The following is a 111,921-nucleotide window of genomic DNA, read 5'->3' as shown; positions in this document are numbered from 1 at the left end:
CGAGGGGTTTCTTTCAGGCCGTTGCCGGTAGAGTTGCTTTCAACCCGTCAGCTGTTCCGAGACATCCCACAATCGCCGCCAGGTAGTCTGGTCGAGGGCATGAGGGGCGATCTTTGCGCGCACCGGTGGCCCTTTGAGCTCGTAGAAGCCGCTTGGGCCATACATGGCACCGCCTTCTGCCGTTGGTGAGGTTGCGGCGAAGAGCGTCGGCAGCGCTCCGGCCTCGGCCGATTGTGAGGAAAACGGCTCCACCCATTTCATGGTGCGTTCGAACAGGCTTGCTCTGTCGCGGCCCATGCGAGGTCCAGTGGTTTGCAGGCCGGTAACGGCGTAGCCGGGATGAGCGGCAATGCTCTTGAGCGCCCAGCCTTCGGCGCGCGCGACGCGATCGAGTTCGAGGCTGAACAGCAGCGTCGCCAGCTTCGATTGGCAATAGGCCGCCCACGGCCGATAGCGCCGGCGCCACTGCAGATCGTCGAAATGGATCTGGCCGCTTCGATGCGCCAGGCTGCTCACGGTGACGACGCGCGGGTTTGCGGCGGCGGAGACTTTCGGCAGTAGCCGCATCGTCCAGGCGAAATGGCCGATATAATTGGCGCCCATCTGCATCTCGAAGCCATCTTCGGTTTCATGCCGGTCGGGAATGGCCATGATGCCGGCATTGTTGATAAGCAGATCGATATGCGGCACGGCGGCGGCGATGCGGTCGGCCGTACGTGCGACGGAATCGAGACTCGAAAGATCGAGCGCTTCGAACGTCACGTCCGCATCGGCTGTTGCCGCGCGGATCTTCGCCAGCGCCTCGTTGGCCCTGGCCCCATTGCGAGAGGCGATGATCACCTTTGCGCCGGCCGCCGCCAGAGCCTTCGCCGCCTCGTAGCCGATGCCGCTGTTGGCGCCGGTGATGACCGCGATGCGACCCGTCTGCGGCGGAATGTCTTTCACTGTCCAGTCTGGCATTGCGGAACTCCTGTGAAGGGATTTTGGCATTGCCCATTGTATCTGGTAATTTCTGCATTAAATGCAAGTTTGCAATAAATGAAAATATGTGAGCGCGAAATATGTAATAATGCTTGCTTAGCAATGATTTTCGACGGCCTAATGGCGGAGCATGCCTTTGAATTGCCACGCTGTTCGGACGTCATCACACTCTATGGCCGAAGATTGGATTCGCGGAATGACAACCAAGACCTCATGCTCTGATTTCGTGCAGTTCTTTCGCTCCTGGGTGAGCGATCCCATGCGGGTTGCGGCGGTTGCGCCGTCGGGTGAGCGGCTGGCGAGGCTGATGACGCAGGAGATCGAACCTTTCGATGGCCCGATCCTCGAACTTGGCCCGGGCACGGGCGTATTCACACGCGCATTGCTCGCGCGCGGCATCCCCGAACACGCGTTGACGCTCGTCGAATTCGGCGAGGAGTTTGCCGCTCGTTTGCGCGGGCGTTTCCCTGAGGCGCGAGTGGTCCATATGGATGCGGCGCAGCTTGGCCGGTGCGGCCTTTTCGCTGACGCGCCTTTCGGTGCTGTTGTCAGCGGCCTGCCGCTGCTGTCCATGCCGCCCTCCAAAGTGGCGGCCATCGTCGGCGGTGCTTTCGAAACGATGAAGCCGGGAGCCGCCTTCTATCAGTTCACCTATGGTCCGCGTTGTCCGGTGCAGAAGCCGATCCTTGCGGATCTCGGGCTGCAGGCAAAGCGCATCGGCGGTACGGTGCGCAACATTCCGCCCGCCGGCGTCTACAGGATATCGCGGCAAAATCCTCTGGAACTCTCGATCCCCGGCTCCAAATATCGTAGCACCGGGGAGAATGCCGGAATCAGCGCTTAAGCGCCTGGAGCCGGCGAGGCCGATTTTGGGGCGGCCTTGAGCGAATGGCTGGCAGGGGTAGCGGATGGCGAAGAAGCCGGATGTCGATAGCGCGGTAAGAGAAGGCCGGCGCGAGCGCAAGCGTCGTCAAACTCGCGAACGGATCGAAGCCGCCGCTTTGAAGCTTTTTCTCGAGCGCGGATTTGACGCCACCACCATCGAAGACATCACGGAAGCCGCCGACGTCTCCAAGCGCAGCTTCTTCGACTACTTCCCCAGCAAGGAGGATGTGGTCACTGCCTGGCAGGACGGCTTTGCCCGGGAATTGATCGGCGCTATCGCGGCACAGCCCGAGGCTGCCTCGGTGGTCGAAGTGATCGAGGCGGCCGTCAATTCTGCCCTCCGCACTGCCATGGCCGATCCGCAAAGCCTCGCGCTGGCTGCCTTGATCCGCACTACGCCGGCGCTTAGCGCCCGCGACCAGCTGAAATATGCCAAGCTGGCAAGGAAGCTTGCAGATGCGCTTCATGCCCGCAGCCATGGCAGCAATGCGGCGCATCTTCGTCTGGATTTGCTTGCGGCAGCGGTGGTGACGATGCTGCGCATCGGCGGGGAGCGCTGGGCGCAGTCCCGGCAGGACATTTCGTTGGAAGAGTTCGCTCGCGACTTGTTCGATGAGCTTTGGGCGGCACTTGCCGATCTTGGTGAAGAAGTACGACAGCGCCCGTGACCGCACCCGGTTAAACGGACGAAAGCCGGGCTGATCGATAGCGGCGCATTTAGCGGGGTGCATTGCATATATCGCGATGCAGTCCCATTTACTGGTGGGTCGCGACCGCATCTCTCCCTCGCGGAACCCTCGATTTGCCAGACAAATCTCGGCTCCTCCCCGGATGCCGGAAATGCCAGATAGATTTCAAACCATCAAAAGGGACTATAACCATGTCAGAATTCGACGCAGCCAAGTCCGGTCAGTTCAAGATCGGTGGTGATCTTCCCGTCCATCGTCTCGGTTTCGGTGCCATGCGCATCACCGGCTCGGGCATCTGGGGTGAGCCCGAAGACCACGACGAGGCAGTCCGGACGCTGAAGCGCCTGCCGGAACTCGGCATCAATTTCATCGATACGGCCGATTCCTATGGCCCGGATGTTTCCGAGCGCCTGATCAAGGAAGCGCTTCATCCCTATGGCCATGGTCTCGTCATCGCGACCAAGGGCGGGCTCACCCGCACCGGGCCGAATGTCTGGGTGCCCCTGGGTCGCCCCGAATATCTGATCCAGCAGGCGCACAAGAGCCTGCGCAATCTCGGCGTCGACCGCATCGATCTCTGGCAGCTGCATCGCATCGACACCAAAGTGCCGGCGGCGGAGCAGTTCGATGCCGTGAAGTCGCTGTTGAACGACGGGATCATCCGTCATGCGGGCTTGAGCGAAGTCTCCGTGGCCGACATCGAGGCAGCATCGAAGCATTTCAAGGTGGCAACGGTACAGAACCGCTACAATCTGGTCGATCGCACCAGCGAGGACGTGCTCGACTATTGCGAAAAGCACGGCATCGGCTTCATCCCCTGGTTCCCGCTCGCCGCCGGCGATCTCGCCAAGGAAGGCTCGCTGCTCGATACCATCGCGAAGAAGCACAATGCCGCTCCGAGCCAGATCGCGCTCGCCTGGGTACTGAAGCGCAGCCCCGTCATGTTGCCGATCCCCGGAACCGGCAAGGTCAAGCACCTCGAGGAAAACACGAGCGCTGTGAACATCGTCCTTTCCGACGAGGAATTCGCGGCGCTGGACGCCGAAGGCAAGAAGGCTTTCAAGGCCGCCTGAGTCGAAGGTCGCTCGGCCGATGCGAGATTGCTCACCGACCGGTGGCCGGTGAGCGGCGCTTCCAATGCAAAAATGAGGATCACAATCATGTGAATCTCGGGTTTCGTGCAAATAACGACTGCAAAATAGGCGCTAAAATCCCGAAAATGCCGGCGCTATGCGATATTTTCGGCATTCATGAAGAAAGCAATGCATTCGGCGCATTGCTGCATTGCGAAAGCCGGTCTGTTCATGCCGGCGCTCGCGTTATATCTAATCCCTCGAAGGCAGCGCACCTCCTCCTCCCAGCGCTCCTTCAATGATTGGCAACACTCCTCCTCCCAGTTGCCAATCCGGATCAAGAGCCCGATGCATCCTCCTCCCGCATCGGGCTCTTTTTTTATCTCGACATCGTCAGTGGTTTGCCAGGCCTGCGGAGGCGTTGCGCCTTTGCAATGCCGTCGCGAATTAGCATCGCATCATGTGGTCGGGAACGGCGGGAGTCGCTTGCGCCGCAGGCATCCATGCGTAGAGTGGCGCGACGTTATGGCGGTAAGGAAGGGTTGCATGATGCAGCGCATGGCAAGTTCGGGCCGATGGGGAAAGCTGTCTTTCCGAACTGTCGCAGTGGCCGTGACATTGTTGCTGGCGGCCTGTGGCCGTCCGGTGGGGGTCATGCAGCCGGTTGCCGACAATGTGCCTGGTACATCCAAGGTCGATCTCCTCGTCGCCACAACGCGCCTGCCGGACAAGGACCCGGCGATCCTGTTTTCTGGCGAGCGTGGTCCGGGGCTGAAGATCGATGCAGTCAGCGTCTCCATCCCGCCGGAAGCCAATCGCAAGGTCGGTCAGGTGCAGTGGCCGAGCCGCTTGCCCGGCAATCCGCTGAAGAATTTCGTCACCACCAGCGTCAAGCCGCTCGCAACTGAAGCAGATGGGCGTGCCTGGTTGCATGCTGAACTGCCGAAGGACAAGCGGGTGCTGATCTTCGTCCATGGCTTCAACAACCGCTATGAAGACGCTGTCTATCGCTTTGCGCAGATCGTTCACGATTCGCACGCCGACGTCGCGCCGATCGTCTTCACCTGGCCGTCGCGGGCGAGCATCTTCGACTACGCCTATGACAAGGAGAGCACGAACTATTCGCGTGATTCTCTTGAGGAATTGTTGCGCCGGGTCGCCGCCGATCCTGCCGTTGGCGATATCACCGTCATGGCGCATTCGATGGGAAGCTGGCTTGCCGTCGAATCGCTCAGGCAGATGGCGATCCGTAATGGTCGCGTCGCGCCGAAGATCAACAACGTCATCCTGGCCTCGCCCGATCTCGACGTCGACGTGTTCGGGCGGCAGTTCGCTGCTCTCGGCAAGGACAAGCCGCATTTCACCCTGTTCGTCTCACGCGACGACCGGGCGCTTTCCCTGTCCCGGCGCATTTCCGGCAATATCGACCGCCTCGGCCAGATCGACCCTGCCGCCGAGCCCTATCGCAGCGAGCTCGAAAAGCAGGGCATTACCGTGCTCGATCTCACCAAGCTCAAGACTGGCGATGGCCTCAATCACGGCAAGTTCGCCGAAAGCCCGGAAGTGGTGAAGCTCATCGGCGCTCGGCTCATCGCCGGGCAGACGATCACCGATTCCGATGTGGGCATCGGCGACGCCGTCGGTGCTGTCGCCATGGGTGCTGCACAGACGGTCGGAAGCGTCGCGGGTGCTGCTGTCAGCGCTCCGATTGCGATCTTCGATCCCCGTACCCGCCAGAATTACGGCGAGCAATGGCGTCGTGTCGGCGCTTCCGCCAACAATACCGTCGGTTCGCTCGGCGATAGCGTCGAGGCGACGGCAACAATGTCGGCGACGCCTTAGGGCAATGATCCGTTCATGAACTGATCCGAGATGGTGGCCTTTACCGCTGCCGTAAAAGACCATAGCCACCTCACGCAATCTGATATATCAGAGAAGTGCGCCGATTGACGCGTGGCATATTTGCGAATGGCTTCGGACATGGCCGGCGACAGCCCGGCTGGTCGCCAGTATGATGATTGGCATCAACCGGCGCTCGACCGAACGCCGCTCGGATCAACCGCTAGCAGGAGGAAACCATGTCCGATACCGAAAAGCCCGTTGCACTGATTACCGGCGGTGGCCGCGGCATGGGTGAAGCGATCGCCCGCGAACTCGCCGCCAACGGCTATCGGCTGGCGCTGATGTCGCCGTCGGAAAGCTGCGAAACGCTGGCGGCTGAACTCGGCGGCGTCGCCTCCCGCGGCGTGGCCGAAAAGGCCGAGGACATCCAGGCGATCTTCGATCTGACCATGAAGAGCTATGGCCGCATCGATGCCGTGGTCAATCACACCGGCCATCCGCCAAAGGGCGATCTGCTCGATATCACCGACGAAAACTGGACGCTCGGTTCCGACATGATGATCCTGTCGCTGGTGCGCATGGCGCGGCTGGTGACGCCGGTCATGCTGAAGCAGGGCAAGGGCGCTTTCGTCAACATCACCACCTTCGCCGCTTATGAGCCGTCGCTGGTCTTCCCGGTTTCCTGCACCTATCGCGCCGCCGCCGGCGCCTTCACCAAGCTCTATTCCGATCGCTATGCGGCCGATAATATCCGCATGAACTGCATCCTGCCCGGCTATATCGATAGCCTAAACCACAAGCCGGAAACCGCCGACAAGGTGCCGATGAAGCGCATCGGCCTGATGAGCGAAATCGCCAAGACGGCGGCCTTCCTGCTGTCGGATGGCGCCGGCTACATTACCGGCCAGAATATCCGCGTCGACGGCGGCATCACGCGACACGTCTGATTGGAGTAGATGAGATGAGATGGAAGCGCACGATCCAGCTGCTGGACGTTCACTGCGAAGGGGAAATCGGTAAGGTTGCCATCGGCGGCGTGCCGAAGATCCCCGGCAACAGCATTGCCGAGCAGCTGCATTGGTTGAACACCGATCCGAAGGGGCAGGAGCTGCGCCGCTTCCTCGTGCTGGAACCGCGCGGTGCGCCGATCGGCTCCGTCAATCTTCTGTTGCCGGCGAAGCATTCCGACGCCGATGCTGGCTTCATCATCCTGCAGCCGGACCAGGCGCATGCAAGCTCGGGCTCGAACTCCATTTGCGTGACGACGGCGCTGCTCGAATCCGGCATCGTCGAGATGAAGGAGCCGGAAACGGTCGTCACGCTCGATACGGCGGCGGGCCTCGTCCGCGCCACGGCGACCTGCCGCGACGGCCGCTGCGAGAAGGTGCGGCTGACCATGGTGCCATCCTTCGTCCATGAACTCGACGTCGGTCTCGATACGCAGCAATGGGGCAGGATCAAGCTCGATCTCTGCTATGGCGGCATCTTCTATGCGCTCGTCGATGTCGGCCAGATCGGACTGAACATTGAAAAGTCCAATGCGGCCGCCCTCGTTCAGGCCGGCATGGTCATCAAGGATGCGATCAACCGGGCGATGACCGTGGTTCACCCGGAAATCCCGGCGATCTCGGGCGTCGCCTACGTGATGTTCCGCGATATCGACGCCGATGGCGCCATCCGCACCTGCACGACCATGTGGCCCGGCCGGGCCGACCGCTCACCCTGCGGCACCGGTAATTCCGCCAATCTGGCGACGCTGCATGCCCGCGGCAAGGCCAAGGTCGGCGATGTCTTCAAATCCCGTTCGATCATCGGCTCGGAGTTCGAGGTTGGCCTGCAGGCGGAAACGGAAGTTGCCGGCAAGCCCGCCATCATTCCGACGATCACCGGCCGTGGCTTCACCTTCGGCCTCAGCCAGGTGGCGCTCGACCCCTTCGACCCGATGGCGGCAGGCTTCGCCATGACGGATGTCTGGGGTCCCTCGGCGGGGGATATTTGAGATTAGGCAATCGGCTCCTGTCGCATGGAGAGTTCTGCCCTCACCCTAACCCTCTACCCGCACGCGGGGAGAGGGGACTTCCCCTCAGTTCCGTCCAAGCAGTCAGCTTGAAGGAAGGCTATGGTCGCGTCTATCCCCTTCTCCCGCGAGCGGGGAGAAGGTGGCCGCCCTTCGACAAGCTCAGGAGGCCGGATGAGGGGCTTTTCCGCCTCTCGCTATCGTCCGGGATAAATCACACCCTTGCGCAAGATGATATTCCCATAGAGCCGCGGCTCCCCGGTCTGTATCAGCGCATGCGCCTGCTTCACCCGCTCATAAAACTCCGCCGGCAGCAGCGGCACGACCCGAATGTCGGGCACATGCCGGGCGCAGCACTCGATCATCTCCGCATGAACGGGGTGGATGGCATCGCGGTCTTGCCGGACGGTTGCCCGGAAAATCGCTTGCGGCACGAAATCGTCGATCGGCAGCACGCTGAGCACCGCGTCGAGCACGCGGATGACGCCATGGCCGTCGAGGCGGATGAGGCGGCGGGCGTGTTCGAGGCCGGGATAGTTGCCGTCGACAAGGGCGATCTCATCGCCATGGCCCATGGCGCGCAAGGTCGCCAGCAAGTCCGGGCTCAATAGCGGGTCAATGCCCTTCAGCATGCTCTATCTCCTTGAAGAGGACGTTCTGGTCGACGAGATAGCGCGCGAAGATCGGCAGGCTGGCGCCGCCGATGGCACGGGCCTGCGGCCCCACGGCGCCCTCGATGATTTCGGGCATGACGACGCCCTGGAGATCCAGTTCAGCGGCGGCCCTCATCGTCGCGCGCACCACGCGCTCCCGCACCCAGTTGGGGAAGCCGCCATCGATCACGGCAGCGCTGAAGTCGAGAACGGAAGCGGCCGCGACGATGGCCTGCGCCAGCGCCTTGGCTGTGTCCTGAATCCAGATCTCAAGCGGTTCGCCGAAATCGATCCAATTGTCAGCCGAATACCAGAGGGGGCGCGGGTCGAAGCCGTGATCCCGCAGCAGATTTTCGAGCACGAAGATCGAGGCGATCTCCAGAAGCTGGCGGTTCTCGCCGTTGCGGCCGCGCACGGGCAGGGGGCCGAGCGCACCGGCGGTCCCGGTCCGGCCGACAAAGACGGACGAATTCAGGACGATGCCGCCGCCGATGAAGGAGCCGATGAAGAAATAGACGAAATCCGGATAATGCGGCCCGACGCCGAAGACCAGTTCCGCGCCGCAGGCGCTGGTGGCGTCGTTCTGCATGAAGACGGGGTAGGCGACGCGCGAGGCGATTTCAGCTCGCAGGTCGAACCCGCGCCAGACATCCATGGCTCCTTGCGGCGCGCCCACCTGCTCGGCCCAGTTCCAGAGCTCGAACGGCGCGGCAACGCCCATTCCGGCGATCTTGCGGCGCTGCTCCTCGCTGAGCCGCCCCTCCAGTTCCTTGATGCCCGAGGTGACGAAGGCGATGATTTCCTGCGGCAGCGGGTAGGGGTAGATCTGATGCAGTTGCATCCTGATGCCGCCGACGAAATCCATCAGCACCAGATCGGCGCTTCGCCGGCCGATCTTGACGCCGAAGGAGAGCACGGCATCCGGATTGAGCCGCATGGGAATGGAGGGCTGGCCGACGCGTCCGCGCACCGGCGCGTTGCGCGATAGCAGCCCGTCCTTTTCCAGCTCTCGCATGATGACGGACACGGTCTGCGCCGAAAGGCCGCTTCGCCTTGCGATATCGGCCTTCGAGAGTGCTCCGTGACGACGTACGAGCGACAGCACGAGCCGTTCGTTGTGGGCGCGGACGCCGAGCTGGTTCGCACCCCCGCTGGGGTCGAGAATCGCCGGTGTTGTGGGTGTGTCCTCAGGATCGTGTACGAGAGACATGGGCCTGCTCCTTCCATCATGGCCATGCCCTATTTTTTTCCAGAATGCCACATCGAATTAATAATTCAATCGGATTTATTTATTGACAGCCGGAAATCTTTAAGCTCAGATATGGGCGTAGAGGATGCGGATATGGCCTTGGAGGAGGTCCGTTGGAAATAATCCGACAGGCATGGCGCATCTTCAAGCCGGGTTCGGGCCCGGGGGACTGCCGGGAAGTCCGGCTTTTTAAACATCGGGAGGATTGAATGAAGAAATCTGTTATTTCCGCAGCAGTCGCCGCTCTGGCGCTCGGCGTTGCCTTTGCAGCGCCTGCGAAGGCCGCCGGCGTCTCCGCCTGCCTCATCACCAAGACCGATACCAACCCCTTCTTCGTCAAGATGAAGGAAGGCGCGACCGCTAAGGCCAAGGAACTCGGCGTGACGCTGAAGTCCTATGCCGGCAAGATCGACGGTGACAGCGAGAGCCAGGTCGCCGCCATCGAGAGCTGCATCGCCGATGGCGCCAAGGGCATCCTGATCGCTGCTTCCGACACCAAGGGCATCGTTCCCTCGGTCAAGAAGGCACGCGATGCCGGCCTGCTTGTTATCGCGCTCGACACGCCGCTGGAGCCGGCCGATTCCGCCGACGCCACCTTCGCCACCGACAATCTGCTCGCCGGCAAGCTTGTCGGCCAGTGGGCCAAGGAAACCATGGGCGACAAGGTCAAGGACGCCAAGGTCGGCTTCCTCGATCTGACGCCGTCGCAGCCCTCCGTCGACGTCCTGCGCGACCAGGGCTTCATGATCGGCTTCGGCATCGATCCGAAGGACCCGAACAAGATCGGCGACGAAACCGATCCGCGCATCGTCGGCCATGACGTCACCAACGGCAATGAAGAAGGCGGCCGCAAGGCCATGGAAAACCTTCTCCAGAAGGATTCCGGCATCAACGTCATCCACACGATCAACGAACCGGCCGCAACCGGCGCCTATCAAGCTCTGAAGGCCGTCGGCCTCGAAAAGCAGGTTCTGATCGTGTCCATCGACGGCGGTTGCCCCGGCGTCAAGTCGGTCAAGGATGGCACGATCGGCGCCACAGCACAGCAGTATCCGCTGATGATGGCGTCCCTCGGCGTCGAGGCGATCAAGAAGTTCGCCGATACCGGTGAAAAGCCGAAGCCGACCGAAGGCAAGTCCTTCTTCGATACCGGCGTTTCCCTGGTGACGGACAAGCCGGTTCCCGGCCTGAAGTCCATCGACACCAAGGAAGGCCTCGCAAAGTGCTGGGGCTAAGCCCCTCACGGATGTGATATGATCCCTTCGGGAGCCGCGCCATGCATCTGCGGGCGCGGCTCCTCTTAAAGGGAACAGGCAATCGCAATAGTCATGTCGGTCGGGTTACATCCTGGCTGGCTCCAACAGCCGGCGGTTTCCGCGCGTCCGGCGCGGTGGCGGAGGAACAAAATGTCCGGAGCACAGGAATTCGAACGTGTCCTCGACGGTAGCGACAAGAACGTCGCTTCGTTCGAGCGCAACGATGTCTCTCTTTTGAAGCGCGTGCAGCATTTTCTGCACTCGACGCCAGCGGCGGTGCCGCTGATCGTCCTGGTGTTGGCGATCGTGATCTTCGGCATCGCGATCGGTGGAAAATTCTTTTCCGCCTACACGCTGACGCTGATCCTGCAGCAGATCGCCATCGTCGGCATTCTTGGCGCGGCCCAGACGCTGGTCATTCTGACCGCCGGCATCGATCTCTCCATCGGCGTCATCATGGTCATTTCTTCGGTCGTCATGGGCAATGTCGCGGTTACATACGGCCTGCCGACGCCGATCGCCATTGTGGCCGGCATGATCGTCGGCGGCCTCTGCGGCCTGCTGAACGGCTTTCTTGTCGCCAATATGAAGCTGCCGCCGTTCATCGTGACGCTTGGCACCTGGAACATCGTCATGGCGACGAATTTCATCTATTCCGCCAATGAGACCATCCGCGACACCGATGTCGATGAACAGGCACCATTGCTGCATCTCTTCGCTGCCAGCTTCCGTGTCGGTGGTGCGGTGCTCACCCTCGGCGTGATTGCCATGGTGCTGCTGGTGGTCGGTCTCTGGTACGTCCTCAATCACACCGCCTGGGGCAGGCATGTCTATGCCGTCGGCGATGATCCCGAGGCGGCGAAATTGGCCGGTATCCAGACCAAGAAGGTACTGCTGGCCGTCTACGGTGTTTCGGGGTTGATCGCCGCGCTGGCCGCCTGGGTTTCCATCGGCCGCAACGGTTCGGTCTCGCCATCTTCCGCCGTGACCGATTTCAATCTTCAGGCAATCACTGCAACCGTGATCGGCGGCATCTCGCTCTTCGGCGGCCGCGGCTCGATCCTCGGCACGCTGTTCGGCGCCATGATCGTCGGCGTCGTCTCCATGGGTCTCAACATGCTCGGAGCCGACCCGCAATGGAAGGTGCTTCTGACCGGCGTTCTCATCATCGGCGCCGTCGCGATCGATCAATGGATCAGAAAGGTATCGGCATGACCACGACCGTCGAACCAATCCTCACCGCTCGCGGTCTCGTCAAGCGCTATGGCCGCGTGACCGCGCTCGACAATGCCGATTTCGACCTCTATCCCGGCGAGATCCTCGCCGTGATCGGCGACAACGGCGCCGGCAAGTCCTCGCTGATCAAGGCGATTTCCGGCGCGGTCATTCCCGACGAAGGCGAGATCAAGCTCGATGGCAAGACCGTCCAGTTCCGTTCGCCGATGGAGGCGCGCGAAGCCGGCATCGAGACCGTCTATCAGAATCTGGCACTCTCGCCGGCGCTGTCGATTGCCGACAACATGTTCCTCGGCCGCGAGGTGCGCAAACCCGGCATTTTAGGCTCGGTTTTCCGCATGCTCGACCGGCCTGCCATGGAAAAGCGCGCCCGCGACAAGCTCACAGAACTCGGCCTGATGACGATCCAGAACATCAATCAGGCCGTGGAAACGCTCTCCGGGGGCCAGCGCCAGGGTGTCGCCGTGGCACGCGCCGCCGCCTTCGGCTCCAAGGTCGTCATCATGGACGAGCCGACGGCTGCGCTTGGTGTCAAGGAAAGCCGCAAGGTTCTCGAACTCATCCTCGATGTGCGCGCGCGCGGCTTGCCGATCGTCCTGATCTCGCACAATATGCCGCATGTCTTCGAGGTGGCGGATCGCATCCATATCCATCGCCTCGGACGACGCCTGACCGTCATCAATCCCAAGGATTATTCCATGTCCGATGCCGTCGCCTTCATGACCGGTGCAAAGGCCCCGCCGGTGGAGAATGTTGCCGCATGAGTGTCTCTCTTGAAGATGTGGCCGGCGAGATCATTGCGCGCGCCGGCAACGTAAGACGTTTCCTCGTCGCGATTGCCGGCCCTCCCGGCGCCGGCAAATCGACACTGGCCGACAATGTCGCCAAGGCGTTGAAGGCGAGGGGTGAAAGCGCCGAAGTTCTGCCCATGGACGGCTTCCACATGGACAATGCCGTCCTGATCGAGAAGGGGCTTCTGAAACGGAAGGGCGTGCCTGAAAGCTTCGACGTGCGCGCCTTCCTCGATATCGTCAAGGCCGTGCGCGCCGCCGATCAGGAAGTGCTGGTGCCGGTGTTCGATCGTTCGCGCGAGCTTGCCATCGCCTCGGCCCGCGTCGTGTCGGCCGATCACCGCTTCATCGTCGTCGAGGGCAACTATCTCCTCTTTAGTCAGGGCAAATGGGCGGAACTGGAAGGCCTGTTCGACTACTCGATCATGCTTGCGCCGCCCATGGAAGTGCTCGAGGAGCGGCTATGGGCGCGCTGGAGAGGCTATAAGCTGGATGAGGATGCCGCTCACGCCAAGGTCTATGGCAACGATCTGCCGAATGGCCGGCTGATTCTCGAGAACCGCCGCGCCGCCGATGTCACCATCGATATCGTGCAGGACTGAACTTCCGATCATTTAACTGCCGTCGCGGATTGTTTTGCGATGGCGGTTGGTGCTATCGAAGCGCGATATCAAAATGCACGATGCCGAAGAGCCCGAATGGGCTTTCGCGCAAGATCGCGCTCGCACTTCCAAAGGTCGCGCCATGCAAAAGCTCACCATCCGCCGCCCCGACGACTGGCACCTGCATCTGCGTGACGGAGCGATGCTCGAAGGCGTGATCGGCGATACGTCCAGGCACTTTGCCCGCGCCATCATCATGCCCAATCTCGTACCGCCCGTTGTGACGACAGCGGATGCTACGGCCTATCGCGAGCGTATCATGAAGGCGCTGCCAGCGGGCGATCGCTTCCAGCCGTTGATGACGCTTTATCTCACCGAGCACACCAGCCCCGACGATGTCGAAGAGGGCCAGAAGAGCGGCCTCGTCACCGCCCTCAAGCTTTATCCGGCCGGTGCGACCACGAATTCCCACGGCGGCGTGCGCGATATGAACAAGGCGATGCCCGTGCTGGAGCGCATGGCGAAGATCGGTCTGCCGCTCTGCGTTCATGGCGAGGTAACGACGCCCGACGTGGATATTTTCGATCGCGAGGCCGTCTTCATCGAAACCGTGCTCGATCCGTTGCGTCAACGCCTGCCGGAACTCAAGGTCACGATGGAGCATGTGACCACGTCCGACGGCGTGAACTACATCAAGTCGGCAAAGGCAAACCTCGCCGGTTCGATCACGACGCATCACCTCATCATCAACCGCAATGCCATTCTCGTCGGCGGCATCCGCCCGCATTATTACTGCCTGCCGGTCGCCAAGCGCGAGAGCCATCGCCTGGCGTTGCGCGCGGCGGCAACGAGCGGTGACAGCAGGTTCTTCCTCGGCACGGACTCGGCTCCGCATGTCGATCCGCTGAAGGAATGCGCCTGCGGCTGCGCCGGCATCTATACGTCGATCAACACCATGAGCTGCCTTGCGCACGTCTTCGAGCAGGACGGCGCGCTTGACAGGCTTGAGGCCTTCGCCTCGCTGAATGGGCCGGCTTGGTACGGACTGCCGGTCAATGAGGATAGCATTACCCTCGTGCGCCGGCCTGAAGCCGTGATCTTCCCGGCCAAGATCGAAACCGGAGCCGGTCCCGTCACCGTCTTCGACCCGATGTTCCCGTTGCATTGGGATGTCGAGTCTTAATTTAAGTCAATTATATATAAGTAAAAACAAATATAAAAGTCGTCTTGCAGCACTCCATCGGTGGTTGCCGCAAATTGGAACGTATATTTTGTTGAAATACATTTTCTTTATTATTTGCCGTAACTAATTTGATACCCCTAGAGCCTAGCGTGTCGGCAATCCCCTGCGGTAGAAATCAAACCGTTGAAAGAGCATGATGCTGGTCGATTACAACTCGCTTCTTCTCGCCCTCGGCGTTTCCGCGTCCTGCCTTGCGGTTACCCTGGTCGGAAGCTGGTTCTCCCGTCGGCCGGATACTTTTCTCCTGACATGCTCTGCCGGTCTCATACCTCTCGTTTGCGGCATCTTCATCTATGGCGCCTATGTCGACCATCCCAGGCCGATCTTTGCCATTCTGACTTTCCTTCTGTTTTTCCTTGGCTTCACGACGATCTGGGTGGCGGGCTATCAGTTCCGCACGCGCCGTTTTTCCAAAATCCGCTTCGTCCTTGGCTGCGTGACGGGCATCGCCGCATCCGTCGGGCCGATGCTTGCCGGTTATGACGGGCTGGCCTTCATTGGCGACAACCTCGTCATCTGCGTGCTGCTGCTGCTGACGGCACGCGAATATTGGCTCAGCCGGCACGAGGCACCCACGCCGCTTTACGGCATTACAGCACTCTACACTCTGACGGCTATTTCCTTCGCGCTTTGCGCGGGCGTGCTGATTGCCGATGGCAAGCTGGTGCTCGGACATGCGCCGGACAATTGGGCGGAGGATGTGAGCATCGCCATCTGCATTGCCGGAATGACCGGGATCGGGGCGCTATCGCTTGCACTGCATCAATGGCGGCAGGCCGCGCTGCACCGCCAGGAGGCGATCACCGATCTCCTGACCGGGCTGCTCAATCGCCGCGCGCTGTTTGATCTCTACGGCCATCGCTCCTTCGGCCCGTCGATGGCCGTCATCATCTTCGACATCGATCGCTTCAAGACGATCAACGATCAGCATGGCCATGCCGCCGGCGATCTCGTGCTGAAGCTTTTCGGCCAGGAGCTTTCCTTCGGACTGCGCTCTTCCGACACCGTGGCTCGCCTCGGTGGCGAAGAATTTGCGCTCGTTCTCGACAATACGCTGCCCGGCCGTGCGGAGCAGGTGGCCGAGCGGGTGCGCGATGCCTTTGCCGCAAGGGTAATCAGCGTCGAAGACAAATCTTTTGCCTGTACCGTCAGCGCAGGCGTCGCGACCGGCACAGCCGAAGGGCTGGGCTTTGACGACGTGCTGCGCGCCGCCGACAAGGCGCTCTACGAGGCGAAGCGAAACGGCCGCAACCGTGTCGAGGTCGCGGCCTATCTGCGGGCGGTCTAATCCGCAATTGAGCGCGGGCGCCCCGCCATCGTCCCAATGCCGTTAGAACAGGGCTTTCACGAAAGCGCAGGCGGCGAGCAGCGAGGCAACGGTGCGCACATGGTTCCACCATGTCCAATCGACGAGATAGGTCGACCATAGCTGCGCCGATTCTGCGGAATGGCCGTCAACCTTGTCGAGCGCGTCGTTCAAGGGCACATTGAACACCATCGTCGAAAGCAGACTGGCAACGATATAGAACGCCGCGCCCGCCAGCATCATCATGCTGGTGCCGCCACGCCAGTAAAGGATCGCCATCACGGCGATGAAGATCGAGAGCGCCGCCGTCAGCAGGAACAGTACGATGAAGGGCGAACGCACGATCGTCGTGTTGATCGATTGCATCGCTGTAATCCCCTGATCGACGGGGAGGCGGGCGAAGGCCTGCATGATGAAGGTCGAGAAGGCGAAATAGACGCCGGCGAGAAGGCTGCTGCTGATTGCGGCGATGATCAGAGCGATATTCGTGATCGGAAAGGTCATGGCTGGACACTCCAGATGCCGGTTGCGGCGGTTTGTCGGGCATAATCGGAAAAGTCTTTGGCTTGCCTGCCGAGGATCTGGCGGACGCCATCCATGACGGGCGAATTGCGGCCGTCGAGAACCTGCGTGAAAAGCTCATGCAGGAGATCGGTCGCCTCGCGCGGCAAACCGTAGGCGGTCATCTCGGCGATGAAGGCATCGACCGGAACCGTCTCGTAGTCGATGGTCCTGTTGGAAGCCGTCGCGATTTCGGAAACTGCTTGGCGAAAGGTCAGGGCGCGTGGCCCCGTCAGTTCGTAGGTTCTGTTGCGGTGACGCGGATCGATGAGGCACGCGACAGCCGCGTCGGCAATGTCCTCGGCATCGACGAAAGGTTCCGGCACATTGCCGGCCGGCAACGCCAGCTTCCCTTGCAGAATTCCGTCCATGAAGGCCCCCTCGCTGAAATTCTGGTTGAACCAACTAGCGTGAAGCACGGTATAGTCGATGTCGGCGGCCTTAAGCCCTTCCTCGCTGCGGACCGCTCCATCTTCTCCGCGTCCGGAGAGCAGGACGATATGTCCCACACCGACTTCAGCGGCCGTCTTGGCAAGCACGCCGATGGCCTCGGCCGCCCAGTCGACCGAGAGGTCGGGCTGAAAGGTGACATAGGCGGCGGAAGCGCCTTCCAGCGCCTGACGCCAGGTGTTGCGGTCCTGCCAGTCGAAGCGGGGCGTCGTCGAGCGGGAGGCTGCGCGAACCGTGAGGCCACGCGCCTTAAGTCGCTCGGCGACCCGGCCGCCGGTTTTCCCTAGTCCACCGATGATGGCAATTGTCGATATCTGCATTTCAAACTCCTCCAGCGGAAAATGTGATAAACTCTCTCATTTGCGAAATGTGATAAACTCTCTTATATTGCGTGTCAACAGTCACAGGTAGGGAACGACATGACGCAGGAACCGATCGCGAGACGCAGGCGCAGCAAGGACGAGGCGGGCACGCCGCGCCGTATACCGAGCCAGCAACGCGGCCGTGAGCGCGTAGATCTGATCCTTTCGGTGGCATCCGATCTGATCGCCAAGAACGGCAGCGATGCGCTGCGCATGGGGGAGATCGTTGAAAAGGCTGGCGTTTCCTTCGGGTCGCTCTACCAATATTTCCCGGACAAGACGGCGATCATCCGCGTGCTGGCCGAGCGCTTCAACGAGCAGGGACGGCAATGCGTCGAGGATGAGCTGATGGCGATCCAAAGTCGCGACCAGCTCCAGTCAGCCCTTGGCCGGATCGTCGATGGCTACTATGCGATGTTTCTGGGGGAGCCCGTCATGCGCGACATCTGGCACGCCACCCATGCCGACAAGCTGCTGCAGCAGGTCGATGCCGAGGATATGGAGTGGCACTCGCAGGCCTTTCTCACCGTTCTCGAACGTCTCTGGCCGGAGCGCGATCATTCCGAACTCGCAAGAACAGCGCGATTGACCATGCAGTTGGTCGCCGCAGCCGTTCGCTATGCGATTTCCATCGAGCGGGAGGAGGGCGACAAGGTGATCGCGCTGTTCAAGACCATGCTCCCTGCCGATCTCGGGCTTGCCCAGTAGCTCGCTCGGAGCCGCCTTTGCCCGCGGCAGCCGCGGCGATGCCTGCAAAACCTTTCATACGTCTGGAAACTCGGGCCGCTTGCTGCTATTGCCGCTGGAATATTAGCGCTGCGAAGGAGGCCCCTTATGACCCAGATGATATTCACCGATCGCGCCGTCATGGCTGAGCTGATGGCCAGGATGCTTTGGGAGATCAAGGCGGTCCACTTCAATGCCGACAAGCCCTACAAGTTCGCGTCCGGCATGGCGAGCCCGGTCTATATCGACTGCCGCAAGCTGATTTCCTATCCGCGCATCCGCTCAACGATCATGGATTTTGCCGCAAGCCTCATCGTCCGCAATGTCGGCTTTGAGCAGTTCGACTGCGTTGCCGGCGGCGAGACGGCAGGCATTCCCTTTGCCGCCTTCCTGGCCGAGCGCTTGAACCTGCCGATGATCTACGTCCGCAAGCAGCCTAAGGGTCATGGCCGCAACGCGCAGATCGAAGGCGACATGAAGGACGGCGCCCGCGTGCTCGTCATCGAGGACCTGACGACGGCCGGCGGCAGCATGTTCACCTTCATCGACGCGATCCGCGCGGCCGGCGGCATCGTCGATCATGGCATGGCACTGTTCTACTACGGCATCTTCCCCGAGGCGGTCGAACGCTTTGCCAACCGGAAGGTCAACCTGCAATACATCACGACCTGGCGCGAAGTGCTTGCCGTCGCCAAGGAGCAGAAGCTGTTCGACGACAAGACGCTCGAGGAAGTTGAAGCCTTTCTCAACGCGCCGCTCGCCTGGTCCGGCTGGAACGGCGGCATTTCGGAGCTGCCCACAAACTGATGCTTTGCTTTTGCACTGAATCTATCTAATCGATTTATGTAACTGGACACGACAGACGCGCTCTTTGGGAGGCCGGAATGATATTGTGCTGTGGCGAAGCTTTGATCGACATGCTGCCGCGGGATACGACGCTGGGCGAAAAGGGCTTTGCCCCCTACGCTGGCGGCGCGATCTTCAATACCGCGATAGCGCTGGGGCGCCTCGGCATTCCCACCGGCTTCTTCACCGGCATCGCCGACGACATGATGGGCGAGATTCTGCGCGACACGCTCTCGGCCTCCAAGGTCGATTTCAGCTATTGCGCCATCACGCCGCGCCCGAGCACGATCGCCTTCGTCAAGCTTGTCAACGGCCAGGCGACCTATGCCTTCTATGACGAAGGCACGGCCGGCCGCATGATTACCGAGGCCGATCTTCCGACGCTCGGCGATGATTGCGAGGCGCTCCATTTCGGCGCGATCAGCCTGATCCCCGATCCGTGCGGCGCGACCTATGAAGCGCTGATGAAGCGCGAACACCAGAGCCGCGTCATCTCCCTCGACCCGAACATCCGCCCGGGCTTCATCAAGGACAAAACAGCCCATATGGGCCGCATCGGTCGGATGGCGGCCATGTCCGACATTCTCAAATTCTCCGACGAGGATCTGGAATGGTTTGGTCTGTCAGGAAATCATGACGAGCTCGCCACCCATTGGCTGGGGCAGGGCGCAAAGCTCGTCGTTATCACCAAGGGTGCTGAAGGCGCGACAGGCTACACCAAGTCGCTGAAGGTCTCTGTGCCGAGCGAGCGCGTCACCGTGGTCGATACCGTCGGCGCTGGCGACACTTTCGATGCCGGCATTCTGGCGTCGTTGAAGATGAACAACCTTTTGACCAAGGCGCAGGTGGCTTCGCTGAATGAAAAGGCGCTGCAGGATGCGCTCGCGCTGGGCGCCAAGGCTGCTGCCGTCACCGTCTCCCGCGCTGGCGCCAACCCGCCCTGGGCGCATGAGATCGGGCTGTAATTTAACCCTCCCCTTGAGGGGGAGGGTCGGCACGCAGTGCCGGGGTGGGGTGATCCTCTAGCCGCTCTCGCACGGAGAGCCCGTCACCCCCACCCGCCGCCTTGCGGCGACCTCCCCCTCAAGGGGGAGGTGCAGAAGCATGTTACTTCGCGCGGCTTGCCAGAGCAGCCACCAGCCCCTGCGTCGAGGAATCGTGGCCGGCGGCGCTTTCCTTGCCTTCGATGACCGGAAGCAGGCCCGTTGCCAGTTCCTTGCCGAGCTCGACGCCCCACTGGTCGAAGGAGTTGATGCGGAAGAGCACGCCTTCGACGAAGACGCGGTGTTCGTAAAGAGCGATCAGGCGGCCGAGTGCGAACGGCGTCAGCTTGTCATAGACGAAGGTGATCGACGGACGGTTGCCGGTGAAGACGCGGTGCGGCGCGATGAAATCGGCCTTCTTGTCGTCCATGCCCTTGGAGGTGAGCTGTGCCTTGGCTTCCTCGAAGGTGCGGCCCTTCATCAGCGCTTCCGACTGTGCCAGGCAATTGGCCATCAACAGGTCGTGCTGATGGCGCAGGTTCGGTTCGAAGCCGTTGGCGGCGATCATGAACTCGGCCGGGATGATGCTCGTGCCCTGGTGGATGAGCTGGTAGAACGCGTGCTGGCCGTTGGTGCCAGGCTCGCCCCAGACGACCGGGCCGGAATTGCCTTCGACCGGCGTACCGTCGATGGTGACGCCCTTGCCGTTCGATTCCATGTCGAGCTGCTGCAGGTAGGCCGGGAAGCGCGACAGGCGCTGGTCGTAAGGCAGGATCGCCCGCGTCGGGTAGCCGAGCACGTTGCGATGATAAAAGCCGATGAGGCCAAGCAGCATCGGCAGGTTTTCCCTGAAGGGCGCCTGACGGAAATGGTTGTCCATCGCATGCGCGCCGTCGAGGAACTTACCGAAGTTTTCCGGTCCGATCGCGATCATCAGCGGCAGGCCGATCGCCGACCAGATCGAGTAGCGGCCGCCGACCCAATCCCAGAAGCCGAAGACGCGCTCGCTGTCGATGCCGAAGGCGGCGACCTTGTCGAGCGCCGTCGAAACGGCGGCAAAATGATGCTGAACGGCAGCTTCGCCAAGCGCATCGGCAATGAACTTGCGCGCCGTCTGGGCGTTGGTCATCGTCTCGATCGTCGTGAAGGTCTTGGAAGCGACGATGAAGAGCGTCGTTTCCGGCTTAACGAGCTTCAGGATGTCGGCGATATGGGCGCCGTCGATGTTGGAGATGAAATGCGAGCGCGGACCGTCATGGAAGGGTGCCAGCGCCAGCGTCGCCATGACCGGGCCGAGATCTGAGCCGCCGATGCCGATGTTGATGACGTCGGTAATCGCCTTGCCCGTCGCGCCCTTCAGCGCGCCCGAACGGATGCCGTCGGCGAACTTGCCCATGGCGGCGAGCACGGCGTTGACGTCAGGCATGACATCCTTGCCGTCGACGAGCACCGGCTTGTTGGAGCGGTTGCGCAGCGCGGTGTGCAGAACGGCGCGGTTTTCGGTGAAGTTGATGGCGACGCCCGAGAACATTTCCTCGCGCTTGGCGGCGACGCCGCCCTCGGCTGCGAGCTTTTCGAGAAGGGCGAGAATGTCGTCGTTGACAGCCGTCTTGGAGTAATCCATCAGCAGGTCGTCGAACGAGGTGCTGAAGCGGGAAAAGCGGTTGGGATCGGCGGCGAAGGCGGCGCGAATATCGGTGGCCTTCGTTGCAGATGCAGTGCTCTTCAGTTGATCGACGAGGGCGTTCATGGAGGACTCCTTGCGGTTCGCGCCGCTTGCCGTCCGAAGAGGGCAAGGCACTCTGAGTTGGTCGCGGAAACTATTCCCTATGTAGGGCGTAAATCAAGTTCACGTATCGTCCAAAAAGAAAAAAGGCCGCTCGCCGACTAAGGAGAGCAGCCTCTTGAATGACACGGAATTATGTCAGCCGCGCAACTCCTTGCGCAGGATCTTGCCGACATTCGATTTCGGCAGTTCCGTGCGGAATTCGATGAAACGCGGGCGCTTGTAGTTGGTCAGATTCGCGGCGCAATGGGCCTTGACGTCGGCCTCGGTCAGAGCCGGGTCCTTCTTGACGATGAAGAGCTTCACCGCCTCGCCGGAATGCGGGTCGGGCACGCCGATCGCTGCTGCTTCCAGAACGCCGGGATGCATGACTGCGACTTCCTCGATCTCGTTGGGATAGACGTTGAAGCCCGAGACCAGGATCATGTCCTTCTTGCGGTCGACGATTTTGGTATAGCCGCGCTCGTCCATGAAGCCCATGTCGCCGCTACGGAAGAAACCATCCGGCGTCATGACGCGCGCGGTTTCGGCCGGCTGCTTCCAGTAGCCGGCCATGACCTGCGGCCCGCGGATGCAGATCTCGCCGACTTCGCCGAGCGGCAGCGAATTGCCGTTCTCGTCGCGAATGTCGAAATCAGTGCCCGTGATCGGCAGGCCGATCGTGCCGGAGAATTCCGAACTGTCGAAGCGGTTGGCGCTTGCGACCGGTGACGTCTCGGAAAGGCCGTAACCTTCGGTGATCCAGGCCCCCGTCATCTTCTGCCAGCGTTCGGCGACCGGCCGCTGCACCGCCATGCCGCCGGCAAGCGTTGCCGTGTTGGAAAGATCGAGCTTGGTGAATTCGGGATTGTTCATCAGCGCGTTGAACAGGGTGTTCAGGCCAGGGAACATGTCGAACTTGTACTTGCCCAGCTCCTTGATGAAGGCCGGTATGTCGCGCGGGTTGGCGATCAGCACGTTATGGCCGCCGAGAGACATGCCCATCAGCGAATTCACCGTCAGCGCGAAGATGTGATAGAGCGGCAGTGCGCAGACGAAGGTCAGCTGCTCCGGACGCGGCTTGTTGATATAGGCGGATTGCAGCCAGAGCAGCAGTTGCAGTTGATTGGCGAGCAGGTTGGCGTGGGTGAGGATCGCGCCCTTGGCAACGCCGGTCGTGCCGCCGGTATATTGCAGGAAGGCGATGTCGCTGCCGGTCAGTTCCGAAAGCTTCAACGGCAGGCGCGCGCCTTCGGCGATCACGCTCTTGAAGCTGCGATGACCGGGGATGGACCAGGCCGGCACGAGTTTCTTCACCTTGCGGACGATGAGATTGACGATGTGGCCCTTGAGGCCGAGCATGTCGCCGAGCGCTGTCACGACAACATGGCGCACATCTGTATGGGCCAGAACCTGCTCCACCGTATGGGCGAAGTTTTCAAGAACGAAGATCGCCTTGGCGCCGCAGTCGCGCAGCTGGTGCTCCAGTTCGCGTGGCGTATAGAGCGGGTTGACGTTGACGACGACGAGGCCGGCGCGCAGGATGCCGTAAACCGCGATCGGGTTCTGCAGCACGTTCGGCATCATCACGGCAACGCGATCGCCTTTCTGAAGTCCAAGGCTCTGCAGCCAGGCGGCGATCTTGCGCGTCTGCATGTCGAGATCGCGATAGGTGATGGATTTGCCCATGCTGGTGAAGGCGGGTCTGTCGGCATAGCGCGCGCAGCTCTCTTCCAGCAACTCGGCGAGCGATGCGTGCTCCAGCGGCGGCAGTTCCGCCGGTACGATATCCGGATAAGAGGCGAGCCAAATCTTCTTGACCTGCGGTCTATCCGAAGGAGCGGAGACTGAATTCATGCGCACTTCCTCCTCTACGCATCATCACCACGCCCCGCCGTCACATGCGGCGGCTATGCAGAGTGTCATTGGACGATCAAAAAGTCTCCCGCTTTTCACATCGCCGCACTTATTGCTCTCAACTAAATCATCGGAGCGAGAAAGAAGCTACAATAACCTTGACGTAAACGTCAATAATCGTCGTACGCTCACGTTTTTTTACAATCTTGAAAAAAGTACTGGAACTTTTATGACAACGGAGCGTTAATAGCGCCATGGGCCTAAACCCATCGGAGCATCGTGCTGCCCCAAAGAGCAGATCGGACGCTCCATAGTTTATGTGACGCGTATCCAAAAGGAGGTGCGCATATGCATAAAGAGAGTGCCGATATTTCGAGCCGTGACCTTTACATCAAGGACATGTCGATGCTGGTTGCCTGCGACCGTGTCGAAGGGTCCAGGGTGTTCGGTTCGGACGGTAAGCAGATTGGTCATATCGAGCGGCTGATGCTTGAAAAAAGCGATGGACGCATCGCTTTCGTCATTCTGAGCTTCGGCGGCTTTTTCGGCATCGGGCAGGATCACTACCGGCTGCCATGGGAAAAGCTGCGCTACGATGCTCGCATCGCCGGCTATCGCGTCAGCATGACCAAGAACGACATTGAAAAAGCGCGTCGCTTCGCCAGCAAGGACGACCACGACCACAAGGACCATGGCCACAGAAGCCATGATTATTTTGGCGTGCCCCCTTATTGGATGTGAGCGCGCTGACGGAACCGCTGCGGTAAGCCCCGCCGGTGCGGGGCTGTGCCTTGTTCGGTTCTATTGAAACCGACCATGTCTTTGCACGATCTCGATCTTGTAGCCATCGGGGTCGGTGACGAAGAAGAGCAGCGCAAAAAGCTTCCCATCGCGATTGAGCTCCACGATCTTGCCGGGGTTGAGCCCCAGTTCGCTCATGCGCGCATGTTCGTCCCTCAGTTCGGTAACCGAGACCGCAAGGTGGCCATAGGCCTCGCCTTGGGCATAAGGCTCGATGCGCCCCTGATTGACGGTCAATTCCAGTTCGAATCCCGTCTCGGCATTGCTGAGATAGATCAGCGTGAAGGTCTCGAAGACGATGCGGTCGGCAATCTTCAGCCCGAAAGCCTTGTCGTAGAAGTCGATCGAGCGCGCTTCGTCGAGCACGCGGATCATCGAATGAATCATCTTGGCCATCGGCGTCTCCCTTGATTGTCCGGGCATGTCATTGCAGCCAATGCCACCGGCAAGCGGCGAAGGCAAGTATGCGGAAATTTGCCCTATCCCGAGACGAGCGCAGATCCGGGGTTCCAGGATTGCGGCTGCTCTGCTTAACTCCCTGGCGCTCAGGCACGTGTCTCAAGGGGGAAGCCATGTACTACGCCATTCTGGCCTATCATGAAGAAGATATCGTCGAATCCTGGAGCGAGGAGGAGGATGCCGCGCTCATGACGGACCTTCTGGAGATCAATGACCGCATGGTCGCGCAGAAATCGCTGGGGCCGGCCGCACGTCTCGGATCGACCCAGGACGCCGTTACCTTGCGGGGGAAGGGTGCCGGACTGGTCGTCGATGGCCCGTTTGCCGAAACGAAGGAACAATTGCTGGGCTTCTACGTCGTCGATTTTCCGACGATCGAGGAAGCGGTCGAGGCCGCGCGCGAATTGCGCCGTGCAAATCCGACCGCCGTCTACGAAATCAGGCCGATCTCGCTCTACATACCCGGCGCATCCCTGCCATCAGGCGAAGGCAATTGACGGGAGACGGTAACGGCCTTCGATCTCAATGGGGCTGGAGCCCGATCTTGTTCGTGACCGACCGCTCGATCATCTCCATGCCGTCATAGATCAGCACTGCCATCAGGCCGACGATGAGGCCGCCCTGCAGGATGAAGGCCGTGTTGTCGTTGATGAGCCCGGCGATGATGACTTCGCCCAACCCCTTGGCGGCAACGGTGGAGCCGATCGTTGCGGTGCCGATATTGATGACGGTCGCGATTTTCAGTCCTTCGATGATGAGCGGCAGGGCAAGCGGCAGTTCGACGCGGAAGAGGCGCTGCCAGCCGTTCATGCCCATGCCGTCGGCGGCATCGAGGACGGAGGCCGGCACCTGCTGCAACCCGGCGACCGTGTTTTCGAAGATCGGCAGCAGCGCATAGAGGAAAAGCGCGATGAATGTCGGCACCGCGCCGAAGCCGGTGGTGGAAATGGCAAGTGCCAGCACGGCAACCGGCGGAAAGGTCTGGCCGGCATTGGCGATGGCGCGCGACAGCGGCAGGAAATCCGCGCCGATCGGCCGCGTGACGAAGATGCCGCCGAGAACGGCGAGGATACCGCTTGCGGCAATCGAAACGAGAATCAGCTCGAGATGGCTGAGCGCCAGGCTCGGCAGGCTGTTCTGCGTATAGATCGGCGACGCCCCGAATTTGGTCAGCGGCGCCAGAACCGGCGTCAGCCATTCCGGGCGGAACAGCATGACGAGCAGCAGCGCCAGCGCCAGGATGCGGAAGAGATTGGCGGCGATAAGTCTCATGCCTTGCGGCCCAGCTCGATCAGGTGCCTGATCGAAATCGATCCGACGGGCATCTTGCGTTCGTCCTCGACCGTCGCCTCATCCGCACCCTGCCAGATCAATTCGGCCAAGGCATCGCGCAGATTGAGGGTCTGCGGCAGGCTGTAGCCGAGGCCGGGCCGTGGCGGCTGCATGCTTTCCTTCAGCGGCAGCAGCGACATCAGCTTCAAGGCGCGGTCAGACGTGCCGGTCAGCTGCTGGACGAAGGGATCGGCCGGTTCCGTCAGGATCTTCTCGGGCTCGGAGCATTGCAGCAGCTTGCCGCCGCTCATCACGGCGATCTTGTCGCCGAGATGAAAGGCTTCGTCCATGTCGTGGGTGACGAGGATGACAGTGGTGCCGAACTGCTTCTGGATGGCGAGCAGATCGTCCTGCGCCTTGCCGCGGATGACCGGATCGAGCGCGCCGAAGGGCTCGTCCATCAAAAGCAGTTCCGGTTCGGCGGCTAGCGCACGCGCCACGCCGACACGCTGCTGCTGGCCGCCGGAAAGCTGGCTCGGATATTTGGCCGCGAATGTGCCGGGGTCGAGACGGAAGAGGTTAAGCAGTTCTTCGACGCGGTTGTCGATGCGAGCTTTCTCCCAGCCGAGCAGCTCGGGCACTGTCGCGATGTTCTGCGCGACAGTGCGGTGCGGAAACAGCCCGTGCCCCTGGATCGCATAGCCGATGCGGCGGCGAAGCTCCGTCGCCGGTACTTTCATGACGTTTTCGCCGCCGACGGAGATATGTCCCTCGGTGATCGGCACCAGCCGGTTGATCATTCGCATCAGCGTCGACTTGCCGGAGCCGGAGGTGCCGACGATGACGGTGATCGTGCCTTTCTCCATGCTCATGCTGACATCATCAACGACAGTTGCGCTGCCATAGCGCTTGGTGACGCCCTTGAGCTCGATCATGTTGGTCATGCGCGTTGTCCCCGGATGCTGTCGATGACCGCATCGAGGATGACGGCCGATGAGAAAGCGAGAAAGACCGTCGGCACGGCGCCGAGCAGCACGAGGTCGTTGGCCGTCTGGCCAATGCCCTGGAAGATGAAGAGGCCGAAGCCGCCGCCGCCGATCAGCGCCGCCACGGTGACGAGTCCGATCGCCTGCACCAGCACGATGCGGATGCCGGTGAGAATGACGGGAAAGGCCAGCGGCAGGTCGATGCCGGTCAGGATCTGCCGGCGCGTCAGTCCCATGCCGGCGGCGGAATCGCGCACGGAGGGGTCGACGCCGGCAAGGCCGACGACGGTGTTGGCGACGATCGGCAGCAGCGAATAGATGACGAGCGCCACTAGCGCCGGGGCCGCACCGATACCCTTGATGCCGATTGCGGCGGCGAAGGGCACGTTGGCGGCGATATAGCCGAGCGGCAGCATGAGGATGCCGAACAGCGCCAGGCTTGGAATGGTCTGCACCAGGCTCAGAGCCCGCAGCACGATGGCGCGGATGCGCGGCTGCCAGTAGCAGAAGATGCCGAGCGGCAGCGCCAGGACGATGGCGATCGCGACGGAGCCGAGGGAGAGGAATACATGACCCAGCGCCTCGTGCCAGAACTTGTCGGCATTGTTGGCATATTCCTTCATGATCGAGAGATTGTCGAGCAGGTCGGAGCGCAACACGACCGCGAGCAGGGCGGCATAGACCGCCAGCGCCGCGACCCGCAGCCAGGGCGTCAGCCGCAGCTTGACCAGCGCGTCCGAAATCATCAGTCCGATGACGGCGAGCAGCACCCAGAAGCAGCCGCCGGGCGTAATGCGCGCGACCGTACTGCCCGTCGGCGTCGCGGCAGTCGAAACTAGCCCGAGCGTGACGATGAGCATCGCGATCGCCAGTGTCGCGATCCCGAGACGGATGACCTGGTTGTGCAGGAAAAGGACGGCTAGTCCCGCCGCGGCCAGAAGAACGACCAGGCATATTGCGGACGGCTGCGTAAGGAGCTGGGTCAGCAGCTGCGGCTTGCCGGCGGCGATGCGGTTCGCCTTGACGATGATGAACGGCATCCAGGCTGTGGCCAGCGCGCCGCCTGCCACCAACACCACTCCGAGACGGTCCACTCTGCGGACCGCTAGCGCATCTTCCATCAGGCAAGCTCCGTCAGCGCATGAGCCCAAAATTCAAGGCAGGTTCGGACAAGATCATGCCCAATCGAAACTCCCGCGGCCTCACTCTATCAAAATGAAGCCGCGAGAGCAGTGTGATAGCCTTACTTCAGGAAACCATTGTCCTTGAGGTAGGATTCGGCAACGGCCTTAGCTGGCTCACCATCGACCTGGATGCGGCCGTTCAGCTTGCGCAATACGTCAGCGGTCAGGCCCTTGAAGACCGGAGCGAGAATTTCTTCGATCTTTGGATTGGCCTTCAGCACGTCCTCGCGGATGATCGGCGTCGGCGCATAGACCGGCTGCACGCTCTTGTCGTCGTCAAGAACGGTCAGTTCGGCGGCTTCGATGGCGCCGTCGGTGCCGTAGACCATCGCCGTGTTGACGCCGTTGGTCTGGTCGGCAGCAGCCTTGATCGTCGCTGCGGTATCGCCGCCCGAAAGCACGACCTCCTGATCAGGCTTCAGCTTGAAGCTGTAAGTGGTCTCGAAGGCTGGCAATGCCGCCGGGGAGTTGACGAACTCGGAGGAGGCCGCGATCTTGACCGAGCCGCCGCCGGCAACCCACTTGCCGAAATCGGACATGGTCTTCAGCTTGGCCGGCCCGGCAACATCGTTGCGCACGCCGATCGCCCAGGTGTTGTTGGCCGGCGAAGGTGTCAGCCAGACGATCTTGTTGGCGTCGTAATCCAGCTTCTTGGCGAGATCATAGCCCTGCTGCAGGTTCTTCCAGGCCGCGTCGTCTGCCTTGTTGAAGAAAAAGCCGGCATTGCCGGTATATTCGGCATAGATGTCGATTTCGCCTGATGTGATCGCCTTGCGAACAACAGGCGTCGTGCCGAGCGCGATGCGATCCTGCGTCTTGATCCCGTTGGCGTTGAGCGCGGCGAGGATGATGTTGCCGAGCAACGTGCCTTCGGTGTCGATCTTGGAGGAGACGACGACGTCGGCGGCGCTGGCGCCACTGGCGAGGAAGGCCGTCAGAGTGGCGGCAAGTGCAAGCTTCTTGAGCATGATGTTTCCCTTTGTACCCCGTTAAACCTTTGTTCTACTTGCCCGTGCCGCCTCGCAAGGCGCAATCCGGACATGCAGGCTTCGAGCGAGCCGACGGCTCGCAAACGAATTCATGGCTGCTTCGGGCACGCAGCGCTCATCGTGGAAAAATCGATGCGCTTCGGATTCCCGTAGCAGTCGCGCGATTATGACGAGCGTACTCGACATTCGCGCGAAATTGGATTTCTTTTTTCGGGGGCAAGTGCGTTTGTTTTTGTTCCCCTTACCCGTTTGGCGATGTTCCGATCTCATTTTTGCGGCTGGATCAGTTAAACGCCGGGGAAACGATAGCCGTCGCCCTTCAGCTTAGGGATATCTTTTTTCGAGAACACATCATATCGTCGGGATATCGTTGATATTGTTATGCTCAAGCCTGCGCGTGCGCTGCGGATGAGGGGTGGGATTTGTATCTCGGCGCATTGTTCATAGCCGATATGGTGTTTTCCGTCGGTTCGGTCCGCGAAACGGCGCGGCGGCTGTGTTTTTCTGCCTCGACCGTCTCCGGCGCGCTGCGTCGCCTCGAAACGGAGCTGGCGCTGAAACTTGTCGAGCGTGCATCCGGCGAACTGGCGACCCTTTTGGCGAGTTCGAAAGTACAGAAGGGATTGCAGCCCATTCTCGCCGGCATGCGCCAGCTTTCAGCTCTGATGAAGGAGCCGCCGGCGCCCGGGGAATATGACCAGTGGGCTGCGCGCCTGTCGCTGAAGATCGCCACGATCGAACGTTTCCTCGAGGTTGCCGATCAGGGAAGCATCAATCGCGCCGCCCGCCGCCTGCGGCTGGGCCAGCCGCAGCTCTCCCTGCAGATCGCCAATCTGGAGGAGCTGTTCGGCTGTCGGCTGTTCGCCCGGCAGGCGCAGGGGTCGGTGCTGACGGAGGCTGGCCAGGAGATTCATGCCATCCTTGCTGCGATTGCGCATGCATGGGACGAGATGAAGGCGGCGGCCGACGAACGCTTTCAGCGGACGGCCCGCTCCGTGCGCATCGGGTCGATCATTCCCACAGGCTCGGAAAGCTGGGTGGCGCGGTCGCTTGCAAGCCTCGTATCGCGCTGGAATATCGGCGGCAACCGCAACATGCTGTCGCTATTGCTGATGACGGCCGACGATCTGCGCGAGGCGCTGAGGTCCGGCCGCATCGACGTCGCCATCGTCGATTCCGTCTTCGGCCTCGATGCCTTCGAGCATATGGAGCTTGTTTCGACCGATATGGTGGCGATCGCCCCGATCGACAGCACCGAAGAGACCTTCGCCGCGCTCGTGGAAAACCATCCGCTCTGCGTGCCCAGCCCGCGCACCGGCATCGGCAATGCCGCAACGGCCTTCGGCTACGACAGCCGCGATCGCCGCCGGTTTCGCGGCCGTGACATCACCTCGGCCGATTCGCTGCCTGTTATCGTCGATCTCGTCGCCAATCACGGCTATGTCTCGTTTCTCGGCCGCGTCAGCGCCTTGCCGATTTCGGACAAGGTGCGCATAGTCGATCCGGATGAGATCTTGCCATTGTCCTATCATCTCGCTCACAACGGCCGCAAAGCCTCGGTCGAAGCTTGCAGGCTGATCCAGCAGGCCGTTCGCGAGCTTGTCGGCGAAACGGGGACGGCACGACGGCGTCTGCCCTCCCGGGAATAACGGAACAATTGCACGATGCTCGCGTTTAGGTAAGTTAGGTTAGTCCGGGCGTAGGCAGCCGGGGGGCTCGTTCGGCACCCAAGGAGAGACCATAGATGAAAATTCTCGCAACGGCGCTCGTCGCACTCGGCATTATTGTTCTACCGGCTACCTATGCCGAGGCGCGTGATCACCATCATCACCGCTGGCATCACCATCATCATCGTGAATATCGCCCCCATCATGGCTGGCATCGCCACGAAGGATGGCGGTATGGGCACCACCATCATCGCTGGCACAGCAAACCGCATTTTTCGCACGCCTGAGGGTAGCGAACAGGTATGAAAACGGCGCCTTGAGGCGCCGTTTTTTTGGGCCGGCCGATCAACTGTGTCGTCCTCCTTCCATCCTGACGATATCGATTGAAATCCACTGGCCGACGAGCACGAGATCGTGATCCGGCGGACCTGTGGCGATGCCGCGAAAACGCCTGCTGCTCAAGGGATAACGGAACTTTCGGAGGCGCTATCGCGTTATTATTGCGTCCGGAGGACGCAAGTAATTCGAGTAGCGTTTACGTCCGGCATTCAAGGAGGCTGGAAATGAAAATTCTGGCAACAGCGCTGGTTGCGCTAGGTATGGTCGTGTTGCCGGCAACCTATGCCGAAGCTCGTCCTCACTATCATGGGCACCACCATCGGGTGATCGTCCACCGGCATTATCATCACTACTACTATCGCCATCACTATTATCGCCCATATTACGGCTACTACACGCCCTACTATGGCTATTACCAACCCTATTATAGCTATTACCAGCCCTACTACCCCCTAGGTATATTCGGGGCCTTTGGCGGTTACGGCGGCTATCGTCATTACCACCACGGCTGGTATGGCGGGCGTGGATACTATCGCGGCGGCTATCATGGCTGGCATGGCGGCGGCGGCGGACATTGGCGTTATTACAGCCGGCCGCACTTCTCGCATAACTGACGCTATCAGCCGGATGGAAAACGGCGCCTTGCGGCGCCGTTTCATGGTGAGATTACAAACTGCCCGGCAGGTATGGATTCACGCCGGGTTCAGCACGTGAACGGCGCGACCGGCCATCAGATGCTTCACCTTTTCGCCGTAGGCGGCCATGTGCGCCGATGCGGCATGTGCCTTCAGCGCGGCAAGGCTCTCCCACTTCTCGACCACGACGAAGGTGTCAGGCCCAAAGGCCGGATCGGCTCCATCGACATCGACGACGGCGGTATACTCGATGCATCCGTCTTCGGCGTGAACGGCCGGTACATTCGCCTGGAAGGCTTCGAGAACCTCGGCGCGCTTGCCGGGCAGGGCAGTGAGGATGGCGAGAACGTGAATCATGAAGATATCCTTGGGAAGATCGCTATACGGATGAAGAGTACCGGATGCCGCTGATTGTGCGGTCGGTTTCAACCCTTATCATGGAAGGATGCCATTCGAACGCTTGAATTCAATTTTGCAAATTGCTTGTCGAGCGCTTGCCTGACGCGTTCGCAGACTCACATCCTGCTGATGTACTTCGGATCAAGCGATCCGCTGAGCAGGTGGCCGACCGCGAGAAGATTACCCTGCAGGCGGCCGCGCCGGTCGATATAGGGCGGCGGCTTGACCGAGCCCACAATGTTCGAGGCGATGTTGCCGCCCATCAGCCTCAACGCCCATTTCAGCGAAACGGAGCCTTTCTTGACGAGATAAAGCGGATTGGCGACTTGGGAATAGCCGAGGCGCAGGCCGGAGGTGCGGCCAGCCTTGACCCCGAGATGAACGCCGCGCAGTCGATTGAACTTGACGATCTTGCCAAAGGGTCGCAGCCGGCGGCAGAGATCCACATCTTCCTGCCAGCCGTACAGCGGCAGATCCTCGTCGAAATAGATGCCGTTGGCCAGCATCTGCTTCCGGCGGAAGATCATGTTGCAGCCATAGGCGTTATGCGTGGCCTCGATTGTCGGCGCCGGAAACGGGGTGCTGTCGGCTGCCAGCTCTTGGTCGGCTTCCTCCGCCGTCAGGCCCGGCCCAAGGATGCCGTCCCTGATGACTTCGCCGGTCGCCACGACGATCTCTTCATCCGCCTCAAACAAGGCTTCCGTTTCGGCGAGATAGTTCGTCGCCGGGAAGAAATCGTCATCGAAGAAGACAACCACATCCATGCCGACGGCTGCATCGATGATGGCGTTGCGTTGTGGGCAGCTTCCCTGCGGCGACGAGACGACCGTTACGGGGAAGGGCGCCGAACGCAAGCGCGCCATATCGATGTCGTCGCCTCTAGCCGGGCAGAGGAAGACATGATCCGGCTTACGCGCTTGCTCGGCAAGCCTCTCGATCATTGCGGCGAGAATCGCCTTGCGACCGCATGTTGCCACGCCAACGGCAATCTTCATGATGCATCCCCCAGAACGTTAGCCCGAGCGTACCAAACCATCAAAAACTGAATCTTTGGTTGTGCTAATCGCGCGCATTCAACGGATCACGCGTAAAAGGATTTCATCGACAGCGATCAGCCCGCCAATGCCTCTTAAGGAACGTTCCGGCCTGCGGCGCCAGCCAGGCTGGGCCGGCAGTGGCGATTACCTCGAATGCCTGACGCAAGCCATGAATGCCAAGACTTTTCGCATCCACGATTTCAAAGCAGGTCGCTCGCGCGATCTGCCCTTCAGTCAATGTCGAAGGTATCCGCCGCCAAATGCAAACGCGCGACTCGAGATTTCAATACAAGACCGCAATGCCGCACACGCAGCTCAGCCTGCATCATACGGAAAACGCACGGCTGCTGCCCGATCGCGGCGAGCTTCTGCACCGTCTTCCGCATGGCGGCGTCTGCGCCGAGGTCGGCGCGGCGTTCGGCGATTTCACCGCCGAGATCTTCGAAAAGAATGCGCCGAGAGAGCTTTACCTGATCGACGCATGGGATACGCCCCGCTATCAGGAGGGCCTGGAACAGATCAAGACGAAATTCCGGGGCGCGCTGGACCAAGGCCGCCTGCGCATCGTCCAGGGCTATTCCACCGTCCGGCTTTCGGAGTTTCCGAACGGCTTTTTCGATTGGGTCTATATCGACACCAATCACAGCTATGAGACGACCCTGGAGGAGCTGCAGATCAGCCACTTCAAGGTAAAGCAGGACGGCCGCATAGCAGGCCACGACTTCTGCACCGGCAACGTCGTCGATGCCATCGCATACGGCGTGGTCGAAGCCTGCACGAAATTCTGTAAGGATTTCCATTGGCAGTTCGAATACATGACCCTGGAATCCCACGGGCATTTTTCGTTTTCGCTGAAGCGGCTCTAGCCGTCATAACTGATAGCGCGTGGGCTCTCTCGCCCGAGCGAACTCGGCCGCGATGCCGCCGAATGAAAGAGCCGCAAAACAGAAATCGGGGCGCCACCTGTGCGGCGCCCCTGGAAATATAAGCTCAAAATATCGGACTACCTTGCCCAGCGCCCTTCATATTTGAACTCGGGAGCGTTCTTGAGTTCGTCCTTCGTGGCTGGCATCGTCGCCGCCCACTTCTTGTCGCCTTCGTTGTAAGTAACCTTTACCGATGCCGGCGACACGACGACATACCGGTCGCCCACACCGAGGAAGCCGCCGACGGAGACGATGTAGCCGGCGAGCTGGCCACCTGAAATAACGAGATCCTTGATCTCACCCACGTTTTCCTTGCTGTCGTTCTGAATGGTCAAACCGATAAGGTTGTAGCTCAAGACGTCAGTCGGTTTTGCCGTCAGGAACGCATCGGCTATGGTCGTCGTTGCCGTTGCGGCTTGAGCGCTGGCGGCCGTTGCAAGAGCCGCAGTTGCAGCCATGGCGAGAAGTAAACGACGCATATAGATTCTCCTAAGTGTATGTTTATGCTGTTATTATCAACACTAGGATAATGGCTGAGCGGCTGAAAAGTTTCATGGTTCGAAAAATTTCATAGGCCAGAATACAGTCATCGGTAGCAGAGGGCCGTCGTTAAAGGACAGTTGCGGAGTGGTTGTAACGGGTGGCGTCTCCGGTCGGAGAGCTGCGTGTGTCCGCTGCATATGGCGGCCCGCCGGGAGAGCGATGAGGGCTCAGTCCTCAAAGATGAAGATGTCGCCTTCCTGCAAGGCCGCGATGAAGGCCGCTCTGGCTTTCTCGGTGTCGAGTTTGCCGTCATGTGCATCCGACAGCGCCTTTTGGGCGGCCTTGTAGGCCTTCCCGTCCTCAAGTGTCGGCCACTCGTTCAGCATGTATTCCGTGGCGCGTTCCGCGCTCGATACCACCAGTCGGTCACCGGTCTTTCGGGTTTCGACGATGACGGGCTTGCTCCACCATTGGGCCATGAGGTTTCTCCTTTCCGTCGTCAACGTGCCTTTAGCCGGAATGTTCCCGGAAAGGCAGTGGCGAGGTCTGCGCTATTACGACAGTAAGGGGACTCCCGCCTCGACGGCTGCCGCGATGAAGGCAACGCGCGCCTCCTCGGGTGTCCGCTCGCCACGCTGGACGTCTATGCAGATGAGGAGCGCGGACAGAAAGCAGTCACCCTCTTCCGATGGCCAGTCGTCGAGCAGCGTCTTCCAGACTTCGTCGGCCGTACCCACGGATTTCGTCTCACCCGAATGGCTGCGAATGACGCGGATCGGAGCAAAACGCAGCACGGTGTTCATGGTCGAAGCCTCCGCCAGACGAAGGGCTGTTTTGCCCCTTTTTCCTTCGGTACGCATTTAACTTTTTTAATCTGGCGGCTCGTTTCCAGGCGCATGCGGTCAATCTTTGTCAGCAAGCAAGCCCGAAATACTGAAAAATCGCGCTGGAGCGAGGGCGCCGTCTGATCGTGCTGAAATCGTTGGCGTGCTTCGCGTTACATGGAGAGTCGCTCCGAACACGAGGGAAGCTAGACGTCTAGGAACGTCTGTAGGAATGCATCGAAGTGGCGATGCAGATTATTCGTGGCCAACTGTTTGAAAACAAATGGTGCCGCTTACGTGACTCGAACACGTGACCCCATCATTACGAATGATGTGCTCTACCGACTGAGCTAAAGCGGCATTCTACGGAGCGTTCGGTTCGGCCCCGCGATTTGCATGGCGCTGATACAGTCTATGCCGGCAGATTTCAAGCGCTCAAATTGCCAATTGGCAAAAAAGCGGGGTGCTTGTGAAAAAAGCCCCGCATTTCCTCGCCGGTCAGAGGGATAGGCGCGCGCGCGCTTGCCGGTATTCCGCCTCCAGCCGGTCGACGAGGGCGGCAACGGGCTGGATGGATTTGACGGCGCCGATGCCCTGTCCGGAACCCCAGATATCTTTCCAGGCCTTCACGCCGGTCGTGGCTGCCTCGAAATCCATTTTCGAGGGGTCTGCCTCGGGCAGGTTGTCCGGGTCGAGGCCGGCGGCGCGGATCGAGGGCTTCAGATAATTGCCAAGCACGCCAGTGAAATAATTGGAATAGACGATATCGGCGGCAGTGCCCTCGACGATCGCCTGCTTGTAGGCGTCGGCTGCACGCGCCTCTTCCGTCGCGATGAAGGGCGAACCGATATAGGCAAGATCGGCGCCCGCCGCCTGTGCCGCCAGGATGGCGCCGCCGGTGGCGATGGCGCCCGCCAGCAGTAGCGGCCCGTCGAACCATTCGCGGATTTCCTGCACCAGCGCGAAGGGCGAAAGCTGGCCGGCATGACCGCCGGCGCCGGCGGCGACGGCAATCAGCCCGTCGGCGCCCTTGCGGATCGCTGAATTGGCATGGCGGTTGTTGATGATGTCGTGCAGCACGATGCCGCCATAGGAATGCACGGCCGCATTCACTTCCGGCACGGCGCCGAGCGAGGAGATGACGATCGGCACCTTGTATTTCACGCAGAGCATCAGATCGTGTTCGAGGCGCTTGTTCGACGTATGGACGATCTGATTGACCGCAAAGGGGGCTGCCGGGCGTTCCGGATTTGCGGCATTGTGTGCGGCAAGGTCCTCGGTGATCATGGCAAGCCATTCGTCGAGTTGGCTTTCGGGACGGGCGTTCAGCGCCGGAAACGAGCCGACGACACCCGCCTTGCACTGTGCCAGCGTCAGCGCCGGATGAGAGATGATGAAAAGAGGCGAAGCCACGACCGGCAGGCGCAGGCGCTCGGTCAGGATGGAGGGAAGGACCATGAACATCATCCATTTTGACGTTTACGAAAACGTCAAAATGGATAGCAGATGTCTGGCGGGAGGGGAAGATGGTGGAAGACGCGGGCAATAGGCAGTAGGCAATAGCGTTTGACCGTCCCGGCCCGATACCTTCCCTCGACTGCCACCCCATTTGCGTCGTCTTTGCCGTTTATCCCCGCCCGAGTGCCCTTAACCCATGTCGGAGGCTTGCGTATTGCCAAACTGGGCGTTACCGAATCCGGTTAACGGATGATGAAAATCTGGCGGCTTTGTCGGTAGAGTATGCGAGTATGTTGCGAGTGAGAGTAAAGGATCTGATGTGAGCGGATTAGAAACGGCTATCAGAAGCGCCTTGGAGCGGTCCGATCGCGCCAATCCGGAAATCCGGGCTCGCATCTATCAATCGGCACGTCAGGCGCTGGAAGCCGGCCTCCGCAAACAGGATATTACCGATGTGAACGTGGTCGCGGCCCAACGTCAGCGGCTGGAAGCGACCATCCGCGAGATCGAAGCCGAAGAGCGCATCCGCCCCGCGCAGGCGATACCGGTTGCGCCGGAACTCGATGCTCCCAATGTTTCTCCTTCAGCATCGCGGGCGGAAGTCGGGCAGGCGGCACAGCGGCCGGAGCCGGTCATGAGCGTGCGCGGGGAAACACGCGACCCGCCCATGCCCGCGAGCGCCGCTGCGCCGGTCGAACCGATGTCGGTCGAGCCTGCGGCGAGGCACGACGATTTCGGCGATATGCGCGCCAGCCCCGCCGACCACCTCGGCGCGGACAGCGATATGCGTCCCACGGCCGATATGCCGCCTCAGGCACGGTCGATGAATTTCAAGCCGGAGCGCGCCGCCGTCCGTCGCAAGCCGCGCAAATTCTTCTCGCGCCTGCTTATCTTCTGCATCCTGCTTGCCTTCCTCGGTGTCGGCGCCTGGTGGATCAAGACCTCGGGCGTGTTCATGTCGGCCTCCCAACGCGATACGAGCGTGCCGAACCCGCCGGCACATGTCGATTCGCAGGATTTCAGCGGCAACAGCAACGATGACGATAACTCCGATGAGGACGACAATAGCGGCCCCGTCAATCCGGGCCTTGCGACCATCGATCCGCAGAACAGCTTTTCCTCGGAGTGGCTGGAGATACTGAAGCCCACCGACGCGCCGAAGATTACGACCGGCCCGCAGTCGAAGGCTGAAAACGTGTCTGAGAACGAGGGGCCGGCCGTACGGCTGACCTCGCTCAGCCCCGCTTCGGACGGCAGCGGTTCGATCGAAGTGCCGGTGAATGTGCTGCAGCAGATGGCAGGCAAGGCTTCGACGGTCGCGCTGACATTGCAGTCGACCTCGGACGCGCCGACGCAGATCACCGTGGAATGCGATTTCGGCTCGCTGGGCCGCTGCGGGCGCCATCGCTTCACCGTCAGCCGCGAGAAGACGGACGCGCTCTTCCAGATCCGTTTCGATCGCTCGACTGCGCCGACCGCGTCGGGTCGCCTCATCATCAACAGCGATGTCGATGGCAAGGCCCGCGGCGTCAACATATACGCCATCCGCGTACTGCCCGGGCAATAAGCCCGGGCTGTGGGCCTTTGGGGCAATTCGGGTAAAACTGCGCGGCCGCCTCTCGTCCGGAATTGCTTGAGAACAGGGGGCTCTAGCTGAGAATGTCCGATCCCATGCCGAGGATCTTCTGGTCGATCTTGCCGACGGCCTTCTTGTCCTTGCCGTCATAGTCGAGCGTCAGCAGAATGTGGCGAACGAGGTTCAGGCGGGCGCGCCGTTTGTCGTTGGCGCGGATGACGGTCCAGGGCGCGTGGTCGGTATGCGTGTCCTTCAGCATCCGGTCGCGCTTCTCGCTGTAGTCCTTCCATTTTGGCAGGGCGGCGATATCCATCGAGGAAAGCTTCCAGACGGCGCGCGGATCGTGCCGGCGATCGTGGAAACGCTTGAGCTGCATTTCCCGGCCGATATCGAGATAGAATTTGAAGAAGTGGATGCCGTCCTGAACGATGAGCTTTTCCATCTGCGGCGCCTGTTTCAGAAACTGCTCGTATTGTTTCGGCGTGCAGAAACCCATGACCGGCTCGACGCCGGCACGGTTATACCAGGAGCGGTCGAACAGCACGAATTCGCCCGCCGTCGGGAACTGAGCGACGTAGCGCTGAAAATACCACTGCCCACTTTCGCGGTCGGTCGGTTTCGTCAGTGCCACGACGCGCGCCAGGCGAGGATTCATATGCGCCGAGGCGGCGGCGATCGAGCCCCCCTTGCCGGCGGCGTCGCGCCCTTCGAATAGCGCCATCACCCGCTTGCCTGTCGCCTGCAGCCAGAATTGCACCTTGATGAGCTCGATCTGCAGTGCTTTCAGCTCCGCCAGATACTCGTCTTCCTTGAGCTTCTTGTTGTAAGGGTAGCCGCCCGAGGCCAGCGCCTCGCCGTCGATCCAGCCCGGAAGGACGGGGTCATCGACATCGAATATGCGCTTGACGCCATGGATATCCAGCTCCACCGCGCGGCTTTCTGCTTGCTCTCCCATAAATCGGCTCCTCGGCTATTTACCCTGCGTTAACCCCGCCGCTTAACTGCGGCAAAAAAAGCTCATCCCGGAAACTGGAGCTTTTGTTCAATGGTTTCAAGCCCTTTGCTGCGTTCCTCTTTTGCCGGCTACATTTATTCTTGTCAGTTACGGGCTTCTGTGGATAGAGCCGAATACTTCTGTCATGAATCGCGGATAAGAGGCGGAATCCAGCATTCCATGATGGTACGCGAAGGGACGGGCGCAGTTGGAAGACGAATGGTCATTTGTCAGGAAGTTGGCGGTGCGGCTGCGGCAGGAGAGCGCCATCCTGATCCTGGCGACGCTGATTGCCGCGCTAGCGCTCGTTGAAGGCATCAATACCGGCGCGGTATTCTGGATCTGGGTGATCGTCATGATCGTCACGCTGCTTCGGCCGCCGCTGGTGGAGCGGGTGGTCGTGCCGGCGCAGGACGAACCGGCGCCCGTCGATCTGCAGATCCTGCTGCGCACCGCTTTTGCCGGATTGGCGGCGCTCGACATACCCGTGCTGATCATCGACCGCGAGGCATCGGTGCTGGTGCAGAACACCGCCGTCGAAAAGGCCTTCGGCGCCTTTCCGATCGGCGCACATATTTCCTCGAAGCTGCGCTCGCCGGGCCTGCTCGATATGGTCCGGGAGACCATCACCACCAACGCGCCGAACCAGATCGAACATTCCGAGCGCTTGCCCTCGGAGCGGGTCTATATCGTGCGTATCGCGCCGATCGATCTGCCCGAGATCGACAAGCAGGAGGATGCTCTCTTCCTGCTCTCCTTCCGCGATATATCGGAGCTGCGCCATATCGACCGCATGCGCTCCGATTTCGTCGCCAATGCCAGCCATGAATTGCGCACGCCGCTTGCGTCGTTGCGCGGCTTCATCGAGACTATCCAGGGGCCGGCCAAATCCGATCCGAAGGCGCAGCAGCGTTTCCTCGGCATCATGCTCGACCAGACGACGCGCATGAGCCGGCTCGTTGATGATCTCCTGTCGCTGTCGCGTCTGGAATTGAAGTCGCACATCGCGCCGGATCAGAAGGTGGATCTCGTGCCCTTGCTCGGTCATGTCCGCGACTCCCTGCTGCCGCTTGCGGGAGACCTCGACGTGGCGATCAATCTGCATCTGCCGGCGGGCAAGGTCGAGGTGCTGGGCGATCGCGACGAACTGGTGCAGGTCTTCGAGAACCTGATCGAGAATGCCTGCAAATACGGCCAGGAAGGCAAATCGGTCGAGGTTTCGGTGCTCAGCGATGCCGGCCAGGCCGTCGAGGTCGTGGTCTCGGACAAGGGGCCGGGGATTCCAGCGGAACATGTGCCGCGCCTGACCGAGCGCTTCTATCGCGTTAACGTTGAGGACAGCCGCTCCAAGAAGGGGACCGGTCTCGGGCTTGCCATCGTCAAGCATATCCTCACCCGTCACCGCGCCAGATTGATCGTGAAGTCGGAAGTCGGAAAGGGAACCGACTTTACGGTTCGCTTCTGAAAAGCCCTGCGAGAGGCTTATTTGGCGAGTGACTTATCTGAATAATATCAGATAGATGACTTGTCATAATTGTTTCACTCGCCTGACATAAAAGGACGGTGTTTTCGCCAGTAAGAATGGACTGCTGGAAAAGGTGGATGTGGCGTCCACCACAGCGCTCTTCAAAGCTCATTAGGGGGATTCGTTATGAATGCTTTGAAAATATCCATTCTTGCACTGGTTGCGTCGGCTGCCTTTACCGGTGTTGCCGCGGCCCGCGATCAAATTCAGGTCGCCGGCTCCTCGACCGTATTTCCATATGCCAAGATCGTTGCCGAATCCTTCGGCAAGACTTTTACCAATTTCAAGACTCCCGTGATCGAGTCCGGCGGCTCCGGCGCCGGCCTTAAGGAGTTCTGCAAGGGCGTCGGAACTGACTCCATCGACATCGCCAACTCGTCGCGCCCGATCAAGGACAATGAAGTCCAGGCCTGCAAGGCCGCCGGCGTTGCTGATATCCAGCAGATCAAGATCGGCTATGACGGTATCGTTTTCGCCTTCGACAAGAGCAATCCGGACATCAAGTTCGAGCCGGTCGATCTCTATAAGGCCCTTGCCGCCGAAGTGGTCGTCGATGGCAAGCTGGTCGCCAACCCGTACAAGAAGTGGTCTGAGATCAATCCGTCGCTGCCGGACTTCGAAATCGCTGCCTATATCCCGGGCGAGAAGCACGGCACGCGCGAAGTCTTCGAAGAGAGGGTGCTGGCCGCCGGCTGCAAGGCTTCGGGTGCGACTGATGTCATCAAGGCCGCCGTTTCCGATGCCGGCGAGCAGGCGAAGAAGTGCATCGCCGTGCGCAAGGATGGCGTTGCTGTCGATATCGATGGCGATTATCCCGAGACGCTGGCCCGTATCAATGCCAACAAGCACGGCATCGGTGTCTTCGGCCTGTATTTCTTCCAGAACAACGCCGACAAGCTGAAGGTCGCCACCGTCAGCGGCATCGTGCCTTCGGGCCAGACGATTGCTGACGGTACCTATCCGGTATCGCGGCCGTTGTTCTTCTACGTCAAGAAGGCCCATCTGGGTGTCATCCCCGGGCTTAAGGAATATGTCGATTTCTTCACGAGCGATCAGATGATCGGACCGGACAGCCCGCTGGCGGAATATGGCCTTGTGCCGGCGCCGGATGTGGAGCGCGACCAGATCCGCAAGGATTTCGCGGACGGGAAGATCATGTGAGTGCGTAAGGGCTGAACGGCGGCGCGGCGTGTTGCTGCGCCGGCGTTCGCCGGGGAATGGGAATGAGTGTATCGCTGCTGCTGCTTTGCTTGTCGGTCTTCGGCGCCTCTGCTTTTGTGCTGGGGCGGGTGAGGGCGGCTGCGTTGTCGGGCGGCAAGTCTTCGTCCATGCATTCCCGGCTCGGCTATCATGGCGCCTATGCCGCGATCTGGGCGGTGCTTCCGGCTCTGGCGCTCGTCTGCGCCTGGCTGATCGTCAGCCCGATGGTCATCGACCGCCTGGTGATCAAATCCTTTCCGGAGGAGGTTCAGTCTCTTCCGCAGGCCGAACTCAATCTCAGCTACGGCATGGTGCGCAGCATCGCCCACGGCATGCGCCTGCTCGATAGCGGGGAACTTGCCGATGTCGACGGCGGCAAGGCCGATCTGCAATTGCTGTTGGCGCAGAAGGGCGTCCCCCTCGCCGTTCGCCCCACCGGCTACATGATCGATGCCGCCAACAAGTATAACAGCATGCGCGAAGTGAGCCGCGTGGTAATGTCGGCAGCGGCGATCGTCCTGTCGCTGCTCTGCGCGGTTTACGGCCTGCGTGCCATTGCGCTGCGCTTTCGTGCCCGCAACCGTGTCGAGCAGGTCATTCTCGGCGCGCTGATCATAGCCTCCTCCATCGCGGTGCTGACGACCGTCGGGATAGTCGTTTCCATGCTTTCGGAGGCGGCGCGTTTCTTCAGCATGGTGCCTGCCAATGAATTCTTCTTCGGCACCGTCTGGGACCCGCGCTTTGCCGGCGCCGGCTCGCAGACGTCGGGCACCTTCGGCCTGATCCCGCTGCTGGCCGGTACGATCTATATCGGCTTCGTCGCCATGCTGTTTGCCGTGCCCATCGGCCTGTTCGCGGCGATCTACATGGCCGAATATGCCTCGGCCCGCGTGCGCTCCATCGCCAAGCCGATGCTGGAGGTTCTGGCCGGCATTCCGACGATCGTCTACGGCTTTTTCGCTCTCATTACGGTCGGTCCCTTCCTGCGCGATATCTCCGCCGAGATCGACGGTCTGATGACCGGGAACTATAGAAGCTTCATCGAAGCCCAGAGCGTTTTGACGGCGGGCTTCGTGATGGGCGTGATGCTCATCCCTTATGTCTCCTCGCTGTCGGACGATATCATCATGGCCGTACCGCGCTCGCTCCGCGACGGTTCGCTCGGCCTTGGCGCCACGCGTTCCGAAACGGTCAAGCGCGTGCTGCTGCCGGCCGCCCTTCCCGGCATCGTCGGTGCGCTGTTGATGACGGCGTCGCGGGCGATCGGCGAAACGATGATCGTGGTGCTGGCGGCGGGCGTGGCTGCGCGTATGCAGCTCGATCCTTTCGAGCCGATGACGACGGTTACGGTGAAGATCGTCAACCAGCTGACCGGCGATCTGGAATTCACGTCGCCGCAGACGCTCGTCGCCTTCGCGCTCGGCATCACGCTTTTCTGCCTGACGCTGTGCCTCAACGTCTATGCGCTCTACATCGTGCGCCGCTACAGGGAGCAATACGAATGAGCGATGTTGTATCCTCCCCTCAGCTGAACATGCCGCGCGGCCTGACGCCAGGCGCGCCCGCGCGTCGCGATATCGGCATCGCCAGGCGCTATGCCGCCGAGCGCCGGTTCCGCGCCTACGGCATGACCGCGGTCATCTTCGGTCTCGTCTTCCTCATCATCCTCGTTTCGACCGTGGTCCGCACCGGCTATACCGCCTTCGTCCAGACCTCGATCACCTTGCCGATCGAATTTACCGAGAAGGTGATCGATCCAACGGGCAAGCGCGCCAGCGACCCGAAGGTGCTGATTGCTGCCAATTATCCGGTTCTCGTTCGCGACGCGCTGGTGAAGGTGCTTGGCATCGATCCGGCCAATCGCGCCCTCGTTCGCGAGGCGACCGCGATGGTGTCGGAAGGCGCCAGGGTCGCGCTGCGCGACCGTGTCGTCGCCAACCCCGCGATCATAGGGACGACCGAAAACGTCACCTTCCTTGCCAGTGCCAATATCGATTCCGCCAACAAGGGCCAGATCGATCTCACGGTCGATGAAAAGGACCGCAAGGTATCCGACCGACAGGTCGCCTGGATGAAGCAGCTCGGCGATAGCGGTGCGCTGTACAAGGCCTTCAACAGCGGCCTCTTCGTATCGGGCAATTCCAGCCGGCCGGAAGCAGCCGGCCTAGGCGTCGCGCTGATTGGTTCGCTCTATCTGATGCTGACCGTGCTGGTGCTTGCCTTGCCCGTCGGTGTCGCCGCCTCGATCTATCTGGAGGAGTTCGCGCCGAAGAACCGGCTGACGGACCTGATCGAGGTCAACATCAACAATCTCGCAGCCGTACCCTCGATCGTCTACGGCCTGCTGGGCCTCTCGGTCTTCATCAACGTGATGGGCCTGCCGCGTTCGGCCTCGCTGGTCGGCGGTCTCGTGCTGAGCCTGATGACGCTGCCGATGATCATCATCGCCACGCGTTCGGCGCTGCGCGCCGTGCCGCCGTCGATCCGCAGCGCGGCGCTCGGTCTCGGCGCTTCGCGGATGCAGATGGTCTTCCATCATGTGCTGCCGCTTGCCATGCCCGGCATTCTGACGGGCACGATCCTCGGGCTGGCGCATGCCCTCGGCGAAACCGCGCCGCTGCTCCTGATCGGCATGGTCGCGTTCGTCGCCAACTATCCGGCATCGCCCCTCGATCCTTCGACGGCGCTGCCGGTGCAGATCTATATGTGGGCAAGCGAAGCCGAGCGTGCCTTCGTCGAGAGAACGTCCGGTGCCATCATCGTCCTGCTCTTTTTCCTTGTCGCGATGAATATCGGCGCGATCTTGCTGCGCCGCCGTTTCGAGCGGCGCTGGTAGGGGAGGGCCGGAAAATGAACATGATGACGGAAGCCGCAAGCGAAAGAGCATTGACCAGGAAGATGATGACGATCCCCTACAAGATGATCGGCCAGGACGTTTCGGTTTTCTATGGCGACAAGCGTGCGCTCTTCGATGTCAATCTGAAGATCCGTGCCAATACGGTGACGGCACTGATCGGCCCCTCCGGCTGCGGCAAGTCCACTTTCCTGCGCTGCCTCAACCGCATGAACGATACGATCGAGACCTGCCGCGTCACCGGCAAGATCACGCTCGACGACCAGGATGTCTACGACAACAGCATCGACGTGGTGGAATTGCGCGCGCGCGTCGGCATGGTCTTTCAGAAGCCGAATCCGTTTCCGAAGTCGATCTACGAGAATGTCGCCTATGGCCCGCGCATCCACGGCCTGCATCGTTCGAAAGCCGATCTCGAGCATATCGTCGAAACCAGCCTGCAGAAAGCCGGTCTATGGGGCGAGGTGAAGGATCGGCTCCACGACGCCGGCACGAGCCTGTCGGGCGGCCAGCAGCAGCGCCTGTGCATCGCCCGCGCCGTTGCCGTCAGCCCGGAAGTCATCCTGATGGACGAGCCGTGCTCGGCGCTCGATCCAATCGCAACCGCCAAGGTCGAGGATCTCATCCACGAGCTTCGGGAAAACTTCACCATCGTCATCGTGACGCATTCCATGCAGCAGGCAGCCCGCGTTTCGCAACGTACCGCAATGTTCCACCTCGGCCATCTGGTCGAGGAGAACGACACCGATAAGATGTTCACCAATCCCGACGATTTCCGCACGCAGGATTACATCATGGGCCGTTTTGGTTGATGATGTCAGGCGCGCGGCACATTTCACACAGTTCACCTTGAGGATAGAAAAATGGTCTCCACTCACATTCTCTCTGCCTACGACGAAGACCTGAAGTTCCTGACGCGCCGCATTGCGGAAATGGGCGGCTTGGCCGAGCAGATGGTCAGCGACAGCGTACGCGCACTGGTCAACAGTGACACCGCTCTTGCACAGAAGGTCATCTCCGACGACGTCATCCTCGATCATGCCGAACGCGAAGTCGGCGACAAGGCGATCGTCACCATCGCCCGCCGTCAGCCGATGGCCGCCGACCTTCGCGAAATCATGGGCTCGATCCGCATCGCCTCCGATCTGGAGCGTGTCGGTGATCTCGGCAAGAACACAGCCAAGCGCGTCATCGCGGTGCAGGGCACGGGCGTTCCGCGCCGTCTCGCCCGCGGCATCGAGCACCTCTCCGAACTGGCTCTGAGCCAGCTCAAGGAAGTTCTGGACGTCTACGCCACCCGCTCGCCGGACAAGGCTGTGTCGATCCGCGAACGCGACGAGGAAATCGACGCGATGTACACCTCGCTCTTCCGCGAGATGCTGACCTACATGATGGAAGATCCGCGCAACATCACCACCTGCACGCATCTTCTCTTCTGCGCCAAGAACATCGAGCGCATCGGCGACCATGCCACCAACATCGCCGAGACGATCTATTACATGGCGACGGGTGCTCAGCCCGAAGGCGAGCGCCCGAAGGACGATACCGCCAATACCGTCGGCGCGGTGACGGAATAATCTGGAAGCGAAGAAGGGAGACCATAGGCGCATGGTTCCAAGAGTTGCTGTTGTAGAAGACGAGGAAGCGCTCAGCGTTCTGCTGCGCTACAACCTCGAGGCCGAGGGCTTCGAGGTTGACACCATCCTCAGAGGCGATGAAGCCGAGTTGCGTCTCCAGGAGCGCATCCCGGATCTTCTGATCCTCGACTGGATGCTCCCCGGTGTATCCGGCATCGAGCTCTGCCGCCGGCTGCGTATGCGGCCGGAGACGGAGCGCCTGCCGATCATCATGCTGACGGCCCGCGGCGAGGAAAGCGAGCGCGTGCGCGGGCTTTCGACCGGCGCGGACGATTACGTCGTCAAGCCGTTCTCGACGCCGGAGCTGATGGCCCGCGTCAAGGCGATGCTGCGGCGCGCCCGTCCGGAGGTTCTCTCCACGGTGCTGCGTTGCGGCGATATCGAGCTGGACCGCGAGACGCATCGCGTCCATCGCAAGAGCCGCGAAGTGCGGCTGGGGCCGACGGAATTCCGCCTTTTGGAATTCCTGATGTCCTCGCCGGGCCGCGTCTTCTCGCGCTCGCAGCTGCTCGACGGCGTATGGGGACACGACATCTATGTCGACGAACGCACCGTCGACGTCCATGTCGGCCGCCTGCGCAAGGCGCTGAATTTCTCCAATATGCAGGATGTCATCCGCACCGTTCGCGGCGCGGGCTATTCCATGGAAGCCTGAGCGGTTAGCCGCTCAGGCATCGACATAGCGGCGGAAAAAGAAAACGGGCCTCGAGGGGCCCGTTTCTCTTTGTCTTGCGTTGGATTTCAGCCGTTGTTGTTGCGCCGGCGGTCATGCACCGGCTGGTAGGCCAGGCGCTGGTGATAGGTGCAATAGGGCGACGAATCCGGGCTGTCGTTGCCGCAGAAGTGGAAATCATCCTTCAGCGGGTCGCCGACCGGCCACTTGCAGGTGCGCTCCGTCAGTTCCGTCAGGCCGAGGCGACGGGAGATCGGAACGACGACATTTGCAGCCGGGCGATACTGAATTTCGTTGACGGAATCGACCTCGATCTCTTCCTTCAGCATGGTTGCGCCCTGCTGGCGGGTGACGACCGTACGGGTTGCAACGCGCGAGCCGAAACTGGCGGGGCGAGGTGCGGCAGCGCTGCGCTTCGGCGTGCGCGCTGCGGTTGTCGTGCCGCCCGCCTTCGCTCGGCCGGGAAGGTTCAGGCGATGCACCTTGCCGATGACGGCATTACGGCTCACGCCACCGAGCTGCGCAGCGATCTGGCTGGCGCTCAATCCTTCGGACCATAGCTTCTTCAGCTTCTCGACGCGTTCGTCTGTCCAATTCATGCCCTGTCTCCGCTGTCGCGTTTCCGATGGCAGAATCCCTCACCATTGCCTCGGATGGGAACGAGGCACGAAACGCTCTAAAATTGTGGTGACTAGTTCCGCCGCATGCAGTCTAGCAATTGCTTTTTAACCTAGTGTGAGGCTGACTCCGTGACAAGAGTCGGCGGAATCTTGAGGAATCGATTTCGAGGTTTTCCCCAACTTGCTGTCCGGGCGTGGCATTTCTGCAATAGCCGCCGTCGAACCCATCTCTTTTGCCCGCAAGCGCTTTCTCGCACCTGCCAAAGCGCCAGTTTTGTTGACATCGCGGTGCAAAACATCAATAGTGCCCGGGCCGCCGCAAGGCGGCATTTTTGATTTTTTCGGACCCGTTTCATCAAGCCGAAGCGATCGGTCCTTAAAGTTGTGATCGAGGAGATATGGCCATGGCCGAGACCACGCCGCTTTATGACACCTACATGCGCGCTCCACTGCGGTTCGAGCGAGGCGAGGGCGTCTGGCTGGTCACGGAAAGCGGTGAGCGCTACCTCGATTTCGCCGCCGGCGTTGCTGTCAACTCGCTCGGCCATGCGCATCCCCATCTCGTCGCCGAATTGAAGGCGCAGGCCGACAAGGTCTGGCATCTGTCCAACCTCTATGAGGTGCCTGGCCAGGAGAAGCTGTCGAAGCGGCTGACGGAAGCGACGTTCGCCGACAAGGTCTTCTTCACCAACTCGGGTGCGGAAGCGCTGGAATGCGCCATCAAGACGGCGCGGCGCTATCAGTTTGCCAAGGGGCATCCTGAAAAGTTCCATATCATCACCTTCGAAGGCGCCTTCCACGGCCGCACCATCGCGACCATCGCCGCCGGCGGTCAGGAGAAATATATCGAGGGCTTCGGCCCGAAGGCGCCGGGCTTCGATCAGGTTCAGTTCGGCGATCTCGATGCGGTGCGTGCTGCCATCACCGACGCGACGGCCGCGATCCTGATCGAGCCGGTGCAGGGCGAGGGCGGCATCCGTCCGGCGACCAACGAATTCCTGCGCGGGCTGCGTGAGATCTGCGACGAGCACGGCATGCTGCTGATCCTCGATGAAGTCCAATGCGGCGTCGGCCGCACGGGCAAGCTCTTTGCCCATGAATGGGCTGGCATCAAGCCCGATATCATGGCGGTCGCCAAGGGTATCGGTGGCGGTTTCCCGCTCGGTGCCTGCCTTGCGACGGCGGAAGCCGCTTCGGGCATGAAGGCGGGCACGCATGGATCGACCTATGGCGGCAATCCGCTGGCTATGGCAGTCGGCAACGCCGTCCTCGACATCGTGCTGGCAGAGGGTTTCCTGCAGCATGTGCGCGATATCGCGCTGGTGTTCCGCCAGGGGCTCGCCTCGCTCAAGGATCGCTTCCCCGATATCATCGAGGACGTACGCGGCGAAGGCCTGATGCTCGGCATCAAGGCGGCCATTCCGCAGGCGGATCTGCTGCAGGCGATCCGCGCCGAGCATCTGCTTGGCGTGCCGGCCGGCGACAACGTCATCCGCCTGCTGCCGCCGCTGGTCGTGACGGCTGAGGAGGCACGCGAAGGTCTCGCTCGTCTCGAGCGTGCGGCCGAACGTGCGCGTATTGCCCGCACCAAAAAATCGGCTTGAACTCAACGCCCGCAATCGGGGCGTTCCTGCCCCACGCGGGCGTTATTGTTTTTTCTGGAGTACAGGTAAGGACATGGCTTCTCCGAAACACTTTCTCGACCTCTCTGCCGTTCCGGCCGCCGATCTGCGCAACATCATCGATGACGCGATCGTGCGAAAGAACGCGCTGAAGGCCGGCACGGCCGACAAGCCGCTGGCCGGCAAGATGCTGGCGATGATCTTCGAGAAGCCATCCACTCGAACCCGCGTCTCCTTCGATGTCGGCATGCGTCAGCTTGGCGGCGAGACGCTGTTCCTCTCCGGCACCGAAATGCAGCTTGGCCGCGCCGAGACGATCGGCGACACGGCGAAGGTGCTGTCGCGCTATGTCGATGCCATCATGATCCGCACGACAGACCATTCGCGCCTGCTGGAGCTGGCGGAACATGCGACCGTTCCAGTCATCAATGCGTTGACCGATGATACCCATCCCTGCCAGATCATGGCCGACATCATGACCTTCGAAGAGCATCGCGGCCCGATCAAGGGCAAGACCGTTGCCTGGACGGGCGATGGCAACAACGTGCTGCATTCGCTGATCGAAGGTGCGGCGCGCTTCGGCTATCGCATGAATATGGCCGTACCCCTTGGTTCCGAGCCCAAGGATCACTATCTGAACTGGGCCCGCAACGAGGGCGCCGAAATCATGCTCTCGCATGATGCAGACCGTGCGGTCGCCGGCGTCGATTGCGTGGTAACCGATACCTGGGTTTCCATGAATCAGGAGCACCGGGCACGCGGTCACAACGTCTTCCAGCCCTATCAGGTCAACAAGGCTTTGATGGCACAGGCCGGCAAAGACGCGTTGTTCATGCATTGCCTGCCCGCCCATCGCGGAGAGGAAGTGACGGACGAGGTGATCGACGGTCCGCAATCCGTTGTCTTCGATGAGGCGGAAAACCGCCTTCATGCGCAAAAGTCGATTCTTGCTTGGTGCCTGGGCGCGATCTGAGGATATGAAGCCGCGTCTTGAGGGCGCGGGCGCAGTAGGAGTAAAGCAATGGCCGAAAATGCAGCCTCGCTGGGTCAGTTCGATTTCGCTGGTGACGATCACGTCGTTCCCTTCCAGGTGGAAGGTCTGGACGTGCGCGGCCGCGCCGTGCAGCTCGGTCCGCTGCTGGATGCGATCCTCGCCCGGCACGACTATCCGACGCCGGTCGCGCGCCTTCTGGCCGAGGCCATCGTCCTCACTGTCCTGCTCGGCACCTCGCTGAAGTTCGAGGGCAAGTTCACCGTGCAGACCAAGGGCGACGGTCCGGTCGATCTTCTGGTCGCCGATTTCTCGACGCCGGAAAATGTCCGCGCCTATGCCCGCTTCGATGAAGAGGCATTGGCAAAGGCGGTCGCCGAAGGCCGGACCGAGCCCGAGCAACTGCTTGGTAAGGGCGTGCTTGCCTTCACCATCGATCAGGGCCGTTTCACGCAGCCCTACCAGGGCATCGTCGCGCTCGACGGCGCTTCTCTCGAGGAGATTGCCGGCACCTATTTCCGTCAATCGGAACAGATCCCGACGCGTGTGCGTCTGGGGGCTGCAGAGCTCTTCGACCGCGATGAGAACGGCAAGCCGCGTCACCGCTGGCGCGCCGGCGGCCTGATTGCGCAGTTCCTGCCCGAAGCGCCGGAACGCATGCGCCATCCGGATATTCACGGCGGCGACGGCGATACCGGCGCGCGCGACCATGTCGAGGACGATGCCTGGGCGGAAGCGCGCAGCCTGGTGGAAACCATCGATGCCGATGAGCTGACGGACCCGCAGGTCGGCACCGAGCGTCTTCTCTATCGCCTCTTCCATGAACGCGGCGTGCGCGTCTATGAGCCGAAGGCCGTCTACGATCGCTGTTCCTGCTCGCGTGACAAGCTGAAGGGCGTGTTGAAGGGCTTTACGGCCGAGGAAATCGAGGCCAGTCAGGAGAATGGCGAGATCGCCGTGACCTGCGAGTTCTGCTCGACGACCTATCGCTTCGAAGTGGCTGAAATAGAAGCGGCCTGATCCCGCCGGTTGCGCTGGCTCAGTTCAGCGTACGCAAAAGGTTCGGTGTATCCAGAGAGAAGGCGGGGATCTTGACATGGAAGAGTTCCCCGTCATCCGTTTCCATCTGGTAATGGCCGAACATCATGCCTGACGGCGTGTCCAGCGGACAGCCGGAAGAATACTCGTAGGTATCGCCGGGTTTCAGGTGCGGCTGCTCGCCGACGACGCCGGGACCCGTGACTTCATCCACCATGCCGTTCATATCGGTGATGTGCCAGTAGCGCGTCACCAGCTTCACGGCGTCCTTCGAGTGGTTGGAAATGACGATGCGGTATCCCCAGACATAGCGATCGTCGTCCGGATCGGATTGCTCCTCCAGATAAAACGGCTCTACAACCACTTCGATGTCGCGTGTTAGGGCGCGATACATGCCTAATACCTTGCCACTGTCCTGAAACGTCGAGCGCTCCTTCAAGCCCATTGCCGTTTCAGCATTTTCAAGTCTGCGGCATATTATCCGCTTTCCACCACTCCCGCAAAGTGCAGGATCTCTAGCGGTATCCTATAACCGATCGGTTCCGTCAAGGAACGGTGTGATGAAATCTCGCTCGCATGGAGGGAGTTTTCCGAGATACAGCTATTACGGCCGGTGAAAAAGGTTAGTAATTGGTTCTCAAAGTATCTTGTTTTGCTCGTCATTTAGTCTTGTCTACCATAATGCCCGCCGAGGGATATTGCCGCGCGCAGATACGCTTGTGAGCATTACAGGTGCACTTCAGGAATTGATCGTCATAGCTGAATGCCGGCCATTAAACCTCCGGATCATATAACCGCCGTTCCCCTCTTATGTTCCCCGGCGGGGAGTTGCGTGAGATTCCCCCTCGGACGAATTTCGGTTATGGTCTGATTCTGGCATGGCCCGTGCCTCCCCCCTCCACTCGGGAAAGTATATTTCATGCGGGGCCGTCAATATCCAAACCGACTGTTTGAGCGCCTGGCATAAGGAGGGGTTGCGGTCATTGCTCGCAATAGGAGGTTTAGATGAGGCTTTCCGCCCCTGTTTATCACTTGAAGCGCAAGGCGAGGCTCCTGTCTCGTCAGCAGAGTATCCCCTTGCACGCCGCACTCGATCGCATCGCGGCCGGCGAGGGTTTTGAAGGTTGGAGCTTGCTTGCAAGCAAAACGAGCGCAGCCGTGCCCGTCGGCGAGCTGTATTCGCGTCTGAGCCCGGGCGATCTGGTGCTGGTCGGCGCGCGGCCCGGCCATGGCAAGACCTTGATGAGCCTGAGGCTTGCCGTCGAAGCCATGAAATCAGGCAATCGCAGCGTCTTCTTTTCTCTGGAAGACACGGAAAAGGTCGTTCTGGACCGTTTCCCGGTGATCGGCGCCGCCTATGCGGACTTTGCCGATCTGTTCGAATTCGACAATTCCGATGCCATTAGTGGCGACTACATCGTCGAGAGGCTGGCCCAGGCGTCGCGTGGCACGCTGGCGGTGGTCGATTTTCTGCAGCTGCTGGATCAGAAGCGGGAGAAGCCGGAACTCATGATCCAGGTTCAGACGCTAAAGGCGTTTGCGCGCGACAGAGGCGTGATCGTCGTCTTCATCTCGCAGATCGATCGCTCATATGATCCGGAGCGGAAACCCGTGCCTGATCTCTCGGATGTGCGTCTGCCGAACCCGCTGGATCTAAAGCTGTTCGACAAGATGGTCTTCCTGAACAACGGCCGGGTTGAGTTCAAGGCGGCTAGCTGACGGGTTGCCACATACTGTCATTGCCCGACAAGGGCAGGTCGAGCCGCCCGGAAAACGATCCGGGCGGCTCGATTGATATCAGGCGGAAACCTGCTCAAGCGCGCGGGCGAAATCCTCGACCAGATCTTCGCTGTCCTCGATGCCGGCCGAGAAGCGCACGGTGCCCGGCGAAATGCCGAGCTCGGCGCGGGCCTCGTCGGTGAGGTTCTTGTGCGTCGTGGTGGCCGGATGCGTGATCAGGCTCTTCGAGTCGCCGAGATTGTTGGAGATCTTCACGATGTCCAATGCGTTCTGCAGCTTGAAGGCCGCTTCCTTGCCGCCCTTCAGCTCGAAGGCAACAAGGGTCGAGCCGCCGCTCATCTGTTTGGCGATGATGTCGGCCTGCGGATGGTCCTTGCGGCCGGGATAGATCACGCGAGCGACCTTGCCAGTCTGCTCGGCGAGGAAATCGGCCACCTTCGCGGCGTTCGTCGTCTGCTGCGCGACGCGCAGCGGCAGGGTTTCGATACCCTTGAGCAGCGTCCAGGCTGTGAACGGCGACATGGCCGGGCCGGTATGGCGGAAATAGTCCTGCAGGTGCTCGTCGATCCACTGCTTGTCGGAGAGGATGACGCCGCCGAGCGAACGACCCTGGCCGTCAATATGCTTGGTGGCGGAATAGACGACGATATGGGCGCCGAGTTCCAGCGGCTTCTGGAAGAGCGGTGTCGCGAAAACGTTATCGACCACGACCTTGGCGCCGATCTGGTTGGCGAGCTTGGCGACGGCGGCAATGTCGACCACTTCCAGTGTCGGGTTGGTCGGGCTTTCGAGGAAGAACACCTTGGTGTTCGGGCGGATGGCCTTTTCCCAGTTTTCGACGAAGCGGCCGTCGACCAGCGTGCATTCGATGCCGTATTTCGGCGCCAGCGTCTCGACCACCCAACGGCAGGAGCCGAAGAGGGCGCGGGCAGCGACGATATGATCGCCGGCCTTCAACTGGCAGAGGATAGCGGCGGAGACGGCCGCCATGCCCGAAGCCGTGGCGCGAGCATCCTCAGCGCCTTCCAGCGCGCACATGCGCTTCTCGAACATGTCATTGGTCGGGCTGCCGTAGCGGGCGTAGATGAAACCATCCGTCTCGCCCTTGAAGCGGGCTTCCGCCGCTTCCGAGGTGTCGTAGACGAAGCCCTGGGTCAGATAGATTGCTTCGGAGGTCTCGCCGAACTGCGAACGGAGCGTTCCGTTGTGTACGAGCTGGGTTGCGGGGCGCCAAGTCTTGCTCATGCCATCACCACTTTCAAACAAAAAAACCGGTCGCAAAAGCAGACCGGTTCAACCCCGGTCTTTTTAGCCATTTGTTTAACGTGGCTGCAAGCCGACCGGCCAAATCACCACGGGATAAGTTGCAATACTGCCGTTGACGGCTTGCGTCAATTCCCTGAGTTTGGTTTTGTCTGCGACAAATTATGAGAGAAGCATGATGGCTCGCAATACTGGAATTTTGGCCGATCGCGCCATAGCAGCGCTCTTTGAAACCGGTCGGCTGACGAGCGAGAGGGAACTGGACGTCGATCAGATCCAGCCTGCAAGTCTCGACTTGCGGCTCGGCTCGCATGCCTTTCGCGTCCGCGCCAGCTTCATGCCCGGCCCCTCGCATCTCGTCGCCGACAAGCTCGACCGGCTGAAGCTGCACGTCGTCGATCTCTCGGAAGGTGCGGTGTTGGAAACCGGCTGCGTCTATATCGTGCCGCTGATGGAGCGTCTCGATCTGCCCGAGGACATGTCGGCTTCGGCCAATCCGAAGAGTTCAACCGGCCGTCTCGATATCTTCACCCGCGTCATCACCGACCGTGCGCAGGAGTTCGACAAGATTCCGGCCGGCTATTCCGGCCCGCTCTATCTCGAAATCAGCCCGCGCACCTTCCCGATCGTCGTTCGCCGTGGCTCGCGCCTGTCGCAAATCCGCTTCCGCGTCGGTCACGCCTTGCTCACCGAGCCGGAACTGCTGAGGCTGCACGAGACGGAAACGCTTGTTGCCAGCAAGAAGCCGAACATCACCGGCGGCGGCATCGCGCTGTCGATCGATCTTGCCGGCGACAAGGAAGGGCTGATCGGCTATCGCGGCAAGCACCACACCGCCGTCGTCGATGTCGACAAGAAGGCTCAGCACGACATCTTCGACTTCTGGGAGCCGCTCTACAGCCGAGGCCGCACCGAGCTGATCCTTGACCCGGATGAATTCTATATCCTCGTCTCGCGCGAGGCGGTGCATGTGCCGCCGCATTATGCCGCCGAGATGACGCCGTTCGATCCGCTGGTCGGCGAATTCCGCGTCCATTATGCCGGCTTCTTCGATCCCGGCTTCGGCCATGCGCCGGCCGGCGGCCGCGGCAGCCGCGCCGTGCTCGAGGTGCGCAGCCACGAAGTGCCCTTCATCCTCGAGGACGGCCAGATCGTCGGTCGCCTGATCTACGAACACATGCTGGAACAGCCGAGCAGCCTCTACGGCTCCGGCCTCGGTTCGAACTATCAGGCGCAGGGCCTGAAGCTGTCGAAGCACTTCCGCCTGTAATCGGACGCTGACCGGCCTTGACAGAGGCCGTCAACTGTTGGACATCTCAAGGGTGTCAGGCGGGTGTAGCTCAATGGTAGAGCAGCAGCTTCCCAAGCTGAATACGAGGGTTCGATTCCCTTCACCCGCTCCATCCCCTTTTGATAACCTCGCTGCTGACTTGTTTTGGTCTTTGATCATTGTCGCTACCTTTGGTAGTGATTTGGTGTCGCTGTGGCCATTGCGTGAATCTTGTGGTTTGGCTAGCCTGCTTCCCGAACTTTTGTTTGGAGACGCGCGTTGATCGATCACATAACCATCGAAGTCAGCAATCTTGAAAAGAGCAGGGCCTTCTACGAGTTGGCTTTCGAACCTTTGGGTTATCGGCTCTCCTTCGGAAAGGAAGGTCTGTTCTGGGCTTTCGATGTTGACGACGGCAGCCTGTTCGAGATCCAGCATACCGGCAGCTCGCTGCCTCTGACGCATCTGCACGTCGCCTTCCGTGTCCGCAAGAGGGCCGAGGTCGATGCCTTCTATCGCGCTGCGATAGAAGCGGGTGCTAAGGATAATGGCGTACCCGGCCCGCGGCAGGATTACGGCGCGGATTACTATGCCTGTTTCATCCTCGATCCCGACGGCTACAATATAGAGGCGATGGTCAATAGGCCCGACGCCTGAGTACCGGGTTCAGGTCAGGAAGGGTCTCTTCGCTTTCAAAGTTTCCGCCAGCGCTTCCCCGAAGGTCGCGATCGGACGGGCGAGGCGACCTGCCGGCGGGCGATGAACCAGCCAGTTGACCACCTTCGGGCTGAAATCCGGGGCTTCGATGATCTCGATGGAATTGCGCCAGCGGCTGTCGGCCAATGCCGCCGGCGTTAAGACACCGATACCGAGCCCGCGCGCCACGAGCGACATGCGCAGATCGGCGCTCATGGCCTCGACCCCGACATCGAAAGGCAGGCGTTCGGCCTCGAAGCGATGCTGAATGAAGGCGCGGAAGCCGCAGCCGCTCTGGTTCATGATCCAGGGGAAGCGCGAGAGATCCTCAAGCCTGGGTTCCTTGGGAACGCCGAGCGATGGTGCGGCGACCAGAATGACGCTATGAACGCCAAGCACGTCGCCGATCACGTTATCAGGCGGTTGTATGCCTTCCGCCAGGCAGACGGTTGCCGCATCAAGCTCGCTGCGGGCAACCTGTTCAACGAGCTGCGGCGACCAGCCGGTAACGATGCGCAACGTCAATTGCGGAAACTGGCTGCGCAACTCGTCGAGCGGCGACGATAGGGCCGCCTCGGAAAGGTAGGGCATGATCCCTAGCCGGAATTCGCCGCCGATCGTGCCGCCGGGCGAGACGCCGGCCTTGAGATCGTCGAGCGAGCGCAAAACTCGCCGCCCATGCTCATACGCCTCGCGTCCCGCAGCCGTCGGCCTCAGCGGTTTCGACTGCCGGTCAAGCAAGGCAATGCCGAGACTGTCCTCCAGGTTCTGTATGCGCCGGGTGATACCAGGCTGCGTCAGATTGATGCGCGCGGAGGCGGCGACGATCGAGCCCGTTTCCACCACGGCGACGAAAGCTTCCAGGTCATGAATGTTCATGCTTAACTCGCATAATCATTATTAGTTCATTTCAATTGCCGCATTATGCAGCAACGCGATAAACATGGCTATCTTTATTATCAGAAATTATTGGAGAGCCTATGTCGCAAGTCCCCGAATGTATGGCGAACGAGCCGGCGCAGGATGATGTCGCTGCGGTGGACGCCGCTCCCTCGACCTTGCTGTTCGCCGTCGCTACCGGCGTCATCATCATCAATCTCTTTGCGCCGCAGACGCTGGTCGGCATCATCGGCCCATCGCTTGGCTTTTCCGAAAGCGGCGCGGGCCTGGTGGCCATGGCCTCGCTGCTCGGCTATGCCGCGGGCCTGTTCTTCCTGGTTCCGCTGGCGGATCTCATGGAAAACCGGCAGCTTGTCCTGCGCATGCTCCTGTCGGCTTTGGTCATGGCTGTTGCCGCCGCCTTCGCGCCGACGGGCTGGAGCCTGCTGATCTTCCTGTTCCTGCTGGGAGCGGCCTGCTCGGCAATCCAGATCCTCGTGCCGATCGCAGCGGGCATGGCACCGCCCGAACACCGCGGCCGGGTGATCGGCAATGTCATGAGCGGCGTCATGGTCGGTATTCTTGCTTCGCGGCCGCTGGCGAGCCTGATCGCCGATTTCTGGGGCTGGAGGAGCTTCTATGCCGTGAGTGCCGCGACGCTTGCGCTTCTGGCGGCCGTGCTGGCCCTGCGTCTGCCGGAGCGGCGCCCTTTGGTCAGCGCAAGCTACGGCGCCTTGATCGGCTCGCTTTTCGAGCTACTGCGGGAGGAGCCGGTGCTTCGGCTGCGTGCCTTCACCGCCGCTTTGATGATGGCGAGCTTCAGCCTGTTCTGGACATCCGTCGCCCTGCGTCTGGCGCAACCGCCCTTTACGCTCGGCCAGTCCGGCATCGCGCTGTTTGCCCTCGTAGGCGCCGGCGGTGCCGCCGCGACCTCTGTCTTCGGCCGCATGGGCGACAGGGGCTGGACGCGGACGGCGACATTGGCCTCGCATCTGATCGTGCTCGCCGCCATGGCGCTGGCGGGCTGGGTCGGTGCGATACGGTCGGGCGACTCCATCGGGCTGCTGGTTCTTCTCGGCGCGAGTGCCGTCTTGCTCGATGTCGGCGTTACCGGAGATCAGACGCTGGGACGCCGCGCCGTCAACCTTTTGAAGCCGGAGGCGCGGGGGCGTATCAACGGTCTCTTCGTCGGAATCTTCTTCCTCGGCGGTGCGCTCGGATCGGCGCTCGCCGGCACGGCCTGGGATTTCGGCGGTTGGGTCGGCGTCTGCGCGGCCGCCGCAGGCTTCGGCTTGATTGCATTGATCACGGGTCTTGCAGCGCGGAGGTGAACCATGCGAGGAAAGGGGCCGTATGGGTGGGCCCCTTTTTCAAATCGCGACGCTTCCACTCATTCGCTTGAGTGGCAGTCAGGCGTAACGTGATTGGACGCCCCTTGATAGGAGCGTCCGGATTGCGCGGTATTGCATCATTGTACAGGCTGAGAGCGGTCTTCGCACGGGGCATGCTGACCATAGCTCGCGGAACGAAAATTCCCCTGGGAACAAAGATCATCTGGAGACGCGGCAACATCCGCATCGGCGAAAAGGTACATTTTCGCAAGGGCGTCGTCCTCGACGCGCAGGAGGGCGCCATTTCCATCGGCGCCTGCGTATCGTTCAACGAATACAGTATTCTGCTGGGTCGCGGCGGCATCTCTATCGGCAACGATGTGCGCATCGCCGCACATGCGATGGTCGTCTCCTTCGATCACAATTTCGATGATCCTACCGTTCCGATCCGCCTTCAGGGCGTGACCAAGAAGCCTGTCGTCATCGAAGACGACGTCTGGATCGGTGCGGGCGCCAAGATCCTTGGCGGCGCCCATATCTCGAAGGGGTGCGTCATCGGCGCGAATGCCGTCGTCAAGGGCAGGACCGAACCCTACGGCATCTATGTCGGCGCTCCGGCAAGGTTGCTGAAGCGGCGTGGAGAACTGGGCGGCAGCGGATCGGGAAATGTCGAGCTGTTCGCCCTATCGAAAAAATAGGTCGGCGGCCCACTCAATCCCGCCGGCGGGGATATTGACCGTTGAGATCCACCGCGAGCGGCTTTCGTGCCCGCGGTGCGTCGGCGTCAGAATTCGGTCCAGTCCGTATCCTTGCTCGTCGGGGTCGTCGCCTGCGTGGCGCCGAAGGCGCTCATCAGCTTCTGACCGAGCGCGCGTGCTGGGGACGCGGTCGGGCGCACTTTGGCATCATCGACGGCTCTGATGCGCGGAGCTGCCGCCGGCTGAGATGCGGGGCGGGGAGCGGGCCTTGCCGCAATGCTTGCCGCTGGCGACACGGAAATGCGCATGGCTTCACCGCCGGTTCGGAACTGGGCAAGTAGATTTGACAGGGACGCCGCTTCCGCCGCAAGGCTGTGGCTTGCCGCCGTGCTTTCCTCGACCATGGCGGCGTTCTGCTGCGTGCCGTGATCCATGGTGTTGACGGCCGTGTTGATCTCCTGCAGGCCGGCCGACTGTTCGCGGGAGGCCTCGGCGATCGCATGCACGTGCCGGTTGATTTCCTGCACGCCCGAGACGATGGCATCGAGCGCCTTGCCGGTTTCGCTGACGAGGCCGACGCCGGTGCGTACATGCGTCTCGGAGGTGGCGATCAGGGTCTTGATTTCCCTGGCGGCATTGGCCGAGCGCTGGGCAAGCTCACGCACTTCCTGCGCCACGACGGCAAAGCCCTTGCCGGCCTCGCCGGCGCGCGCGGCCTCGACGCCGGCATTCAGCGCCAGAAGATTGGTCTGGAAGGCGATGTCGTCGATGACGCCGATGATGTTGCCGATCTCGTCCGATGATTTCTCGATCTGCTGCATAGCCTTGATGGCATCGCGGACAATCTCGCCCGAGCGCTCCGCGTCGTTTCGGGTATCGGCCGCGAGTTGGCTCGCCTCCTGCGTACGCCTGGCGGCATCCTTGACGGTGGTGGTGATCTCCTCGAGGGCGGCGGCGGTTTCCTCGACGGAAGCGGCCTGCTGTTCGGTACGCTTGGAAAGCTCGTCTGCCGCGCTGCGGATTTCCTCGGCTCCCGCGCCGATGGCGCGAGCATTGGCGCCGACCGCCTGCATCGTTCCGTTGAGCTTGCCGAGCGAATTGTTGAAGTCCAGCCGCAACTGGTCGAGATGTGCGACGAACTGGGTGTCGATGCGCGTGACGAGATCGCCTTCCGCTAGACGCTTTAGGCCGTCGCCGACTGATTGCATCGCCTGCTGAAGCTGTGCCGCCTCGGCGGCCTGCCTTGTCTCGCGCTGTGCCCGCTCGCTGTCGCTGAGCGTGCGATCCGCCTCGGCCTGCGCTTCGAGGCGGGACCGTTCGACGGCGTTGTCACGGAATACGGCGACGACGGCTGCCATCTGCCCGATCTCGTCTCTGCGTTCATGACCCTCGACCGCGCTTTCGGTGTCGCCATGAGCAAGCGTCGTCATGCGCTGGTGCAGCCGCATTAGCGGCGCGGCGATGCCCGTCTGCGCGACATAGATGCCGAGGATGATGGCGAGCGCGATCAGCCCAGCGAGAGCGAAGAGCATGTAGGTCACGGAACGGTTGAGGCGGACCGACAACTCGTCCGCGCCGGCATTCATTCGGCTTGTCAGCGCATCATCGTTGGCCTGTATGCTGGCGATCAGCTTGGGCAGCTTCTGGTTGACCAGGATCAGGGTCGTTTCGGCGCCCTTCAGGTCGCCATTCTTGCGCTGGCCGATGCTCTTCTCGGTGAGCCCCTGTAATTCGTCGAGACTGGTAAGAATCTCGTCGATCGATTGCTTTGCCGCAGGAACGAGGTCTTCTGCATGGGTCAGCCTCTGTCTGGCTTCACCGAAATAGCTGTTGCCGGCGGCAACCGCCTTGAAGGCGTCGCTGTCGGGATCGAAATTCAGCATCAGGCTTGCCTGCAGCACGGAGGCGAGCGAGGCTGCGCTCGCACGCGCGGCTTCCGTCGCCGCAACCGCTTCCTGGTCGAGAAAAGCGCTGTAGGCCCGATCCGCCTTGTGGAATTCATCGGCGACCAGCAGCAGGCCGACGAAGGAGACGATGCCGAGAAGCAGGATCACGGCAAGTATCTTGGTTTTGATTTTCAGGTTCCTGAACATGGCGGTCCGCCTGCGAATGCCGTGCCCTATTCAGAGTAAGGTCGAGACCCGTCCGCCTGTGTCGGGCGGGGGAGGGTGCGATGCCTGATATGCACGGGTGAAGCCGAGTTTACGTGATACCTTGCCAAGAAGGTCCCGACGACCCGCATCATGCGATCGGCGCTGGAGCCGATGTCGTCGATGGCGACGAGTACAATCAACAGAGCTTAATCGACTGCTAACGGCAGAGGCGGAAGGCCAGAATTCCCACGCTAATTTTGTGCATGTTCAAAACTGCGCAACCGGCCGATGCGCGCGATCTGCGCCATTCATCCATGAGGCGCGTCCGTTGCCGCGGGATGGCGCGATATTTCCCATTTGGCGTGACTCTGCTACATCGGAGTCGTGAATCAGACATGTGCATCCACGACAGGAGGCCGGATCAAGACCATGCGTGTTTGCCTTTCGTCGACGATGTCAGCCGCCCGGCTCCTGGCATGCGCGGCGTTGATCGCCGCCTCCTGTGCCTGGCCGCTTGCGGCTGAGGAGACGAAGCCGCAGAACCTGCCGATCCTCTTCGATGCCCGCGAGCGCTTGCCGAAGCCGGATCTGTCCTCGCTGGTCAGGCTGCGGTTTTTGACGTCGATCGACTTCCCGCCCTTCAATTTCCTCGATCAGAACGGCAAGCTTACCGGCTTCCATGTCGAGCTGGCGCGCAAGATCTGCGAGGAGCTTGCAATATCGGACAAATGCCAGATCCAGGCCTTGCCTTTCGGCGAATTGCAGGGCGCTCTTGCCGCCTCGCAAGGGGATGCCGTCATTGCCGGCGTGGCGGTCACGCCAGAACTGCGCAAGACATTTGCCTTCTCGCGGCCCTTCCTCATGCTGCCCGCCCGCTTCGTGCGCAATCTCAAGGCCTCCGTCAGCGGCACCACGGCAGCCTCGCTTTCCGGCCATCCGGTCGGTGTCGTCAAGGGTACGGTGCATGAGGCGATGCTCGCCGTCTTCTTTCCGGCCATCAAGCCGGTGCCCTTCGACGATAAGGATGCGCTGCTGGCTGCCGTCAAGGACGGCAAGGTCGATGCTGCCTTTGCCGATGGCCTGCAGCTTTCCTTCTGGGTTTCGTCCCCGGCGGCGGAAAGATGCTGCGCGCTGTTCGACGGCCCCTACCTGTCGCAGCAGTTCCTCGGCGAGGGCATGACCATCATGCTGCGCCAGCAGGATGCCGACCTGACGGCGGCGATCAACCATGCGCTTGCCACCTTGTCGCGCGACGGCAGGCTGCAGGAAATCTATCTGCGCTATTTCCCCTACGGGCTTTATTGATCGGAGCAATTCCGGGAAAACTGGGTAGCAGTCTTCCCCCCGGGAATGCGTAAAGGCGCTACGCCTTGCGATAGCGGGCGATGGCGCTGCGCTCGATGGCAGCGCAGGTCAGCTTGTCGAGGCCGAGACGGTCGCGGAGCAGGCTGAGCAGGCGCAGTTCCTCGGCCTTGACGGAAAGATCGGCCGAAGCGACCTCGACGGCCAGTGCGTAGGCCGTGTCGTAGAGGCGAGCCGGCAGCGTGTCGCGGACGGTTTCGAGCACGATGTCGAGGCCTTCGCTGCCTGAAAGCAGCTTGGCACAGTCGCGGGATACGGAAATCAGCTTCTCGTCGTCGAAACCCTTGAAAACAGGCAGGGCGTGGATGAGTTCGCCGATACGGCCGAGTTCCCGGTCGTTCATCGTGCGGTCGACGGCCGAGGCCAGTACCATAACGTAGATCAGGGCCTCGTGAGCAGAAAGCGGCTTGTTCATAACAGGCGAAGTCCTTTGAATTTGGCGGGCTGAAGAGCCGTGCGTCTCTTGGCAAAAGTTACTGCACAATTCCTTAAATCGGAATCGATTCAAGGACAAAATCATGCAGCAGGTTAAAAGTGCGGCAGCGACCTCTACGCGTCGCATATGACGCGCGGCGCTGTATGGCCGAAGCAAGGCGTCAGATCGGATTGAGAGGGTTATCTTTTGGCAAGGGCGGTGCCAGAGTCGATTTTCCGTTCTTGCGCGGATCGTCGCCATACATGCCGCGCTTCTTCTGCTTGGCCTCGTCGACAAGTGACGCAAGCGGCGAGCCGGGTTCCGGATCGGCCCAGCCGAAGCGCACCAGCCAGGCACTGAGATCGACACGGACATAACGGCAGGCGCCCGTAATCGTGCCTTTCCAATTGGCGTCGGCCACGTCGCAGTCGATCGAGCGTCCGCGCAGATACATGCGGAAGGCCGTGCGGGCGGCCTGGCCGCAAGGCCAATCCTTGCCGCTCGGCCCCGTGCACATCCGGCCGATATCGGTCGGTACCACGCCGGCAAGCTGCACGCTTCTGCCGGAGATGGTCACTACACCGGCCTGATCCGAGAAGGGGCGGGTAAGCTCGACCGTTGTCGTCTTTTCCTGCGGCGTGGACGCGGGTTCGAGCGCGGCCTGTTCGGATGGAGGGGTGTGCTGGGCCTGTTGCTGCGGCTGCGGCGGCAGGGTTTGATGCGCAGCGGCCGCCATCTCCCTGTCGATCTGGTCGGCCGGAACCCGGTTGTCGGGGGCAGGGTCGGTCTTGGCCTGGTCGGCGGCGGGCGTCTCCGGCGTGCCGGCAGCGACTTTGTCCGGCGCGGTTGCGGCTGGCTGCGAAGCCTGGGCAGGCGCGGTATCGCCGCTCTTCACCGTATCGGGTGTTGCGGCTGCCGCCTGCGTGTCCGCAGGTGCCGCATGTGTATCCTCAGGTTTGGATGCGTCGGCTGACCGCGCGGGATCGGTCGGAACCTTGCTTTCCGAAGACGGCACGGGCTCGGCCGCTGCCGTATTCTCTTGAGCTTTGGCGCTGTCGCTGCCGGGTGTTTTTGCCGTGTCGTCGCTTGTGGGCGCTGGCGTCGCCGCGGCAGCTGCCGCTATTGCCGCAGCCGAGGGTTCGTTATCGCTGTCGGAGGCGGTGGAAGACGGAGTTGCGGCTGATTGGGTCGCTGTTTCGGGCGCGGCGCTTGCCACCTGCGCGGCCGGCTTGGTTTCCGGTTGCGGCTCTGCCGAATTCGTATCGCCCTTCTTGGCCGGTTCGAGAGGTTTCGGCGTCTCGACGGCTTTGGCGGGCGTCGGTTCGACCTTGGCCGCCTCTGTCGGCGCGGCCGCGGCCGGCTTGTTCTCTGTCATCGTGTTGCTGGTGCTTCTATGCGGCAGGCTGAAGCCATGCTCCCCGAGCTGGACCACGATCAGCGTCAGCCACGAACCAACGATCGCGCCTCCGACGCCTGCAAGCCAAATATCACGACGCATAACGAGAAAACTTTCCTATTGGCTGGCCCATATGATGCGGGCAATCCATTCCACATCCGCAAGATCGAAGCTGCGATTGGGATGTTCGGGGTTGAGCGACATCAGCTCGATCGACTTCGCGCTCTGCCGCAGCAAGACCTTGGCCATGACTTCGCCCTCACGGGTCTTCACAACAACACGGTCATTTTTCCTGATCTGAGCTCCCGGCTCTACGATCAGAATATCGCCGTCTCGATAGAGCGGCAACATGCTTTCGCCCTGGACCTCAAGCGCATAGGCGCCGGTCCGCTGCCCTGCCGCCACCGGAAACTCCACCATGTCCCAGCCCTGGCCGGCTGGAAATCCGCCGTCATCGAAGAAGCCGCCGGCGCCCGCCTGGGCAAAGCCGATCAAGGGGATGGCGTTTCCTGCCGGCAACGCGCTGTGCATCGCCACGGCCGCCGCCGGTTCGGCCGGCCTGATGAAACTCAGGAACTGCTCCAGGCTGGCGCCGGTCGCGTCGAGGATCTTGGCGATCGATTCCGTCGACGGCCAGCGCAGGCGGCCGTCCTGGCTCAGCCGTTTCGACTTGTTGAAGGAGGTCGCATCGAGGCCGGCGCGGCGTGCGAGGCCGGAGGGGGTCAGAGCATGCCGCTCGGCAAGCCGATCGATCGCACCCCATATCTGCTCGTGTGACAGCATCGCCGCTCGGTATCCGCGCGCCGGCTCGCCCGGCGCTCTGCTCTTTAGAAAACGTTAACCGAGGCGTTTTGGCGAGTAAAGACCGGCATAGGAATAGGGTCCTTTATCCCCGAGCTTTCATCGCGCTCTTGTCAACTTCACGTCTTTTGCGGCTGCGGCTTAGTATCGGGCTGCTCGTTCTGGAATTCCTTCGCCATGCCCATGAAGCCGCGCATGAATTTCTGCATGATGCCGAGCGTACGGTCGACCTCGGCATCGCTGGGCAGGTTCGTGTCCTTGCTCGAGGCGACGGTCTTTTCCAGCTTCGTCACCCGGTCGGCCAGGCGATCCAGCTCGTCGTCATAAGCGCTGCGCTCGTCGGCGGCCATGCGGCAGACGAGGTTGCTGTTCTGGTCCTGGCAGATGGACATGGCGCCGGTCTGCCGGTCGAGGCGGATGAAATGATCGCCGCTACGCTCCAGCTGGAAGCGCATGGCGTCCGGTTCGGCCGACAGAGCCGGCGTCGAGAGAAGAAAGGCAGCGGGCACAAGCATGGCTGCAAGGCCGATTTTCAGTTCCTTCGTCATGTCTTCCTCCGGATTTTCTGCGTTAAACCCCAAAATCCACCACGGAAACCGTGGACATGAGCCGATGTTTTCGTGCAAAGCCCTATCAGCGCAGCTTTACAGAGGGATGATGACCGCCATGCCAGTGGTTTACAAGATCGTGCCGGACACGCTCTGGCAGCAAGCCAGACAAAGCGGTGTTTTTCATGGCGCGGCGATCGATCTGACCGACGGCTACATCCATCTTTCCACCGCAAAGCAGTCAAGGAAAACCGCTGAACTCTATTTCGCGGGGCAGACCGGACTGCTGCTGGTGGCAGTCGACGGCGATGCGCTCGGCGACAAGCTGGTCTTCGAACCTTCCCGGGGCGGCGATCTCTTCCCGCATCTCTATGCGCCTCTGCCGCTTTCAGCCGTGCTCTGGGAAAAGCCGCTGCTCATCGGCGACGATGGCGCGCACATCTTCCCGGAGATGGCGGAATGATCGGCGCCTTTCGCGATCTCGGCCGGCGCGGCTTGTTCCTGTTCGATCCGGAAACCGCGCATGGCATGTCGATAGCGGCGCTGAAATCCGGCCTCGTGCCGGCCTGCCGCATCAATGCCGATCCTCGCCTGCGCCAGACGGTGGCTGGCCTCGATTTTGCCAACCCGATCGGCATGGCGGCCGGCTACGACAAGAATGCCGAAGTGCCGGAGGCATTGCTGAAGCTTGGCTTCGGTTTTACTGAGATCGGCACCGTCACACCGAAGGCGCAATCCGGCAATCCGCGCCCGCGCATCTTCCGCCTGGTCGAGGACGAAGGCGTCATCAATCGCCTGGGCTTCAACAACGAGGGCCACGAGGCAGCATTCCAGCGGCTCAAGACCATTCGTGGCAGCGGCATCATCGGCGTCAACATCGGTGCCAACAAGGATAGCGCCGACCGCATCGCCGATTACGTCGCCGGCATCCGCCGCTTCTATTCCGTGGCGCGTTATTTCACCGCCAATATCTCCTCGCCGAACACGCCGGGCCTACGGGACCTGCAGGCGCGCGAAAGTCTGTCTGCATTGCTGTCCGCCGTGCTCGCGGCTCGCGACGAGGAAGCGGCGAAAGCCGGCAAACGCATCCCCGTCTTCCTCAAGATCGCGCCGGATCTGACCGAAGAGGGCATGGACGACATCGCTGCCGAAGCCTTGTCCCATGCGCTCGATGGTCTGATCGTTTCCAACACCACGCTGTCGCGCGACGGATTGAAGGACCAGCGGCAGGCCAAGGAATCAGGCGGCTTGTCCGGCAAGCCGGTCTTCGAAAAATCGACCGCTGTGCTCGCCAAGATGCGCCGCCGCGTGGGTGCTGCGCTGCCGATCATCGGGGTCGGCGGCGTGTCGTCGGCGGAAACGGCGCTGGAAAAGATCAAGGCGGGCGCCGATCTCGTGCAGCTCTATTCCTGCATGGTCTATGAAGGGCCTGGCTTGCCGGGACAGGTCGTCTCGAGCCTATCGAAGCTGCTCGATCGCGAGCGTGTTGGCTCGATCAGGGATCTGCGTGATGCCAAGCTGGATTACTGGGCGAACCGGAACGTCTGATCAGCCCGTTTCTTCAGGCCGATCGCCAGGAAGATGCCGCGAAACAGCAAAAAGGCATTCATGGCCATCCAGAGGCCGTGATTGCCAAGTGTCGGCACGAAGACGGCGAGCGCTATGAGATAGCCGGCGAAGGAAAGCAGCATCTTGTTGCGCATCTCTCGCGACCATGTGGCGCCGATGAAGACGCCGTCCATCAGAAAGGCGAGTGCGCCGGTAAGTCCGGTAATGGCAGCCCAGGGCAGGTAGGTTCCGGCCGCAGCACGAACCTCCTCGGAGGTCGTCAGCAGCCGGATCAGGGCCGGTCCCACAGTGAAGAAGAAGACGGCGGCGGCAAGCGCCAACCCAAAGGACCAGAGCGCTGTCAGTTTCAAGCCGCGCTCGAAGGCAGGCCGGTAGTTGGCGCCGATCGAGCGGCCGGTGATCTGCTCGGCCGCGTTCGCCAGCCCATCGAGATAATAGCCCGACAGCAGGAAGAAGTTCATCAGCACGGCATTGGCGGCCAGCATCACGGCGCCGAAGCTGTTGCCGATGCGCGTCATCAGCGTGAAGGCGCCGATCAGCACGAAGGTGCGGATCAGGATATCGCGGTTGAGCGCGAAGAGCTGCGTGAGTTTGGCGCGCGAAAGCAGTTCCGCGCGCGTTGGCCGCTCTTCGTCGGCAAAACCGCGCAGCACGATGAAAAGCCCGAGCAGCATGCCGCTTGCCTCGCCGATCAGGGTGCCCCAGGCGACGCCGGCGACACCCCAGCCAAGCCAGAGCCCGAGCAGGATGGCGAGCACGATGTTGACGCCGTTGATGACGGTCTGCAGCAGCAATCCGATATGGCCCTGACTGCGGCCGAGCACGAAACCGAGCAAGGCATAATTGGCAAGCGCTGCTGGCCCCGACAACATGCGGATGGAGAAATAGGTGCGGGTCGCATCGGCAATGCCACCTTCCGGTCCCATCAGTTTGATGCCGATCCAGAGCAGTATCGGCGACAGGAGGACGATCAGGATGCCGCAGCCGAGCGCCGATATCAGCGCCCGCCAGAAGACGGCCTGCTGCTCGCGCCCGTCATGGCGGCCATAGGCCTGCGCGGTCAGCCCTGTCGTCGATGCCCGCAGGAAGTTGAAGCTGGCGAAGAGCAGGTCGAACAGCACGGCGCCGATTGCGAGGCCCGCCAGAGCATCCGGCTCGCCCATATGTCCGACGACGGCGGTATCGACGAGACCGAGCAGCGGCGTCGTCATGAAGCCGAGGGTCATCGGAAGCGCGATCGACAGCACGAGCCGATGCGTCACGTCGAAGGGCAGGACCCTCCCGCTGCCTTGCTGGGCATCCATTCTGCCTTGTGCCTCCTCAGTTCGAGGATAGCACCATGGACCAATAAGGCCTGCCATCGGAAGAGGGGGTGGAGGCGAGAGCGACGCCAAGTCCGTCATATTTGCCGAGCATGTTGTGCAAATGCTTCGGCGAATTGATCCATGCCGTTACTGCGGCATTCACATCACGCTGGCCCTCTGCAATATTCTCTGCCGCCGGCAGCTTGACGCCGCTGGCCTTTACGCGCTTGCCGAAATCGTCGCCTAGGCCGATCAGGTGTTCCATCTTGCCGGCGTCAGCCATGCGCCGCGCCTGATAGATGGCGGCGGCGCTCGCCGCCGCGTCGATCTTCAACGGTGGCAAGCCATTCTTCGCCCGCAGCGCATTGACAAGCGGCAGTGCGGAGGCGGTCTGGTCGCTGGCCGGGGTGCTGGAAACATGGGTCGGTGGCGTGGCGCAGCTTGCAACCGTTGCTGTGAGCGCGAGGGCGGTGAGGCGCAACGCATCGCGGCGCGTGAAGGTCAGTGTCTGGGATGTCATGTCAGCTGCGGTAATTGAACAAACGAAGTATGATGAAGATGGGAATGACGATGGATGCGCCGAGCAGCACGTAATCGCCGAATTCGCCGAGTGCCGCGAAACCGCTATGCCAGAGGTCGAGCAGGAAGCGGCGGACGCCATAGAGGAAATCGAGCGGCCGCCAGCCGAAGAACTTCATCACGAAGCCGACGACGAGCGACACGATGACGAGCTTCACCAGCGTTCGGCCCGGCGAGTCGCCAAGGAATCTGTTCACCTGATCGGACATACTGACGTCTCCATAGTGGCAGTCGGTCGGTGCTGAGATAGGGCCGGGACCCGCGACTCGCAAGCACTTTCGCCCGGCTTACACTCTAAACCAGCCTCTGCCTGAAATAGGACTTGAGTTTTTTTATGGCCGCGTTCAAAGGCGAGCGTCAAACAGGATGAAACCCATGCTGCCGAGCCAGCTTTCCTCCGGCGATGTCATCGCCGACCGCCGCGCCGATTATGCGAAGATGCTTGCCGAAGGTGGCGAGCCGGCGAGCGCCGCCGAGCTCATGGAACAGGCGCTGGAGCTGGTGCCGCGCTGGGCGGCGGGCTGGTTCACGCTCGCGACCTATCGCGAAAAGGCCGGCGATGCGCCAGGCGCGATCGCGGCGTTGAACGAGGTCATGACGCTCGATGAAGGCGATGTCTTCGGCGCCCGCCTGAAGCTTGCGGTTCTCGGCGGCTCGGAAGTGCCCGACCGGCCGCCGAGCCTTTATGTCGAGCGACTGTTCGATGACTATGCCGACCGCTTTGAGACTTCGTTGGTCGAAAAGCTCGGCTATACCGTGCCCGGCAAGCTCGCCGCGTTGATTGCCGAAACGGCCGGTATCCCGAACCATTTCCGCCTTGCCGTCGATCTCGGCTGCGGCACTGGCCTGCTCGGGTCGGAAATCCGCGCCAGTGTCGATCGGTTGCAGGGTTATGACCTGTCGAAGGGCATGCTCGCCAAGGCGGCGGAGAAGCATGTCTACGATCATCTCGGCCAGGCCGACCTGTCGCTGCAGCCGGAGCTGTCGGGTGTTTTCGATGCAGGGCTTGAGCCGGGTCGGGCGGATCTGGTGACTGCCGCCGACGTGTTGATGTATCTCGGCAATCTGCAGGGCGTGATGGCGATCGTCCAAGAGCTTGCCGCCGATGACGCCGTCTTCGCCTTTTCGGTCGAGGATGCGCAGGAGGCGGACGGCTATGTGCTGCGCGATTCCCTGCGCTTTGCGCATTCGGAAGCCTATGTCAGGGACATTTTGGCCGATCACGGCTTTACCGTGCTGGAACTCGTCCGCAGCGTCATTCGCATGGATGGCGGAAAACCGGTTCACGGCATTCTGTTCATTGCGAGTAAATCGGCCCGATGATTTCGAATCTTGCGAATTTCAAATAGGTCAGTATTGCTTACGTATTTTCGCTTGATTGTCGCCTGTGCTTTCAGCAAAAAGCCCGGAAACCCAGGGGAAAGCACATGGCGAACGCAAAGAGCGCATTTGGCGTCTGGAATACATCGGCAACCCGGCATTCGTGGATTGAGGACGTTCAGGGCATCCTGACCGGCAGCCTTATTTCGTCGCTCGGGCTGTTTTGCCTTTCGAGCGCCGGCCTTCTAACCGGCAGCACGGCCGGCATCGCTTTCTTGTTGCATTACGCATTCGGCGTGAACTTTGGCCTGGCCTTCTTCGTGGTCAATCTGCCGTTCTTCTATCTCTCGCTGAAGCAACTGGGCCCGGCCTTCACCGTCAAGACCTTCATCGCCATCACGCTGACGTCGCTGCTGACCAATCTGCAGCCGCTGCTCTTCGATATCGCGCATATCAATGCGCTGTGGTCGGGAATCCTTGGTGGCATCCTGCTCGGCTTCGGGCTGCTCGCGCTCTATCGTCACCGCGCCAGCCTTGGCGGCGTCGGCATTCTGGGGATTTATGTGCAGGAGCGTTTCGGCATCAGGGCCGGGCTGGTGCAGCTTGCGATCGATCTCTGCGTGCTTGCCGTCGCCTTCGCGGTTACCACGCCGCCTGTCGTCATCTGCTCGGTGATCGGAGCTATCGCGCTCAATCTCTTCGTCGCGATCAATCATCGCTCCGATCGCTACATCGCCCTCTAATCGGGCTTGCAATCTGCAGCCAGGTTACTGCTTGCGGCTGGGATCGGTCTCGACGATCGCGTCTTCATGGTACCAGCTGTCAAAGGCAGCCGTGGCGATGCTCGGGCCGATATCCGGGTTGAGGTTCACCTTCGGACGCTGGCTTGCCGCCGTCGGGCGGGCCGCGACCGGAAACTGATAGATCTTTGCCGTCACATGCCGAGCACTGGTTGCCATTCGCCGTCTCTCCCCTTTTGGTTTTCAAGCAGGCGCGCTTGAAGAGACAACTCATATATAGCAAAGCCGAACGCGAATATCATCATTCCGCTCAAAAAAAATGCTAAATGATGAAATTATGTGCAATATGGCAGCGACGGGGTTGATGCCGCTTCTTTGGCCTGCCGTCTTTCCAATCCATGTTTAGGGTCGCGAGCCTGCGACATCTTGGCAACTCGGTCGGAATAGCGCTGGCGATTTGAAAAAGAATCCAGTGGTTCACACCCGGAAATCCCGTTGGAATACAGCAGAATCATAAAAATTCACTTTGCTAGCCAGATGTCGATGCGATCTGGCACGGCAAATGCATCTCTCTAGGCAGCCGTTCGTAGTGAGGAATTTTCCGGCGGGCGCGCCGGGCAAGTTTTTCCTGCTCTGCCTGATTAACAGTTATGAGGTGCGTAATGACGAAGTTTAAGCTCGAGTACATCTGGCTCGACGGATATACCCCAGTACCGAACCTGCGCGGTAAAACGCAGATCAAGGAATTCGACGCATTTCCGACGCTCGATCAGCTTCCGCTTTGGGGCTTCGACGGTTCGTCGACGATGCAGGCCGAAGGCCGCAGCTCTGATTGCGTGCTGAAGCCCGTCGCCATCTATCCGGACCCGGCCCGTACGAACGGCGCTCTCGTCATGTGCGAAGTCATGATGCCTGACGGCGTCACCCCGCATGAATCCAACAGCCGCGCGACCATCCTCGACGATGAAGACGCATGGTTCGGCTTCGAGCAGGAATACTTCTTCTACAAGGACGGCCGTCCGCTCGGCTTCCCGGAATCCGGCTACCCGGCTCCGCAGGGCCCGTACTACACCGGCGTCGGCTACAAGAACGTCGGCGATGTCGCTCGCGAAATCGTTGAAGAGCATCTCGACCTTTGCCTCGAAGCAGGCATCAACCACGAAGGTATCAATGCCGAAGTGGCCAAGGGTCAGTGGGAATTCCAGATTTTCGGCAAGGGCTCCAAGAAGGCCGCCGACCAGATCTGGATGGCGCGCTACCTGCTGCTGCGCCTGTGCGAAAAGTACGGCATCGACATCGAGTTCCACTGCAAGCCGCTCGGCGACACCGACTGGAACGGCTCGGGCATGCACTGCAACTTCTCGACCAAGTTCATGCGCGAAGTCGGCGGCAAGGCCTATTTCGAAGCGCTGATGGCTCAGTTCGACAAGAACCTGCACGAGCACATTGCGGTCTATGGCCCGGACAACCACATGCGCCTGACCGGCAAGCATGAAACGGCTCCGTGGAACAAGTTCAGCTACGGCGTTGCCGACCGCGGCGCTTCGATCCGCGTTCCGCACTCGTTCGTCAAGAACGATTACAAGGGCTACCTCGAAGATCGTCGTCCGAACTCCCAGGGCTGCCCCTACCAGATCGCTTCCCAGGTACTGAAGACCATCTCGGAAGTTCCGACGGCTGGCTTCGCTTCCGAAGCTGCCTGAGTCCTGTAAGACTGACACAAACAGAAAGCGCGGGATTTCGGTCCCGCGCTTTCTGCGTTTCGAGAGCTTGCTTCAAGCAGCCTTGCTGGCAGCGTCGATCGGATGCTGCGAACGGAAGCCGACGGCGAGACGGTTCCAGACGTTGATCGTGGCAATCGCGACCGTGATCTTGACGATCTCTTCCTCGGTGAAATGTTCCCGCAGCGGCTCGTAGTCGGAATCCGGTATGCCGGTCTGGGCGATCTTCGTCACTGAGTCGACCCAACGAAGCAGGGCGCGCTCGCGATCGTCATAGACGGGCGATTCCCACCAGACGCACATCAGGTTTATCCACTGCTCGCTCAAACCGTCGTGGCGGGCTTCCTTCACGTGCATGTCGACGCAATAGGCGCAGCCGTTGATCTGCGAGGCGCGAAGCTTGATGAGGTGAATGAAGCGGCGCTCGAGCCCGCAGGTCTGGACGAAGTTTTCCAGGGCGGATACGGCCTTGTAGGAGTCCGGCGAGGCCTTGGCGAAGTTGAAGCGGGGGTGCATGGTCTTCTCCTTGGGTTAAACTGTTCTGGAAATTCAGCTTTTTGTCTTGCGTTCATGCAATTCGAGAAAGGCGCAGCCCCTCGCGGCTATGCCGCCATCCGTGTCCGACTGCGTGAGATCGGTCAGCACGTCGGCGATTGTCGTCTTTGCCAGCTCGGCCCGGTAGACGCGCTCGGCCGCTAGCATCGCGGCATTGATGCCGCAGGGCTTGGCGAAGTAGCGTCCTTCCAGCGGGTTCGGGCCGCGCCGGCGGATCTCCGTGCAACGGAACGCGGGCGCGGGGCCTTCCGCCGCCAGCACGATATCGAGCAGGGTAATCTTTTCCGGCTTGCGCGCCAGTCGATACCCGCCCTTCGGTCCGGGCACGGTGTCGAGAATCCCCGCGCCCGAAAGCGCCTGCAGATGCTTCAGGAGATAACTGACCGAGACGCCGTGAAATTCGGCAAGCGCCGCTGCAGAGAGCACGCCGCCGTCCGACAATCCCGCCAGCATGCCAACGCAATGGATGGATTGTTCGACGCCTTCGCCGAGCTTCATCGGTTCGTTCCCTTAAATCGTGGATGTTTTTTATCTACGATTATATGCCGTGTCAAGCTGGAGATTCGAATGGAGTTATTGTTCAGCGGATGAGCACGAAAATAATCATGTATGGCTGTCGCCAACCAAAGGACTTTGTCATCCTCGGGCTTGACCCGAGGATCCATGCTCAAGCCCCAAGGTGTTGGATAATAGTGCCAGGCAACGGCACATACCCATCGCAGTTTACCGAGTGATTTGGATATCGATCGGAAGCGCCTGTGTCTGGATCCACGGGTCAAGCCCGAGGATGACGGTGCGTGCGGAGACCACAGATATATAGGCCTTAGCGGAGGAGTGTTCGGCTTGTCCTGGCACGTCGACAATCACCCCCGCTTCTCATCCGCAACTTATCCATTACATTTAGATCCGTGGACCAGATCGACGCCGACCGCCCCCTTGCCTTGCCGGCTCCCTTCATCCGTTGGTTTGCGGAAAAGGGCTGGCAGCCGCGCGCGCATCAGCTGGAGCTGTTGGCCCGCGCCGAGGCGGGCGAAAGCACGCTGCTGATTGCGCCGACCGGCGCGGGCAAGACGCTCGCCGGCTTCCTGCCGTCGCTGACCGATCTCACCCGGCGCGGCAAGATCCCGCCTGGTTCGGCTTTCACAGGCATTCATACGCTCTACATCTCGCCGCTGAAGGCACTTGCCGTCGATATCGAGCGCAACCTGATGAAGCCCGTCTCGGAGATGGGCCTGCCCGTATCGGTCGAGAACCGCACCGGTGATACGCCGAGCGGCAAGCGCCAGCGGCAGAAGCTCAATCCGCCGGATATTCTGCTTACGACGCCGGAGCAGGTGGCGCTGCTGCTTGCCAATCGCGAAGCCGAGCGCTTCTTCAAGGATCTGAAATACATCGTCTTCGACGAGCTGCATTCGCTCGTCACATCGAAGCGCGGCCATATGCTGTCGCTCGGCCTTGCCCGCATCCGCAAGCTGGCGCCGCGCGTGCAGACCATCGGCCTTTCGGCGACGGTCGCCGACCCGATGGACCTGCAGAAATGGCTGGTCGCACAGGAGCCGGGGGAGGGGCAGCATGCCGGCCTCGTTATCGTCGAGGGCGGCGCCAAGCCCGATATCTCGATCCTGTCGACGGAAGAGCGCATCCCCTGGTCCGGGCACTCAGCCAAATATGCCATCCCCGATATCTATCGCGAGCTGAAGGCTCATCGCACGACGCTGCTTTTCGTTAATACGCGCTCCCAGGCCGAAATGTTGTTTCAGGAGCTGTGGACGGCGAATGACGACAATCTGCCGATCGCCCTGCATCACGGCTCGCTCGATGTGGGCCAGCGCCGCAAGGTGGAAGCGGCGATGGCGGAAAATCGACTGCGCGCCGTCGTCGCCACATCGACGCTCGATCTCGGCATAGACTGGGGCGATGTCGATCTCGTCATCCATGTCGGCGCGCCGAAGGGTGCGAGCCGCCTTGCCCAGCGTATCGGCCGCGCCAATCACCGCATGGACGAGCCGTCGAAAGCGATCCTGGTGCCGGCCAATCGCTTCGAGGTCATGGAGTGCCAGGCAGCGCTCGACGCCAATTATATCGGCGCGCAGGATACCCCACCGATCGGCGCCGGAGCGCTCGATGTTCTTGCCCAACACATTCTCGGCATGGCCTGCGCCGAACCCTTCGACATGCTCGAACTTTATGACGAGGTGCAGAGCGCGGCCCCCTATGCCGAGCTTTCCTGGGAGACCTTCGAGCGCATCGTCGATTTTGTGGCGACCGGCGGCTATGCGCTTAGGACCTATGAGCGCTATGCCCGCATCCGCAAGACCGCGGATGGGCGGTGGCGCGTCTCCAATCCGCAGGTCGCCCAGCAATATCGCCTGAACCTCGGCACGATCGTCGAAGAGGCAATGCTGAATATCCGCCTGGTGAAGCGCAATGCGCTCGGCTCGCTCGGACGAGGCGGCGCGCCGCTCGGCAAGGTCGAGGAGTATTTCGTCGAGCAGCTTGTGCCCGGCGATACCTTCCTCTTTTCCGGCAAGGTGCTGCGTTTCGAAGGCATCCGCGAGAGCGAATGCCTGGCCTCGCAGGCTTTCTCGCTCGACCCGAAAATCCCGTCCTACGCCGGCGGCAAGTTTCCGCTCTCGACCTATCTCGCCGATCAGGTGCGGGCGATGATTGCCGATCCCGATCGGCGCCATCGGCTGCCGGATCAGGTGCGCGACTGGCTGGAAATTCAAAAGGAGAAGTCGTTGCTGCCGAAGCGCGACGAGTTCCTCATCGAGACCTTTCCACGCGGTAGCCGCGCTTACCTCGTCGCCTATCCATTCGAGGGCAGGCTGGCGCACCAGACGCTCGGCATGCTGCTCACCCGAAGGCTCGAGCGCGCCGGCGCCAAGCCCATGGGCTTCGTCGCGACCGATTATTCGCTCGGCATCTGGGGGCTGGAGGATATGGGGCTGATGATCGCCAACGGCCATCTCAGCCTGTCCGATCTCTTCGATGAGGATATGCTCGGCGACGATCTCGAGGCGTGGCTCGACGAATCCTTCCTGCTGAAGCGGACCTTCCGCAATTGCGCCGTGATTGCCGGCTTGATCGAGCGCCGGCATCCGGGCAAGGAAAAGACCGGCCGGCAGGTGACAGTATCTGCCGATCTGATCTATGACGTGCTGCGCAGTCACGAACCCGACCATATCCTGCTGCAGGCGACGAGGCAGGATGCTGCGACCGGGCTTTTGGATATTGGCAGACTTGCGGATATGCTGAAACGAATCAAGGGCCATATCACCCATCGCGCGCTGGACCATATATCGCCGCTCGCTGTGCCGGTGATGCTGGAAATCGGCAAGGTGCCGGTGCCAGGCGAGGCGCATGATTCCCTGCTTGCGGAAGCGGCCGACGACCTGATCCGCGAGGCGATGAGCTGAACGAACAAGGATGAATTGACGTGATCAACCGGCTGGCGCTGGCACGGAGCTTGAACTGCCAAGACAGCGGCGAATCCACGCCGACTGCGGGCGTCGAGACCGTTGTTCATGGCATTGCGGCCGTCTGCGATCCGTTGGGTGCGCTCTATCTGCCTGAGGCCGGTCTTCTCGTCGTCTCCGACCTGCATCTGGAAAAGGGTGCGGCTTTCGCCCGCCGCGGCATGATGCTGCCGCCCTACGATACCTTGGCGACGCTCACCGTTCTTTCCGCCGTCATCTCCCGGTATGATCCGAAGCTCGTCGTTTCGCTTGGCGACAATTTTCATGATCGCGTCGGTTCGCAGCATCTGCCTGAGGAGTTTCGCAGCCTCATCGTCAATATGGCGCGTGGCCGCGAATGGATTTGGATCAACGGCAATCATGATCCGGATGGCACGGTCGATCTCCCCGGCCATTCGGCCGACGAGATGCATTATGGCGGCTTGACCTTCCGCCACGAACCGAAGGCGGGTCGGCAGGCCGGCGAAATTGCCGGCCATCTGCATCCATCCGCCACCGTCCGGCGTCGGGAAAAATCGGTGCGCCGCCCGTGCTTCGCGACGGATGGCGCCCGTCTGTTGATGCCGGCCTTCGGCGTGATGACCGGCGGTCTCGATCTTCGCCACAAGGCCATGGCCGGCCTCTTCGAGCGGGAAAGCCTGATCGCGCACCTGCTTGGCCGCGACCGCATCTATTCCGTGCGCTTCGGCAATCTCTCGGCCTAAGCCGCCTCAACTGGTTCATAGCGCAGGACCACTGCTCCGGTTTTCAACGGGCTGGAGTCGATCAGCTTCAACGGTCGCTGTTGCGAAGCCGGCTTGAAATGCGGATTGCCCGATCCCAGCACGACGGGAACGAGGCAGATGCGGATCTCGTCTACCAGTCCAGCCTTGAGCAGCACATCCGCCACCTCGGCGCTGCCGAAGACGAATATGGTTTTGCCGGGCTCCTGCTTTAGCTTTTGCACCTCGGCGGCAATGTCGCGGACGACGCGGCTGTTGTTCCACTCGGCCTTTTCGAGCGTGCGTGAGGCGGCAATCTTGGCGATGCCGTTCATGTAAGTGGCGATTTCAGGTGTGTCCGACGCGTTCGGCCAATAGGAGGCCATGCCTTCATAGGTCTTGCGGCCGAAGATCAGCAGATCGCCCTCGCTGCCAAGCTCCGTCGCATAGCGCTCCAGCTCGTCGCCCCAGGCGAGCATGTGAAAATCGAGATCCCAGGGCTTCGTTCCCTCGAAGTAGCCGTCGAGCGTCATCAGATTCCAGATCACGAGCTTCCTCATCACGTCCTCCATTGCGATAACCGTATTGAAAGTAAAACTGGTTGCTAAAAGCAAGCAGTTGAAAGCTAGTCACACTGATGGCAAAATGCAAGCAGTTTTTGGAGATCCCTATGGACGCACTGCATCGTTCCGGCTGCCCGATCAATCTGACGCTGGAAATCCTCGGCGATCGCTGGAGCCTGATCATCATCAGGGACATCATGTTCGGCAATCGCCGGCATTTCCGCGAGCTGTTGCAGAATTCGGAGGAGGGGATCGCGTCCAATATTCTCGCCGACCGACTGAAGCGGCTGGTGGAGCGCGGCCTGCTGACCCGTGCGGATGACCCCACCCACAAGCAGAAGGCCGTCTACAGCCTGACGGAAATGGCGATCGACCTTGTGCCGCTCTTCGCCCATATGGGCGCCTGGGGCCGCAAGCATCTGCCGGTATCCGAGGAGCTGTCGATCCGGGCGGAGCTTCTGGAAAATGGCGGCCCGACGCTCTGGGCGGATTTCATGGACGAGCTGCGCGCCCAACATCTCGGCAAGGCGTTGCCGCCGGGCACGCCTTCAGTCCTCCGCCGGTTGACCGACGCCTATCTGGAGGTCGTCGGTCGCAGGAAAAGCGGCTGATCAGTTTTTCCGGAACATCAAGCTCGCACCCCATCCGGTCACGAGAGCCAGCAATACGGAAAACACGCCATAGGTGATCGGCTGCTGGTGCGCCGCATCCGTGATCATCTGCTCGATGCCGGTCTTGATGACGCGCAGCGGCAGAGCCTTTTCGCCGATGAACTTGCCGCTCTTGAACAGATAGGCGCGAACGGTGTGGACGCCGTTCGGCACATCGGCGGGAATTCTGAGCGTTGCCTTGAAAAGCGAGGAGCTGACGAAGCGCACGCCGGCCGGATCGCTTTCATAAAGGCCGCCGGCGGTCTGCAGGCGACGGAAGGCCTGCCGGAATTCCGGCACATCGGCGATATTGCCGACGAAGCCGACCGGAGCGAGGGGAATATGGTCGATCCCTATGCCGCGGTCGCTGAGTTCCAGCGGCGCGGTGATATTGTCGACGGCGCGCGTGCTCGATAGCGAATAGGCTTCGGGCACGTGCTCGAAGGTCATCGAGCGGGTGTTGACCCAGATGCCGAAGACGCGCTCCTTCTTGCGCACCGTCGCATTCTCGCGCGGGCCTTCCAGCACGACGACGATGTCATACTGGCCGATCGCCAGAAGCAGTTGGTCGGTGTTGGACAGAGCGCCGAAAATCGTCAGATCCGCGCCGGTAAAGTCGGAGGTGATGGCGATCTCGCTGGTCGATGTCCCGATCTCCATCGTCTCGCGAGCCGTGGTCGAGGTGGTCGGTTGGTCGAGCAGCACCTGCGCGTTGGCGACGAGCGGCGCAAGCAGCAGCGAGGCGGCGAGGAGCAGTCCGAACCTTCTCATCGGCTCACTCCTTCCATGACGACGGAATAGACGTCAGCCGGCGTGACGACGAGAGTGATCGCCAGGCGAAGCCCGACGGCAAGGACGAGGAGGCCGAGGAGTGCGCGCAATTGTTCGCCGCGCAGCTTCTGGCCGACGCGCACGCCATATTGCGCGCCGACGACGCCAGCCACCATCAGCAGGAAGGCGAGGATGATATCGACGGAGTAATTGGTGGCGGCCTGGACGATGGTCGTGAAGGCCGTCACGAAAATGACCTGGAACAGCGAGGTGCCGACGACGACATTCGTCGGAACGCGCAGGAGATAGATCATGGCGGGCACGAGGATGAAGCCGCCGCCGATACCCATCGGCGTCAGCATGCCGACGAAGAAGCCAAGGCCGATCACCGGAATGGCGCTGAGATAGAGCTTGGATTTCTTGAACCGCAGCTTCAGCGGCAGCCGCTGCACCCAGTTGTGATGGCGCAACTTGCCGCTCGCCGGCGGCAGCTTGCCGGCCGCTCGGCGCATGGCGCGCACGCTTTCCCACAGCATCAGCGATCCCACGGTGCCGAGCAGCAGCACGTAGATCAGCGAGATGATCAGGTCGATCTGGCCGAGCCGGCGCAGCAGCACGAACAACCAGAGCCCGAATGTCGCGCCCGCCAAGCCGCCGGCAAGCAGGATCGTCCCCAGTTTCAGGTCGAGCGAGCCGCGCCGGAAGTGGGTAAGCGCCCCCGATACGGAGGAAGCGACGACCTGGTTCGAGCCGGTGGCGACGGCAACGACGGGCGGGATGTTGTAGAAGATCAGCAGCGGCGTGATGAGGAAGCCGCCGCCGACGCCGAACATGCCGGAGAGAAACCCTACGGCTGCCCCCATGCCGAGAATAATGAAAATATTCACCGACAGTTCTGCGATCGGCAGATAGATCGTCACGCCTTGTTCCCATTTGCAGGCTGTGCGGCACGATGGCCGGAGCCCATTTTCCCCTTAAACGGCGGATTCTAATCTGAAATCATTGCCAGAGCCTTAGGAAAGGCGCCGTTGCCTCAGTTTTCGAATGGCCGGCTTTACCTTAACCCGGCTTTTTCCGCTTTTCTGTGACGTTATCCAAGGATCGGCCGGCAGTAGAGGGGATGGGGCGGCGAGCCTCCCAAACAAAAATGCCGGCGTTGTCGCGCCGGCATTTGGATGGCGTTCGCAGGCAGTATTGGCCTTACTTGTTGCGGGCGAGCAGTTCCTTGACGACCTGATCGGTGACCCGACCGTCCGCCGGCAGGCCGACCGATTTCTGGAAGCTCTTCAGGGCAGCCACCGTCTTGTCGCCCATCGCGCCATCGGGCGTGCCGGCATCGAAGCCGTTCTTGTTGAGGATGGCCTGGATGTTGCGGATGGCTTTTTTCATGTCAATGGAGGCTGTGTTGACACCCTTGCCGGTCGTCCATTCGTCCGGGATGTCGGTGCCGTTGGTCTTCGGATCGGCCTGTTGGGCTTTCCACAGATCGACCTTGGCGCGCGCGCCTTCCAGATCAGCCGGCTTCATGGCGTTGGCGACTTCGTCACGCTTCTGGGCAGCGTCCTTGTCGCCGCTTTTTGCGGCGATCGCGAACCATTTGTAGGATTCCTGCAGGTCCTGCTTCACGCCATTGCCGCGCGCATAGAGGATTGCGAGGTTGAACTGGCTGTCGGAGACCCCGAGATCGGCGGCGCGGCTGAACCAGCTTGCGGCGCTATCGTAATCCTGCGATCCGGCCGTGCCCGAAGCGTAGAGGACGGCGAGGTTGTGCATGGCGCTGGCGTTGCCCTGGTTGGCGGCCTGCTCGTAATATTGCTTGGCCTTGGCGAGATCGTGATCGACGCCGTTGCCCTTCTCGTACATGCTGGCAAGGCGATATTGCGCCGGGGCATAGCCCTTGTCGGCCGAAAGCTGGTACCAGGCGGCAGCCTGCTTCATGTCGGCGGGAACGCCGCGGCCATCCGTATAGCGCGCGCCGATTTCGAAGAGCGCGACGGGATCGGCGGTTTTGGCGGCTGCGACGAGGGATGGCGGCTGGATGCCATCGGGCACCGTGATTTCCGTTGCAGCCGGTGCGGCGACTGGAGCTGCAGTGGCTGGCTTGTCTGTCTGGACGAAGGCCGCCGTCTGCTGCGCGGGTGCGGTGCCGCCCGCCGGGGTCAGGGTTTCGGTTGCGGCCGGATTGCCGCCAAGCGGAGCTGCAGCCGTCAGGTGATCACTGACAGGCGCGGCGGCGGGATCGGCGGACGCGGCTGCAGGCTGGACTTCGGCTGGTTGTGTTGCCGAGGCTGCCGGTGCTGCGGCCTGGCTTGCCACAGCCTGCTGATCGGTTACGGCCGGCTTCGCATTGGCGGCGACTGTATTGCTCGCGGCGCTGTCCGAGGGGGCGACCGTGGTCGATACTTCGGCCGGTGGCGGTGCCTTCTGGCCGCGTGTCAGCGTGTTCGCCAGCGGGAAGGCCATGACGGCGAGCATGACGGCGCCTATGGCGAGCAGGATCGGCCGGCGGAAGCGTGAAAACACGCCGCCTTGCTTTGTATCCTTCTTGGAAGCCGGAGCCGAGCGCTGCGTCTGGTCGACTTCCATGGCGGCAGCCTGCGCTGCACGGCGGGCGGCTGCGATGTAATCGGCCCGCTCGTTCTCGGTCGGCTGGCGGGCGTTTCCGCTACGCGAGGTGTTCTGGCTGGCCCGCACACGCTCGAGGATCTTCTTGATGTCAGGCGCGCCTGAGCCCGGCTCCAGCAGTTCGTTGGCCTCTTCGCCGGGCACCACGTCGGCAGGATCGATCGATGGGGCCGGTTCGATCACCGGGCGATCCGGCGGAAAGATCGGCTCGGCTTTTTCGGGCGTGAAGAAACGCTTGCCGAGGCTCGCAAACAGGCTGGTCTTGCCGCTCTTCTTGGCGGCGGCCTTGATTTCGGCCTTGGTGTTGGCGTCGATCGCCTGTGCGACCGCGACTTCGGCGGAAACCGGGGCTTCGGCGGGCGCGACCGTGCGGATGATCGGGCCGGCCTTCTGCTGCGCGGCCATCGGCGGCTTCAGGGCCGGCAGTTCCTCGTCAGCGAAGACATCACTTTCGAAGGGGGCAGCGGGCATGGCGGGCGCCGGCCTGCGATGCTCCATGTGGTCGAGCCGGTCCGCGATCTGCAGCAGCGTGTCGTGCAGCGCCTCGAAGGTGCGATGTGTGCGCTCATCGCTGGCGCGGCTGAGGTCTTCCAGATGGCGAAGGTCATCGGCAAGCGCTGTCAGCGCGGCCATGTCGGCGGCCTGCGCGCCATGGCCCATCCCGCCTTCGCGCGAATAGGCCTCGACGACGGTTTCCGCCGCATGGCGGGCCGCTTCGATGATGTATTCGTCATTGGTCGCCATATAGTCTTCGATGGCGCTCATCCGGCGGTCGAAGTCCGGAGGCAGATGATCGGCGACGGCCCGAGGCTCGTTCGTCAACAGCGTCGAGAGATGAGCGATCTGCTCTTCGAGATTGCGCAGCGCCTGCGTGTCCGTGGGCGGAGCGGCGGTGCTCGCTTCCAGCCGCGCCGCGATATCCGACAGGCGTCCTTCCAGTCGGCGCACCATGCTATCGTCGATGCCTGCTGCCTGGGCGGGCGGATGGAAATCCATCTCGTCGATGCGGCGGGCGAGGTAATCCAGGCGGTCCGCCATCACATTGCCGACCGAGCCATGCTCCAGTGCATCGATCTTATGGGAGATGTCGGCGAGATAGGTGACGAGTTCCGGTTGCGGAGCGGCCTTCTGCGAGCGCTCCATCAGATGCGAGAGCTGGTCGAGACGTTCCTCAAGACGGGCAACGGCCTTGGCGCTGCCGAGTTCGTCGATGCGCATGGCGAGCGCTTCGAGCCGTCCGGAGAGATCGTCGGCCGGCTGACGTCGTGCCGCATCGCGGCTCATCACGTCGATCTGGTCGGCAAGGCCGCTCAAACGGCCTTCCAGCCGCTGCATCGCCTGATCCTGCGGCTGCATCATCGAGCCGAGGCTCTCCATCGCGGTCGCGATCGTCAGCAGCTTGGTTTCCAGCGCGTGCACGGCCGGGCTGTCGTTCATGCCGCCGAGATGCTGCTTGATGTCATCGAGCCGGTAGGCGAGCGAGACAAGTTCGTCCTGCAGGCCGCTCGTGTCGATGGCCCTGACCTGGCGCTCGACGTGGTGCAGGGATTCCTCGCGGGCAAGGCCGTCCATCAGCGAGCGCAGCTCGTCGAATTCGGTCTTGAGACCAGCGGTTTCCGGCTGGCCGGCGAGCTGGTTGATGCTGTCGGCAAGCCGGGCCATGTCCTGGCGGACGTCGGCGACGAAATGCTTGTCCTCGGCGTTCTCGCGGATATCGCGGATTTCTGCGCGCAGCGCGGTGACCTCGCGGGTGACGCTTTCGGCGATATCGCGCTTCAGATCCTGGCGAAGATTGACGAGCGCCTGAGCGATGTCGACCGGTGCCTCGGCGGCAGCGGCGCGCGCCGGCTGGCGCTGGGGGTAGCTGTCGATTGGGCGCCGCGCCGGTTGCGGCTCGGCATGTGCGATTTCCTCGCGCCGGGCGTGCAGCCGTTCGCGGTTTGCTTCAAGCGCGCGCTGGCGCTGGCGGATTTCGGCAAGTGGATCGGGGCGGGGATCGATGTCCTGGCGCTCGCTGCGCAGCGGGCGTTCATAGGCGCGGCTGGCGGGCTGTTCGCGCTCGGGACGCGGCGGCATCCGCTCCGGTGCGGCACGTTCAGGTGCGGGCGCATAGCTGGCACCGACGCGCTGGCGTGTATCGCGCGCGGCGGCGGTGCCCATCAGCCCCTCGATGCGCGCCTCCAGCCCCTCGATCGTGCGGCTCAGAGCATCCAGCGACGTCCAGTCGCCCGTGCCGGTAGGATTTGATCGCGATCCGCTCATATCTTTTGCTCGCCTCGAACTATGGACCACCCCGGGCCGCCATGCTGACGGAAGAAGACTTTGCTGCATCGCCGCGCTGCCTGCATCCCGCCGTTCGGAAAGGGATAAATGTATTGGCTTTCCTCAAACCGAGCGGCAAAGACAGCGCGTGACCAAAGCATAAGTTGAAGAAACGCGAAGCACTGCTGCTCAACTCGTACAATTCACGAAACGTGGTAAACAACTCGTTAAGTTTGGTGGAGATCTTTAACCTTTTATTTCGGTTCTGCTGTCCCGCGCGCCGATATTCTTGCGTGCCGGCAGTGCCGGGTTGCTTGTGTGAGGAGGTGATATCGGTGGCACGCGATATGATCCGCATCATCGGCTTCACCAAAATTTCAGCACGGCTCGCAAATTTGACGTTTACGCAAACGTCAATATTTTGTAAGAGTAACGCAGCGGCCGGACTCTGATGTCCGCCGGCGAATTGGAGGAATTCGAGAGATGCCAGTCTACAAGGCCCCGGTGAACGATACGCTCTTCGTCCTGAACGATGTGCTTGGGGTGGAGCGTTACAACAATCTTCCCGGTTATGCCGATGCGACGCCTGATATGATCGAGGCGATCGTCGGTGAGGCGGCCAAATTGTCCGAGGAAGTGCTCTTCCCGCTCAACTATTCCGGCGATCAGGAAGGCTGCGTGCGCCATGACGACGGCACAGTCTCGACGCCGAAGGGCTTCAAGGAAGCTTACCGCGCCTATCGCGAAGGCGGCTGGCTCGGCCTCGCTGTGCCGGAAGAGTTCGGCGGGCAGGGGCTTCCCTACGTGCTGCACTGCGCGGTCGGCGAATATACCTCCGCCGCCAATATGTCGCTGATGATGTATCCGGGTCTGACGCAGGGCGCGATCGCCGCGATCCTCGTCCACGGCTCCGATGCGCAGAAGCAGACCTATCTTCCGAAAATGGTCGAGGGCACCTGGTCGGGCACCATGAACCTCACCGAGCCGCATTGCGGCACCGATCTCGGCCTCCTGCGCACCAAGGCGGTGCCGCAGGCAGACGGCAGCTACAAGATTTCGGGCCAGAAGATCTTCATTTCCGCCGGCGAGCACGACATGACGGATAATATCGTCCATCTCGTCCTTGCCCGCATCGAAGGTGCACCTGAGGGCACTAAGGGCATTTCGCTCTTTATCGTTCCGAAATTCATGGTCAAGGAAGACGGCTCGCTCGGCGCGCGCAACCCGGTCTCTTGTGGCGCGATCGAGCACAAGATGGGCATTCATGGCAACGCGACCTGCGTCATGAATTATGACGAGGCGACGGGTTTCCTCATCGGTGCCGAGAACAAGGGCCTCAACGCCATGTTCGTGATGATGAACGAGGCGCGTCTCGGGGTTGGCCTGCAGGGCCTCTCCATCGCCGAGATTGCCTATCAGAATGCTGCCAACTATGCCCGCGAGCGCATCCAGGGCCGCTCGCTTTCCGGCCCGAAGGCACCGGACAAGAAGGCCGATCCGATCATCGTCCATCCCGATATCCGCCGCTCGCTGATGACGATCCGCGCTTTCAATGAAGCCGGTCGCGCCTTCCTGCTGTGGACGGCGCTGAAATCCGATATCGCCCATCGCTCCCCGGACGAGAAAGACCGTCAGGCGGCCGATGATATCCTTGGTCTCGCGACGCCAATCTTGAAGGGCGTCATGACCGACAAGGGCTTCGAGCACGCCGTCATGGCGCAGCAGGTCTTCGGCGGCCACGGCTATATCGAAGAACACGGCATGAGCCAGTATGTCCGCGATGCCCGCATCGCCATGATCTACGAAGGCGCCAACGGCATCCAGGCGCTCGATCTCGTCGGCCGCAAGCTGGCGCTGAACGGCGGCCGCGCGGTCATGGCCCTCTTCAAGGAAATCGGCGATTTCTGCGAGGAAAACCGCAACGACGAGCAGATGGCTTTCTACACCAAGCATCTGAAGAAGGGCTTGAACGACGTGCAGGCCTCAACCATGTGGTTCATGCAGAATGCCATGGCCAAGCCTGACAATGCCGGCGCTGGTTCGACCGACTACATGCACCTCTTCGGCCTCGTCGTCCTCGGCTATATGTGGGCGAAGATGGCGAAGGCGGCGCAGGATGGCCTTGCAAGCGGCGACAGTGCGCGCGAGGATTATCTGAAGAACAAGCTTGTCACGGCGCGGTTCTACATGGAGCGCATCATGCCGGAAACGGCATTGCGCAAAGCCCGCATCGAAACCGGTGCCGACACGATGATGGAACTGGCGGCGGAAGCCTTTTGATCAAGGCGGCGCCAGCCGCTGCAGGGAGATGAGACATGACCGAGGTTTTCATTTACGACCACGTGCGCACGCCGCGCGGGCGCGGCAAGAAGGATGGATCGCTGCACGAAGTGCCGTCCGTTCGCCTCGCCGCCAAGACGCTGGAGGCGATCCGCGACCGCAACGGCCTCGACACCGAAACGGTTGACGACATCATCATGGGCTGCGTCGATCCGGTCATGGATGCCGGCGCCGTCATTCCGAAGGGCGCTGCCTTCGAAGCAGGCTATTCCAACAAGGCGCCGGGCATGCAGATTTCCCGCTTCTGCGCCTCGGGCCTCGACGCGGTGAATTTCGCTGCGGGCAAGATCGCTCAGGGCGCCGACGATATCGTCATCGCCGGCGGTGTCGAAAGCATGTCGCGCGTCGGTTTGGGCATGTCCGGCGGAGCATGGTTCATGGACCCCTCGGTCAACTTCCCCGCCTATTTCATGCCGCAGGGCGTGTCCGCCGATCTCATCGCCACGAAATACGGCTTCTCCCGCGATGACGTTGATGCCTATGCGGTCGAAAGCCAGAAGCGCGCAGCCAATGCCTGGGAGAAGGGCTACTTCAAGAATTCCGTCGTGCCGGTGAAGGACATCAACGGCCTGACAATCCTCGACCGCGACGAGCACATGCGTCCCGGCACCGATATGCAGGCGCTCGCCTCGCTCAATCCGTCCTTCCAGCTGCCCGGCGAAATGGGTGGTTTCGAAGCCGTTGCCATCCAGGCGCATCCGGAAGTCGAGCGCATCAACTACGTCCATCATGCCGGCAACTCCTCCGGCATCGTCGATGGTGCCGCTGCCGTACTGCTCGGCTCCAAGGCGGGTGGGCAGAGCATGAGCTTGAAGCCGCGCGGCCGCATCAAGGCTTTTGCCAATATCGGTTCCGATCCGGCGCTGATGCTGACCGGCCCGGTCGATGTCACCGAGAAGCTTTTGAAGCGCAGCGGCATGACGCTTGCCGATATCGATCTTTTCGAACTCAACGAAGCCTTTGCCGCCGTCGTGCTGCGCTACATGCAGGCTTTCGAAATCCCGCATGACAAGATCAACGTCAATGGCGGCGCGATTGCCATGGGCCATCCGCTCGGCGCGACCGGCGCGATGATCCTCGGCACCGTGCTGGACGAGTTGGAGCGCCGCGATCTCAATACCGCGCTGGTCACGCTCTGCATCGGCGCCGGCATGGGCACCGCGACGATCATCGAACGCGTCTGAGGAGGGGAAACCAATGGCTTACACAAATTTCACCGTTGAGACCGACGCAGACGGCATCGCACTTGTTACCTGGGACATGCCCGGCAAGTCCATGAACGTCTTCACAGCTGAGATCCTCGAAGAGCTGAACGCCATCATCGATGCGACGGTCGCCGATGCCGCCGTCAAGGGCGTGGTCTTCACCTCGGGCAAATCCTCCTTCTCCGGTGGCGCCGATCTGTCGATGATCAAGTCGATGTTCTCCTTCTATCAGGAGGAGAAGGCGAAGGACCCGGCCGCGGCCGCAAAGAAGCTTTTCGATCTCGTGGGGCGCATGACGGGCCTGTTCCGCAAGCTCGAAACCTGCGGCAAGCCTTGGGTTTCGGCCATCAACGGCACCTGCATGGGCGGCGCTTTCGAGCTGTCGCTGGCTTGCCACGGCCGCGTCGCGTCGAGCGCCAAGAGCGTCAAGATTGCGCTGCCTGAGGTCAAGGTCGGCATCTTCCCCGGCGCCGGCGGCACGCAGCGCATCGCCCGCCTGACGGATGCACAATCGGCCTTGCAGATGATGACCACGGGCCAGTCGCTGACGGCGGCGCGCGCCAAGGCGATGAATCTCGTGCATCAGGTGGTCGAGCCGGATCAGCTGATCCCGGCCGCGAAGCAGATGATCAAGGACGGCCTGAAGCCCGTCGCTCCCTGGGACGAAAGGGGCTTCAAGGCACCGGGCGGCGGTATCTGGACGCCGGCTGCAGCACAGCTCTGGCCGGCAGCGCCCGCCATCCTGCGCCGCGAGACCTCGGGCAATTATCCGGCAGCACTCGCCATCCTCAAATGCGTCTATGAAGGTCTGCAGGTTCCCTTCGATACCGGCCTGAAGATCGAGCAGCGCTATTTCACGCATGTGCTGCAGACCACCGAAGCCTATTCGATGATCCGTTCGCTGTTCATCTCCATGCAGGAACTCGGCAAGGGCGCCCGCCGCCCGGCCGGCCAGCCGAAGACCGAACTGAAGAAGGTTGGCGTCGTCGGCGCCGGTTTCATGGGCGCTTCCATCGCCTATGTTACCGCCGCAGCTGGTATTCCGGTGACGCTCATCGACCGCGATATCGAAGCCGCAACCAAGGGCAAGAGCGTCGGCGAGGGGCTGGTCAAAGATTCCGTCGGTAAGGGAAGACTGACGCAAGATGAGGGCGCTGCTCTGCTCTCCCGCATCACGCCCTCGGCCGATTATGCCGATCTGAAGGATGCCGATCTCGTCATCGAGGCGGTGTTCGAGGATCGCGAGGTCAAGAAGGCTGTCATCGAGGCCGTCGAAGCAGTATTGCCCGCCGGCGCCGTCTTCGCTTCAAACACCTCGACGCTACCGATCTCGGGCCTTGCGAAGAACTCCAAGCGCCCGGTCGATTTCATCGGCGTCCACTTCTTCTCGCCTGTGGAGAAGATGATGCTGACGGAAGTCATTCTCGGCAAGGAAACCGGCGATCATGCGCTCGCGGTCGCGCTCGACTATGTCGCCGCCATCAAGAAGACGCCGATCGTCGTCAACGACACGCGCGGCTTCTTCGTCAATCGCTGCGTCTTCCGCTACATCCACGAAGCCTATGACATGCTGATCGAAGGCGTGCCTGCGACCATGATCGAGAATGCCGCCAAGATGGCCGGCATGCCGGTCGGCCCGCTGGCGCTCAACGACGAAGTCGCCATCGATCTCTCCTACAAGATCCTGAAGGCGACGGTTGCCGATCTCGGCGAGAAGGCGGTCGATCCGCGTCACATGCAGCTCGTCACCGGTCTGGTGGAAGGCGAGGGACGCCTGGGCCGGAAGAACGCCAAGGGCTTCTATGACTATCCGCCGAAGCCGGCGAAGAAGTCGCTCTGGCCCGGCCTCAAGGATCTCTATCCGCAGAAGAAGGCCGATGATGTCGATGTCAACGTGCTGAAGCAGCGCTTCCTCGTCACCATCGCGCTCGAGGCATCCCGCACCATGGAAGAAGGCATCGTCACCGATCCCCGTGAAGCCGATGTCGGCTCCATCCTCGGCTTTGGCTTTGCGCCCTATACCGGCGGCGCGCTGTCCTACATCGACGGCATGGGCGTGAAAGCTTTCGTGGAGCTTTGCGAAAAGCTGGCGGCCGCCTACGGCCCACATTTCCAGCCGACGGCGCTACTGAAGGACATGGCGGCGAAGGGCGAGACCTTCTACGGACGCTTCGATCCCTACCGTGTCGAGAAAGCCGCGTAAGACAATAGGTCGCTACTGACGACAAATAACGGGCCGCTCCTGTCGGGAGCGGCCCTTTTCATTCGTCCTTTGTTTGAGCTCATCAAACCAAGGAGAGTGACATGATCGAGATCATCGGTAATCGCGACGAGGCTGAGGCCATCGACGAGATGCTTGCAAGCTGGGCTTCAGCTCTGGGAAACAAGGATGCGGCCGGTGTCGTCAGGCACCTCAGTGATGATATTGTCGGCTTCACGCTGGCGGCACCACTCGTGCACAAGGGCAAGGGCGAGAAGGGCCTGGAAGGCTGGTTCTTGACCTGGGAGGGTCCGATCGGTGGCAATGAGGTCGATGTGAGGCTCACAATTGGTGGCGATGTCGCCTTTTGGACCGGGCTCGTGCAGATGACCGGCAAGAAGACCGATGGCATCGAAGTCGATCTCTGGTTTCGCCAGACGCTCGGGCTGAAGAAAGAGGCCGGCATCTGGAAGATCGTCCACGAACATACGTCTGTGCCGTTTGCCATGGACGGCAGCGGTCTTGCTGAACTCGGGCTCAAGCCGTAAGATTTTACTTACGCAATACTCAAGGGCTTTTCCCGATTGGATCGCAAGGCGACGACGCCCCAGCCGACGAGCAGCAGGATCGCCGCCGCATAGATATCCGCGGCCTCCGCAAATCCGAATGCTTTCGACAGGAAGCCTGCCAGAATGGCCGGCACGCTGAAGGCAAGGTAGCTCTGGATGTAGAAGGCCGACAGCAGCCCGGCGCGCTCGTCGGGTTTTGCGAGCGGCATGATGCTTCTGACCGTACCGAGGAAGGCCGCGCCGAAGCCGGCGCCGGCGATCAGCGTTCCCAAGGCCAGGATCGACACCTCGGCTGCATGCATTCCGGCGATGACAGTCAGTATGCCGAGCGTCATGCTCGGTATGCCGAACCACATGATCGTGGCAGCGGATCTCTTGCGCATCAGGAAGACGGCGGCCGCGCCGCTGATTGTCAAGGCTGCGACCACGGAGCCACCCACCAGCGGCGCCGTGCTGCCGGTCGTCGCGGTGACGAGCGAGGGCACCAGCGACAGATAGAAGCCGGCGAGCGCCCAGACGGCGACATTGATGGGTGTGAGGGCCAGCAGCGTTCGGCGCGCCTGCAGGGGAACGGCGATTTCAGGCTTCAGCGATGCGAGCAGGCCGGTTCGTCGGGTCGTTGTCTCCGGCATCACCCAGAGCAGCATTGCCTGCAGTGCCAGGAGAGCGAGTGTGACGATGTAAACGAGTATGGTGGGAGCCGGCGCAAACTGGACCAACAGGCTTGTGCCGAGCGCGCCGATCGCCATTCCCGCAAGCGGCGCAAGGCTGTTGGTGATCGATCCCTTGACCGGATCGAGATCGACAAGGGCGGCGCCGATGGAGCTGACTGCGGTGCCCGTTGCCAGGCCCTGCACGATGCGGGCGGCAATTAGCCAATCAGGCCCTTCGGCCATTAAAAACAGCGCTATCGCCACCATATTCAGGAGGATCGACACAAAGATCACCGGACGACGGCCGAGATGGTCGGAAATCGAGCCGACAATGAGCAGCGCGGCAAGGAGGGCGAAGGCATAGACGGCGAAGATCACCGTGAGCAGGACCGGCGAGAAGGCGAAGGCCTGCTGGTAAAGGCGGTAGAGAGGCGTCGGTGCGGATGAGGCGGCCAGGAACAGACCGCTGGTCGATGCGTAGTAGAACGGCGCGAAGCGTCTGGCCAAGGAAATCGGCGCGCTGGTTGTGGAATCGGGCGAGGTCATCGACTATATCCTGGCTTAAAGCTAAGAGATTGCGTTAGATGGATATGGGGTGCCTGCCGCACAAAAGCAAATAATTTGCGTTAGTGAATGACCGATGATGATTCACGAACGACAAAAGGGAAAGATTGGCAAAGGCTTATGGGTTATAGAGAAAATCCCCGTCCCGGTGGGCGCAGCGCCAGAGTGCAGGCGGCCGTGCATCAGTCCGTCCGCGATATGCTGGCAAGGATGGATCGCGCCGATATCACGATCCCATTGATCGCGCAGCACGCCAATGTCACGCCATCGACGATTTACCGCCGCTGGGGCGATCTTCAAGAGCTTCTGGCCGACGTGGCCGCCGCGCGTCTGCAGCCGGAGGGGGAACCCGCCAGGGTCGGCAGCGCCCGCGACGATCTGGAGGCCTGGGTCGAGCAATATGCCGATGAAATGGCCTCCGGTGTCGGCAGGCAAATGCTGCGCGATATTCTCGCTGCTACCGACAGCGCAAATGCGGAGAAATGCGGCACCTATACGCGCTACCAACTTAGCGTCTTCATTGCACGGGCAGAGAAGGACCGCGAGCCTTTCCCGACCCTGGAGGAGCTGATGGATCACGTCATTTCGCCCATCATATACCGCATCCTTTTCGACCAGATGCCTGCCCCAAACTATGTTCGCGACCTCATCGCCAAGGTCATGCTCAAAGGCTGAAGCATTGCCGCTCGTATCAAACCCCACGCGAAAGTGCCGGTGGAGTTAATCGTCGGGAAATTCGGCTGCGTTGCTCGCAAGTGACGAACAAATAGCCGGGCATATGCGCGGGGAAATTGACTAACCCACGGAATTATCTTGGGATATTCGCGCCCGGGTAAGGTTTCCCGACAATTTTCTGTTGAAAAATAAGGAAAAAGGTGGTGCATAATCATCATCAGTGAATTCAACGGCAACGCGAAGGGGACTGCTCAATGCTTAATGAATTCAAGGCATTTATCGCCCGCGGCAATGTGATGGATCTTGCGGTCGGTGTCATCATCGGCGGCGCTTTCGGCGGCATCGTGAAATCGCTGGTTGACGATATCATCATGCCGATCGTCGGCGCCATTTTCGGCGGCTTCGATTTCTCGAACTACTTCATCGGCCTCGCCTCGGGGGTCAACGCACCGACGCTTGCTGCCGCCCGCGCTCAGGGCGCCGTTCTCGCCTACGGCAGCTTCATCACTGTCCTCATCAACTTCCTCATCCTCGCCTGGATCATCTTCCTGATGGTCAAGGGCGTGAACGCGCTCCGCTCGCAGGTCGAGCGCAAGGAAGAGAAGGTTGCCGAGGCCGCACCGCCGCCGGCCGACGTCCAACTGCTCACCGAAATTCGCGATCTTCTCGCGAAGCGCTGATAGGCACAATTCAGCCGCTTTCGAAGCCTCGGTTCCCACAAGGGCCGGGGCTTTATTCATCACGAAAATCGATCATTCGCTAAGGCAAAGTCATGGGATTTGTCCGCCGCTCTGCTTTATGAAGGCAGAAACCGGAGACTTTGCATGTCGATACTGAACAGCCTCAGCCCGCGCGCGCTCGCAGCACCCGAAAGCGGGATCGTCGAAGTGGTCAATTACGCCCGCGGCCGCGACGGCCTGCTGCCGCTCTGGGTCGGCGAGGGCGATCTGCCGACGCCGGATTTCATCAACCGCGCCGCCATGGCGTCGCTCAACGCCGGTGAAACCTTCTACACCTGGCAGCGCGGCATCCCCGAACTGCGCCAGGCGCTCGCCGATTACTACGGCCGGCATTTCGGCACGTCGCTGCCGATGGAGAATTTCTATGTCGTCGGCTCCGGCATGCAGGCGATCCAGCTCTCCGTGCAGGCGATCACCTCTCCCGGCGACGAGATGGTCTATCTCTCGCCGGCCTGGCCGAACATCGCCGCCGCGCTCGAGATATCAGGCGCCCGCTCCGTGCCCGTGCCGTTGCAGTTCGAGCATGGCAAATGGTCGCTCGATCTCGGTCGCATGGAGGCGGCGATCACGCCAAAAACCAAGGGCCTCTTCATTAACACTCCGTCCAATCCAACCGGCTGGACGGCGACGCATCAGGATCTCCGCGATATCTTGGCGCTCGCGCGCAAGCATGATCTCTGGATCATGGCCGACGAGATCTATGCGCTCTACTATTATACCGGCGGCCGCGCGCCGAGCTTCCTCGACGTCAAGGAAGCCGACGACAAGATCCTCTTCGTCAATTCCTTCTCGAAGAACTGGTCGATGACCGGTTGGCGAGTCGGCTGGATCGTCGCTCCGGCCGAACTCGGTCAGGTGATCGAAAACCTCGTGCAATATTCGACGTCGGGTGTGGCGCAATTCATGCAGAAGGGCGCGGTTGCAGCGCTGAACGAGGGCGACGATTTCGTGCGCTCCAACATCGCCAAAGCCACCCGCTCGCGCGACATTCTCTGTGACGCGCTGATCGCCACCAATCGCGTACAGACGCTTAAACCCGATGGGGCGCTCTATTCCTTCCTCAGGATCGACGGCGTCACCGACAGCCGCAAGGCCGCGATCGACATCGTCGACAAGACCGGCGTTGGCCTGGCGCCCGGAACGGCTTTCGGAAAGGGTGGGGAACTTTTCATGCGCGCGTGCTTCCTGCGCGATCCGGTGCAGGTTGCAGATGCGGCTGATAGGCTGAGCCGCTATATTTTGAGTTTGTGATGGGGGCTTTGCTTCGCCCGGCCCTACGGCCGAAAGGCATCTTCGAGATTGCCGCACCTCTGATACCCCCTCTGTCGCTGTCGCGACATCTCCCCGACAAGGGGGGAGATCGTTGGGATTGCGCTGCGGCTCTTGGCAATAGGATGCACTTCAGTTTCTTCGAATACAATATTGGTTTGAGGTAGGTTGGTGCCGCAAGTTTCCAATCTCCCCCCTTGTGGGGGAGATGTCACGAAGTGACAGAGGGGGTGCGCACTCTCCAAGCAGGGAATGTTCGTCATCGCGCACCCAATCCATAAAATGCAATCGATCCGCGAAAGCCTCCCCTAACCATTACCGCAATCATTCCCGCCACATCAGCCGCTTTTAATCAATTTCGCAGGAGAAGCGGCCTCATATGGTCCCGATAAGACTTGGCGGGGACGCGAAGAATGACTGTCTTGGTGACGGGCGGAGCCGGATATATCGGCAGCCACATGGTCTGGAGATTGCTTGAGGCGGGCGAGGAGGTTGTCGTTCTCGATTGCCTCTCCACCGGCTTTCGTTGGGCGGTTCCACCGGCGGCCCGGTTCTTTCTCGGCGATGTCGCGGACGAAGCGTTGTTGCAGAAAATTTTCGCCGAGTATGACATGGAGGCCATCATCCACTTCGCCGGCTCGGCCGTCGTCCCGATGTCTATCGAGGACCCACTCTCATACTACGAGAACAACACCGGTAAGACCCGTACACTCATGAGCGCCGCCGTCAAGGCCGGCATTCGCCATTTCGTCTTCTCGTCCACGGCGGCAGTCTATGGTCAGCAGCCAGGAGACAGGACGGTCAGCGAAAACGCGCCATTGCGGCCCGAATCTCCCTATGGCCAATCGAAGCTGATGTCGGAGCTGATGCTGCGCGATGCTGCCGCGGCCTATGACTTCCGCTATGTGGCGCTACGCTATTTCAATGTCGCCGGCGCCGATCCGGAGGGACGAGCCGGTCAGTCGACCGCGGGCGCCACCCATCTCATCAAGGTTGCCTGCGAGGCGGCACTTGGCCGTCGCCGCCAGGTGGATATCTACGGCACCGATTATCCGACGCATGACGGTACGGGCGTCCGTGACTACATCCATGTCAGCGATCTCGTGGAAGCGCATCTTATGGCCCTGCGGCATCTGCGCGATGGTGGCCGGTCACTGGTCGCCAATTGCGGCTACGGCCATGGCTATTCCGTTCTCGATGTGCTCAACATGGTCATGCGCGTCCATGGCCGCGCTTTCCGCATTCATATCGCCCCGCGTCGTCCCGGCGATATGGCGAGCATCGTCGCCGACGCGACGCTTGTCCGTCGCGAATTGGGCTGGGCGCCGAAATATGACAGCCTCGAGACGATCGTCCGCTCGTCGCTCGATTGGGAGCTTCGTCTTGCCGAACGGGCCGCCTTCGACGCCGCCGGGCTCGACAGGATCTACGCCGCCCCGAGCATCCGCTAACGGAGCCGACGGTCTCAGCTTTCCGTACCCCTCCACGGACCTAGAAAGGCCGCCGCGTTCTTGCGCACGGCCTCAGCCAGAAAATCGATGACGGTGCGCACGCGCGGCGACTGGCGCAGGTCGCGATGGCAGGTGATCCAGTAATGGCGCCTCAGATCCACCGCATGCGGCAAAACGACCTGCAGATCGGGATGCTTGCCGGCGATGAAGAACGGCAAGACGCAGAGCCCCTGGCCGTTCTTCGTCGCGGTGAGCTGCGCGAAGATGCTGGAACTCTGGAATTGCGGCTTGATGCGGGGATGGACGTCGCCGAGATAGTCCAGGCCCGGTGCGAAGATCATATCTTCGATATAGCCGATGAAGGCGAGGTCAGGCAGGTCGTCGCGGCTTACGATCGGCGGGTGGCGGTCAAGGTAGTCATGCGATCCGTAAATCTGAAGGTGATAATCGGTGAGCTTTTCAGTGAAATAGGGGCCTGCCTTCGGCGGGTCGAGCACCACGACGATATCGGCCTCCTTGCGCGAGAGCGACATGATCTGCTGGATGGTGATCAGTTCCAGCGAAATGTTCGGGTATTTCGCCGTAAATTCCGGCAGGACCCCCGTGAAGAAGAAGTTTGAAAAACCCTCCGGCGCGCTGATGCGCACCACGCCGCCTTGCGCCGCCGATCCCGTCGAAAGATCGGTGCGCAGGCGTTCGGTTTCCTGCTCCATTCTCTCGGCCGTGTCGACGAAGCGTTGGCCCATGCCAGTCAGCAGATAGCCGCGCGCATTGCGCTCGAAAAGCTTGACCTTCAAGGCGAATTCCAGCCGGTCGATACGGCGGGAGACGGTGGCATGGCTGCTGCGTAGTTGCCGGGCTGCTGTCGAAAGCTGTCCGGTCCGCGCAACGGCGAGAAAGAACTGCAAATCGTCCCAGGTGAAATGCGGCGTACGCTTCATGCCTTCCCCCTTCTGTTCAAAAATGAACAGACCTTGTTTGGAATTAGTTGCAATCGCGACTTGCGTCAACGCGCGAATTCCGTGATCTTGCCTCTCGGGAAAAGTCGTTTTGAGGAAAGCGGCTGGCCAATTTTGAACAGATTCGTTTTTGCCAAATCTCTGGGAGGAGAGGACATGCGAAAGAGTCTTATTGCGTCCCTTGCATTTCTGCTTGCAACGAGCACCGCGGCTTTCGCCGCCGGTCCAGCCAATGGTTTCGTCAAGATCGGCATCCTGAATGACCAGTCCGGCGTCTATGCCGACTTCGGCGGCAAGTCGTCGGTCGAGGCTGCCAAGATGGCTGCCGAGGATTTCGGCGGCAAGGTTCTCGGCGTACCGATCGAGATCATCGACGCCGATCATCAGAACAAGCCCGATATCGCCTCCAACATCGCCCGCCAATGGTATGACCAGGACCATGTCGACGCGATCATGGAGCTGACGACGTCGTCGGTGGCGCTTGCCGTGCAGGCGGTTGCCAAGGAAAAGAAGAAGATCGATATCGTCACCGGTGCCGCGACCTCGGATCTGACAGGCAAGCAATGCTCGCCCTATGGCTTCCATTGGGCTTATGATACCCATGCATTGGCCGTCGGCACCGGCGGCGCCCTCGTCAAGCAGGGTGGCGACACCTGGTTCTTCCTGACGGCCGACTACGCCTTCGGCTACTCGCTGGAGCAGCAGACCAGCGACTTCGTCAAGGCGAACGGCGGCAAGATCCTGGGCTCCGTCCGCCATCCGCTGTCGACGAATGATTTCTCGTCCTTCCTGCTGCAGGCACAGTCGTCGGGCGCCAAGGTCATCGGCCTTGCCAATGCCGGCCTCGATACCTCCAACGCCATCAAGCAGGCCTCGGAATTCGGCATCACCCAGGGCGGTCAGCATCTCGCAGCACTGCTCTTCACGCTCGCCGAAGTCCACGGCCTCGGCCTGCAGGCAGCGCAGGGCCTGACACTGACGGAAGGCTATTACTGGAACCTCGACGACAAGAGCCGTGAGTTCGGCAAGCGCTTCTTTGCCCGTACCGGCAAGATGCCGAACATGATCCATGCTGGCACCTATTCCGCCGTGCTGCAATATCTGAAGGCGGTGCAGAAGGCCGGCACGGACGATACCGAGGCCGTCGCCAAGGAACTGCATGAAATGCCGGTTGACGACTTCTTCGGTCGCGGCGGCACCGTCGGCGCCAACGGCCGCATGATCCACGACATGTATCTGCTTCAGGTCAAGAAGCCCGAAGAGAGCAAGGAGCCGTGGGATTACTACAATGTGCTGGCGACGATCCCGGGCAAGGAAGCCTATATCGATCCCGCCAAGAGCGGCTGCGACCTCGTCAAGCAATAGGGCCAAGACCAGCCCATGGCGATGTCAGCGACACATCTGCAGGAAGCGCCCCGGGTGGTCTTGTCCGCCCGGGGACTGCGCCGTGACTTCGGCGGCTTCACTGCCGTCAAGAATGTCGATCTCGATGTGCAGCACGCCCGCGTCCATGCGCTGATCGGCCCGAATGGCGCCGGCAAGACGACGGTGTTCAACTTGCTCACCAAGTTCCTGCAGCCGACTCACGGCACGATCACGCTGCTCGGCACTGATATTACCAGGACAAGACCCGACAAGGTCGCGCGCATGGGTCTTGTGCGTTCCTTCCAGATTTCGGCCGTCTTCCCGCATCTGACGGTGCTGGACAATGTCCGCGTCGCCCTGCAGCGGCCAAACAATCTCGCCCACCAGTTCTGGCGGCCGCTGTCCGCCCTCGACAGCCTCGATGCGCGTGCCGAACAGCTCATTGCCTCGGTCGGCCTCTCGAAGGAGCGTGATGCCATCGCCGCCGATCTTTCCTATGGCCGCAAGCGGGTGCTGGAGATCGCAACCACGCTCGCGCTCGACCCAAAGGTGCTGCTGCTCGACGAGCCGATGGCCGGCATGGGGCTGGAGGACGTAAACATCGTCTCGGCTATCATCCGCGATGTGGCACGCGACAGGGCCGTGCTGATGGTGGAGCACAATCTCTCGGTGGTTGCCGATATCTGCCACCATGTCACGGTGCTGCAGCGCGGCGAGATCCTCGCCCAGGGCGACTATGCGGCGGTGAGCAGCGATCCGCGCGTCCGCGAAGCCTATATGGGCACGGAGGAGGCTTGACGATGGCGCCGCTTCTGGAAGTTCAGGGTCTCAATGCCTGGTACGGCGAAAGCCATATCCTGCATGGTGTCGACATGCGCGTCGGCGAGGGGGAGACCATCACCATCCTCGGCCGCAACGGCGTCGGCAAGACGACGACGCTGCGCACCATCGTCGGCATCGTCCGTGCCCGCAAGGGCAGGATCGCCTTTGCCGGCAAGGACATGATGCAGGTGCCGCTGCACAAGACGGCGCATCAGGGCATCGGCTTCGTGCCGGAGGAGCGTGGCATCTTCTCCACGCTCAGCGTCTATGAAAACCTGATGTTGCCGCCGGTCGTGGCAGCGGGCGGCATGACGCTCGACGAGATTTTCGAACTGTTTCCCAATCTGCACGAGCGGCGCAACAGCGTCGGCACCCGGCTTTCCGGCGGCGAACAGCAGATGCTCGCCATGGCGCGCATCCTGCGCACCGGCGTCCGTATGCTGCTGCTTGACGAGCCGACGGAGGGTCTCGCTCCCGTCATCGTCCAGCGCATCGGCGAAGTCCTGCAAAAGCTGAAAGGTCGCGGCATGACCATATTGCTCGTCGAACAGAATTTCCGTTTTGCAAGCCGCATTGCCGATCGTTTCTATGTGATGGATCACGGCCAGATGGTTTCGGAATTTCCGGTCGGCGAACTCACAGAGCGCATGGACATGCTGCACAAGGTTCTGGGGGTCTGAGCCATGATGACGATATTCGGCATCCCCGCCCAGGCCCTTCTCGGTCAATTGCTGATCGGTCTCATCAACGGCTCCTTCTATGCGCTGCTGAGCCTCGGCTTGGCGATCATCTTCGGCATGCTCAGGGTCATCAATTTCGCCCATGGCGCGCTCTATATGCTCGGGGCTTTCACCGCCTATCTGCTGCTTGCCTATGCCGGCATCGGCTACTGGCCGGCCCTGGTTCTGGCGCCGCTGATCGTCGGCCTGTTCGGCGCGCTGGTCGAGCGGCTCTGCCTGCGCCAGCTCTACAAGATCGATCCGCTCTACGGACTGCTCTTCACCTTCGGCATGGCGCTGACCATCGAGGGAACCTTCCGGTATCTCTACGGCTCCTCCGGCCAGCCCTATGCCGTTCCGACGGAGTTGGCGGGCGCGAAAAATATCGGCTTCATGTTCCTCCCCGTCTACCGCGGCTGGGTAGTGATCGCCTCGCTGATCGTCTGCATCGGCACCTGGCTGCTGATCGAGAAGACCAAGCTCGGCGCCTATCTGCGCGCGGCGACCGAGAATTCCGTGCTGGTGCAGGTTTTCGGCGTCAACGTGCCGGTGCTGTTGACGCTGACCTACGGCTTCGGCGTGGCGCTCGCCGCCTTTGCCGGCGTGCTGGCCGCGCCGATCTATCAAGTCTCGCCGCTGATGGGATCGAACATGATCATCATCGTCTTCGCGGTGGTGGTCGTCGGCGGCATGGGCTCGATCATGGGAGCGATCGTGACAGGCTACATGCTCGGGATTGCCGAAGGCCTGACCAAGGTTTTCTATCCGGAGGCCTCCAACATCGTTATCTTCGTCATCATGGCGATCGTACTGCTTCTGAGGCCCGCAGGCCTCTTCGGTCGGGAGGCGTGATATGGCTGGATTAATCAGCTTGAGTTCCAAGGAGCGTCCGAAGCTTTCCGTGCAGAAGCTGCTGCTGATCGTCGGCCTTGTCGGCCTGATCTGGGCGCCTTTCTTCATCTACCCGATCTTCGTGATGAAGGTGCTCTGCTTCGCGCTGTTTGCCTGCGCCTTCAATCTGTTGCTCGGCTATGCCGGCCTGCTCTCTTTCGGCCATGCCACGTTCTTCGGCGGCGCTGCCTATTTCACCGCATACGCAGTGAAGGAATGGAGCGTTCCGCCCGAGCTCGGCATCCTGATCGGCGTTGCCGGCGCATCGCTGCTCGGCCTGGTCATGGGCTTCGTGGCTATCCGCCGTCAGGGCATCTATTTCGCCATGATCACGCTGGCGCTGTCCTACATGTTCTATTTCTTCTGCCTGCAGGCGAAGTTCACGCAAGGCGAGGACGGCATCCAGTCGGTGCCGCGCGGCTACCTCTTCGGCGTCCTCGATCTCAATAACTCCCTCAACATGTATTATTTCGTTCTCGCCGTGTTTCTGATCGGCGTTTTGATCACCTGGCGCTTCATCAATTCGCCCTTCGGCATGATCCTGAAATCGATCCGCGAGAACGAGCAGCGGGCGATCTCGCTCGGCTATTCCGTCGCGCATTACAAGCTCGGCGCCTTCGTCATGTCGGCGGCGCTGGCGGGACTTGCGGGCGCGGTCAAGGCGCTGGTCTTCCAGTTCGCGACGCTGACCGATGTCGCCTGGCAGATGTCCGGCGAAGTCATCCTCATGACCCTGCTCGGCGGCATCGGCACGTTGATCGGACCGATCTTCGGTGCAGGGCTGGTGGCGACGCTGGAAAACTATCTCGCCACCTCGGAATTTCCCGTGACCATAATCACCGGTATCGTTTTCATGGTTTGCGTCCTGCTCTTCCGCCGCGGCATTGTCGGCGAATTCTATGCCTCGCGGCTGGGACGGAAACTGGGTTTCGAATATCGGCGGTGACCGCTTGATTTTCCTTCTCCCCGTAAGCGGGGAGAAGGTGCCCGAAGGGCGGATGAGGGGCCTGCACGGATTCCAGCGAATACCGAATTTGTCGAGCCTTCCCGCCCCTCACCCTAACCCTCTCCCCGCAGGCGGGGCGAGGGGACGACTGAGTTTGAACATGGATCGCTTCGACTACATCATCATCGGTGCCGGCAGTGCCGGATGCGTGCTGGCCAACCGGCTCTCGGCCGACCGCAACAATAGGGTGTTGCTGCTGGAAGCCGGCGGCAACGACAACTACCATTGGATTCATATCCCGGTCGGCTATCTCTACTGCATCAACAACCCCCGCACCGACTGGTGCTTCACCACGTCGCCGGAAGAGGGCCTGAATGGCCGCTCGCTCAACTATCCGCGCGGCAAGGTGCTCGGCGGCTCATCCTCCATCAACGGCATGATCTACATGCGCGGCCAGGCCCGCGACTATGATCTCTGGCGTCAGCTCGGCTGCGCCGGCTGGGGCTGGGACGATGTGCTGCCCTATTTCGTCAAGTCCGAGGATCACTATCGCGGCAAGGACGAGATGCATGGCGCCGGCGGCGAATGGCGGGTCGAGAAGGCGCGCGTGCGCTGGGCCGTGCTCGATGCCTTCCAGGCAGCCGCCAAGGAAGCCGGCATTCCGGAGACTGCGGATTTCAATCGCGGCAACAACGAGGGCTCTGGCTATTTCGACGTCAACCAGCGCTCCGGCATCCGCTGGAACACGACGAAAGCCTTCCTGCGCCCGGCCATGCAGCGCGGCAATCTCACCGTCTACACGAAAGCGCAGGTTCGCCGCCTGATTGTCGAAGACGATGCCGTCACAGGCGTCGAATTTCAGCATGATGGCGTGACGAAGCGCGCCTATGCGAATAAGGAGACGGTGCTGTCGGCCGGTTCCATCGGCTCGCCGCATATTCTTGAACTGTCAGGCATCGGTCATGGTGACGTGCTCCGCAAAGTCGGCATCGAGGTGGTGCGCGAGGTGAGGTCGGTCGGTGAAAACCTGCAGGATCATCTGCAGCTTCGTCTTGCCTACAAGGTGACCGGCGTCCCCACATTGAATGAGAAGGCGACGAGCCTCATCGGCAAGGCGGCGATCGGCCTTGAATATCTTGTTCGCCGCTCCGGCCCGATGGCGATGGCGCCGAGCCAGCTCGGCATCTTCACCCGCTCCGGCCCGGATAAGGAGACGCCGGATCTGCAATATCACGTACAGCCGGTCTCGCTCGACAAGTTCGGCGATCCGGTCCATCCGTTCCCGGCCATCACCGCCAGCGTCTGTAACCTCCGGCCCGAAAGCCGCGGCTCGGTGCATGTGCGCAGCCCGGATTTCGCGCTTCAGCCGGCCATCAGCCCGAACTATCTCTCCTCTCAGCGTGACCGGGAGATCGCCGTGCGTTCCATCCGCCTGACCCGACGCATCGTGGCACAGCCCTCTTTCGCGCGCTTCAGGCCGGAGGAGTTCAAGCCGGGACCGGCCTATGAGACAGACGCGGATCTGGAGCGTGCCGCCGGCGACATCGGCACCACGATTTTCCATCCGGTCGGCACATGCCGCATGGGCGGCGACGCGCAAAGCGTCGTCGATCCCAGGCTGCGATTGCGGGCATTGGCGCGACTGCGCATTGCCGACGCTTCCGTCATGCCCTCGATCACATCGGGCAATACCAATTCACCGACCATCATGATCGCCGAAAAGGCAGCTGAAATGATCCTTGCCGACCACAGATGAAGCCCTATTCATGGATGGCAGCAAGGACAGGAGATTTGCATGGATAGCATGGACGACGTCATCATCGAACGGCGCGGATCGGCCGCAATCATCAGGCTCAATCGCCCGAAGGCGCTGAATAGTCTGACATTGCCGATGGTGCGCGTCATCGCTCCAGCCCTGGAGAATTTCGCCGCCGATCCAGCGATCGCAAGCGTCATCGCCATGGGCGAGGGCGAGCGGGGCTTTTGCGCCGGTGGGGATATTCGGCTGCTGCACCGGAGCGGCAAGGAAGGCACCGATGAAGCGGAAACCTTCTGGCGGGAAGAGTTCCTGCTCAATCATGCCATCTCGCGCTACCCGAAACCCTATATCGTGCTGATGGACGGCATCACCATGGGCGGCGGCGTCGGTCTCTCGGCCCATGGCAGCCATCGCGTCGTCACCGAGCGCACCCGCCTTGCCATGCCCGAAACCGGCATCGGCTATTTCCCGGATGTCGGCGCCACGTGGCTATTGCCGCGCACGCCAGGGGAAGCCGGCACGTGGATGGGGCTGACCGGCCTGACCATCAAGGCTGCCGATGTCATTCATGCCGGTTTCGCCGATCATTGTGTCGTATCCTCTACGTTACCGGCTCTCGTGGATGCAATCTCAGCGCTGCCCGCTGCTGCCTCCGCCGCAGAGATACATGCCCGCATCAAAACGATGGCGGCAGATGCCGGAGAGAGCCGTCTCGCGGCAAACCGCGAGATAATCGACCGGGCATTCTCAGCCGACACCGTCGAAGACATTCTGCAGGCATTGGCCGATGAGCCGGGAGAATTTGCCGCTGAGGCCGTCGGCGTGATCGCCAGCCGCTCGCCGACCAGCCTGAAACTGACCCTGCGGCTGCTGAGGGCAGGGAGGGCGAGCGCTAATCTCGCCGAATGCCTCAATCGTGAACTCGGCGTCTGCAAGGGCATATTGTATAATCACGATTTCTACGAAGGCGTGCGCGCCGCTGTCATCGACAAGGATCGCAATCCAAAATGGTCGCCGGCCAGCCTTTCCGAGGTGACGGCTGCCGATATCGATCGGTTCTTCGTGCCGGCGCAGCCACCGCTCTTCGCGAGCTAGATCGGTTCGGCTCATCACCGAACTTCCGAACCGCTCTATCTGACTATTTCAAGCAATTCCGGAACGGAAAACCGCTTCATACTTTTCCCGGAATTGCATCAACGGATCATGGGAGGAAAACATCATGACACGGATCGCATTCATCGGCCTCGGCAATATGGGAGGCCCGATGGCCGCCAATCTCGTGAAGGCCGGTCATGCAGTCACCGGTTTCGACCTCTCGCATGATGTGCTGAAAGCGGCCGAGGCAACGGGCGTGAAGCCCGCCAACGTGCTGACCGAGGCGCTGGCCGATGCCGAAGTGGTGGTGACCATGCTGCCGAAGGGCCAGCATGTCCTCACCGTCTGGACCGACGTGCTGCGCTCCGTGCCCAAGGGAACCTTGCTGATCGACAGCTCCACCATCGACGTCGACAGCGCCCGCAAGGCGCATGCGATGGCGGTCGATGCCGGTTGCCTCTCGCTCGATGCGCCGGTGTCCGGCGGCACGGGTGGCGCTGCGGCTGGAACGCTGACCTTCATGGCCGGTGGCTCCAAGGAGAGCTTTGCGGCGGCAAAACCCCTGCTCGAAGTGATGGGCAAGAAGATTGTCCATTGCGGCGATGCCGGTGCCGGCCAGGCCGCGAAGATCTGCAACAACATGATCCTCGGCATTTCCATGATCGGCGTCTGCGAGGCCTTCGTGCTGGGCGAAAAGCTCGGCCTCTCGCATCAGGCATTGTTCGACGTCGCCTCGACCTCGTCCGGCCAGTGCTGGTCCATCAATACCTATTGCCCGGTGCCCGGCCCCGTGCCGACCTCGCCCGCCAACAACGATTACAAGCCCGGTTTCGCGGCCGCCTTGATGCTCAAGGACCTGCGCTTGTCGCAGGAGGCCGCCTTGTCCAGCGGGGCATCCACGCCTCTGGGGGCGGAGGCGGCGCAGCTCTACGCGCTTTTCGAAAAGCTCGGCAATGGCGGCCGCGATTTTTCGGCGATCATCGAGATGTTTCGCGAGGCGAATTGAGGATGTTTCGCGACAATTGAGTGAGTTGAAAGCTCGGATTGCCCCTCACCCCAGCCCTCTCCCCGCAGGCGGGGAGAGGGGGATTGGTGCCCCAAGCGGCTTCACCTTGAGGGGAGGTCCACTGCTTGATGAGGTCGTCCCCTCGCCCCGCTTGCGGGGAGAGGGCTAGGGTGAGGGGCCAGGTACGGAGAGGCGGCATCGATGAACATGCCTAACCTGCTGATCTCAATCGCCTCAGCTCACCGCCACATGCCCCGCATCCGAGCCCCGACATCGACTCGTACCTCTCGCGCCCGAATGGCGGCTGCGCTTTCAGCCCGCGCTTGCGGCCAGCCGCAAACCTCGAAGAACTGCAAGAGTGTCGCGGGAATGAAGCGTGTGCGCGAGGCAAAGACGTGTTTGTCTCCCTGCGCATGCTGGCCGTGCACGAAGAAGCGCTGCGGGGTGACGAGATCGAGATTGTCCTTGGCCCGCGTCATGGCGACATAGAGCAGCCGTCGCTCCTCTTCGATTTCGGCTGAAGATCCGACGGCGAGATCGGCGGGGATGCAGCCGTCGACGGCGTTGAGGATGAAGACTTTCGTCCATTCCTGGCCCTTGGCGGAATGGATAGTAGACAGGATCAGATAGTCCTCATCGAGCAGCGGCACGCCGGCCTGATCGCTGGTCGCGTCAGGCGGATCGAGCGTCAGTTCGGTAAGGAAACGCTCGCGCGAGCCGTAGCCGGCGGCGATCTGTTCGAGCTGGACGAGATCCGCCTGGCGCGTCGCGGCATCCTCGTGCACCCGCTCCAGATGCGGCTCGTACCATTGCCGAACCAGGCCGATTTCCGCCGGCCAGCCGGCCTTGCCGCTCTTGATCTCCCGCATCGTCTCGACGAAGGCAGTCCAGTCGTCTCCCGTGCGGGGTGGCGGTGGCAGCTCCGTCAGCGCCGTGATCGGGCTTGCCTCTTCGCCGATCTGGTCGAGCACACGTTGCGCCGTGGAGGGGCCGACGCCGGGCAGAAGTTGCATCAGGCGGAAGCCCGCCACGCGGTCGCGCGGGTTCTGGGCAAAGCGAAGCGCCGCCAGCATGTCCTTGACATGGGCGCTGTCGAGAAATTTCAGCCCGCCGAACTTGACGAAGGGAATGTTGCGCCGGGTCAGCTCCACTTCCAGCGGGCCGCTATGGCTCGATGTGCGGAAGAGCACGGCCTGCTGCTTCAGCCTTGCACCGCCCTCGCGATTTTCCAGCACCCGATCGGCGATGTAGCGCGCTTGGTCGGCCTCGTCGCGCACCGTCACCAGCCGCGGACGCTCCGCGCTCTGCCGCTCGGTGCGCAGGTTTTTGGTGAAGCGCTCCGAGGCAAGATCGATCACGGCATTGGCGGCGGCAAGAATCGGCTGCGTCGAACGATAATTGCGGTCGAGCGTGACGATATCGGCCGGTGGCGTGAAGGCTTTCGGGAAATCGAGAATGTTGCGCACGGTCGCGGCGCGGAAGGAGTAGATCGACTGCGCATCATCGCCGACGACGGTCAAGCCTCGGCCATCGGGCTTCAAAGCCAAAAGGATGGAGGATTGCAGCCTGTTGGTATCCTGATACTCGTCGACAAGCACATGATCGAAGCGGCTGCCGATATCCTCGGCGATCAGCGGCTCTTGCAGCATATGCGCCCAGTAGAGCAGCAGGTCGTCGTAATCGAGCACGTTCTGAACCTGCTTTGCTTCGACGTAGGCGGCGAAGAGATCGCGCAGCTGCTGCTCCCACATTGCGCACCAGGGAAAGAAGTCGCGCAGCACGCCATCGAGCGGCGCTTCCGCGTTGACGGAGCGGGAATAGATAGCAAGGCAGGTCGCCTTGGTCGGGAAGCGGCTTTCCGTCTTGGAAAAGCCGAGGTCGTGGCGCGCGAGGTTCATCAGATCGGCGCTGTCTTCGCGGTCGTGGATCGTGAAGGCCGGGTCGATGCCGATCTGCTCGGCATAGTCCCGCAGCAGGCGCGCGCCGATACCGTGGAACGTGCCGGTCCAGGCGAGCGCGTCGGCGGTGATGCCGGCATTCGCTCCCAGTATCTCGCGGCAGATGCGCTCGACACGGCGACCCATCTCGGCTGCGGCGCGGCGTGAGAAGGTCATCAGCAGGATGCGGCGCGGATCGGCGCCTTTGACGATCAGATGCGCGACTCGATGGGCAAGCGTATTGGTCTTGCCGGAACCCGCCCCGGCGATGACGAGCAGCGGCCCGGCAATATGGCCGTCATCGCTCGTGCCATGCTCCACCGCCAGCCGCTGCTCCGGGTTCAGCTTTTCCAGATAGGCAGCGGTCATCGACTCTCCTGGATGCCTCGGGTAGGGGCATGAATGCGCTATACGCGGCGAATCGCCGTCGCGAAACCGAATGGGCGTTCTATGGATGTTCCGAATCGCCAAAGCCTGTCAAGATTCACGCGGTTGGCACGCAGATGTGAGAAGTTGCGCAAAAAACTTATCCGGATTCCGCTTGCTTCGGCTCGAAAAGGACTTTCTTCGTGCTTATGTATCGTTTTGGCGCGCCAATTTGAGTTTTTGGGGTTTCGCAGTGCGTAGAGTGAAGGTTTCAGAACATGAACGAAACGATCGCCACTGGCCTGCGTCTGCCTAGCGGGCTGGTGGCTTTGCCGGATGGGCGTCTGGCGCTTGTCGAAATGGATGCCAGTCGCCGTAATATGACGCTCTATGATGCAGGCGGCGCGTCCCGGGATGTTTTCCGGATCGGCGGCGCTCCGAGCGGGATTGCTCTCGACGGCGATGGATGTTTCTGGGTAGCCGGCGGCCCGGAAGACTCCCTGGTAAGGCTCTCGGCCCAGGGACGGGTCCTTCAGGTGATCGAGGGTAGCGCGGACGGCCCGTTTCTCCATCCCAATGCTCTTGCCTTCGGGCCTGATGGCCTGCTCTACATGACCGATTCCGGGTTTCGCCTCGCCGACCTGCTGGAAGGCGGTCATATCAATCCCGATTTCTTCAAGGCGGCCTATAATGGCTGCGTCTATCAGATCGATCCGGCGGAAGGCCGAGTCATCCGTGTCCTGGCTGCCGGTCTGCTCCTTGCCGGCGGTATTGCCTTCGATGCCGACGGGCTGCTTTATTACAGCGAGACGCTGACCGGAAAAATCTACCGGCAGATTGTCGGCGGGCGGCAGGAAATGTTTGCGCAGTCGATGACGTCGCCGGCTACCAATGTGCTGCGTGGGCCGTCCGATCTGGCTTTCGATCGCAGCGGCACGCTTTATTGCGCCATGTATGGCCTCGGTGAAGTCTGCCTGATCGACACCGAGGGCAAGATGGCCGGCCATATACGCACCAATGGCGCGCGGCCAGGCAATATCGCCTTTACCGTCGATGGCAAGCACTTGCTCGTTAGCGAGCAGGAAAAGGGTGTGGTGGAGAAGATAACGGCGCCTCGTCCGGGCCTGCCGTTGCATATGCCGATCATATCTTGAGGCGCTTCGCGGTCTTTCAGATCCGCTCCATGGCAGCCTAATCGCAAAACTGCCTTGCGTTCTTGCGCCGCCTCTCTTTTGTCCGGCGGGTGGACATGCCCGGAAACCGGGCATGTCCTGTTTCATATAATCGCTGCTTGTTAGGCTGCTGGGATCTGCTTGTCCTTGCCGGACGTGCCGTCCGCCTGCTTGCCATCGTTGGCAGCCGGCTTGGCATGGCGGCGGCGCCAGTCGCCGAGGAAGAGCAGGATCGGCGCTGCGATGAAGATCGACGAGGCGCCGGCGACGAGAATGCCGAACACCATCGGGATTGCGAAGCTGGAGACGGCGCTGCCGCCCCAGATCGCCATCGGCACCAGCGCCAGGAAGGCAGTGGCGTTGGTATAGAGGCTTCGCGCCAGGGTCTCGTTGATCGACCTGTCGATAATCTCACGCAGCGGCATCGACTTGTAGAGCCGCATGTTTTCACGCATGCGGTCATAGACGACGACCTTGTCGTTCACCGAATATCCGACAAGTGTCAGGATCGCGGCGATGGCTGTCAGGTTGAAATCGAGGCCGGTGATCGCGAAGAAGCCGATCGCCTTGGTGACGTCGAGGACCAGCGTGACGATGGCGCCGACCGCGAATGGCCATTCGAACCGCACCCAGATGTAGACGAGCATCGCCAGGCTGGCGATCACGACTGACAGGATGCCGGCCCAGGCAAGCTCGCCCGAGACCTTCGGACCGATGACATCGGTGCCTTCGATGGTCGCGGTCGGGTCGATTTTGACGATTTCCGCCTTGAGCTTCGTTACAGCAGCTGTCTGCGCTTCTTCGCCGCCGTCCTGACGCTGGGCGCGGACAAGCAAGCTGTTGTTGTCGCCGAAGGACTGCAGTGCGATTTCGCCGAGGCCGAGCGTATTCAGGCCCTCGCGGAACGTCGCCAAATCCGCCGCGTCCTTGGTCTTGACCGACATCTGGATGCCGCCGCGGAAATCGACGCCGTAGTTGAGGCCCGGATGGACGAACAGCACCACCGAGGCGATCGACAGGATCGCCGAGACGGTGATGCCGAAGAAGCGAGCCTTCATGAAGTGGATGTGCTTGTCATAGGGGCTGAAGGGGATCAGCGGCCTGATGTTGAGCACCTTCAGCTTGCTGCGACGGGTGATGGCGATCATCACGACGCGCACGAAGGCGACGGAGGTGAACATCGAGATAATAAGGCCGAGACCCATGGTCACGGCAAAGCCGCGAACCGGGCCGGAGCCGAAGTAGAACAGGATGGCGGCGGCGATCAAGGCCGTCATGTTGCCGTCGATGATCGTCGAATAGGCTTTCTTGAAGCCGTTATCGATGGCGGCGAAGGAACCGCGGCCCTTGCGGGTTTCTTCGCGGATGCGTTCGTTGATGAGAACGTTGGCGTCAACCGCAAGGCCGATGCCGAGCACGATACCGGCGATGCCTGGTAGCGTCAGCGTGGCGCCGACCAGCGTCAGGGCCGAGAAGGTCAGGACCGTGTGGATGAGCAGTGCGACATTCGCGAGAATGCCCCAGGTGCCGTAGAGCACGAAGATGAAAGCGGCAACGAGGACGAAGCCGACCAGGCCGCTATAGATGCCTTTCTGGATCGCATCGGCACCGAGGTCGGCGCCGACGGTGCGTTCTTCGATGACGGTCAGCTTCGCAGGCAGGGCGCCGGCCCGTAGCAGGGCTGCAAGCGTGGTGGCGCTGTCGGCGGTGAAGTTGCCGGAGATCTGGCCCGAACCGCCGGTGATCGGCTCGCGGATATTCGGCGCGCTCAGAACCTTGTTGTCGAGGACGATTGCAAAGGGCTTGCCGACGTTTTCGCGTGTGATTTCCGCAAAGCGGTTGGCGCCGGCGCTGTCGAAGCGGAAGGTCACGAGCGGCTCATGCGTGTTCGGGTCGAAGCTGACGCGGGCGTCGGTCAGGCGGTCGCCGGAAAGTTCGATGCGATCGAGAACCGGATAGCTGTTGCCCTGCTCGTCCTTCATGATGGTGACGCCGGGGCCGGGATTGTTCGGATCGACGTTATCGGCGAGCAGGTGGAAGGACATCTTGGCGGTCGAGCCGAGAAGTTCGCGCAGATGCGACGGGTCCTGTGCACCCGGAAGCTGGACGAGAACGCGGTTCGGGCCGACGCGCTGGATGGTCGGCTCGGCGACGCCGACTTGGTCGACGCGCTTGCGGATGACTTCAAGACTCTGCTGCACGGCGGAATCGACGTTGGCGGCAATGCCTGCCTGCGAGAAGGACATCGCGATGGTCGCGCCATTCGGCTTGATGCTGAGATCCGACTGGCCAGCCGAGAGGCCGGATGTGATCGTATTGGCCAGC

Annotated in this window: 106 protein-coding genes, 2 tRNA genes and 1 riboswitch (1 of these 109 only partly in view); of the genes, 64 read left to right on the top strand and 44 right to left on the bottom strand. The window is 61.4% G+C overall.

Features of this window, described 5'->3' with window-relative positions:
* Positions 1-39: 39 nt before the first annotated feature.
* On the bottom strand, positions 40-960 hold the full coding sequence (locus BJ928_RS05120) for an SDR family oxidoreductase (protein ID WP_047628254.1): 921 nt from the start codon (positions 958-960) through the stop codon (positions 40-42).
* Positions 961-1,177: 217 nt separating this feature from the next.
* Here BJ928_RS05120 and BJ928_RS05115 point away from each other — a divergent pair, with 217 nt between their 5' ends.
* The 6 genes from BJ928_RS05115 (at position 1,178) to BJ928_RS05085 (ending at position 7,469) form a co-directional block, all read left to right on the top strand.
* The gene (locus BJ928_RS05115; RefSeq protein WP_047628812.1) at positions 1,178-1,825 is read left to right on the top strand and encodes a methyltransferase domain-containing protein; all 648 of its coding nucleotides are present in this window, start codon (positions 1,178-1,180) and stop codon (positions 1,823-1,825) included.
* A 64-nt stretch (positions 1,826-1,889) separates the two neighbouring features.
* On the top strand, positions 1,890-2,534 hold the full coding sequence (locus BJ928_RS05110; protein WP_047628252.1) for a TetR family transcriptional regulator: 645 nt from the start codon (positions 1,890-1,892) through the stop codon (positions 2,532-2,534).
* Between the two features lie 212 nt (positions 2,535-2,746).
* The gene (locus BJ928_RS05105) at positions 2,747-3,628 is read left to right on the top strand and encodes an aldo/keto reductase (RefSeq protein WP_047628250.1); all 882 of its coding nucleotides are present in this window, start codon (positions 2,747-2,749) and stop codon (positions 3,626-3,628) included.
* Positions 3,629-4,186: 558 nt separating this feature from the next.
* Positions 4,187-5,470, top strand: a complete 1,284-nt coding sequence (locus tag BJ928_RS05095) for an alpha/beta hydrolase (RefSeq protein WP_047628811.1) — start codon at positions 4,187-4,189, stop codon at positions 5,468-5,470.
* Between the two features lie 236 nt (positions 5,471-5,706).
* On the top strand, positions 5,707-6,417 hold the full coding sequence (locus BJ928_RS05090) for an SDR family oxidoreductase (RefSeq protein ID WP_047628246.1): 711 nt from the start codon (positions 5,707-5,709) through the stop codon (positions 6,415-6,417).
* Between the two features lie 14 nt (positions 6,418-6,431).
* Entirely contained in the window at positions 6,432-7,469 is a 1,038-nt protein-coding gene (locus BJ928_RS05085) for a 4-hydroxyproline epimerase (protein WP_047628244.1), read from the top strand.
* 215 nt (positions 7,470-7,684) lie between these two features.
* Here BJ928_RS05085 and BJ928_RS05080 read toward each other — a convergent pair whose 3' ends face one another.
* Complete coding sequence (locus tag BJ928_RS05080) at positions 7,685-8,119, bottom strand: RbsD/FucU family protein (RefSeq protein ID WP_047628243.1); 435 nt, start codon at positions 8,117-8,119, stop codon at positions 7,685-7,687.
* A complete protein-coding gene (locus BJ928_RS05075) occupies positions 8,103-9,350 on the bottom strand; it encodes an ROK family transcriptional regulator (RefSeq protein ID WP_047628241.1) in 1,248 nt (415 codons plus the stop codon). Before BJ928_RS05075 ends, BJ928_RS05080 begins: the two co-directional genes overlap by 17 nt.
* Positions 9,351-9,598: 248 nt before the next feature.
* Here BJ928_RS05075 and BJ928_RS05070 point away from each other — a divergent pair, with 248 nt between their 5' ends.
* From BJ928_RS05070 to BJ928_RS05045, 6 genes are all read left to right on the top strand, one after another.
* Positions 9,599-10,624, top strand: coding sequence for a sugar ABC transporter substrate-binding protein (locus tag BJ928_RS05070; protein ID WP_047628240.1), 1,026 nt, complete (start codon positions 9,599-9,601; stop codon positions 10,622-10,624).
* Between the two features lie 171 nt (positions 10,625-10,795).
* Positions 10,796-11,860 carry an ABC transporter permease gene (locus tag BJ928_RS05065; RefSeq protein WP_047628239.1) on the top strand — a complete coding sequence of 355 codons (1,065 nt, stop codon included), beginning with the start codon at positions 10,796-10,798 and terminating at the stop codon, positions 11,858-11,860.
* Positions 11,836-12,645 carry an ATP-binding cassette domain-containing protein gene (locus BJ928_RS05060; RefSeq protein ID WP_183079363.1) on the top strand — a complete coding sequence of 270 codons (810 nt, stop codon included), beginning with the start codon at positions 11,836-11,838 and terminating at the stop codon, positions 12,643-12,645. Before BJ928_RS05065 ends, BJ928_RS05060 begins: the two co-directional genes overlap by 25 nt.
* Positions 12,642-13,274, top strand: coding sequence for a nucleoside triphosphate hydrolase (locus tag BJ928_RS05055; protein WP_047628238.1), 633 nt, complete (start codon positions 12,642-12,644; stop codon positions 13,272-13,274). The genes BJ928_RS05060 and BJ928_RS05055 overlap by 4 nt, the downstream gene beginning before the upstream one ends.
* 142 nt (positions 13,275-13,416) lie before the next feature.
* Positions 13,417-14,457, top strand: a complete 1,041-nt coding sequence (pyrC, locus tag BJ928_RS05050) for a dihydroorotase (RefSeq protein WP_047628809.1) — start codon at positions 13,417-13,419, stop codon at positions 14,455-14,457.
* Positions 14,458-14,653: 196 nt separating this feature from the next.
* Positions 14,654-15,805 carry a GGDEF domain-containing protein gene (locus tag BJ928_RS05045; RefSeq protein ID WP_047628808.1) on the top strand — a complete coding sequence of 384 codons (1,152 nt, stop codon included), beginning with the start codon at positions 14,654-14,656 and terminating at the stop codon, positions 15,803-15,805.
* 42 nt (positions 15,806-15,847) lie between these two features.
* Here BJ928_RS05045 and BJ928_RS05040 read toward each other — a convergent pair whose 3' ends face one another.
* Both BJ928_RS05040 and BJ928_RS05035 read right to left on the bottom strand, forming a co-directional pair.
* Positions 15,848-16,327: an anthrone oxygenase family protein gene (locus tag BJ928_RS05040; RefSeq protein WP_047628236.1), complete on the bottom strand. Its 480-nt coding sequence runs from the start codon at positions 16,325-16,327 to the stop codon at positions 15,848-15,850.
* Entirely contained in the window at positions 16,324-17,154 is an 831-nt protein-coding gene (locus BJ928_RS05035; protein ID WP_047628235.1) for an NmrA family transcriptional regulator, read from the bottom strand. The genes BJ928_RS05040 and BJ928_RS05035 overlap by 4 nt, the downstream gene beginning before the upstream one ends.
* Positions 17,155-17,253: 99 nt before the next feature.
* On the opposite strand from BJ928_RS05035, the gene BJ928_RS05030 reads away from it, so the two are divergent.
* The 3 genes from BJ928_RS05030 (at position 17,254) to BJ928_RS05020 (ending at position 19,733) form a co-directional block, all read left to right on the top strand.
* Positions 17,254-17,904, top strand: coding sequence for a TetR/AcrR family transcriptional regulator (locus tag BJ928_RS05030; protein WP_047628234.1), 651 nt, complete (start codon positions 17,254-17,256; stop codon positions 17,902-17,904).
* Between the two features lie 126 nt (positions 17,905-18,030).
* Complete coding sequence (locus tag BJ928_RS05025; protein ID WP_047628233.1) at positions 18,031-18,729, top strand: orotate phosphoribosyltransferase; 699 nt, start codon at positions 18,031-18,033, stop codon at positions 18,727-18,729.
* A gap of 77 nt (positions 18,730-18,806) precedes the next feature.
* On the top strand, positions 18,807-19,733 hold the full coding sequence (locus tag BJ928_RS05020) for a carbohydrate kinase (protein ID WP_047628231.1): 927 nt from the start codon (positions 18,807-18,809) through the stop codon (positions 19,731-19,733).
* Between the two features lie 142 nt (positions 19,734-19,875).
* Here the strand turns inward: BJ928_RS05020 and pgi are convergent, their stop codons facing one another.
* Complete coding sequence (gene pgi, locus BJ928_RS05015) at positions 19,876-21,501, bottom strand: glucose-6-phosphate isomerase (RefSeq protein ID WP_047628229.1); 1,626 nt, start codon at positions 21,499-21,501, stop codon at positions 19,876-19,878.
* Between the two features lie 174 nt (positions 21,502-21,675).
* A complete protein-coding gene (locus BJ928_RS05010; protein WP_047628227.1) occupies positions 21,676-23,373 on the bottom strand; it encodes a long-chain fatty acid--CoA ligase in 1,698 nt (565 codons plus the stop codon).
* 348 nt (positions 23,374-23,721) lie between these two features.
* On the opposite strand from BJ928_RS05010, the gene BJ928_RS05005 reads away from it, so the two are divergent.
* On the top strand, positions 23,722-24,114 hold the full coding sequence (locus tag BJ928_RS05005) for a PRC-barrel domain-containing protein (RefSeq protein ID WP_047628226.1): 393 nt from the start codon (positions 23,722-23,724) through the stop codon (positions 24,112-24,114).
* 60 nt (positions 24,115-24,174) lie between these two features.
* Here the strand turns inward: BJ928_RS05005 and BJ928_RS05000 are convergent, their stop codons facing one another.
* Positions 24,175-24,570 (bottom strand): VOC family protein, encoded by a 396-nt coding sequence (locus BJ928_RS05000; protein ID WP_047628224.1) that lies wholly within the window; start codon positions 24,568-24,570, stop codon positions 24,175-24,177.
* A 176-nt stretch (positions 24,571-24,746) separates the two neighbouring features.
* On the opposite strand from BJ928_RS05000, the gene BJ928_RS04995 reads away from it, so the two are divergent.
* Positions 24,747-25,130, top strand: coding sequence for a YciI family protein (locus tag BJ928_RS04995; RefSeq protein WP_047628223.1), 384 nt, complete (start codon positions 24,747-24,749; stop codon positions 25,128-25,130).
* Between the two features lie 25 nt (positions 25,131-25,155).
* On the opposite strand, the gene BJ928_RS04990 is transcribed toward BJ928_RS04995, so the two are convergent.
* The 4 genes from BJ928_RS04990 to BJ928_RS04975 all read right to left on the bottom strand — a co-directional run bounded on the left by BJ928_RS04990 (position 25,156) and on the right by BJ928_RS04975 (position 29,043).
* Positions 25,156-25,905 (bottom strand): ABC transporter permease, encoded by a 750-nt coding sequence (locus tag BJ928_RS04990; protein ID WP_047628221.1) that lies wholly within the window; start codon positions 25,903-25,905, stop codon positions 25,156-25,158.
* Positions 25,902-26,849, bottom strand: coding sequence for an ABC transporter ATP-binding protein (locus BJ928_RS04985; protein ID WP_047628219.1), 948 nt, complete (start codon positions 26,847-26,849; stop codon positions 25,902-25,904). Before BJ928_RS04985 ends, BJ928_RS04990 begins: the two co-directional genes overlap by 4 nt.
* Positions 26,846-28,012 carry an ABC transporter permease gene (locus BJ928_RS04980; RefSeq protein ID WP_047628217.1) on the bottom strand — a complete coding sequence of 389 codons (1,167 nt, stop codon included), beginning with the start codon at positions 28,010-28,012 and terminating at the stop codon, positions 26,846-26,848. Before BJ928_RS04980 ends, BJ928_RS04985 begins: the two co-directional genes overlap by 4 nt.
* 122 nt (positions 28,013-28,134) lie before the next feature.
* Positions 28,135-29,043 carry an ABC transporter substrate-binding protein gene (locus BJ928_RS04975; RefSeq protein WP_047628216.1) on the bottom strand — a complete coding sequence of 303 codons (909 nt, stop codon included), beginning with the start codon at positions 29,041-29,043 and terminating at the stop codon, positions 28,135-28,137.
* Between the two features lie 443 nt (positions 29,044-29,486).
* Here BJ928_RS04975 and BJ928_RS04970 point away from each other — a divergent pair, with 443 nt between their 5' ends.
* From BJ928_RS04970 to BJ928_RS04965, 3 genes are all read left to right on the top strand, one after another.
* On the top strand, positions 29,487-30,713 hold the full coding sequence (locus tag BJ928_RS04970) for a LysR family transcriptional regulator (protein WP_047628214.1): 1,227 nt from the start codon (positions 29,487-29,489) through the stop codon (positions 30,711-30,713).
* Between the two features lie 165 nt (positions 30,714-30,878).
* A complete protein-coding gene (locus BJ928_RS38720) occupies positions 30,879-31,037 on the top strand; it encodes a hypothetical protein (protein WP_156151430.1) in 159 nt (52 codons plus the stop codon).
* A 257-nt stretch (positions 31,038-31,294) separates the two neighbouring features.
* Entirely contained in the window at positions 31,295-31,684 is a 390-nt protein-coding gene (locus tag BJ928_RS04965; protein ID WP_120296431.1) for a hypothetical protein, read from the top strand.
* Positions 31,685-31,762: 78 nt separating this feature from the next.
* Here the strand turns inward: BJ928_RS04965 and BJ928_RS04960 are convergent, their stop codons facing one another.
* On the bottom strand, positions 31,763-32,062 hold the full coding sequence (locus tag BJ928_RS04960; RefSeq protein WP_047628806.1) for an antibiotic biosynthesis monooxygenase: 300 nt from the start codon (positions 32,060-32,062) through the stop codon (positions 31,763-31,765).
* Between the two features lie 158 nt (positions 32,063-32,220).
* Positions 32,221-33,099: a glycosyltransferase gene (locus BJ928_RS04955; RefSeq protein ID WP_047628212.1), complete on the bottom strand. Its 879-nt coding sequence runs from the start codon at positions 33,097-33,099 to the stop codon at positions 32,221-32,223.
* Between the two features lie 302 nt (positions 33,100-33,401).
* Between BJ928_RS04955 and BJ928_RS04950 the strand changes: the two genes are divergently transcribed.
* Positions 33,402-34,007: a class I SAM-dependent methyltransferase gene (locus tag BJ928_RS04950; RefSeq protein WP_047628805.1), complete on the top strand. Its 606-nt coding sequence runs from the start codon at positions 33,402-33,404 to the stop codon at positions 34,005-34,007.
* Positions 34,008-34,144: 137 nt separating this feature from the next.
* Here the strand turns inward: BJ928_RS04950 and BJ928_RS04945 are convergent, their stop codons facing one another.
* The 5 genes from BJ928_RS04945 to BJ928_RS04925 all read right to left on the bottom strand — a co-directional run bounded on the left by BJ928_RS04945 (position 34,145) and on the right by BJ928_RS04925 (position 36,832).
* Positions 34,145-34,546: a PRC-barrel domain-containing protein gene (locus tag BJ928_RS04945; protein WP_047628210.1), complete on the bottom strand. Its 402-nt coding sequence runs from the start codon at positions 34,544-34,546 to the stop codon at positions 34,145-34,147.
* Positions 34,547-34,777: 231 nt separating this feature from the next.
* A complete protein-coding gene (locus BJ928_RS04940) occupies positions 34,778-35,029 on the bottom strand; it encodes a DUF982 domain-containing protein (protein ID WP_047628208.1) in 252 nt (83 codons plus the stop codon).
* A 75-nt stretch (positions 35,030-35,104) separates the two neighbouring features.
* Positions 35,105-35,353 (bottom strand): DUF982 domain-containing protein, encoded by a 249-nt coding sequence (locus BJ928_RS04935; RefSeq protein WP_047628804.1) that lies wholly within the window; start codon positions 35,351-35,353, stop codon positions 35,105-35,107.
* A 305-nt stretch (positions 35,354-35,658) separates the two neighbouring features.
* Positions 35,659-35,734 (bottom strand) — tRNA-Thr (locus tag BJ928_RS04930).
* A 138-nt stretch (positions 35,735-35,872) separates the two neighbouring features.
* Complete coding sequence (locus BJ928_RS04925) at positions 35,873-36,832, bottom strand: nitronate monooxygenase family protein (RefSeq protein WP_047628803.1); 960 nt, start codon at positions 36,830-36,832, stop codon at positions 35,873-35,875.
* 319 nt (positions 36,833-37,151) lie between these two features.
* Between BJ928_RS04925 and BJ928_RS04920 the strand changes: the two genes are divergently transcribed.
* Positions 37,152-38,399: a hypothetical protein gene (locus tag BJ928_RS04920; RefSeq protein ID WP_047628207.1), complete on the top strand. Its 1,248-nt coding sequence runs from the start codon at positions 37,152-37,154 to the stop codon at positions 38,397-38,399.
* An 82-nt stretch (positions 38,400-38,481) separates the two neighbouring features.
* Here the strand turns inward: BJ928_RS04920 and ppk2 are convergent, their stop codons facing one another.
* Positions 38,482-39,363 carry a polyphosphate kinase 2 gene (gene ppk2, locus BJ928_RS04915; protein WP_047628204.1) on the bottom strand — a complete coding sequence of 294 codons (882 nt, stop codon included), beginning with the start codon at positions 39,361-39,363 and terminating at the stop codon, positions 38,482-38,484.
* Positions 39,364-39,640: 277 nt separating this feature from the next.
* Here ppk2 and phoR point away from each other — a divergent pair, with 277 nt between their 5' ends.
* The 7 genes from phoR (at position 39,641) to phoB (ending at position 47,273) form a co-directional block, all read left to right on the top strand.
* Positions 39,641-40,867 carry a phosphate regulon sensor histidine kinase PhoR gene (phoR, locus tag BJ928_RS04910; RefSeq protein ID WP_047628203.1) on the top strand — a complete coding sequence of 409 codons (1,227 nt, stop codon included), beginning with the start codon at positions 39,641-39,643 and terminating at the stop codon, positions 40,865-40,867.
* Between the two features lie 186 nt (positions 40,868-41,053).
* Positions 41,054-42,088, top strand: a complete 1,035-nt coding sequence (locus tag BJ928_RS04905) for a substrate-binding domain-containing protein (RefSeq protein ID WP_047628201.1) — start codon at positions 41,054-41,056, stop codon at positions 42,086-42,088.
* A 62-nt stretch (positions 42,089-42,150) separates the two neighbouring features.
* On the top strand, positions 42,151-43,632 hold the full coding sequence (gene pstC / locus BJ928_RS04900) for a phosphate ABC transporter permease subunit PstC (protein WP_047628200.1): 1,482 nt from the start codon (positions 42,151-42,153) through the stop codon (positions 43,630-43,632).
* The gene (pstA, locus tag BJ928_RS04895; RefSeq protein ID WP_047628198.1) at positions 43,629-44,963 is read left to right on the top strand and encodes a phosphate ABC transporter permease PstA; all 1,335 of its coding nucleotides are present in this window, start codon (positions 43,629-43,631) and stop codon (positions 44,961-44,963) included. Before pstC ends, pstA begins: the two co-directional genes overlap by 4 nt.
* A gap of 14 nt (positions 44,964-44,977) precedes the next feature.
* Positions 44,978-45,793 carry a phosphate ABC transporter ATP-binding protein PstB gene (gene pstB, locus BJ928_RS04890; protein ID WP_047628197.1) on the top strand — a complete coding sequence of 272 codons (816 nt, stop codon included), beginning with the start codon at positions 44,978-44,980 and terminating at the stop codon, positions 45,791-45,793.
* 51 nt (positions 45,794-45,844) lie between these two features.
* On the top strand, positions 45,845-46,558 hold the full coding sequence (gene phoU / locus BJ928_RS04885) for a phosphate signaling complex protein PhoU (RefSeq protein WP_047628195.1): 714 nt from the start codon (positions 45,845-45,847) through the stop codon (positions 46,556-46,558).
* A gap of 31 nt (positions 46,559-46,589) precedes the next feature.
* Positions 46,590-47,273, top strand: coding sequence for a phosphate regulon transcriptional regulator PhoB (phoB, locus tag BJ928_RS04880; RefSeq protein ID WP_004128368.1), 684 nt, complete (start codon positions 46,590-46,592; stop codon positions 47,271-47,273).
* A gap of 86 nt (positions 47,274-47,359) precedes the next feature.
* On the opposite strand, the gene BJ928_RS04875 is transcribed toward phoB, so the two are convergent.
* Positions 47,360-47,890, bottom strand: a complete 531-nt coding sequence (locus BJ928_RS04875) for a GcrA family cell cycle regulator (protein WP_047628194.1) — start codon at positions 47,888-47,890, stop codon at positions 47,360-47,362.
* Positions 47,891-48,315: 425 nt separating this feature from the next.
* Here BJ928_RS04875 and BJ928_RS04865 point away from each other — a divergent pair, with 425 nt between their 5' ends.
* The 3 genes from BJ928_RS04865 to BJ928_RS04855 all read left to right on the top strand — a co-directional run bounded on the left by BJ928_RS04865 (position 48,316) and on the right by BJ928_RS04855 (position 51,544).
* Positions 48,316-49,515: an aspartate aminotransferase family protein gene (locus BJ928_RS04865; RefSeq protein WP_047628192.1), complete on the top strand. Its 1,200-nt coding sequence runs from the start codon at positions 48,316-48,318 to the stop codon at positions 49,513-49,515.
* A 73-nt stretch (positions 49,516-49,588) separates the two neighbouring features.
* Entirely contained in the window at positions 49,589-50,506 is a 918-nt protein-coding gene (gene argF, locus BJ928_RS04860; RefSeq protein WP_047628191.1) for an ornithine carbamoyltransferase, read from the top strand.
* Positions 50,507-50,554: 48 nt separating this feature from the next.
* A complete protein-coding gene (locus BJ928_RS04855; protein WP_047628190.1) occupies positions 50,555-51,544 on the top strand; it encodes an Hsp33 family molecular chaperone in 990 nt (329 codons plus the stop codon).
* Positions 51,545-51,563: 19 nt separating this feature from the next.
* Here the strand turns inward: BJ928_RS04855 and apaG are convergent, their stop codons facing one another.
* Positions 51,564-51,956 carry a Co2+/Mg2+ efflux protein ApaG gene (gene apaG / locus BJ928_RS04850; protein ID WP_047628802.1) on the bottom strand — a complete coding sequence of 131 codons (393 nt, stop codon included), beginning with the start codon at positions 51,954-51,956 and terminating at the stop codon, positions 51,564-51,566.
* Positions 51,957-52,567: 611 nt separating this feature from the next.
* On the opposite strand from apaG, the gene BJ928_RS04845 reads away from it, so the two are divergent.
* The gene (locus BJ928_RS04845) at positions 52,568-53,281 is read left to right on the top strand and encodes a DNA helicase (RefSeq protein WP_047628189.1); all 714 of its coding nucleotides are present in this window, start codon (positions 52,568-52,570) and stop codon (positions 53,279-53,281) included.
* Between the two features lie 78 nt (positions 53,282-53,359).
* On the opposite strand, the gene BJ928_RS04840 is transcribed toward BJ928_RS04845, so the two are convergent.
* On the bottom strand, positions 53,360-54,547 hold the full coding sequence (locus BJ928_RS04840; protein WP_047628186.1) for an O-succinylhomoserine sulfhydrylase: 1,188 nt from the start codon (positions 54,545-54,547) through the stop codon (positions 53,360-53,362).
* Between the two features lie 42 nt (positions 54,548-54,589).
* Positions 54,590-54,668, bottom strand: a riboswitch (SAM riboswitch).
* Positions 54,669-54,740: 72 nt separating this feature from the next.
* On the opposite strand from BJ928_RS04840, the gene BJ928_RS04835 reads away from it, so the two are divergent.
* The 3 genes from BJ928_RS04835 to BJ928_RS04825 all read left to right on the top strand — a co-directional run bounded on the left by BJ928_RS04835 (position 54,741) and on the right by BJ928_RS04825 (position 56,492).
* A complete protein-coding gene (locus tag BJ928_RS04835; RefSeq protein ID WP_047628185.1) occupies positions 54,741-55,835 on the top strand; it encodes a 2'-deoxycytidine 5'-triphosphate deaminase in 1,095 nt (364 codons plus the stop codon).
* Positions 55,836-55,894: 59 nt separating this feature from the next.
* Positions 55,895-55,968, top strand: a tRNA-Gly gene (locus tag BJ928_RS04830).
* A 146-nt stretch (positions 55,969-56,114) separates the two neighbouring features.
* On the top strand, positions 56,115-56,492 hold the full coding sequence (locus BJ928_RS04825; RefSeq protein ID WP_047628183.1) for a VOC family protein: 378 nt from the start codon (positions 56,115-56,117) through the stop codon (positions 56,490-56,492).
* A 9-nt stretch (positions 56,493-56,501) separates the two neighbouring features.
* Here BJ928_RS04825 and BJ928_RS04820 read toward each other — a convergent pair whose 3' ends face one another.
* Positions 56,502-57,410, bottom strand: a complete 909-nt coding sequence (locus BJ928_RS04820) for a LysR family transcriptional regulator (RefSeq protein WP_047628181.1) — start codon at positions 57,408-57,410, stop codon at positions 56,502-56,504.
* A gap of 101 nt (positions 57,411-57,511) precedes the next feature.
* Here BJ928_RS04820 and BJ928_RS04815 point away from each other — a divergent pair, with 101 nt between their 5' ends.
* On the top strand, positions 57,512-58,741 hold the full coding sequence (locus tag BJ928_RS04815; protein WP_047628179.1) for an MFS transporter: 1,230 nt from the start codon (positions 57,512-57,514) through the stop codon (positions 58,739-58,741).
* A 173-nt stretch (positions 58,742-58,914) separates the two neighbouring features.
* On the top strand, positions 58,915-59,439 hold the full coding sequence (locus BJ928_RS04810) for an acyltransferase (RefSeq protein WP_052227475.1): 525 nt from the start codon (positions 58,915-58,917) through the stop codon (positions 59,437-59,439).
* A gap of 86 nt (positions 59,440-59,525) precedes the next feature.
* Here BJ928_RS04810 and BJ928_RS04805 read toward each other — a convergent pair whose 3' ends face one another.
* A complete protein-coding gene (locus tag BJ928_RS04805) occupies positions 59,526-61,532 on the bottom strand; it encodes a methyl-accepting chemotaxis protein (protein WP_047628175.1) in 2,007 nt (668 codons plus the stop codon).
* 429 nt (positions 61,533-61,961) lie between these two features.
* On the opposite strand from BJ928_RS04805, the gene BJ928_RS04800 reads away from it, so the two are divergent.
* Positions 61,962-62,837, top strand: a complete 876-nt coding sequence (locus BJ928_RS04800; RefSeq protein WP_047628174.1) for a transporter substrate-binding domain-containing protein — start codon at positions 61,962-61,964, stop codon at positions 62,835-62,837.
* A gap of 58 nt (positions 62,838-62,895) precedes the next feature.
* Here the strand turns inward: BJ928_RS04800 and BJ928_RS04795 are convergent, their stop codons facing one another.
* The 4 genes from BJ928_RS04795 to BJ928_RS04780 form a co-directional block, all read right to left on the bottom strand.
* Entirely contained in the window at positions 62,896-63,309 is a 414-nt protein-coding gene (locus BJ928_RS04795; RefSeq protein ID WP_047628172.1) for a tellurite resistance TerB family protein, read from the bottom strand.
* 181 nt (positions 63,310-63,490) lie between these two features.
* A complete protein-coding gene (locus BJ928_RS04790) occupies positions 63,491-64,807 on the bottom strand; it encodes a thermonuclease family protein (RefSeq protein ID WP_047628171.1) in 1,317 nt (438 codons plus the stop codon).
* A gap of 15 nt (positions 64,808-64,822) precedes the next feature.
* Positions 64,823-65,488: a helix-turn-helix transcriptional regulator gene (locus tag BJ928_RS04785; RefSeq protein ID WP_047628170.1), complete on the bottom strand. Its 666-nt coding sequence runs from the start codon at positions 65,486-65,488 to the stop codon at positions 64,823-64,825.
* Between the two features lie 137 nt (positions 65,489-65,625).
* Positions 65,626-66,021, bottom strand: a complete 396-nt coding sequence (locus tag BJ928_RS04780; protein ID WP_052227495.1) for a hypothetical protein — start codon at positions 66,019-66,021, stop codon at positions 65,626-65,628.
* 139 nt (positions 66,022-66,160) lie between these two features.
* Here BJ928_RS04780 and BJ928_RS04775 point away from each other — a divergent pair, with 139 nt between their 5' ends.
* Positions 66,161-66,517, top strand: a complete 357-nt coding sequence (locus BJ928_RS04775) for a DUF952 domain-containing protein (protein WP_047628168.1) — start codon at positions 66,161-66,163, stop codon at positions 66,515-66,517.
* The gene (locus tag BJ928_RS04770; protein ID WP_047628167.1) at positions 66,514-67,602 is read left to right on the top strand and encodes a quinone-dependent dihydroorotate dehydrogenase; all 1,089 of its coding nucleotides are present in this window, start codon (positions 66,514-66,516) and stop codon (positions 67,600-67,602) included. The genes BJ928_RS04775 and BJ928_RS04770 overlap by 4 nt, the downstream gene beginning before the upstream one ends.
* Here BJ928_RS04770 and BJ928_RS04765 read toward each other — a convergent pair.
* From BJ928_RS04765 to BJ928_RS04755, 3 genes are read right to left on the bottom strand one after another with little or no spacing between them, the layout of a single operon-like run.
* The gene (locus tag BJ928_RS04765; RefSeq protein WP_047628166.1) at positions 67,578-68,927 is read right to left on the bottom strand and encodes an MATE family efflux transporter; all 1,350 of its coding nucleotides are present in this window, start codon (positions 68,925-68,927) and stop codon (positions 67,578-67,580) included. The two genes, BJ928_RS04770 and BJ928_RS04765, sit on opposite strands and share 25 nt — an antisense overlap.
* Positions 68,928-68,943: 16 nt before the next feature.
* Positions 68,944-69,447, bottom strand: a complete 504-nt coding sequence (locus tag BJ928_RS04760) for a CAP domain-containing protein (protein ID WP_047628165.1) — start codon at positions 69,445-69,447, stop codon at positions 68,944-68,946.
* A gap of 1 nt (position 69,448) precedes the next feature.
* A complete protein-coding gene (locus BJ928_RS04755; RefSeq protein WP_047628163.1) occupies positions 69,449-69,715 on the bottom strand; it encodes a DUF6460 domain-containing protein in 267 nt (88 codons plus the stop codon).
* A 166-nt stretch (positions 69,716-69,881) separates the two neighbouring features.
* Between BJ928_RS04755 and BJ928_RS04750 the strand changes: the two genes are divergently transcribed.
* Positions 69,882-70,829, top strand: coding sequence for a methyltransferase (locus tag BJ928_RS04750; protein ID WP_047628162.1), 948 nt, complete (start codon positions 69,882-69,884; stop codon positions 70,827-70,829).
* 104 nt (positions 70,830-70,933) lie between these two features.
* Positions 70,934-71,569: a YitT family protein gene (locus BJ928_RS04745; RefSeq protein ID WP_047628161.1), complete on the top strand. Its 636-nt coding sequence runs from the start codon at positions 70,934-70,936 to the stop codon at positions 71,567-71,569.
* Between the two features lie 24 nt (positions 71,570-71,593).
* On the opposite strand, the gene BJ928_RS04740 is transcribed toward BJ928_RS04745, so the two are convergent.
* A complete protein-coding gene (locus BJ928_RS04740; RefSeq protein WP_047628159.1) occupies positions 71,594-71,785 on the bottom strand; it encodes a DUF2735 domain-containing protein in 192 nt (63 codons plus the stop codon).
* A gap of 443 nt (positions 71,786-72,228) precedes the next feature.
* Here BJ928_RS04740 and BJ928_RS04735 point away from each other — a divergent pair, with 443 nt between their 5' ends.
* Positions 72,229-73,269 carry a glutamine synthetase beta-grasp domain-containing protein gene (locus tag BJ928_RS04735; protein WP_047628158.1) on the top strand — a complete coding sequence of 347 codons (1,041 nt, stop codon included), beginning with the start codon at positions 72,229-72,231 and terminating at the stop codon, positions 73,267-73,269.
* A gap of 72 nt (positions 73,270-73,341) precedes the next feature.
* Here BJ928_RS04735 and BJ928_RS04730 read toward each other — a convergent pair whose 3' ends face one another.
* Both BJ928_RS04730 and BJ928_RS04725 read right to left on the bottom strand, forming a co-directional pair.
* Complete coding sequence (locus BJ928_RS04730; protein WP_047628157.1) at positions 73,342-73,803, bottom strand: carboxymuconolactone decarboxylase family protein; 462 nt, start codon at positions 73,801-73,803, stop codon at positions 73,342-73,344.
* 33 nt (positions 73,804-73,836) lie between these two features.
* A complete protein-coding gene (locus BJ928_RS04725) occupies positions 73,837-74,340 on the bottom strand; it encodes an Rrf2 family transcriptional regulator (RefSeq protein WP_047628156.1) in 504 nt (167 codons plus the stop codon).
* Positions 74,341-74,750: 410 nt separating this feature from the next.
* Between BJ928_RS04725 and BJ928_RS04720 the strand changes: the two genes are divergently transcribed.
* Both BJ928_RS04720 and pdeM read left to right on the top strand, forming a co-directional pair.
* On the top strand, positions 74,751-77,261 hold the full coding sequence (locus tag BJ928_RS04720; RefSeq protein WP_047628155.1) for a ligase-associated DNA damage response DEXH box helicase: 2,511 nt from the start codon (positions 74,751-74,753) through the stop codon (positions 77,259-77,261).
* Between the two features lie 20 nt (positions 77,262-77,281).
* Positions 77,282-78,025, top strand: a complete 744-nt coding sequence (gene pdeM, locus BJ928_RS04715) for a ligase-associated DNA damage response endonuclease PdeM (protein ID WP_183079362.1) — start codon at positions 77,282-77,284, stop codon at positions 78,023-78,025.
* On the opposite strand, the gene BJ928_RS04710 is transcribed toward pdeM, so the two are convergent.
* On the bottom strand, positions 78,022-78,582 hold the full coding sequence (locus BJ928_RS04710; RefSeq protein WP_047628154.1) for a dihydrofolate reductase family protein: 561 nt from the start codon (positions 78,580-78,582) through the stop codon (positions 78,022-78,024). The genes pdeM and BJ928_RS04710 overlap by 4 nt on opposite strands.
* 110 nt (positions 78,583-78,692) lie before the next feature.
* Between BJ928_RS04710 and BJ928_RS04705 the strand changes: the two genes are divergently transcribed.
* Positions 78,693-79,196, top strand: a complete 504-nt coding sequence (locus tag BJ928_RS04705) for a helix-turn-helix domain-containing protein (protein ID WP_047628153.1) — start codon at positions 78,693-78,695, stop codon at positions 79,194-79,196.
* Here BJ928_RS04705 and BJ928_RS04700 read toward each other — a convergent pair whose 3' ends face one another.
* The 4 genes from BJ928_RS04700 to BJ928_RS38510 all read right to left on the bottom strand — a co-directional run bounded on the left by BJ928_RS04700 (position 79,197) and on the right by BJ928_RS38510 (position 85,254).
* Positions 79,197-80,006 carry a TIGR02186 family protein gene (locus BJ928_RS04700; RefSeq protein ID WP_047628152.1) on the bottom strand — a complete coding sequence of 270 codons (810 nt, stop codon included), beginning with the start codon at positions 80,004-80,006 and terminating at the stop codon, positions 79,197-79,199.
* Entirely contained in the window at positions 80,003-80,926 is a 924-nt protein-coding gene (locus tag BJ928_RS04695; RefSeq protein WP_047628151.1) for a sulfite exporter TauE/SafE family protein, read from the bottom strand. Before BJ928_RS04695 ends, BJ928_RS04700 begins: the two co-directional genes overlap by 4 nt.
* A 280-nt stretch (positions 80,927-81,206) precedes the next feature.
* Complete coding sequence (locus BJ928_RS04690; RefSeq protein ID WP_047628150.1) at positions 81,207-84,893, bottom strand: peptidoglycan-binding protein; 3,687 nt, start codon at positions 84,891-84,893, stop codon at positions 81,207-81,209.
* A gap of 19 nt (positions 84,894-84,912) precedes the next feature.
* Positions 84,913-85,254, bottom strand: coding sequence for a hypothetical protein (locus BJ928_RS38510; protein WP_147413888.1), 342 nt, complete (start codon positions 85,252-85,254; stop codon positions 84,913-84,915).
* Positions 85,255-85,376: 122 nt separating this feature from the next.
* On the opposite strand from BJ928_RS38510, the gene BJ928_RS04685 reads away from it, so the two are divergent.
* From BJ928_RS04685 to BJ928_RS04670, 4 genes are all read left to right on the top strand, one after another.
* On the top strand, positions 85,377-87,173 hold the full coding sequence (locus BJ928_RS04685) for an acyl-CoA dehydrogenase C-terminal domain-containing protein (RefSeq protein ID WP_047628149.1): 1,797 nt from the start codon (positions 85,377-85,379) through the stop codon (positions 87,171-87,173).
* Between the two features lie 35 nt (positions 87,174-87,208).
* Positions 87,209-88,417: an acetyl-CoA C-acetyltransferase gene (locus BJ928_RS04680; RefSeq protein ID WP_047628148.1), complete on the top strand. Its 1,209-nt coding sequence runs from the start codon at positions 87,209-87,211 to the stop codon at positions 88,415-88,417.
* Between the two features lie 13 nt (positions 88,418-88,430).
* Positions 88,431-90,641, top strand: coding sequence for a 3-hydroxyacyl-CoA dehydrogenase NAD-binding domain-containing protein (locus BJ928_RS04675; protein WP_047628147.1), 2,211 nt, complete (start codon positions 88,431-88,433; stop codon positions 90,639-90,641).
* A gap of 101 nt (positions 90,642-90,742) precedes the next feature.
* Entirely contained in the window at positions 90,743-91,186 is a 444-nt protein-coding gene (locus tag BJ928_RS04670) for a nuclear transport factor 2 family protein (RefSeq protein WP_047628146.1), read from the top strand.
* Between the two features lie 8 nt (positions 91,187-91,194).
* Here BJ928_RS04670 and BJ928_RS04665 read toward each other — a convergent pair whose 3' ends face one another.
* A complete protein-coding gene (locus BJ928_RS04665; RefSeq protein WP_047628145.1) occupies positions 91,195-92,406 on the bottom strand; it encodes an MFS transporter in 1,212 nt (403 codons plus the stop codon).
* A gap of 138 nt (positions 92,407-92,544) precedes the next feature.
* On the opposite strand from BJ928_RS04665, the gene BJ928_RS04660 reads away from it, so the two are divergent.
* From BJ928_RS04660 to galE, 4 genes are all read left to right on the top strand, one after another.
* Positions 92,545-93,099, top strand: coding sequence for a TetR/AcrR family transcriptional regulator (locus BJ928_RS04660; protein ID WP_047628144.1), 555 nt, complete (start codon positions 92,545-92,547; stop codon positions 93,097-93,099).
* 254 nt (positions 93,100-93,353) lie between these two features.
* A complete protein-coding gene (mscL, locus tag BJ928_RS04655; protein ID WP_047628143.1) occupies positions 93,354-93,779 on the top strand; it encodes a large conductance mechanosensitive channel protein MscL in 426 nt (141 codons plus the stop codon).
* Positions 93,780-93,923: 144 nt separating this feature from the next.
* Positions 93,924-95,090: a pyridoxal phosphate-dependent aminotransferase gene (locus BJ928_RS04650; RefSeq protein WP_047628142.1), complete on the top strand. Its 1,167-nt coding sequence runs from the start codon at positions 93,924-93,926 to the stop codon at positions 95,088-95,090.
* 431 nt (positions 95,091-95,521) lie between these two features.
* Positions 95,522-96,559 (top strand): UDP-glucose 4-epimerase GalE, encoded by a 1,038-nt coding sequence (gene galE, locus BJ928_RS04645; protein WP_047628141.1) that lies wholly within the window; start codon positions 95,522-95,524, stop codon positions 96,557-96,559.
* Between the two features lie 14 nt (positions 96,560-96,573).
* Here the strand turns inward: galE and BJ928_RS04640 are convergent, their stop codons facing one another.
* The gene (locus BJ928_RS04640) at positions 96,574-97,500 is read right to left on the bottom strand and encodes a LysR family transcriptional regulator (RefSeq protein WP_047628800.1); all 927 of its coding nucleotides are present in this window, start codon (positions 97,498-97,500) and stop codon (positions 96,574-96,576) included.
* Between the two features lie 174 nt (positions 97,501-97,674).
* Here BJ928_RS04640 and BJ928_RS04635 point away from each other — a divergent pair, with 174 nt between their 5' ends.
* The 8 genes from BJ928_RS04635 to mmsB all read left to right on the top strand — a co-directional run bounded on the left by BJ928_RS04635 (position 97,675) and on the right by mmsB (position 106,121).
* A complete protein-coding gene (locus tag BJ928_RS04635; protein WP_047628140.1) occupies positions 97,675-98,883 on the top strand; it encodes an ABC transporter substrate-binding protein in 1,209 nt (402 codons plus the stop codon).
* Between the two features lie 15 nt (positions 98,884-98,898).
* Positions 98,899-99,681, top strand: coding sequence for an ABC transporter ATP-binding protein (locus tag BJ928_RS04630; RefSeq protein ID WP_047628138.1), 783 nt, complete (start codon positions 98,899-98,901; stop codon positions 99,679-99,681).
* Positions 99,682-99,683: 2 nt separating this feature from the next.
* Positions 99,684-100,385, top strand: coding sequence for an ABC transporter ATP-binding protein (locus BJ928_RS04625; RefSeq protein WP_047628137.1), 702 nt, complete (start codon positions 99,684-99,686; stop codon positions 100,383-100,385).
* A 3-nt stretch (positions 100,386-100,388) separates the two neighbouring features.
* Positions 100,389-101,276: a branched-chain amino acid ABC transporter permease gene (locus BJ928_RS04620; protein ID WP_047628134.1), complete on the top strand. Its 888-nt coding sequence runs from the start codon at positions 100,389-100,391 to the stop codon at positions 101,274-101,276.
* A gap of 1 nt (position 101,277) precedes the next feature.
* Positions 101,278-102,261 (top strand): branched-chain amino acid ABC transporter permease, encoded by a 984-nt coding sequence (locus tag BJ928_RS04615; RefSeq protein ID WP_047628133.1) that lies wholly within the window; start codon positions 101,278-101,280, stop codon positions 102,259-102,261.
* 160 nt (positions 102,262-102,421) lie between these two features.
* Complete coding sequence (locus BJ928_RS04610; protein WP_047628132.1) at positions 102,422-104,017, top strand: GMC family oxidoreductase; 1,596 nt, start codon at positions 102,422-102,424, stop codon at positions 104,015-104,017.
* A gap of 48 nt (positions 104,018-104,065) precedes the next feature.
* Positions 104,066-105,115: an enoyl-CoA hydratase/isomerase family protein gene (locus BJ928_RS04605; protein ID WP_183079375.1), complete on the top strand. Its 1,050-nt coding sequence runs from the start codon at positions 104,066-104,068 to the stop codon at positions 105,113-105,115.
* Between the two features lie 124 nt (positions 105,116-105,239).
* Positions 105,240-106,121 carry a 3-hydroxyisobutyrate dehydrogenase gene (gene mmsB / locus BJ928_RS04600; protein ID WP_047628128.1) on the top strand — a complete coding sequence of 294 codons (882 nt, stop codon included), beginning with the start codon at positions 105,240-105,242 and terminating at the stop codon, positions 106,119-106,121.
* 239 nt (positions 106,122-106,360) lie between these two features.
* Here mmsB and BJ928_RS04595 read toward each other — a convergent pair whose 3' ends face one another.
* Positions 106,361-108,427, bottom strand: coding sequence for an ATP-dependent helicase (locus BJ928_RS04595; protein ID WP_047628126.1), 2,067 nt, complete (start codon positions 108,425-108,427; stop codon positions 106,361-106,363).
* Between the two features lie 275 nt (positions 108,428-108,702).
* Between BJ928_RS04595 and BJ928_RS04590 the strand changes: the two genes are divergently transcribed.
* On the top strand, positions 108,703-109,578 hold the full coding sequence (locus tag BJ928_RS04590) for an SMP-30/gluconolactonase/LRE family protein (protein WP_047628123.1): 876 nt from the start codon (positions 108,703-108,705) through the stop codon (positions 109,576-109,578).
* Between the two features lie 140 nt (positions 109,579-109,718).
* On the opposite strand, the gene secD is transcribed toward BJ928_RS04590, so the two are convergent.
* Positions 109,719-111,921, bottom strand: partial view of a protein translocase subunit SecD gene (gene secD, locus BJ928_RS04585; RefSeq protein ID WP_047628121.1) — the 3' portion only. 350 nt of this gene lie beyond the right edge of the window; only the last 2,203 of its 2,553 coding nucleotides appear in the window; its start codon lies beyond the right edge, outside the window; it ends in the stop codon at positions 109,719-109,721.

It is taken from the genome of Rhizobium sp. WW_1 (genome assembly GCF_003610155.1).
Lineage (GTDB): Bacteria > Pseudomonadota > Alphaproteobacteria > Rhizobiales > Rhizobiaceae > Rhizobium > Rhizobium tropici_A.
Note: the sequence above shows the minus strand (reverse complement) of the source record. Positions and strands in the feature narration are given on the sequence as shown.

What these genes read in the sequence shown, in the direction of transcription:
- BJ928_RS05120 (WP_047628254.1), bottom strand. Translation starts at nt 960, where the DNA reads ATGCCAGACTGGACAGTGAAAGACATTCCGCCGCAGACGGGTCGCATC.
- BJ928_RS05115 (WP_047628812.1), top strand. Translation starts at nt 1,178, where the DNA reads ATGACAACCAAGACCTCATGCTCTGATTTCGTGCAGTTCTTTCGCTCC.
- BJ928_RS05110 (WP_047628252.1), top strand. Translation starts at nt 1,890, where the DNA reads ATGGCGAAGAAGCCGGATGTCGATAGCGCGGTAAGAGAAGGCCGGCGC.
- BJ928_RS05105 (WP_047628250.1), top strand. Translation starts at nt 2,747, where the DNA reads ATGTCAGAATTCGACGCAGCCAAGTCCGGTCAGTTCAAGATCGGTGGT.
- BJ928_RS05095 (WP_047628811.1), top strand. Translation starts at nt 4,187, where the DNA reads ATGGCAAGTTCGGGCCGATGGGGAAAGCTGTCTTTCCGAACTGTCGCA.
- BJ928_RS05090 (WP_047628246.1), top strand. Translation starts at nt 5,707, where the DNA reads ATGTCCGATACCGAAAAGCCCGTTGCACTGATTACCGGCGGTGGCCGC.
- BJ928_RS05085 (WP_047628244.1), top strand. Translation starts at nt 6,432, where the DNA reads ATGAGATGGAAGCGCACGATCCAGCTGCTGGACGTTCACTGCGAAGGG.
- BJ928_RS05080 (WP_047628243.1), bottom strand. Translation starts at nt 8,119, where the DNA reads ATGCTGAAGGGCATTGACCCGCTATTGAGCCCGGACTTGCTGGCGACC.
- BJ928_RS05075 (WP_047628241.1), bottom strand. Translation starts at nt 9,350, where the DNA reads ATGTCTCTCGTACACGATCCTGAGGACACACCCACAACACCGGCGATT.
- BJ928_RS05070 (WP_047628240.1), top strand. Translation starts at nt 9,599, where the DNA reads ATGAAGAAATCTGTTATTTCCGCAGCAGTCGCCGCTCTGGCGCTCGGC.
- BJ928_RS05065 (WP_047628239.1), top strand. Translation starts at nt 10,796, where the DNA reads ATGTCCGGAGCACAGGAATTCGAACGTGTCCTCGACGGTAGCGACAAG.
- BJ928_RS05060 (WP_183079363.1), top strand. Translation starts at nt 11,836, where the DNA reads ATGGATCAGAAAGGTATCGGCATGACCACGACCGTCGAACCAATCCTC.
- BJ928_RS05055 (WP_047628238.1), top strand. Translation starts at nt 12,642, where the DNA reads ATGAGTGTCTCTCTTGAAGATGTGGCCGGCGAGATCATTGCGCGCGCC.
- pyrC (WP_047628809.1), top strand. Translation starts at nt 13,417, where the DNA reads ATGCAAAAGCTCACCATCCGCCGCCCCGACGACTGGCACCTGCATCTG.
- BJ928_RS05045 (WP_047628808.1), top strand. Translation starts at nt 14,654, where the DNA reads ATGCTGGTCGATTACAACTCGCTTCTTCTCGCCCTCGGCGTTTCCGCG.
- BJ928_RS05040 (WP_047628236.1), bottom strand. Translation starts at nt 16,327, where the DNA reads ATGACCTTTCCGATCACGAATATCGCTCTGATCATCGCCGCAATCAGC.
- BJ928_RS05035 (WP_047628235.1), bottom strand. Translation starts at nt 17,154, where the DNA reads ATGCAGATATCGACAATTGCCATCATCGGTGGACTAGGGAAAACCGGC.
- BJ928_RS05030 (WP_047628234.1), top strand. Translation starts at nt 17,254, where the DNA reads ATGACGCAGGAACCGATCGCGAGACGCAGGCGCAGCAAGGACGAGGCG.
- BJ928_RS05025 (WP_047628233.1), top strand. Translation starts at nt 18,031, where the DNA reads ATGACCCAGATGATATTCACCGATCGCGCCGTCATGGCTGAGCTGATG.
- BJ928_RS05020 (WP_047628231.1), top strand. Translation starts at nt 18,807, where the DNA reads ATGATATTGTGCTGTGGCGAAGCTTTGATCGACATGCTGCCGCGGGAT.
- pgi (WP_047628229.1), bottom strand. Translation starts at nt 21,501, where the DNA reads ATGAACGCCCTCGTCGATCAACTGAAGAGCACTGCATCTGCAACGAAG.
- BJ928_RS05010 (WP_047628227.1), bottom strand. Translation starts at nt 23,373, where the DNA reads ATGAATTCAGTCTCCGCTCCTTCGGATAGACCGCAGGTCAAGAAGATT.
- BJ928_RS05005 (WP_047628226.1), top strand. Translation starts at nt 23,722, where the DNA reads ATGCATAAAGAGAGTGCCGATATTTCGAGCCGTGACCTTTACATCAAG.
- BJ928_RS05000 (WP_047628224.1), bottom strand. Translation starts at nt 24,570, where the DNA reads ATGGCCAAGATGATTCATTCGATGATCCGCGTGCTCGACGAAGCGCGC.
- BJ928_RS04995 (WP_047628223.1), top strand. Translation starts at nt 24,747, where the DNA reads ATGTACTACGCCATTCTGGCCTATCATGAAGAAGATATCGTCGAATCC.
- BJ928_RS04990 (WP_047628221.1), bottom strand. Translation starts at nt 25,905, where the DNA reads ATGAGACTTATCGCCGCCAATCTCTTCCGCATCCTGGCGCTGGCGCTG.
- BJ928_RS04985 (WP_047628219.1), bottom strand. Translation starts at nt 26,849, where the DNA reads ATGACCAACATGATCGAGCTCAAGGGCGTCACCAAGCGCTATGGCAGC.
- BJ928_RS04980 (WP_047628217.1), bottom strand. Translation starts at nt 28,012, where the DNA reads ATGGAAGATGCGCTAGCGGTCCGCAGAGTGGACCGTCTCGGAGTGGTG.
- BJ928_RS04975 (WP_047628216.1), bottom strand. Translation starts at nt 29,043, where the DNA reads ATGCTCAAGAAGCTTGCACTTGCCGCCACTCTGACGGCCTTCCTCGCC.
- BJ928_RS04965 (WP_120296431.1), top strand. Translation starts at nt 31,295, where the DNA reads ATGAAAATTCTGGCAACAGCGCTGGTTGCGCTAGGTATGGTCGTGTTG.
- BJ928_RS04960 (WP_047628806.1), bottom strand. Translation starts at nt 32,062, where the DNA reads ATGATTCACGTTCTCGCCATCCTCACTGCCCTGCCCGGCAAGCGCGCC.
- BJ928_RS04955 (WP_047628212.1), bottom strand. Translation starts at nt 33,099, where the DNA reads ATGAAGATTGCCGTTGGCGTGGCAACATGCGGTCGCAAGGCGATTCTC.
- BJ928_RS04950 (WP_047628805.1), top strand. Translation starts at nt 33,402, where the DNA reads ATGCAAACGCGCGACTCGAGATTTCAATACAAGACCGCAATGCCGCAC.
- BJ928_RS04945 (WP_047628210.1), bottom strand. Translation starts at nt 34,546, where the DNA reads ATGCGTCGTTTACTTCTCGCCATGGCTGCAACTGCGGCTCTTGCAACG.
- BJ928_RS04940 (WP_047628208.1), bottom strand. Translation starts at nt 35,029, where the DNA reads ATGGCCCAATGGTGGAGCAAGCCCGTCATCGTCGAAACCCGAAAGACC.
- BJ928_RS04935 (WP_047628804.1), bottom strand. Translation starts at nt 35,353, where the DNA reads ATGAACACCGTGCTGCGTTTTGCTCCGATCCGCGTCATTCGCAGCCAT.
- BJ928_RS04925 (WP_047628803.1), bottom strand. Translation starts at nt 36,832, where the DNA reads ATGGTCCTTCCCTCCATCCTGACCGAGCGCCTGCGCCTGCCGGTCGTG.
- ppk2 (WP_047628204.1), bottom strand. Translation starts at nt 39,363, where the DNA reads ATGGGAGAGCAAGCAGAAAGCCGCGCGGTGGAGCTGGATATCCATGGC.
- BJ928_RS04905 (WP_047628201.1), top strand. Translation starts at nt 41,054, where the DNA reads ATGAATGCTTTGAAAATATCCATTCTTGCACTGGTTGCGTCGGCTGCC.
- pstC (WP_047628200.1), top strand. Translation starts at nt 42,151, where the DNA reads ATGAGTGTATCGCTGCTGCTGCTTTGCTTGTCGGTCTTCGGCGCCTCT.
- pstA (WP_047628198.1), top strand. Translation starts at nt 43,629, where the DNA reads ATGAGCGATGTTGTATCCTCCCCTCAGCTGAACATGCCGCGCGGCCTG.
- pstB (WP_047628197.1), top strand. Translation starts at nt 44,978, where the DNA reads ATGAACATGATGACGGAAGCCGCAAGCGAAAGAGCATTGACCAGGAAG.
- phoU (WP_047628195.1), top strand. Translation starts at nt 45,845, where the DNA reads ATGGTCTCCACTCACATTCTCTCTGCCTACGACGAAGACCTGAAGTTC.
- phoB (WP_004128368.1), top strand. Translation starts at nt 46,590, where the DNA reads ATGGTTCCAAGAGTTGCTGTTGTAGAAGACGAGGAAGCGCTCAGCGTT.
- BJ928_RS04875 (WP_047628194.1), bottom strand. Translation starts at nt 47,890, where the DNA reads ATGAATTGGACAGACGAACGCGTCGAGAAGCTGAAGAAGCTATGGTCC.
- BJ928_RS04865 (WP_047628192.1), top strand. Translation starts at nt 48,316, where the DNA reads ATGGCCGAGACCACGCCGCTTTATGACACCTACATGCGCGCTCCACTG.
- argF (WP_047628191.1), top strand. Translation starts at nt 49,589, where the DNA reads ATGGCTTCTCCGAAACACTTTCTCGACCTCTCTGCCGTTCCGGCCGCC.
- BJ928_RS04855 (WP_047628190.1), top strand. Translation starts at nt 50,555, where the DNA reads ATGGCCGAAAATGCAGCCTCGCTGGGTCAGTTCGATTTCGCTGGTGAC.
- apaG (WP_047628802.1), bottom strand. Translation starts at nt 51,956, where the DNA reads ATGTATCGCGCCCTAACACGCGACATCGAAGTGGTTGTAGAGCCGTTT.
- BJ928_RS04845 (WP_047628189.1), top strand. Translation starts at nt 52,568, where the DNA reads ATGAGGCTTTCCGCCCCTGTTTATCACTTGAAGCGCAAGGCGAGGCTC.
- BJ928_RS04840 (WP_047628186.1), bottom strand. Translation starts at nt 54,547, where the DNA reads ATGAGCAAGACTTGGCGCCCCGCAACCCAGCTCGTACACAACGGAACG.
- BJ928_RS04835 (WP_047628185.1), top strand. Translation starts at nt 54,741, where the DNA reads ATGATGGCTCGCAATACTGGAATTTTGGCCGATCGCGCCATAGCAGCG.
- BJ928_RS04820 (WP_047628181.1), bottom strand. Translation starts at nt 57,410, where the DNA reads ATGAACATTCATGACCTGGAAGCTTTCGTCGCCGTGGTGGAAACGGGC.
- BJ928_RS04815 (WP_047628179.1), top strand. Translation starts at nt 57,512, where the DNA reads ATGTCGCAAGTCCCCGAATGTATGGCGAACGAGCCGGCGCAGGATGAT.
- BJ928_RS04810 (WP_052227475.1), top strand. Translation starts at nt 58,915, where the DNA reads ATGCTGACCATAGCTCGCGGAACGAAAATTCCCCTGGGAACAAAGATC.
- BJ928_RS04805 (WP_047628175.1), bottom strand. Translation starts at nt 61,532, where the DNA reads ATGTTCAGGAACCTGAAAATCAAAACCAAGATACTTGCCGTGATCCTG.
- BJ928_RS04800 (WP_047628174.1), top strand. Translation starts at nt 61,962, where the DNA reads ATGCGTGTTTGCCTTTCGTCGACGATGTCAGCCGCCCGGCTCCTGGCA.
- BJ928_RS04795 (WP_047628172.1), bottom strand. Translation starts at nt 63,309, where the DNA reads ATGAACAAGCCGCTTTCTGCTCACGAGGCCCTGATCTACGTTATGGTA.
- BJ928_RS04790 (WP_047628171.1), bottom strand. Translation starts at nt 64,807, where the DNA reads ATGCGTCGTGATATTTGGCTTGCAGGCGTCGGAGGCGCGATCGTTGGT.
- BJ928_RS04785 (WP_047628170.1), bottom strand. Translation starts at nt 65,488, where the DNA reads ATGCTGTCACACGAGCAGATATGGGGTGCGATCGATCGGCTTGCCGAG.
- BJ928_RS04780 (WP_052227495.1), bottom strand. Translation starts at nt 66,021, where the DNA reads ATGCTTGTGCCCGCTGCCTTTCTTCTCTCGACGCCGGCTCTGTCGGCC.
- BJ928_RS04775 (WP_047628168.1), top strand. Translation starts at nt 66,161, where the DNA reads ATGATGACCGCCATGCCAGTGGTTTACAAGATCGTGCCGGACACGCTC.
- BJ928_RS04770 (WP_047628167.1), top strand. Translation starts at nt 66,514, where the DNA reads ATGATCGGCGCCTTTCGCGATCTCGGCCGGCGCGGCTTGTTCCTGTTC.
- BJ928_RS04765 (WP_047628166.1), bottom strand. Translation starts at nt 68,927, where the DNA reads ATGGATGCCCAGCAAGGCAGCGGGAGGGTCCTGCCCTTCGACGTGACG.
- BJ928_RS04760 (WP_047628165.1), bottom strand. Translation starts at nt 69,447, where the DNA reads ATGACATCCCAGACACTGACCTTCACGCGCCGCGATGCGTTGCGCCTC.
- BJ928_RS04755 (WP_047628163.1), bottom strand. Translation starts at nt 69,715, where the DNA reads ATGTCCGATCAGGTGAACAGATTCCTTGGCGACTCGCCGGGCCGAACG.
- BJ928_RS04750 (WP_047628162.1), top strand. Translation starts at nt 69,882, where the DNA reads ATGCTGCCGAGCCAGCTTTCCTCCGGCGATGTCATCGCCGACCGCCGC.
- BJ928_RS04745 (WP_047628161.1), top strand. Translation starts at nt 70,934, where the DNA reads ATGGCGAACGCAAAGAGCGCATTTGGCGTCTGGAATACATCGGCAACC.
- BJ928_RS04740 (WP_047628159.1), bottom strand. Translation starts at nt 71,785, where the DNA reads ATGGCAACCAGTGCTCGGCATGTGACGGCAAAGATCTATCAGTTTCCG.
- BJ928_RS04735 (WP_047628158.1), top strand. Translation starts at nt 72,229, where the DNA reads ATGACGAAGTTTAAGCTCGAGTACATCTGGCTCGACGGATATACCCCA.
- BJ928_RS04730 (WP_047628157.1), bottom strand. Translation starts at nt 73,803, where the DNA reads ATGCACCCCCGCTTCAACTTCGCCAAGGCCTCGCCGGACTCCTACAAG.
- BJ928_RS04725 (WP_047628156.1), bottom strand. Translation starts at nt 74,340, where the DNA reads ATGAAGCTCGGCGAAGGCGTCGAACAATCCATCCATTGCGTTGGCATG.
- BJ928_RS04710 (WP_047628154.1), bottom strand. Translation starts at nt 78,582, where the DNA reads ATGAGGAAGCTCGTGATCTGGAATCTGATGACGCTCGACGGCTACTTC.
- BJ928_RS04705 (WP_047628153.1), top strand. Translation starts at nt 78,693, where the DNA reads ATGGACGCACTGCATCGTTCCGGCTGCCCGATCAATCTGACGCTGGAA.
- BJ928_RS04700 (WP_047628152.1), bottom strand. Translation starts at nt 80,006, where the DNA reads ATGAGAAGGTTCGGACTGCTCCTCGCCGCCTCGCTGCTGCTTGCGCCG.
- BJ928_RS04690 (WP_047628150.1), bottom strand. Translation starts at nt 84,893, where the DNA reads ATGAGCGGATCGCGATCAAATCCTACCGGCACGGGCGACTGGACGTCG.
- BJ928_RS38510 (WP_147413888.1), bottom strand. Translation starts at nt 85,254, where the DNA reads ATGATGCGGATCATATCGCGTGCCACCGATATCACCTCCTCACACAAG.
- BJ928_RS04685 (WP_047628149.1), top strand. Translation starts at nt 85,377, where the DNA reads ATGCCAGTCTACAAGGCCCCGGTGAACGATACGCTCTTCGTCCTGAAC.
- BJ928_RS04680 (WP_047628148.1), top strand. Translation starts at nt 87,209, where the DNA reads ATGACCGAGGTTTTCATTTACGACCACGTGCGCACGCCGCGCGGGCGC.
- BJ928_RS04675 (WP_047628147.1), top strand. Translation starts at nt 88,431, where the DNA reads ATGGCTTACACAAATTTCACCGTTGAGACCGACGCAGACGGCATCGCA.
- BJ928_RS04670 (WP_047628146.1), top strand. Translation starts at nt 90,743, where the DNA reads ATGATCGAGATCATCGGTAATCGCGACGAGGCTGAGGCCATCGACGAG.
- BJ928_RS04665 (WP_047628145.1), bottom strand. Translation starts at nt 92,406, where the DNA reads ATGACCTCGCCCGATTCCACAACCAGCGCGCCGATTTCCTTGGCCAGA.
- BJ928_RS04660 (WP_047628144.1), top strand. Translation starts at nt 92,545, where the DNA reads ATGGGTTATAGAGAAAATCCCCGTCCCGGTGGGCGCAGCGCCAGAGTG.
- mscL (WP_047628143.1), top strand. Translation starts at nt 93,354, where the DNA reads ATGCTTAATGAATTCAAGGCATTTATCGCCCGCGGCAATGTGATGGAT.
- BJ928_RS04650 (WP_047628142.1), top strand. Translation starts at nt 93,924, where the DNA reads ATGTCGATACTGAACAGCCTCAGCCCGCGCGCGCTCGCAGCACCCGAA.
- galE (WP_047628141.1), top strand. Translation starts at nt 95,522, where the DNA reads ATGACTGTCTTGGTGACGGGCGGAGCCGGATATATCGGCAGCCACATG.
- BJ928_RS04640 (WP_047628800.1), bottom strand. Translation starts at nt 97,500, where the DNA reads ATGAAGCGTACGCCGCATTTCACCTGGGACGATTTGCAGTTCTTTCTC.
- BJ928_RS04635 (WP_047628140.1), top strand. Translation starts at nt 97,675, where the DNA reads ATGCGAAAGAGTCTTATTGCGTCCCTTGCATTTCTGCTTGCAACGAGC.
- BJ928_RS04630 (WP_047628138.1), top strand. Translation starts at nt 98,899, where the DNA reads ATGGCGATGTCAGCGACACATCTGCAGGAAGCGCCCCGGGTGGTCTTG.
- BJ928_RS04625 (WP_047628137.1), top strand. Translation starts at nt 99,684, where the DNA reads ATGGCGCCGCTTCTGGAAGTTCAGGGTCTCAATGCCTGGTACGGCGAA.
- BJ928_RS04620 (WP_047628134.1), top strand. Translation starts at nt 100,389, where the DNA reads ATGATGACGATATTCGGCATCCCCGCCCAGGCCCTTCTCGGTCAATTG.
- BJ928_RS04615 (WP_047628133.1), top strand. Translation starts at nt 101,278, where the DNA reads ATGGCTGGATTAATCAGCTTGAGTTCCAAGGAGCGTCCGAAGCTTTCC.
- BJ928_RS04610 (WP_047628132.1), top strand. Translation starts at nt 102,422, where the DNA reads ATGGATCGCTTCGACTACATCATCATCGGTGCCGGCAGTGCCGGATGC.
- BJ928_RS04605 (WP_183079375.1), top strand. Translation starts at nt 104,066, where the DNA reads ATGGACGACGTCATCATCGAACGGCGCGGATCGGCCGCAATCATCAGG.
- mmsB (WP_047628128.1), top strand. Translation starts at nt 105,240, where the DNA reads ATGACACGGATCGCATTCATCGGCCTCGGCAATATGGGAGGCCCGATG.
- BJ928_RS04595 (WP_047628126.1), bottom strand. Translation starts at nt 108,427, where the DNA reads ATGACCGCTGCCTATCTGGAAAAGCTGAACCCGGAGCAGCGGCTGGCG.
- BJ928_RS04590 (WP_047628123.1), top strand. Translation starts at nt 108,703, where the DNA reads ATGAACGAAACGATCGCCACTGGCCTGCGTCTGCCTAGCGGGCTGGTG.